100 protein-coding genes (1 of these 100 only partly in view) are annotated in these 115,104 nt (G+C 74.6%); 49 read left to right on the forward strand and 51 right to left on the reverse strand.

The window, feature by feature from the left end; all coding sequences use genetic code 11:
- Positions 1–159 precede the first annotated feature (159 nt).
- The 3 genes from ACI793_RS08705 (at position 160) to ACI793_RS08715 (ending at position 7,599) form a co-directional block, all read left to right on the forward strand.
- Positions 160–4,698: an HAD-IC family P-type ATPase gene (locus tag ACI793_RS08705; RefSeq protein WP_456605977.1), complete on the forward strand. Its 4,539-nt coding sequence runs from the start codon at positions 160–162 to the stop codon at positions 4,696–4,698.
- Between the two features lie 178 nt (positions 4,699–4,876).
- A complete protein-coding gene (locus tag ACI793_RS08710) occupies positions 4,877–5,710 on the forward strand; it encodes a hypothetical protein (protein WP_456605978.1) in 834 nt (277 codons plus the stop codon).
- Between the two features lie 137 nt (positions 5,711–5,847).
- Complete coding sequence (locus ACI793_RS08715) at positions 5,848–7,599, forward strand: putative bifunctional diguanylate cyclase/phosphodiesterase (protein ID WP_456605979.1); 1,752 nt, start codon at positions 5,848–5,850, stop codon at positions 7,597–7,599.
- Position 7,600: 1 nt separating this feature from the next.
- On the opposite strand, the gene ACI793_RS08720 is transcribed toward ACI793_RS08715, so the two are convergent.
- Both ACI793_RS08720 and ACI793_RS08725 read right to left on the reverse strand, forming a co-directional pair.
- Positions 7,601–8,284, reverse strand: coding sequence for a response regulator (locus ACI793_RS08720; RefSeq protein ID WP_456605980.1), 684 nt, complete (start codon positions 8,282–8,284; stop codon positions 7,601–7,603).
- Positions 8,281–9,546 carry a sensor histidine kinase gene (locus ACI793_RS08725; protein ID WP_456605981.1) on the reverse strand — a complete coding sequence of 422 codons (1,266 nt, stop codon included), beginning with the start codon at positions 9,544–9,546 and terminating at the stop codon, positions 8,281–8,283. Before ACI793_RS08725 ends, ACI793_RS08720 begins: the two co-directional genes overlap by 4 nt.
- Positions 9,547–9,713: 167 nt before the next feature.
- Here ACI793_RS08725 and ACI793_RS08730 point away from each other — a divergent pair, with 167 nt between their 5' ends.
- Both ACI793_RS08730 and ACI793_RS08735 read left to right on the forward strand, forming a co-directional pair.
- Complete coding sequence (locus tag ACI793_RS08730) at positions 9,714–10,577, forward strand: alpha/beta hydrolase (RefSeq protein WP_456605982.1); 864 nt, start codon at positions 9,714–9,716, stop codon at positions 10,575–10,577.
- Positions 10,574–11,575, forward strand: coding sequence for an alpha/beta-hydrolase family protein (locus tag ACI793_RS08735; protein WP_456605983.1), 1,002 nt, complete (start codon positions 10,574–10,576; stop codon positions 11,573–11,575). The genes ACI793_RS08730 and ACI793_RS08735 overlap by 4 nt, the downstream gene beginning before the upstream one ends.
- 32 nt (positions 11,576–11,607) lie before the next feature.
- Here ACI793_RS08735 and ACI793_RS08740 read toward each other — a convergent pair whose 3' ends face one another.
- Positions 11,608–13,350 carry a putative bifunctional diguanylate cyclase/phosphodiesterase gene (locus tag ACI793_RS08740; RefSeq protein ID WP_456605984.1) on the reverse strand — a complete coding sequence of 581 codons (1,743 nt, stop codon included), beginning with the start codon at positions 13,348–13,350 and terminating at the stop codon, positions 11,608–11,610.
- Between the two features lie 203 nt (positions 13,351–13,553).
- On the opposite strand from ACI793_RS08740, the gene ACI793_RS08745 reads away from it, so the two are divergent.
- Complete coding sequence (locus tag ACI793_RS08745) at positions 13,554–14,177, forward strand: antibiotic biosynthesis monooxygenase (RefSeq protein ID WP_456605985.1); 624 nt, start codon at positions 13,554–13,556, stop codon at positions 14,175–14,177.
- A 21-nt stretch (positions 14,178–14,198) separates the two neighbouring features.
- Here the strand turns inward: ACI793_RS08745 and ACI793_RS08750 are convergent, their stop codons facing one another.
- The 3 genes from ACI793_RS08750 to ACI793_RS08760 form a co-directional block, all read right to left on the reverse strand.
- A complete protein-coding gene (locus ACI793_RS08750; protein ID WP_456605986.1) occupies positions 14,199–14,729 on the reverse strand; it encodes an NUDIX hydrolase family protein in 531 nt (176 codons plus the stop codon).
- Positions 14,730–14,796: 67 nt separating this feature from the next.
- Positions 14,797–15,234 carry a hypothetical protein gene (locus ACI793_RS08755; RefSeq protein ID WP_456605987.1) on the reverse strand — a complete coding sequence of 146 codons (438 nt, stop codon included), beginning with the start codon at positions 15,232–15,234 and terminating at the stop codon, positions 14,797–14,799.
- 144 nt (positions 15,235–15,378) lie between these two features.
- On the reverse strand, positions 15,379–16,785 hold the full coding sequence (locus ACI793_RS08760) for a DUF4407 domain-containing protein (RefSeq protein WP_456605988.1): 1,407 nt from the start codon (positions 16,783–16,785) through the stop codon (positions 15,379–15,381).
- Positions 16,786–17,001: 216 nt separating this feature from the next.
- On the opposite strand from ACI793_RS08760, the gene ACI793_RS08765 reads away from it, so the two are divergent.
- Positions 17,002–17,760 carry a hypothetical protein gene (locus ACI793_RS08765; RefSeq protein ID WP_456605989.1) on the forward strand — a complete coding sequence of 253 codons (759 nt, stop codon included), beginning with the start codon at positions 17,002–17,004 and terminating at the stop codon, positions 17,758–17,760.
- Here ACI793_RS08765 and ACI793_RS08770 read toward each other — a convergent pair.
- Both ACI793_RS08770 and ACI793_RS08775 read right to left on the reverse strand, forming a co-directional pair.
- On the reverse strand, positions 17,726–18,307 hold the full coding sequence (locus tag ACI793_RS08770) for a TIGR03086 family metal-binding protein (protein ID WP_456605990.1): 582 nt from the start codon (positions 18,305–18,307) through the stop codon (positions 17,726–17,728). The genes ACI793_RS08765 and ACI793_RS08770 overlap by 35 nt on opposite strands.
- Positions 18,308–18,344: 37 nt before the next feature.
- On the reverse strand, positions 18,345–20,144 hold the full coding sequence (locus ACI793_RS08775; protein WP_456605991.1) for an EAL domain-containing protein: 1,800 nt from the start codon (positions 20,142–20,144) through the stop codon (positions 18,345–18,347).
- Between the two features lie 151 nt (positions 20,145–20,295).
- On the opposite strand from ACI793_RS08775, the gene ACI793_RS08780 reads away from it, so the two are divergent.
- From ACI793_RS08780 to ACI793_RS08790, 3 genes are all read left to right on the forward strand, one after another.
- Complete coding sequence (locus tag ACI793_RS08780; protein WP_456605992.1) at positions 20,296–20,730, forward strand: DUF1810 domain-containing protein; 435 nt, start codon at positions 20,296–20,298, stop codon at positions 20,728–20,730.
- A gap of 58 nt (positions 20,731–20,788) precedes the next feature.
- Positions 20,789–21,187 (forward strand): hypothetical protein, encoded by a 399-nt coding sequence (locus ACI793_RS08785; RefSeq protein ID WP_456605993.1) that lies wholly within the window; start codon positions 20,789–20,791, stop codon positions 21,185–21,187.
- A gap of 156 nt (positions 21,188–21,343) precedes the next feature.
- Positions 21,344–23,380: a primary-amine oxidase gene (locus ACI793_RS08790; protein WP_456605994.1), complete on the forward strand. Its 2,037-nt coding sequence runs from the start codon at positions 21,344–21,346 to the stop codon at positions 23,378–23,380.
- Positions 23,381–23,431: 51 nt separating this feature from the next.
- Here ACI793_RS08790 and ACI793_RS08795 read toward each other — a convergent pair whose 3' ends face one another.
- Together ACI793_RS08795 and ACI793_RS08800 are read right to left on the reverse strand one after the other, a co-directional pair.
- On the reverse strand, positions 23,432–24,826 hold the full coding sequence (locus ACI793_RS08795) for an amidase (protein ID WP_456605995.1): 1,395 nt from the start codon (positions 24,824–24,826) through the stop codon (positions 23,432–23,434).
- Between the two features lie 77 nt (positions 24,827–24,903).
- Positions 24,904–26,022 (reverse strand): class II histone deacetylase, encoded by a 1,119-nt coding sequence (locus tag ACI793_RS08800; protein WP_456605996.1) that lies wholly within the window; start codon positions 26,020–26,022, stop codon positions 24,904–24,906.
- Positions 26,023–26,197: 175 nt separating this feature from the next.
- On the opposite strand from ACI793_RS08800, the gene ACI793_RS08805 reads away from it, so the two are divergent.
- The 6 genes from ACI793_RS08805 (at position 26,198) to ACI793_RS08830 (ending at position 31,960) form a co-directional block, all read left to right on the forward strand.
- Positions 26,198–27,304 carry an acetamidase/formamidase family protein gene (locus ACI793_RS08805; RefSeq protein WP_456605997.1) on the forward strand — a complete coding sequence of 369 codons (1,107 nt, stop codon included), beginning with the start codon at positions 26,198–26,200 and terminating at the stop codon, positions 27,302–27,304.
- Positions 27,305–27,475: 171 nt separating this feature from the next.
- Positions 27,476–28,150 (forward strand): urease subunit beta, encoded by a 675-nt coding sequence (locus tag ACI793_RS08810; protein WP_456605998.1) that lies wholly within the window; start codon positions 27,476–27,478, stop codon positions 28,148–28,150.
- Entirely contained in the window at positions 28,147–29,829 is a 1,683-nt protein-coding gene (locus ACI793_RS08815) for an urease subunit alpha (protein WP_456605999.1), read from the forward strand. The genes ACI793_RS08810 and ACI793_RS08815 overlap by 4 nt, the downstream gene beginning before the upstream one ends.
- Positions 29,830–29,836: 7 nt before the next feature.
- Positions 29,837–30,499 carry an urease accessory protein UreF gene (locus ACI793_RS08820; RefSeq protein ID WP_456606000.1) on the forward strand — a complete coding sequence of 221 codons (663 nt, stop codon included), beginning with the start codon at positions 29,837–29,839 and terminating at the stop codon, positions 30,497–30,499.
- A complete protein-coding gene (gene ureG, locus ACI793_RS08825; RefSeq protein ID WP_456606001.1) occupies positions 30,414–31,118 on the forward strand; it encodes an urease accessory protein UreG in 705 nt (234 codons plus the stop codon). Before ACI793_RS08820 ends, ureG begins: the two co-directional genes overlap by 86 nt.
- On the forward strand, positions 31,115–31,960 hold the full coding sequence (locus ACI793_RS08830) for an urease accessory protein UreD (RefSeq protein ID WP_456606002.1): 846 nt from the start codon (positions 31,115–31,117) through the stop codon (positions 31,958–31,960). The genes ureG and ACI793_RS08830 overlap by 4 nt, the downstream gene beginning before the upstream one ends.
- A gap of 66 nt (positions 31,961–32,026) precedes the next feature.
- Here the strand turns inward: ACI793_RS08830 and ACI793_RS08835 are convergent, their stop codons facing one another.
- The 8 genes from ACI793_RS08835 to ACI793_RS08870 are packed head-to-tail and all read right to left on the reverse strand — an operon-like array spanning position 32,027 to position 40,699.
- Entirely contained in the window at positions 32,027–33,427 is a 1,401-nt protein-coding gene (locus ACI793_RS08835; RefSeq protein WP_456606003.1) for an amidase, read from the reverse strand.
- Positions 33,428–33,429: 2 nt separating this feature from the next.
- Positions 33,430–33,627, reverse strand: coding sequence for a hypothetical protein (locus tag ACI793_RS08840; protein WP_456606004.1), 198 nt, complete (start codon positions 33,625–33,627; stop codon positions 33,430–33,432).
- A gap of 37 nt (positions 33,628–33,664) precedes the next feature.
- The gene (locus tag ACI793_RS08845; RefSeq protein ID WP_456606005.1) at positions 33,665–35,320 is read right to left on the reverse strand and encodes an amidase; all 1,656 of its coding nucleotides are present in this window, start codon (positions 35,318–35,320) and stop codon (positions 33,665–33,667) included.
- Complete coding sequence (locus ACI793_RS08850) at positions 35,317–36,114, reverse strand: ATP-binding cassette domain-containing protein (RefSeq protein ID WP_245158608.1); 798 nt, start codon at positions 36,112–36,114, stop codon at positions 35,317–35,319. Before ACI793_RS08850 ends, ACI793_RS08845 begins: the two co-directional genes overlap by 4 nt.
- Complete coding sequence (locus ACI793_RS08855) at positions 36,101–37,135, reverse strand: ABC transporter ATP-binding protein (protein ID WP_456606006.1); 1,035 nt, start codon at positions 37,133–37,135, stop codon at positions 36,101–36,103. Before ACI793_RS08855 ends, ACI793_RS08850 begins: the two co-directional genes overlap by 14 nt.
- Before the next feature lie 26 nt (positions 37,136–37,161).
- Complete coding sequence (locus tag ACI793_RS08860) at positions 37,162–38,088, reverse strand: ABC transporter permease (RefSeq protein WP_456606007.1); 927 nt, start codon at positions 38,086–38,088, stop codon at positions 37,162–37,164.
- Positions 38,085–39,041 (reverse strand): ABC transporter permease, encoded by a 957-nt coding sequence (locus ACI793_RS08865; RefSeq protein ID WP_456606008.1) that lies wholly within the window; start codon positions 39,039–39,041, stop codon positions 38,085–38,087. The genes ACI793_RS08860 and ACI793_RS08865 overlap by 4 nt, the downstream gene beginning before the upstream one ends.
- Entirely contained in the window at positions 39,041–40,699 is a 1,659-nt protein-coding gene (locus tag ACI793_RS08870; RefSeq protein WP_456606009.1) for an ABC transporter substrate-binding protein, read from the reverse strand. Before ACI793_RS08870 ends, ACI793_RS08865 begins: the two co-directional genes overlap by 1 nt.
- Positions 40,700–40,986: 287 nt before the next feature.
- Between ACI793_RS08870 and ACI793_RS08875 the strand changes: the two genes are divergently transcribed.
- Positions 40,987–42,540, forward strand: a complete 1,554-nt coding sequence (locus ACI793_RS08875) for an amidase (RefSeq protein WP_456606010.1) — start codon at positions 40,987–40,989, stop codon at positions 42,538–42,540.
- A gap of 50 nt (positions 42,541–42,590) precedes the next feature.
- Here ACI793_RS08875 and ACI793_RS08880 read toward each other — a convergent pair whose 3' ends face one another.
- The 3 genes from ACI793_RS08880 to ACI793_RS08890 all read right to left on the reverse strand — a co-directional run bounded on the left by ACI793_RS08880 (position 42,591) and on the right by ACI793_RS08890 (position 47,798).
- Complete coding sequence (locus ACI793_RS08880) at positions 42,591–44,300, reverse strand: asparaginase domain-containing protein (protein ID WP_456606011.1); 1,710 nt, start codon at positions 44,298–44,300, stop codon at positions 42,591–42,593.
- A 69-nt stretch (positions 44,301–44,369) separates the two neighbouring features.
- Entirely contained in the window at positions 44,370–45,965 is a 1,596-nt protein-coding gene (locus ACI793_RS08885) for an ABC transporter substrate-binding protein (protein ID WP_456606012.1), read from the reverse strand.
- 315 nt (positions 45,966–46,280) lie between these two features.
- On the reverse strand, positions 46,281–47,798 hold the full coding sequence (locus ACI793_RS08890; protein ID WP_456606013.1) for a class I adenylate-forming enzyme family protein: 1,518 nt from the start codon (positions 47,796–47,798) through the stop codon (positions 46,281–46,283).
- Between the two features lie 140 nt (positions 47,799–47,938).
- On the opposite strand from ACI793_RS08890, the gene ACI793_RS08895 reads away from it, so the two are divergent.
- Positions 47,939–50,266: an ATP-binding protein gene (locus tag ACI793_RS08895; RefSeq protein WP_456606014.1), complete on the forward strand. Its 2,328-nt coding sequence runs from the start codon at positions 47,939–47,941 to the stop codon at positions 50,264–50,266.
- Here ACI793_RS08895 and ACI793_RS08900 read toward each other — a convergent pair.
- The gene (locus ACI793_RS08900; RefSeq protein ID WP_456606015.1) at positions 50,241–50,906 is read right to left on the reverse strand and encodes a hemerythrin domain-containing protein; all 666 of its coding nucleotides are present in this window, start codon (positions 50,904–50,906) and stop codon (positions 50,241–50,243) included. The genes ACI793_RS08895 and ACI793_RS08900 overlap by 26 nt on opposite strands.
- Before the next feature lie 143 nt (positions 50,907–51,049).
- Between ACI793_RS08900 and ACI793_RS08905 the strand changes: the two genes are divergently transcribed.
- The gene (locus tag ACI793_RS08905) at positions 51,050–52,087 is read left to right on the forward strand and encodes a glutathione S-transferase family protein (protein WP_456606016.1); all 1,038 of its coding nucleotides are present in this window, start codon (positions 51,050–51,052) and stop codon (positions 52,085–52,087) included.
- A 24-nt stretch (positions 52,088–52,111) separates the two neighbouring features.
- Here the strand turns inward: ACI793_RS08905 and ACI793_RS08910 are convergent, their stop codons facing one another.
- On the reverse strand, positions 52,112–53,620 hold the full coding sequence (locus ACI793_RS08910) for a phospholipase D-like domain-containing protein (RefSeq protein WP_456606017.1): 1,509 nt from the start codon (positions 53,618–53,620) through the stop codon (positions 52,112–52,114).
- A 77-nt stretch (positions 53,621–53,697) separates the two neighbouring features.
- On the opposite strand from ACI793_RS08910, the gene ACI793_RS08915 reads away from it, so the two are divergent.
- The 5 genes from ACI793_RS08915 to ACI793_RS08935 all read left to right on the forward strand — a co-directional run bounded on the left by ACI793_RS08915 (position 53,698) and on the right by ACI793_RS08935 (position 57,896).
- Positions 53,698–54,462 carry an AAA family ATPase gene (locus ACI793_RS08915; RefSeq protein ID WP_456606018.1) on the forward strand — a complete coding sequence of 255 codons (765 nt, stop codon included), beginning with the start codon at positions 53,698–53,700 and terminating at the stop codon, positions 54,460–54,462.
- Positions 54,463–54,557: 95 nt separating this feature from the next.
- On the forward strand, positions 54,558–55,295 hold the full coding sequence (locus ACI793_RS08920; RefSeq protein WP_456606019.1) for an acyl-CoA thioesterase domain-containing protein: 738 nt from the start codon (positions 54,558–54,560) through the stop codon (positions 55,293–55,295).
- Between the two features lie 66 nt (positions 55,296–55,361).
- Complete coding sequence (locus tag ACI793_RS08925) at positions 55,362–56,099, forward strand: acyl-CoA thioesterase domain-containing protein (RefSeq protein WP_456606020.1); 738 nt, start codon at positions 55,362–55,364, stop codon at positions 56,097–56,099.
- Positions 56,100–56,205: 106 nt separating this feature from the next.
- Complete coding sequence (locus ACI793_RS08930; RefSeq protein ID WP_456606021.1) at positions 56,206–56,826, forward strand: hypothetical protein; 621 nt, start codon at positions 56,206–56,208, stop codon at positions 56,824–56,826.
- 26 nt (positions 56,827–56,852) lie between these two features.
- Positions 56,853–57,896, forward strand: a complete 1,044-nt coding sequence (locus ACI793_RS08935) for a hypothetical protein (RefSeq protein WP_456606022.1) — start codon at positions 56,853–56,855, stop codon at positions 57,894–57,896.
- An 80-nt stretch (positions 57,897–57,976) separates the two neighbouring features.
- Here ACI793_RS08935 and ACI793_RS08940 read toward each other — a convergent pair whose 3' ends face one another.
- The 4 genes from ACI793_RS08940 to ACI793_RS08955 form a co-directional block, all read right to left on the reverse strand.
- Positions 57,977–59,026 carry an acyl-CoA dehydrogenase family protein gene (locus tag ACI793_RS08940; protein WP_456606023.1) on the reverse strand — a complete coding sequence of 350 codons (1,050 nt, stop codon included), beginning with the start codon at positions 59,024–59,026 and terminating at the stop codon, positions 57,977–57,979.
- A gap of 76 nt (positions 59,027–59,102) precedes the next feature.
- Positions 59,103–60,263, reverse strand: coding sequence for an acyl-CoA dehydrogenase family protein (locus tag ACI793_RS08945; RefSeq protein ID WP_456606024.1), 1,161 nt, complete (start codon positions 60,261–60,263; stop codon positions 59,103–59,105).
- Positions 60,264–60,421: 158 nt separating this feature from the next.
- Positions 60,422–62,686: a SpoIIE family protein phosphatase gene (locus ACI793_RS08950; protein ID WP_456606025.1), complete on the reverse strand. Its 2,265-nt coding sequence runs from the start codon at positions 62,684–62,686 to the stop codon at positions 60,422–60,424.
- Positions 62,683–63,483: an alpha/beta fold hydrolase gene (locus tag ACI793_RS08955; RefSeq protein WP_456606026.1), complete on the reverse strand. Its 801-nt coding sequence runs from the start codon at positions 63,481–63,483 to the stop codon at positions 62,683–62,685. The genes ACI793_RS08950 and ACI793_RS08955 overlap by 4 nt, the downstream gene beginning before the upstream one ends.
- Before the next feature lie 233 nt (positions 63,484–63,716).
- Between ACI793_RS08955 and ACI793_RS08960 the strand changes: the two genes are divergently transcribed.
- A complete protein-coding gene (locus ACI793_RS08960; protein ID WP_456606027.1) occupies positions 63,717–64,487 on the forward strand; it encodes a hemerythrin domain-containing protein in 771 nt (256 codons plus the stop codon).
- Between the two features lie 9 nt (positions 64,488–64,496).
- On the opposite strand, the gene ACI793_RS08965 is transcribed toward ACI793_RS08960, so the two are convergent.
- Positions 64,497–64,640 (reverse strand): hypothetical protein, encoded by a 144-nt coding sequence (locus tag ACI793_RS08965; protein ID WP_456606028.1) that lies wholly within the window; start codon positions 64,638–64,640, stop codon positions 64,497–64,499.
- A gap of 123 nt (positions 64,641–64,763) precedes the next feature.
- Here ACI793_RS08965 and ACI793_RS08970 point away from each other — a divergent pair, with 123 nt between their 5' ends.
- Both ACI793_RS08970 and ACI793_RS08975 read left to right on the forward strand, forming a co-directional pair.
- Positions 64,764–65,417 carry an alpha/beta fold hydrolase gene (locus ACI793_RS08970; RefSeq protein WP_456606029.1) on the forward strand — a complete coding sequence of 218 codons (654 nt, stop codon included), beginning with the start codon at positions 64,764–64,766 and terminating at the stop codon, positions 65,415–65,417.
- A 167-nt stretch (positions 65,418–65,584) separates the two neighbouring features.
- Complete coding sequence (locus tag ACI793_RS08975) at positions 65,585–67,897, forward strand: helicase (RefSeq protein WP_456606030.1); 2,313 nt, start codon at positions 65,585–65,587, stop codon at positions 67,895–67,897.
- On the opposite strand, the gene ACI793_RS08980 is transcribed toward ACI793_RS08975, so the two are convergent.
- From ACI793_RS08980 to ACI793_RS08990, 3 genes are read right to left on the reverse strand one after another with little or no spacing between them, the layout of a single operon-like run.
- Positions 67,894–69,111: a cytochrome P450 gene (locus tag ACI793_RS08980; RefSeq protein ID WP_456606031.1), complete on the reverse strand. Its 1,218-nt coding sequence runs from the start codon at positions 69,109–69,111 to the stop codon at positions 67,894–67,896. The genes ACI793_RS08975 and ACI793_RS08980 overlap by 4 nt on opposite strands.
- Before the next feature lie 49 nt (positions 69,112–69,160).
- Positions 69,161–70,726 carry an SIR2 family protein gene (locus ACI793_RS08985; protein WP_456606032.1) on the reverse strand — a complete coding sequence of 522 codons (1,566 nt, stop codon included), beginning with the start codon at positions 70,724–70,726 and terminating at the stop codon, positions 69,161–69,163.
- A 58-nt stretch (positions 70,727–70,784) separates the two neighbouring features.
- On the reverse strand, positions 70,785–71,429 hold the full coding sequence (locus ACI793_RS08990) for a hypothetical protein (protein WP_456606033.1): 645 nt from the start codon (positions 71,427–71,429) through the stop codon (positions 70,785–70,787).
- Between the two features lie 103 nt (positions 71,430–71,532).
- Here ACI793_RS08990 and ACI793_RS08995 point away from each other — a divergent pair, with 103 nt between their 5' ends.
- The 3 genes from ACI793_RS08995 to ACI793_RS09005 are packed head-to-tail and all read left to right on the forward strand — an operon-like array spanning position 71,533 to position 74,635.
- On the forward strand, positions 71,533–72,378 hold the full coding sequence (locus ACI793_RS08995; RefSeq protein WP_456606034.1) for a DUF1206 domain-containing protein: 846 nt from the start codon (positions 71,533–71,535) through the stop codon (positions 72,376–72,378).
- Positions 72,379–72,401: 23 nt separating this feature from the next.
- Positions 72,402–73,268, forward strand: a complete 867-nt coding sequence (locus ACI793_RS09000) for a DUF1206 domain-containing protein (protein WP_456606035.1) — start codon at positions 72,402–72,404, stop codon at positions 73,266–73,268.
- Positions 73,265–74,635: a DUF2254 domain-containing protein gene (locus tag ACI793_RS09005; protein WP_456606036.1), complete on the forward strand. Its 1,371-nt coding sequence runs from the start codon at positions 73,265–73,267 to the stop codon at positions 74,633–74,635. Before ACI793_RS09000 ends, ACI793_RS09005 begins: the two co-directional genes overlap by 4 nt.
- A 19-nt stretch (positions 74,636–74,654) precedes the next feature.
- Here the strand turns inward: ACI793_RS09005 and fabG are convergent, their stop codons facing one another.
- The 3 genes from fabG to ACI793_RS09020 form a co-directional block, all read right to left on the reverse strand.
- On the reverse strand, positions 74,655–75,404 hold the full coding sequence (fabG, locus tag ACI793_RS09010; protein WP_456606037.1) for a 3-oxoacyl-ACP reductase FabG: 750 nt from the start codon (positions 75,402–75,404) through the stop codon (positions 74,655–74,657).
- Between the two features lie 41 nt (positions 75,405–75,445).
- Positions 75,446–76,660, reverse strand: a complete 1,215-nt coding sequence (locus ACI793_RS09015) for an acetyl-CoA C-acetyltransferase (protein ID WP_456606038.1) — start codon at positions 76,658–76,660, stop codon at positions 75,446–75,448.
- 181 nt (positions 76,661–76,841) lie between these two features.
- Positions 76,842–77,219, reverse strand: coding sequence for an STAS domain-containing protein (locus ACI793_RS09020; protein ID WP_456606039.1), 378 nt, complete (start codon positions 77,217–77,219; stop codon positions 76,842–76,844).
- 192 nt (positions 77,220–77,411) lie between these two features.
- Here ACI793_RS09020 and ACI793_RS09025 point away from each other — a divergent pair, with 192 nt between their 5' ends.
- On the forward strand, positions 77,412–77,744 hold the full coding sequence (locus ACI793_RS09025; protein WP_456606040.1) for a hypothetical protein: 333 nt from the start codon (positions 77,412–77,414) through the stop codon (positions 77,742–77,744).
- A 233-nt stretch (positions 77,745–77,977) separates the two neighbouring features.
- Positions 77,978–78,346, forward strand: coding sequence for a hypothetical protein (locus ACI793_RS09030; RefSeq protein WP_456606041.1), 369 nt, complete (start codon positions 77,978–77,980; stop codon positions 78,344–78,346).
- 7 nt (positions 78,347–78,353) lie between these two features.
- On the opposite strand, the gene ACI793_RS09035 is transcribed toward ACI793_RS09030, so the two are convergent.
- Entirely contained in the window at positions 78,354–81,338 is a 2,985-nt protein-coding gene (locus ACI793_RS09035) for a sacsin N-terminal ATP-binding-like domain-containing protein (RefSeq protein WP_456606042.1), read from the reverse strand.
- 118 nt (positions 81,339–81,456) lie between these two features.
- Between ACI793_RS09035 and ACI793_RS09040 the strand changes: the two genes are divergently transcribed.
- The 3 genes from ACI793_RS09040 to ACI793_RS09050 are packed head-to-tail and all read left to right on the forward strand — an operon-like array spanning position 81,457 to position 85,127.
- Positions 81,457–81,894 carry an ATP-binding protein gene (locus tag ACI793_RS09040; protein WP_456606043.1) on the forward strand — a complete coding sequence of 146 codons (438 nt, stop codon included), beginning with the start codon at positions 81,457–81,459 and terminating at the stop codon, positions 81,892–81,894.
- Between the two features lie 45 nt (positions 81,895–81,939).
- Positions 81,940–83,493, forward strand: a complete 1,554-nt coding sequence (locus ACI793_RS09045; RefSeq protein ID WP_456606044.1) for an aldehyde dehydrogenase family protein — start codon at positions 81,940–81,942, stop codon at positions 83,491–83,493.
- Positions 83,490–85,127, forward strand: a complete 1,638-nt coding sequence (locus ACI793_RS09050) for a GMC family oxidoreductase (protein ID WP_456606045.1) — start codon at positions 83,490–83,492, stop codon at positions 85,125–85,127. The genes ACI793_RS09045 and ACI793_RS09050 overlap by 4 nt, the downstream gene beginning before the upstream one ends.
- Positions 85,128–85,145: 18 nt before the next feature.
- Here the strand turns inward: ACI793_RS09050 and ACI793_RS09055 are convergent, their stop codons facing one another.
- Together ACI793_RS09055 and ACI793_RS09060 are read right to left on the reverse strand one after the other, a co-directional pair.
- Positions 85,146–85,421 (reverse strand): hypothetical protein, encoded by a 276-nt coding sequence (locus ACI793_RS09055; protein WP_456606046.1) that lies wholly within the window; start codon positions 85,419–85,421, stop codon positions 85,146–85,148.
- Positions 85,422–85,494: 73 nt separating this feature from the next.
- A complete protein-coding gene (locus ACI793_RS09060; RefSeq protein WP_456606047.1) occupies positions 85,495–86,040 on the reverse strand; it encodes a maleylpyruvate isomerase family mycothiol-dependent enzyme in 546 nt (181 codons plus the stop codon).
- Between the two features lie 38 nt (positions 86,041–86,078).
- On the opposite strand from ACI793_RS09060, the gene ACI793_RS09065 reads away from it, so the two are divergent.
- From ACI793_RS09065 to ACI793_RS09085, 5 genes are all read left to right on the forward strand, one after another.
- Positions 86,079–86,915, forward strand: coding sequence for a helix-turn-helix domain-containing protein (locus ACI793_RS09065; protein WP_456606048.1), 837 nt, complete (start codon positions 86,079–86,081; stop codon positions 86,913–86,915).
- A 260-nt stretch (positions 86,916–87,175) separates the two neighbouring features.
- Complete coding sequence (locus tag ACI793_RS09070) at positions 87,176–88,789, forward strand: DEAD/DEAH box helicase (protein ID WP_456606049.1); 1,614 nt, start codon at positions 87,176–87,178, stop codon at positions 88,787–88,789.
- 143 nt (positions 88,790–88,932) lie between these two features.
- Complete coding sequence (locus ACI793_RS09075; protein WP_456606050.1) at positions 88,933–89,457, forward strand: hypothetical protein; 525 nt, start codon at positions 88,933–88,935, stop codon at positions 89,455–89,457.
- Between the two features lie 140 nt (positions 89,458–89,597).
- A complete protein-coding gene (locus ACI793_RS09080) occupies positions 89,598–90,083 on the forward strand; it encodes a cupredoxin domain-containing protein (protein ID WP_456606051.1) in 486 nt (161 codons plus the stop codon).
- Complete coding sequence (locus ACI793_RS09085) at positions 90,083–90,517, forward strand: hypothetical protein (protein ID WP_456606052.1); 435 nt, start codon at positions 90,083–90,085, stop codon at positions 90,515–90,517. Before ACI793_RS09080 ends, ACI793_RS09085 begins: the two co-directional genes overlap by 1 nt.
- A gap of 104 nt (positions 90,518–90,621) precedes the next feature.
- Here ACI793_RS09085 and ACI793_RS09090 read toward each other — a convergent pair whose 3' ends face one another.
- The 8 genes from ACI793_RS09090 to ACI793_RS09125 all read right to left on the reverse strand — a co-directional run bounded on the left by ACI793_RS09090 (position 90,622) and on the right by ACI793_RS09125 (position 100,861).
- The gene (locus tag ACI793_RS09090; RefSeq protein WP_456606053.1) at positions 90,622–91,629 is read right to left on the reverse strand and encodes a sugar phosphate isomerase/epimerase family protein; all 1,008 of its coding nucleotides are present in this window, start codon (positions 91,627–91,629) and stop codon (positions 90,622–90,624) included.
- A 90-nt stretch (positions 91,630–91,719) separates the two neighbouring features.
- The gene (locus ACI793_RS09095) at positions 91,720–92,898 is read right to left on the reverse strand and encodes a Gfo/Idh/MocA family protein (RefSeq protein WP_456606054.1); all 1,179 of its coding nucleotides are present in this window, start codon (positions 92,896–92,898) and stop codon (positions 91,720–91,722) included.
- A 70-nt stretch (positions 92,899–92,968) separates the two neighbouring features.
- A complete protein-coding gene (locus ACI793_RS09100; RefSeq protein WP_456606055.1) occupies positions 92,969–94,021 on the reverse strand; it encodes a substrate-binding domain-containing protein in 1,053 nt (350 codons plus the stop codon).
- 144 nt (positions 94,022–94,165) lie between these two features.
- Positions 94,166–95,344, reverse strand: coding sequence for an ABC transporter permease (locus tag ACI793_RS09105; protein ID WP_456606056.1), 1,179 nt, complete (start codon positions 95,342–95,344; stop codon positions 94,166–94,168).
- On the reverse strand, positions 95,341–96,924 hold the full coding sequence (locus ACI793_RS09110; protein WP_456606057.1) for a sugar ABC transporter ATP-binding protein: 1,584 nt from the start codon (positions 96,922–96,924) through the stop codon (positions 95,341–95,343). The genes ACI793_RS09105 and ACI793_RS09110 overlap by 4 nt, the downstream gene beginning before the upstream one ends.
- 196 nt (positions 96,925–97,120) lie before the next feature.
- Positions 97,121–98,287: an ROK family protein gene (locus ACI793_RS09115; protein ID WP_456606058.1), complete on the reverse strand. Its 1,167-nt coding sequence runs from the start codon at positions 98,285–98,287 to the stop codon at positions 97,121–97,123.
- Between the two features lie 113 nt (positions 98,288–98,400).
- The gene (gene xylA, locus ACI793_RS09120) at positions 98,401–99,561 is read right to left on the reverse strand and encodes a xylose isomerase (RefSeq protein ID WP_456606059.1); all 1,161 of its coding nucleotides are present in this window, start codon (positions 99,559–99,561) and stop codon (positions 98,401–98,403) included.
- A gap of 46 nt (positions 99,562–99,607) precedes the next feature.
- A complete protein-coding gene (locus tag ACI793_RS09125) occupies positions 99,608–100,861 on the reverse strand; it encodes an ROK family transcriptional regulator (protein ID WP_456606060.1) in 1,254 nt (417 codons plus the stop codon).
- Positions 100,862–100,988: 127 nt separating this feature from the next.
- On the opposite strand from ACI793_RS09125, the gene ACI793_RS09130 reads away from it, so the two are divergent.
- The gene (locus ACI793_RS09130) at positions 100,989–102,419 is read left to right on the forward strand and encodes a xylulokinase (protein ID WP_456606061.1); all 1,431 of its coding nucleotides are present in this window, start codon (positions 100,989–100,991) and stop codon (positions 102,417–102,419) included.
- Positions 102,420–102,456: 37 nt separating this feature from the next.
- Here ACI793_RS09130 and ACI793_RS09135 read toward each other — a convergent pair whose 3' ends face one another.
- A complete protein-coding gene (locus tag ACI793_RS09135; protein ID WP_456606062.1) occupies positions 102,457–103,119 on the reverse strand; it encodes an alpha/beta fold hydrolase in 663 nt (220 codons plus the stop codon).
- A gap of 114 nt (positions 103,120–103,233) precedes the next feature.
- On the opposite strand from ACI793_RS09135, the gene ACI793_RS09140 reads away from it, so the two are divergent.
- Positions 103,234–104,661, forward strand: coding sequence for an NAD(P)/FAD-dependent oxidoreductase (locus tag ACI793_RS09140; RefSeq protein ID WP_456606063.1), 1,428 nt, complete (start codon positions 103,234–103,236; stop codon positions 104,659–104,661).
- A gap of 83 nt (positions 104,662–104,744) precedes the next feature.
- Positions 104,745–106,070, forward strand: coding sequence for a DUF2254 domain-containing protein (locus ACI793_RS09145; protein ID WP_456606064.1), 1,326 nt, complete (start codon positions 104,745–104,747; stop codon positions 106,068–106,070).
- Between the two features lie 15 nt (positions 106,071–106,085).
- Here the strand turns inward: ACI793_RS09145 and ACI793_RS09150 are convergent, their stop codons facing one another.
- Complete coding sequence (locus tag ACI793_RS09150; protein ID WP_456606065.1) at positions 106,086–107,384, reverse strand: erythromycin esterase family protein; 1,299 nt, start codon at positions 107,382–107,384, stop codon at positions 106,086–106,088.
- A gap of 188 nt (positions 107,385–107,572) precedes the next feature.
- Between ACI793_RS09150 and ACI793_RS09155 the strand changes: the two genes are divergently transcribed.
- Positions 107,573–108,508, forward strand: coding sequence for a GGDEF domain-containing protein (locus ACI793_RS09155; protein ID WP_456606066.1), 936 nt, complete (start codon positions 107,573–107,575; stop codon positions 108,506–108,508).
- 10 nt (positions 108,509–108,518) lie between these two features.
- Here ACI793_RS09155 and ACI793_RS09160 read toward each other — a convergent pair whose 3' ends face one another.
- A complete protein-coding gene (locus ACI793_RS09160; protein WP_456606067.1) occupies positions 108,519–109,328 on the reverse strand; it encodes an SDR family oxidoreductase in 810 nt (269 codons plus the stop codon).
- A gap of 77 nt (positions 109,329–109,405) precedes the next feature.
- Here ACI793_RS09160 and ACI793_RS09165 point away from each other — a divergent pair, with 77 nt between their 5' ends.
- The gene (locus ACI793_RS09165) at positions 109,406–110,026 is read left to right on the forward strand and encodes a CAP domain-containing protein (RefSeq protein WP_456606068.1); all 621 of its coding nucleotides are present in this window, start codon (positions 109,406–109,408) and stop codon (positions 110,024–110,026) included.
- A 70-nt stretch (positions 110,027–110,096) separates the two neighbouring features.
- The gene (locus ACI793_RS09170; RefSeq protein WP_456606069.1) at positions 110,097–110,966 is read left to right on the forward strand and encodes a YihY/virulence factor BrkB family protein; all 870 of its coding nucleotides are present in this window, start codon (positions 110,097–110,099) and stop codon (positions 110,964–110,966) included.
- Here the strand turns inward: ACI793_RS09170 and ACI793_RS09175 are convergent.
- Positions 110,923–111,939 (reverse strand): helix-turn-helix transcriptional regulator, encoded by a 1,017-nt coding sequence (locus tag ACI793_RS09175; protein ID WP_456606070.1) that lies wholly within the window; start codon positions 111,937–111,939, stop codon positions 110,923–110,925. The two genes, ACI793_RS09170 and ACI793_RS09175, sit on opposite strands and share 44 nt — an antisense overlap.
- Before the next feature lie 92 nt (positions 111,940–112,031).
- On the opposite strand from ACI793_RS09175, the gene ACI793_RS09180 reads away from it, so the two are divergent.
- The gene (locus ACI793_RS09180) at positions 112,032–112,547 is read left to right on the forward strand and encodes a DinB family protein (protein WP_456606071.1); all 516 of its coding nucleotides are present in this window, start codon (positions 112,032–112,034) and stop codon (positions 112,545–112,547) included.
- Positions 112,548–112,631: 84 nt separating this feature from the next.
- On the opposite strand, the gene ACI793_RS09185 is transcribed toward ACI793_RS09180, so the two are convergent.
- Both ACI793_RS09185 and ACI793_RS09190 read right to left on the reverse strand, forming a co-directional pair.
- A complete protein-coding gene (locus ACI793_RS09185) occupies positions 112,632–113,573 on the reverse strand; it encodes a hypothetical protein (protein ID WP_456606072.1) in 942 nt (313 codons plus the stop codon).
- A gap of 73 nt (positions 113,574–113,646) precedes the next feature.
- Positions 113,647–114,129: an ArsI/CadI family heavy metal resistance metalloenzyme gene (locus ACI793_RS09190; RefSeq protein WP_456606073.1), complete on the reverse strand. Its 483-nt coding sequence runs from the start codon at positions 114,127–114,129 to the stop codon at positions 113,647–113,649.
- Between the two features lie 132 nt (positions 114,130–114,261).
- Between ACI793_RS09190 and ACI793_RS09195 the strand changes: the two genes are divergently transcribed.
- Both ACI793_RS09195 and arsB read left to right on the forward strand, forming a co-directional pair.
- Positions 114,262–114,606 carry a metalloregulator ArsR/SmtB family transcription factor gene (locus ACI793_RS09195; RefSeq protein ID WP_456606074.1) on the forward strand — a complete coding sequence of 115 codons (345 nt, stop codon included), beginning with the start codon at positions 114,262–114,264 and terminating at the stop codon, positions 114,604–114,606.
- On the forward strand, positions 114,603–115,104 hold the 5' end (the start) of the coding sequence (gene arsB / locus ACI793_RS09200) for an ACR3 family arsenite efflux transporter (RefSeq protein ID WP_456606075.1). Its footprint extends 629 nt past the window's final position; only the first 502 of its 1,131 coding nucleotides appear in the window; its start codon is at positions 114,603–114,605; its stop codon lies off the right edge, out of view. Before ACI793_RS09195 ends, arsB begins: the two co-directional genes overlap by 4 nt.

Raw genomic sequence — 115,104 nt, forward strand, 5'->3', positions numbered from 1 at the left:
CCCCCCTCGCCGCGGCCCTCGTGGTCGCCGCCGGCATCGCCCACAGCACCCCCGTGACGTGCGTCGAGGAACGCGAGCTCGTCCCCAGCTGACGCTTCGGCAGATGTCGGACGTCGGACGTACCGTGAGCGGTGACCGTCGCCACACACGGGGGGTGCCATGGCTCTGCTCGGCCGGATCGCGTCGGCCGGCACTGTCGTGCGCGAGGCGGCCGGGCTGGCCACCGCCACCGCCGCGCTGACGGCCGTCCCGGTGGCGGTCGGCGCCGGGCTGCTGGGCGGAGCGGCCGGGCTCACCCGCGACGTCGCCCGCGCCGGGATCAGCGGCTCGGTCGAGCTCACCCGCCGCGCCGTCGTCCACGGCACCCGTGCGGTCGGCACGGTCGTCACCGGCTCCGATCCCCTGCCCGGCGGTCACCTGCGCGACCTGGTCGGCACCGCCCGGGGCATGCTCGAACCGCCCGAGGCCCGCCACACGAGACGGGTCTGGGGCGACCGCGACCGCATCCAGATTGAGGTGGAGGCCCCCGCCGACGAGGAGCCGGCCGAGGCCCGCCGCAGCCTGCGCCGGCACCTGGAGCGCCTCGAGGGCGTCGAGTGGGCGACGGTCAACGACGTCCTCGGCCGGGTGCTGGTCGCCGTCGACACCCGCCGGGTCGGCGTCGACGACGTCATCGGCGTCGTCACCGAGGTCGAGCAGGCCCGCGGCGGCACCCACGTCTTCCCCCAGCGCCCCGACCACCCGGCCGATCTCGAGCCGCTGCTGGCCGCCACCGTCTCCGCCGCCATCGACACCGCCGCGCTCGGCGTGGCCACGGCAGCCAAGTACCTGCCCGTCCCCGGCCTCAGCCGGCACGCCACGCTCGTCATGGCGGTGCTGGACAGCCAGCAGTGGCTGAAGCGCGCCCTCGGCAGCCGTGTCGGCCCGGTGGGCACCGACCTGGCCTTCGAGGCCACCAGCGCGCTGCTGTACTCCCTCACCCAGAGCCCGACCGTGCCGGCGCTCAACGCCGCCGCCGCGATCCAGCGGGCGCTGGAGGTGCGCGCCCGCCGCCAGGTGTGGCGCCGCCGGGAACGCGAGCTCTGCCTGCCCGAACCGGACGACGCCGACGAGCCCGAGCCGCCACCCGGCCCGCGGCCGCAGCCGCTCCCGAACGGTCCCGTCGAGACCTACCTCGACCGGCTCGGCCCCACCGAGTTCGCCGCGGCGCTGGCCCTGCTGCCGCTCACCCGCAGCCCCGGCCGCTCCGCCGACCTGTTCAAGGCGCTCAACCACAGGGCCGCCGTCCAGGGCCGGGAGTCCTTCGCCGCCTGGCTCGACCTGCTGCTCGCTCGGCGCGGCGTGCTGCCGATGGACGGCTCGGCCTACCGCCGGCTCGACCGCATCGACACCGTCGTCGTCGACGCCGGCGCGCTGGCCACCGGCCCGCCGGGGGTCGTGGAGGCCACCGGCCAGGCCGACGGGTGGGACGACGCCGCGGTCTGGACCGCCGCCACCCGCCTGCTCGGAGGCAGCGGCGGCGACGGCGACCGCACCGACGACGGCCACCGCACCGACGACGGCGGCACGGAGGACGGCGGCAAGCTCCGGCTCGGCCCGCCGCGTACCTCGGCCGACTCCCCGGGCGGCGAGGTCCGCTCGCTGCTCCAGGGCCGCCGGCGGATGGGCACGGTGGTCGTCGCCCCCGGGCTCGACCCGCACGCCGAGGCCCTGCTGACCGCCACCGTCGAGGCCGGCTGCCGGCTGGTCCTCACCCCGCACGTGAGCACCGGTGAGCTGGCCGGCGCGTCCGAGGAGGTCCCACCCGCGGACGAGGCCCTGGTCGACACGGTCCGGCGGCTGCAGTCCGACGGCGCCGGCGTACTGTTGGTCTCGGCCACCGACGGGCCCGCACTGCTGGCCGCCGACGTCGCCGTCGCCCCGGTGCTGGAGGGCCGCTCCCCTGCCTGGGGCGCCGACCTGGTCACCGCACCCGGCCTGGCCGACGCCTGCCGCATCGTCGCCGCGACCGCCGACGCCAAGCGGATCAGCTCGCAGGCGGTGCGCACCGCCGTGACCGGCAACGTCCTCGGCGGGCTACTCGCCGCCGTCGGCAGCCCGCGCGTGGGCCAGCGCCGGGCTACCACCCCGGGCAAGTGGGCCACCGTCAGCACGATGGCAGTGGGCGCCGGAACCGCAGTCCGGGTCGCCCGCCGCCCCGTACCGGCACCCACCGTGCACACGCCCTGGCACGCACTGGACCCCGACGAGGTGCTGCGCCGGCTGGCCGACGTCCCGGCCGAGCCGGAGGAGCGCCGGAAGCCGAAGGCAGTGAGCACCCCGGCCCGCTTCACCCGCACCGTCGCCGCCGAGCTCGCCGATCCGCTCACGCCGATCCTGGCCACCGGAGCCGCGGCGACCGCGGTCCTCGGCGAGTTCACCGACGCGGTGCTGGTCGGCGGCGTCACCGTGGTCAACGCCCTCGTCAGCGGGCTGCAGCGGCTCCGGGCGGAGACCGCCCTGGAGGAACTGCTGCTGGAACAGGACCGCACGGCCCGGCGAGAGGTCCAGGACGGGGAACGGACGGAGGAGATCCCGGCGACGGAACTGCGCGTGGGCGACGTCGTCCACGTCGGGGCCGGCGACCTCGTCGCCGCCGACGCCCGACTGCTCGAGGCCGAGGACCTGGAGGTCGACGAGTCCGGCCTCACCGGCGAGTCCCTGTCGGTAGGCAAGTCGGTCGACGCGACGCCGGGAGCCGTGGTCGCCGACCGCACCTGCATGCTGTTCGACGGCACCACGGTGGTCGCCGGCACCGGGCGCGCCGTCGTCGTCGCCGTCGGGCAGGCCACCCAGGCCGGGCGTGCCACCCGCGCCGCCGGGGGCGCCGCTCCCCCGGCCGGCGTGCAGTCGCGGCTGGCCGAGCTGACCAGCGCTGTCCTCCCGCTCACCCTGGCCGGCGGTGGCGCGGTCACGCTGCTGGGCGTGCTGTGGGGCCGGCCGCTGCGCGAGGCGGTCGCCGCCGGGGTGGCGATCGCCGTCGCCGCGGTGCCCGAGGGCCTGCCGCTGGTCGCCACCGTCGCCCAGCAGGCGGCCGCCCGACGGCTCTCGGGGCGGGGCGCGGTGGTGCGCAGCGCGCGGGTGCTCGAGGCGCTCGGCCGGGTCGACACCGTCTGCTTCGACAAGACCGGCACGCTCACCGAGAACCGGCTGCGGGTCGCCCGCCTGGTGCCACTCGACGACGGCACCGAGGACGACCTGCTCCGGCTCACCGCCGCCGGCATGGGCGACGACGACGGCGAGGCGCACGAGACCGACCGCGCCGTCCTCGATGCCGCCGGCGACGCCCACGACGGTCCGCCCGACGCGAGCCTGCCCTTCGCCGCGGGGCGCGGGTTCTCCGCCGGCGTGCGGAACGGCCGGCTCGTCATCAAGGGTGCCCCCGAGACCGTGCGGCGCCGCTGCACCGACGCCCCGGACCTGCGCGAGCACATCCAGCAGCTGGCCGCCGACGGGCTCCGGGTGCTCGCTGTCGCCGACCGCGCGGTCGACGGCGTCCCCGACGACCTCGACGAGGCCGCCACCGAGCTGACGCTGCGCGGCCTGGTCGGACTGGCCGACACCCTGCGGGAGTCGTCGGTGCGCGCCGTCGAGCAGCTGCGCGCCGCCGGCGTCCGGGTGGTCGTCGCCACCGGCGACCACCCGGAGACCGCCGGCGCCATCGCGGCGCAGGCCGGCGTCCCCGACGCCGACCGGGTGATCACCGGCAAGCAGCTGGCCCGGGCCTCGGAGAGCGAGCGCGCCCGCCTCGTCGCCGACCACGCCGTCTTCGCCCGCCTCAGCCCGGAGCAGAAGGTGCTGCTGGTCGGTGCGCTGCGCCGGGCCGGAGCGACCCTGGCGATGACCGGCGACGGCGTGAACGACGCCGCGGCGATCCGCCTGGCCGACGTCGGCGTCGGCGTCGAAGGCGCCGAGTCACCGGCCGCGCGCACCGCCGCCGACCTCGTGCTCACCGACTCCGACCTCACCCGGCTGGTCGACGCGATCGCCGAGGGGCGGGCCATGTGGTCCCGCGTCCGCGATGCGGTGTCGATCCTGGTCGGTGGCAACGCCGGCGAGGTCGCATTCACCGTGCTCGGTACCGCCGTCGGCGGACGGGCGCCGGTGGGCACCCGGCAACTGCTCCTGGTCAACCTGCTCACCGACATGTTCCCCGCACTCGCCGTCGCGGTCGCCGCACCGCGGTCGGCCAACGGCAATGGTCACGACGACGGCCCGCTCGCCGGGCACCCGCTCGCGGCCGTCCTGCTCGCCGGCCCGCACTCCGGCTTCACCCGCGAGGTCCGACGCATGGTCGGCGTCCGCGGCGCCGCCACGGCGAGCGGCGCGACCGCCGCCTGGGTCGCCGGCCGCGTCACCGGACCGCTGTTCCGGGGCCGCGCGAGCACCATGGGCCTGGCCGCGCTGATCTCGACCCAGCTGGTGCAGACGGCGTGGTCCGGCCGGCACAGCCCGCTGGTGCTGGCCACCGTCGCCGGCTCGTTCGCCGTCCTGCTCGGCATCGTGCAGACGCCGGGCCTCAGCTGGTTCTTCGGCTGCACGCCCCTGGACCCGGTCTCCTGGGCGGTCGTCCTGGCCTGCGCCGTCGCCGGGGCCGCCGGCGCCGAGGTGGTCCCGGGCCTGATCGCCCGGTGGCCGTCGGCGGCACCCGCCGCCTGATCGGCGGAGATTCGTCTCCGGAACAGCTCCGCAGCGAGGCCGACGTGGGATCGTTGACCCCAGCCGACCGCCGGCGGCACGACACCGATCCGCCAGCCGGCCGGCCGACGCGCTCCCACAGGGAGCGCTGAGGGCCCGCGGGTGCTCGTACACGCACCAACCGAACGAACGGGAACTCATGGCTCTGATCGTCTGTCCCAACTGCTCCAGCGAGGACATCACCGGCACCAAGCAGGCCGACAGCCAGCTGCTCATCCACTGCGCCGACTGCGGCCACGAGTGGCTGCGCGGCGAGGCCCGCCGCGATCCGGGCCGCCCGGCGGTGCAGACGATCGACTCCCTGCACGCCGCCTTCCCGACCGCCGCGGACGTCCGCCCCGACGTCCGCGAGCGGGTCGCGCTGCTCACGGCGGAGTTCCAGCTCGAGCGGCCCGAGCCCGACCCCGAGGTCGCCGCCTTCCGCAAGCGCTACCAGGAGCTCTTCACGAAGGACGGGCTCGCCGACGCGACTCCGGAGCAGCTGCTGCACTTCGCCACCTCCGACACCCTCGCCAGCGCCGGCAACATGTCCGGTGTCAACCGCGCGTGGAAGACCCAGGGCGCCGACGCCGCGGCGCACAAGGTCCGCGAGTCGATCGACTTCCTGCTGCACGGGCCGGCCAGCCTGCGCCTGGAGGACCGGCTCACCCAGCTCGTCGACGGCAAGAAGATCGGGCTGCCCTCGTTCAACAAGGAGCCGCTGCTCACCAAGGTGCTGTGCGTCGCGGAGCCCGACCGGTTCCTCCCCGTGCTCCGCTACACGGCCCCGACCGACGGCAAGAAGGAGATCGTCAAGCTGGTCTTCGACCTCGACCTGCCGGCGGCCGAGAAGGTCGCCTGGACGATCGGGCGCCTCGCGATCTGGAGCAACGACCTGCTGCGCTCGCTGGTCGGCAACGACATCCCGGACCTGCACCAGGCGGTCGCCTTCCTCGCCTGGGCCAAGACCCGGCCCGCACTCCCCCGCAGCTGACCGCCGCGGGCCCTGCGGACGGCGCGGGACCCGCACGGCGTGGCCGGGGCGGACGCGATGCGGCTGAACCGTTCCCGGCCACCCCGGACGGGGGACACGGCATCAACATTGCGCACAATCCGGTCGATGTCGTTCCCATGACGTGGTCCGGCGTGCCCGAGGTGGCGACACCGCGGCTCATGACCCAGACCCTGGCGGTGCTGTTCCTGCTCGGAGGCACCGCGGGCCTGCTCGCCACGCTCGGCGCCGAGTCCCAGGGGTACGCCCGGGAAGCGCTGAGCGTCCTGGCCACCAGCGTGCTCGTCGCCGCGGCCGTCACCGTGCGGTGGGGGACGCGCTGGCCCCGGCAGGTATTCCACGTCGCGGTCTTCGCCGCCTCGGCCGTCATCGTCACCGCCGTCGTCCTCAGCCCGGATGCCGCGACGGCGGTGATGATCGGTTCCCTGGTCAGCCTGGTCGCGATCAACGCCTGTTTCTTCCTCAGCCTCGCGCTCATGGTCGTCCACCTGGTCGTGGGCACCGGAGCGGTGACGACGGCCCTGATGCTCCGCGACGACGTCGCGGTGCTGACCGCGCTCGCGCTCGTCGCGGCGGTCACCGGACTGAGCACGGTGACCCGCGGGCTGGTCGCGCGCGCCTCCAGCGCCAGCCGCGACCCGCTCACCGGCCTGGCCAACCGCCGCGGCTTCGACGCGGCACTGGGCGAGCTGATGGCGACGTCGGCCCGCACCGGCGAACCGCTCTCCGCGGCCCTGCTCGACCTCGATCACTTCAAGGCCATCAACGACACCGACGGCCACGACGCCGGGGACCGCGTGCTGCGGCGGGTGGCCGAGGTGTGGCGGACGGTGCTGCCGACGACGGCGGTGCTGGCCCGGCACGGCGGTGACGAGTTCGCCCTGCTGCTCCCCGGCCTGTCCGGACCGGCGGCGCTGGAGCTCGTGTGCCGCATCCGCGCATCGCACCCGGAGATCGGCATGTCCTGCGGGGTGGCCGAGCACCGGGCGGACGACAGCGCCGCCCAGCTGATGCGCCGCGCGGACCTGGCGCTCTACACCGTCAAGGCCGCCGGCCGGGGCGGGTGCCGGCTCGACGACGGCCCGGCCTCCGACCTGGTCACCGACCTCGCCGCCGCGCTGGACTCCGGCGCGGTGACGGTGCACTTCCAGCCGATCGTCGACATGGGCGCTGACACGGTCGTCGGCGTGGAGGCGCTGGCCCGCTGGACGCACCCCGAGCGCGGTCCGGTGCCGCCCGCGGAGTTCGTCGCCGTCGCCGAGCAGCACGGGCTGATGACCCGCCTGGGCGAGCAGGTATTCCGGTCCGCCTGCATGCAGCTGGCCGCGCTGCACGCCACCACCGGACGGCGGCTCCGCCTGGGCGTCAACGTGTCCGGCCGGGAGCTCTCCGACCCCAGCTACCCGCGGCGCATCCGCGCGGTGCTCACCGAGACCGGCTGGTCGGCGGCCGAGACCGTGCTCGAGGTGACCGAGAGCCTCGTGGAGGCCGAGTCCTCCACGGCGGTGGCCGCACTGCACGAGCTGCGGGCCATGGGCTTCGGCGTCGCCATCGACGACTTCGGCACCGGCTACTCCTCGCTGAGCCGGCTGGACACCCTGCCCGTCGGCATCCTCAAGCTCGACGCGTCCTTCATCGGGACGATCACCACCTCACCGCGCCGGGCGACGATGTTGCGCAGCATCGTCGGCATGGCCCACGCACTGGGCCTGGACGTCGTCGCCGAGGGCGTCGAGACGGCGGAGCAGGACGCCCAGCTGCGCGCGATCGGCTGCAGCTTCGGCCAGGGCTGGCTCTACGGCCGGCCCGCACCGCTGGCCGACGTCGTCGCGCAGCTGGACCACGCCGACCGCACCGCCCTCCCCGCCTGAGTCACCCGCCCGGGCGCACCAGGCCGGTCTCGTAGGCGAGCACCACGGCCTGGGCCCGGTCGCGCAGGCCGAGCTTGGCGAAGACGCGACTGACGTGCGTCTTCGCCGTCTGCTCGACGACGAACAGCGCGTCGGCGATCTCCCGGTTCGACAGGCCCCGGCCCACCAGCGTCAGCACCTCGGTCTCCCGAGGCGTGAGCGCCTCCAGCGGCGCCGGCCGCCGGTCGTCGACCGGCGCGGGTCCCGTCGCCAGGTAGTGCGCGATCAGCCGCCGGGTCACCTCCGGCGCCAGCAGCGACTCCCCCGCCGCCACCACCCGCACGGCGTGCAGCAGCTCCGCAGCCGGCGCGTGCTTGAGCAGGAAGCCGCTGGCACCTGCGCGCAGGGCCGCGAAGACGTGGTCGTCGAGGTCGAACGTGGTCAGCATCAGCACCCGCGGTGCCGGGTCCAGCGCACCCCCGAGGAGGGCGCGGGTCGCCTCGATGCCGTCCAGCCGCGGCATGCGCACGTCCATCAGCACGACGTCGGGCCCGCGCCCCTCGGCCGTCAGCGCCGCGGCCATCTCCACGCCGGCCCGTCCGTCGCCGGCCGTGCCGAGCACCTCGATGTCCGGCTGCGCGGTCAGCAGCGCGGCGAACCCCTCCCGCACCATCGACTGGTCGTCGACGACGAGCACGCCGATCACCGGTCGCTCCCCACGGTCAGCGGCAGCTCGGCGAGGAGGCGGAAGCCGCCGTCGGCCAGGGGCCCTGCCTCGACGGTGCCGCCGTGCACGGCCGCGCGCTCGCGCATGCCGGGCAGACCGGATCCGCCGCCCGAGGCGGCCGGCGTCACCGTCCCGGGGCCGTTGACCACCTCGATCCGCAGGGTGTCGCCCTCCCCTCCGACCTGCACCCGGACGGGGGCGCCCGGTGCGTGCTGGGCGGCGTTCGCCAGGCCCTGCTGCAGGATCCGGAAGGCCGACAGGCCCAGCGCCGCGGGCGCCTCCGGCAGGTCCAGCTCCCACCGGATCTCGGCGCCGGCAGCCGACGCCGCGCGCAGCAGGTCCTCGATGTCCCCCAGCCCCGGCTGGGGGGTGCGCTCGGCGCCGTCGTCGGAACGGAGCACACCCAGCAGGTTCTGCATCTCCGCCAACGACTGCCGGGCCGACGTCGCCACCTCCGCGAACTCGGTCCGCACCGACGGCGGCACGTCCCCGAGCCGGTAGGGCGCGGTCTCCGCCCGGACCGCGATCAACGACATGTGGTGCGCGACGACGTCGTGCATCTCCCGGGCGATGCGCGCCCGCTCCGCCAGCGCGCCCTGCCGTGCCAGCGCCTCCTCGGCGCGCTCCTGCTCCCCGAGCAGCGCCGCCCGGGCCCGCTGCCGGGCCCCCAGCGCCGCACCGAGCACCAGAGGCACGGCGAGGCCCACCAGCGCCGTCGGCCACGACCCGGGCTCGACCGCCCCGGGGTCGACGATCCCGCACAGGATCAGTGCTCCCAGCGAGATCAGGGCGACCCCGAGGAGCGCCCGACCGCGCGCGGCCCACGCAGCGAGCAGGAGGACCGGCAGCCAGAAGAGCCAGTTCCAGACCTCCATCACCGGCAGCCGCTCGGGCGACGTCGGGATCAGCCACCGTAGGACGACGAGCCAGCAGGTGACGGCCAGCCAGCCGTCGAGCGGACGACGCGGCGCGACGGCGAGTCCGAGGACCGCCGGCAACAGGTAGAGGAAGGCCAGCCCGCCGAGCAGCCCCCCGCGCTCGTTGAGCACCGCGGTCGCGGTAGCGATCGCCACGACCAGCCCGTACAGGCCGAACAGCACCGGAACGACCACTCGGGCCTGCGAGATCTGCGACCACGGCGCGGACCACGCCGCCGGCTGGGGCCGGACGGCCGCGAGCACCGCCGACCACGCGCCGGAGGCGGCGCGCCGGGACATGCGGCGCAGGGGAATCGGGCTCATCGCGCAGCGAGCGTAGCCAGGCCGCACGGCGCCGCGCGTCACTCGCAGAGGGCATCTCCGCCCCCTACCGGAGTAGCACTCCACGCCCGGGACCGACCGCGGTAGTGCGCGAAGACGGTTCCGGAGCGTGACGACGGCGCTCAGTCGCGCGGCTTCGATGGGACAGCATGCGCATCCCGCTGTTCGCCCTCCTCGTCGGCCTGTTGTCGCTGGTCGGAAGCCTTTCGCTGATCGCCCAGTCCCGGGCCTCCGCACCGGCTTCCGCGGTCGGGCTCGACGTCCGCTGCGCCACCGAGCTGTCCGCGCGCCTCACCGTCGGTGAGGACGACGCGGTGCACGTGCTCGGCTGCGACCCGGCCGGGCGCGGGCGTGCGGTGGTGGCGATCGGCGACCCGGCCACGGCCGACTCCGTCGCGGTCCTGGTGCCCGGCGCCGACATCGACCTGGCCACCCTGCACGACCCCACCCATCCGCTGCGCCGGCCGTGGACATGGGCGCGCTCCCTGGCCACGGCTGCAGGGCCGCGCACCGCGGTCGTCCTGTGGGTCGGCTACGAGACACCGCCGGGGGCGGGCGCCGGCGCGGCGACCGGCCATCTCGCGCGAGCGGCCGCGCCGGCCCTCGCCGATGCCGTCGCAGGGCTCCGCCACCGCCCGGGCGCCGCGCCGCACCTCACGGTGATCGGGCACAGCTACGGCGCCGTCGTCGTCACACTGGCCGCGTCGGAGTTGGCTGCCGACGACCTCGTGCTGCTGGGCAGCCCCGGCGCCCGGGCGGACGACGTCGCCGACCTGGACACCTCTGCGCGGGTGTTCGCGGCGCGGGGTGCGAACGACTGGATCCGGTTCGTGCCGCACGTGTCGATCGGGGACGTCGGGCACGGCGCCGACCCGGCGGCGCCCTCCTTCGGCGCGCGGTCACTGCCGGCCAGCGGGGTCCGGGCGCACGACGACTACTTTCGCCCCGGCTCGACGATGCTTGCCGCGATCGCCGGCGTGGTCACCGGCGCCCCCCGCGGAGCAGCGGCGTGAGGCGGCACCCGGGCGCGGCGGTCGTGGCCGTGTCGGCCGCCGTCGTCTGCATGGTCACCCCGTGGCTGGTCGAGCCCCCGCTGTGGCTGCGGCTGCTCGCCGGAGTGCTGACCGCCGTCACGTGGTGGTGCGCGGCCCGCGCGGTCACCGCCGTCGTCGGCGGGGTGCGGAAGGTGGTGCGGGGGGAGGCCGGGCCGGCCGGCCTGGCCGTGGGCATGACGGCGGTGCTCGTGCTGGCCGGGTGCGGGGGGACGCCGGTGCAGGACCCGGTCACGGCATCCGGGTGGCAGCCGGTCGCCGGCTCGGGACCGGACCTGCCCGCAGGGATGCCGGTCCGGGTGCAGATCGGTCTGGCGGACGCCGCCACCGACGAGGCACGGGCCCGGCGCGCCGTCGAGGAGCTGGTCCACACCGGTGGGCTGACCCGCTCGACGGTGCTGGTCGCCGTGCCGACCGGCTCGGGCTGGGTCGACGAGGACGGGATCGCCGCGTTGGAGGCGCTGACCGGTGGAGACGTGGCGACGGTGACCGTGCAGTACGCGGAGCAGCCGAGCTGGCTGGAGTACCTGCGCGGCACCGACCGGGCGGCGCGCTCGGCGTCGACCCTCCTGGCGGCCGTGCGGGCCCAGCTGGCGGCGCTGCCGACCGCCGAGCGGCCACAGCTGCTGATCTTCGGCGAGAGCCTGGGGGCGACGGCGGCGGCCGCGGCGGTGACCGAGATCGGCGGCACCGACGGCTGCCTGCTGGCCGGGCGCCCCGGATCGGCCGGCGCGGCGCCGGTCGCCGGGTGCACCGACGTCCGCAACGACGACGACCCCGTCGTCCACTGGCGACCCGGGCTGATGGTGACGCCACGGAGCGGCCTGCCCTGGCTGCCCGTGGTGACGTTCTGGCAGATGACCGGTGGTCTCGTCACCTCCCTCGACCATCCGGCAGGCGCCGGGCACCGCTACGGCGCCAGCCTCGCCGACGACTGGGCCCGGCTGGTGGAGCGCTGACCTCGCACCGTCGGGTGCGGGGCCGCGTGCGGTCAGACCGGAACGCTCCCGGGGGCGAGCTCGGCGATCAGCTCGGCCACCGGGCGCGGGCGGCCGTACAGGTATCCCTGCGCCAGCGGGCAACCCAGCTCTGTCAGCGTCCGCGCCTGCGCCGGCGTCTCCACACCCTCGGCGATCATCACCAGGTCCAGCGCGTCGGCCAGCGCCATGACGCTGCGCAGCAGCCGCGCCCGCCGGTTCGACGTCGTGATCGAGGCGACGAACGAGTTGTCCAGCTTCAGGTAGTCGGTCGGCAGGGTGTCCAGCCGCGCCAGCGCCGAGTAGCCGGTACCGAAGTCGTCGATCGCCACCTGCAGCCCGTGCTCGCGCAGCACCGACAGCGCCCGCACCGAGCGGGTCGACTCCGCCTCCACGAGGCTCTCGGTCACCTCCACCACGGTCCGCTCGGCCGGCCAGCCGGTCGCCTGCAGCGTCGCCAGCACGCGGTCGGGGAAGCCGGGGTCGTCCAACTCGAGCCCCGACACGTTGACGGTGAGGAAGAGGTCGCGCCCCAGCGCCTTGGACAGCACCCGCGCGTCCCGGCAGGCCGCCGTCCACACGAAGGCGCCGAGCGCCCCGATCAGGCCCTCCTGCTCGGCCACCGGCACGAACTGGTCGGGCGGCACGTTGCCGCGCTCGGGATGCGTCCAGCGCACCAGCGCCTCCACCCCCGCGATCTCGCCGTCGGCCGGCGTCACGATCGGCTGCAGGTGCACCGACAGCCCACCGGTGGGTCCGGCCGCGAGCTCCGCAGCCAGGTCGCGCGCCATCGGGCTCTGCCCTCCGGCGTCCAGCTCGCTGCGGCCACGGCCCAGCGACTTCACCCGGTACAGCGCGGCGTCGGCCCGGCGCATCAGGTCGGCCGGCGAGTCACTCAGCTCGAACTCGGCGACACCCACCGACGTCCCGATGCCCGGCAGCGCCGACCGCAGCTCCTCGGCGCACACCAGCGCCGCGTCGCCCCCGCAGTCGGGCAGCAGCAGCGAGAACTCGTCGCCACCGTGCCGCGCCAGCACGGCACCGCGCGGCAGCAGCGGCACCCAGGCCTCGGCCACCGCGCGCAGCATCTCGTCGCCGGCCGCGTGGCCCTTCGAGTCGTTGACCGCCTTGAAGTAGTCCAGGTCGAACAGCGCGACCGACAGCGGCTCTCCCGTCCGCAGCGCCGTCCGCACCGCGTCGTCCAGCGCCTCGTCGAACCCGCGCCGGTTGACCAGCCCCGTGAGCGAGTCCCGGTCGGCGCTGGCCGCGCGCTGCGCCAGCACCCCGATGGCGCCGGCCGAGCCGAGCACCAGCACGCCGAGGACGACGGCGGGACCGGCGGCCACGTCGCCCCGCATCACGACGACGACCGCGCCGATCACCAGCAGCTCGCCGAGGAAGCCCATCGCCCACAGCAGCGGGAAGAACAGGAAGGCGTCCATCGACGCGAACGCCATGAGCGCGAGCACCGCGACGGCGCCCTCCACCGTGGGCGAGGAGTACGCGAAGACGCCGATGCCGACCGCGCCGATGACCAGCAGTACCTGGTAGAAGACCTTGGGCACCCGGTGGCCCCAGCGCATGACGGCCAGGCCGAGCAGGGTCGTCGAGGGCGCGACGCCGATGACGAACGGGTGCATCGCGCTCAGCCCGCCCGGCGAGCCCAGGACCAGCGACATCGCGGCGAGGCCGCCCATCGTGGTCAGCAGACCGGCGGTGCGCGCGACCACCCGGGGCGTGGCGACGTCAGGCGCCATCCCGCTGATCCGCATGCCGTCCTATCGGATGGGCGCCATCGGAACTGAAGCGGCCGCTCGGTCGGTGCGGCCCCCACCTCCCCCGATCGGGGGCCTCCCCGAGGGTCACCGGGGACCTAGGGCCGTGGACAGCCGGGGGCTGCGGACGAGCATGGAGGTGCGGCGACGCCGCAGGGGCGCCGCTCTGTCCCGGAAGGGGGGCCATGTACGCCCGTTCCACCACGCTCACCGCCGACCGCGAGCGCATGGACGACGGCATCGCCGAGGTCCGCGACACCGTGATGCCCGCCGTCCTCGACATGGACGGCTGCACGGGCCTGTCGATGCTCTGCGACCGCGACTCCGGCCGGTGCATCGTCACGACCGCCTGGGAGACCGAGGAGGCCATGGCCAGGACCCGCGACCGGGTCGCCATGCTGCGGGACGACACCGCGATGCAGTTCGGCTCCACCTCGCCCCAGGTGCAGGAGTGGGAGATCGCCGTCCTGCACCGGCTGCACTCCGCCGGCGACGACGCCTGCGCCCGCGTCACCTGGAGCCGCACCGATCCCGACCGGGCCGAGCAGATGATCGATGCCTTCCGCACCACGATCGTCCCGCGCATGGACGACGTCCCCGGCTTCTGCAGCCTCAGCATGATGATCGACCGGCACTCCGGCCTCGGGTCGCTCACCACGGTCTACGACGACCGCTCCGCCATGGAGGCGTCCGGGGACGACATGCGGCGGATGCGCGAGGAGTTCACCCGGCAGATGCGGATGGAACTGGTCGACGTCCAGAGCTACGACGTCGTCCTGCACCACCTGCGCGTGCCCGAGCTGGTCTGACGACCCGCCACCCGGGCGCGCTCAGACGCCGAGGTGCCCGAGCGCCTGCAGCAGCAGCGTGCTCTGCCCGTTGGCCATCTCGGCGAGCACGCCCGGGTCCCGCGCCTCGTCGGGCGTGACCCAGGTCAGCTCCAGCGCGTCCTGCTGCGGCGCGCAGTCCCCCTCCACGGGCACGACGTAGGCCAGCGAGACCGCGTGCTGACGCGGGTCGTGGAACGGCGTGACCCCCGGGGTCGGGAAGTACTCGGCCACGGTGAACGGCTGCGGCGCCGGCGGCACCCGCGGCAGCGCCAGCGGGCCGAGGTCCTTCTCCACGTGCCGGAGCAGGGCCGCCCGCACCCGCTCGTGGTACAGCACGCGCCCCGAGACCAGGGCCCGCTTGATCTGCCCGTCCTCACCGGCCCGCAGCAGCAGGCCGACGGCCATCACCGTGCCCTGGCCGTCCACCCGCACCGGCACGACGTCGACGTAGAGGATCGGCAGCCGCTCGCGGGCGAGGTCCATGTCCTCACGAGAGAGCCAGCCCGCGTCGGAGTTCGTCACCTCGGTCATGTGCCCTGTCTAGCCCACGCCGCGCCGTCGCACCCCGCGCGGGGCCACCGCGCGTCGCTCCGAGGGGTCAGTTGCCGGCGTAGGCGGAGACGCCGAACGTCTGGTCGCCGTCCTCGTCCTCGTGCACCAGCACGCTGTACGCCGCGCCGTCGACGATGGCCGTGCACGAGCCGTCGGCGCACCGCACGCTCTCCACCTCGCCGCCCTTCTCCTCGACGAAGGCGCTCACCGCCTCCTCGGTGTCGGCGTTCCGCTCGTCCACCGACTCCCGGTAGAAGAACAGCGTGACCAGCGCCGCGACGACGGCGATGACCGCCACCGAGACGCTGATGACGAGGGTGGCGTTGCGCTCGAACCAGCCGGGCTCCGCCTCGGGCTCGCCGGTGGGGAGCTGGAAGCCGGGATCGGTCTGGGCACCGCCGAAGTACGGAGCGCCCGGGTCTCCGTGCGCCGGCTGGGTCGCGGTGGGAGCGGCGCCGGTCGGCCGGCTGTCGTCGGTGCTCATCGGGTGCGGGCCTCACGTCGTCGGTGTCGGAGGGAGCACCTTGTCACGAGACACCCGCGTTCCGGGTGAACGCCCGCGTTGCCACGGTGACGATCAGGTCACCGCGGCCGCCGCCCCGGGGGCACATCCCCCGCGTCCGGTACGTCAGACGGTCTCGACCTCGCGGACGTCGGGACGGCGGCGCATCGTCCGGACGGTGCGCGACGCGGCCTCGCGGGCGAGCCCGATGATCGGGCCGGTGTCCCACATGCGGCGTCCCGGCTCCTCGGCCGACGACTCGGTCCGCGGCGCCGGCACCTCGCCGGTCTCGCGCTGGGCCACCGCAGCGGCCAGCCGTGACTTGCGGCGGGCGAGTACCTGGTCCTTCTGCCGGTCGACCCGCTCCTTCTCCGCCAGGACGAGCAGCTCCTGCACCGCCTGCTCGACCTCCACCCGCGCCGACTGCTGCAGCTGCTCCACCTCGAGGTCGCCGTCGTCACGCAGCTCGGTGAGCCGGTCGTAGGTGCTGCGCGGCCCGAAGTTCAGCAGCATCTTCATGAGCACGGGCAGCAGCTCGATGCAGATGAACAGCAGCGCCAGCATGTAGTGCGCGATCGCCATGGTGGCGTTGGAGTCGCTGAGCGCGGACAGCGCCTGCAGCCGGATGAGGATGCCGGTGTTGTCGGCGTTCGTGGCGTCGAAGGCCTGCTGCAGCGCCGTCTGCTGCTCGGTCAGCCGCGCCAGCTCCGCGGTGTCGGTGTCCAGGTCCGCGGTCGCCTGGGCCATGCTGCGCGACGCACCCGCCGAGACGGCGGCCGTGGCGGCGTCCAGGTCCGCCTTGGCCGCGTCGACGACGTCGCGCTGCGCGTCGGCCGCCGCACGAGCCTGGGCGTAGGCCTCCCCCGTGCCGGCGTCCCCGGTGCCGCAGGTGCCGTCGAGCTCGCACTGCGCCTTCGCCGACAGCTCCCGCTGCGTGCTCAGCGCGGCGTCGTACGCCGCCTGGGCGGTGGCCACCTCGCCCTGCAGCGGCGCCAGGTCGGCGGCCGAGCTGCCCCCGCTGGCGACGACGGCCTGCTCGGTGGCGACCTTCTCGCGCAGCTCGGGCAGGCCGGCGAAGCGGGCGTCGGCGTCCAGGCTCTTCTTGTAGGCGTCGGCCGCCTCGGCCTGGAGCGAGACGATCTGGGTGTCGATCTCCTTGTGGAAGATCTGCAGCGTCAGCGGCGTGGAGATCACGATGCCGAGCACCAGCGCCAGCCCGACGCGGGGCACGGCCATGAGCAGGTTGCGCTTGAGCGAGGCGTCGTGCGCCATGCCGACCAGCAGCATCCGGTCGAGGTTGACGATGACGAAGCCCCAGCCGACACCGACGAGCAGCGCGAGGGGCCACCACACGCCCAGGGCCATGTGCACCGCGAACGCGGCGGAGAGCACCGCCAGCCCGCCGGTGGAGAGCAGCACGCCGCCCAGGGCGACGAACTTCGCCCGGGCACCCGGAACCGCTTCCAGCACGTCCGGCCGGGCGCCGGACAGCACCGCCAGCCCGTCGCCGAAGCGTCCACGTCGTCGCGCCATCGCGCTCTTCCCCCCTCGGGTGACGGGATCGAGGAGCTCCGCCACCCCGGAAGCTATCGGCGGACCCGGCGCCCGAGCGGACCGTCCGGGCACGTCCGGAGCGTGAGCCACGTCCCACCCGCCCCGTGCGCGGCCGACCCCCAGGTGGCCGATCGCCGGTCTCGCCGGGCCCGCCACCGCGAGGCAGGATGCTGACCGCGACCGGAGAGGGGCCCCGTGACCGCACCGCTGCACCTGCCCAGCGCCGGCCCGGCGCCGATCCCGGGCGACGTCGCGCTGGCCGCCGTCCTCGGTTACGCGTCCGCGCGGCGGCCGCTGCACTACCGCGCACCCAACGCGCGCACCGGCCGCTGGGCGCAGGTGCCGGCGTTCGGCTACGAGCGGTTCGACCGCCGGCCGGTGCCGGACGCCCCGCTCGGCGAGGCCGACATCCTGACCGCCGAGGGGCTGCACGGCCGCCTCGGCCGCGAGGACTGGACGGCGATGGCCGCCGCCCTGCCCGCCGTGCAGGCGCTGGCCGACGACGTCGTCGCCCGGGCCGCGGGGCGGGCGTTCTGGGAGCTGCCCGAGGAGGAGTTCTCCGTCCTCGCCGAGCCCGGCACCGTCGGGGCGCTGCTGCGGTCGGTCGGCGAGCTGTGCGACCGGCTCGGCGTGAGCCGGCCGCACGTCGCGGCAGCCCTGCACCACCGGCATCCGGAGCTGGTCCCGGTGCTGCACGACAGCACGCGCCGGTCGCTGCTGCCGCACGTCCGCGAGGGCGACAGCGGCGTGGAGGCGGTGGTCCACCGCGAGCTGCGGGACGCCGCCGACGCCTTCGCCGCGCTCGAGGCCGCCGTCCGCGCCGGCGGCGTGGAGCTCACCCGCCTGCGGCTGCACGACGTCCTGCTGTGGCTGTCCACCACGCTGCGCCTCGCGCACGCGGTGCAGGCCGGCTCGGAGGTCAGCGCGCCCGCCACGCCGGGTCGCGCCCGGTAGCGCCGAGCAGCCGGTCGAGCAGCGGCGCATCGGCCGGCACCGGGACGACGGGACCGTAGAGCCCGGCCCGCGCCTGCGGGTCGTCGCCGAACGACTCGGCGAACTCCAGGCAGCGGCCGACCGAGTCCTCGTCCGGCGCGAAGCCCTGCCCCGTGGCCACGGCGAGGTCCCACCCGTGCACCACGAGCTCGTCGAGGACGACGACCGCCAGGAGCGGCGCCGGCATCTCCACTCCCCCGGCCTCCGCCGTGCCCTCCCACGCGTCCGGCTCCCGCCAGGCGCCGACCAGCTCGTCCAGCTGCGCGGGCAGCCGGGTGCGCCAGTCCGCGGCCAGGTTCGCGGCATCAGCCTGCGGTCCGCCCTCGGGCACCGTCTTCTCCGCGGCCATCCGGAAGGCCAGGGTCAGCCCTCCCAGGTGGTCGAGCAGCCCGGCCACCGAGGTGGCCTCGCACGGCGTCGGGTCGCACAGCTGGGTGTCCCGCACCCCGGCCACGACCCGCCGGACCGCGTCGGCGGCGGGCGCGAGGTCGAACGTCGTCGTCTCCATGCCCTACCGACCGCCGGGACCGCCCGGAGTCATCGGTTCAGCGCGCCGGGAAGAGCGTGCCCAGTCCCTCCAGGGGCGCCGGGCGGGCGAACAGCCAGCCCTGCGCGTAGCGGCAGCCCATGGCGAGCAGGGCCGCCCGCTGCTCCTCGGTCTCCACGCCCTCGGCGGTGACCACCAGACCGGCGCTCTCGGCGAAGTCCACGAGCAGCCGCACCACGGCGCGGTCCCGGTCGTCGACGGTGATGCCCTGCACGTAGGAGCGGTCGATCTTCAGCCCGTCGGCGCGCACGTCCCGCAGGTGGCGCAACGACGTCCCGCCGGCACCGACGTCGTCGAAGGTGACCTTGAACCCGGCCTCGCGCAGCGCGGCCAGCGGCTCGACCGCGGCCGCGAGCTGGTCGACGAGCAGGTGCTCGGGCACCTCCACCCGCACGCACTCGGGCTCCAGGCCGGCCGCGGCGACCGCGGCCGCCAGGACGTCGAGCAGCCCGGGGGTGAGCAGGCGGTCGGTGCTCACGTTGACGTTGAGCGCCACCCGCGCGGTCTCCTCCCCGCCGGCCCGACGCCAGGCGGCGAACTGCTGGGCGGAGGTGCGGAGCACCCAGTCGTCGAGCTCGGTCAGCTGCCCGGCGCGGGCCGCGGCGGCCAGGAAGGCGTCCGGCGCAAGGAACCCCAGCCGGGGGTGCTGCCAGCGGACCAGGGCCTCGACGCTGCCCAGCCGGCCGTCGGCGAGCTGGACGATCGGCTGGAAGAGCAGCCGGAACTCCCCGCGCGCGAGGGCGTCGGCCACGGAGGTGCCCATCATCGGGTCGGCGTCGGCGGAGGTCGTCACCACGACCGGGCCGGTCACGTGGTCGCCCCCCTCGCGCTTGGCCGTGTACATGGCGAGGTCGGCGGCGCGCACCAACTCACCGGGGTCGATGCACCCGTCGCCGCAGATCGCGACGCCGGCGCTGATCCGCACCCGCTGCAGCACGCCGTCGGACCGGCCGATGGCGGCCACGGCGTCGTGCATCCGTGCGGCGACCGACCGGGCGACGTCGGCACCCGGGTCGCGGCCGACGGCGGGGTCGGCGTCGATGTCCAGGCACACGGCGAACTCGTCGCCACCGAGCCGCGCGACCAGGTCGCCGGGGCGGGCCGCCCCGGTCAGCACGGCGCTCACCTCCCGCAGGAGCGCGTCGCCGCGGTCGTGCCCGAGTTCGTCGTTCACCAGCTTGAAGCCGTCGAGGTCGAAGTAGACGACCGCCGTGCGGTGGTCCGGCTGCGTCGCGCTGCGCCGACACGACTCCCCGACGCGGCCGAAGAACGCGTGCCGGTTGGCCAGCCCGGTCAGCGGGTCGAGGAGCGCCTGGCCGGCCAGGGCCCGCGCGAGGGCGGAGAGGAGGACCGGCATGGGGATGACCCGCACCCCGTCCGCCCCCTGGACGAGGACGTGGTCCTGCACGTGATCGGGATCGCGGGTGATGGCCCGGCTGGACGCCTCCACGACGGTGGTCGACGGCGGGAGGGTGAGCGCGTCCCACTGGGCGATGTCGGCCAGCCGGCGGCGACCGTAGAGAGAGCGGCCGTACCCGTACGGCCCGCTCATCATCGCCTCGAAGCGGCTGCGCTCGACCAGGCCCACGAGGGTGTCCACCTCGGGATGGACGATCACGGCACAGCCCGCGTCGCGCGCCCGGCCGAAGGCCCGGTCCAGGTCCTCGCAGGTGCTGGTGCCGGGCAGCACGGGGGCGCTGTGCGCGAGGGCGTCGAGGGTGGGCGTCTCCCCCGGCTCGCCGACGGTCGGGTGCAGCACGCCGAGCCGGTCGTGGACCCCGGTCAGATCAGTGATCACGGGATGTCCGTCGGTTCCCGGGGAGCCGAGCCCGAGCATCCCCCCGCCGGCCCTCACCCGGGAGGGTGGTCCGCGCCGCTGACCTGCGCGTACGCCGTGACGAGGGTCACCGTGTTGCCGCTCCGGCCGGCGCCGGGCAGCGTGGCGACGCGTGAGCGACCCCTTCGATCTGCAGCGCTTCGTCGACGCCCAGCGCGACAGCTACGGCACCGCGCTCGCCGAGCTGCGCGCCGGCGCCAAGCGCAGCCACTGGATGTGGTTCGTCTTCCCGCAGATCGCCGGGCTCGGCCGCAGCGCCACCGCCCAGCACTTCGCGATCAGCGGGCTCGACGAGGCGCGCGCCTACCTGGCGCACCCGGTGCTCGGCCCCCGGCTGGTCGAGTGCACACGGGCGCTGGCCGACCTGGACAGCACCGACGCCGTCGCCGTCCTCGGCCCGGTCGACGCGCAGAAGCTGCGCTCGTCCATGACGCTGTTCGCGCACGCCGACCCCGGCCAGCCGCTGTTCCACGCCGTCCTCGACCGGTACTTCGCCGGCCGCGACGACGAGGCGACGACCAGCCGGCTCCCCGTCCCCGGCTCGTAGCCGGAACGTCCCGCCGCCGAGACGCCGCCGAAACCGGCTGCCGCCAGGGTCGGGCGCCATGACCACGTTCCCGGCGCCGGACCGTGCGGGCGTCCTCGACGTCCCTCCGGCAGTGCGCGCGCTCGGCCGGCTGGCCGCCGTCCTGGCCGTCGGCTCCGCCGCGGTCCACGCGATGCTCGTCGACGCCGCCGATCTCGGGTCGCTGGCCATGCTGGGGATGGCGCTGGTCTGCCTGCCCTGCGCCTGGCACCTGTGGCGCGACCCGTCCGGCACCGCGTGGGCGCTCACCGCGACCGTCGACGGCGGGATGCTGGTCCTGCACCTGCAGATGCTGGCGCCCCAGACCGGATCGCACGGAGCGCACTCCGCCGGCGGCCTCCTGTGGCTGGGCGCCGGCCTGGTCGGCGCCCAGCTCGCCACCGCGGCGCTCGCCGCTGCGGCCCTGCGCCGACGCTGAGCCCGGGGTCATCCCGCGTTCACACGAGGGGCGCGGCGTTCACGTCGCCGGAAGACAACCGCCCGGACAGGGGAAACACTGCAGACGCAGAGTGCTGGGCACGGCGGAATCCGCCGTCGACCCACCCTCTCTCCCAGCGTCAGGAGCCCCGTCCGCATGGCCGCCGACACCGCACTGCCCGAGCTGACCGCACCCTCCCCTCCCCCGGCCCGGCACCCGCTGGACCCGCTCAGCGCGACCGAGATCGAGCGGGCCGCGGCGATCGTCCGCACCAGCGCCTACGGCACCCCGACGCTGCGGTTCGTGATGATCTCGCTGGCCGAGCCCGCCAAGCCGGCGGACCTGGTCTTCGACCCGGCCGCCGCGCCACCGCGCTCGGCGTTCGTCGTGGCCTACGACCGCGCGCAGAAGCTCGTGTCCGAGGCCGTCGTCGACCTCGACGCCGGCGCGCTGGACTCCTGGACCGACGTCCCCGGCCGCTTCCCGTCCTTCGTCATGGACCAGCTGGCCGGGGTGGAGCGGGTCGTGATCCAGGACCCGCGCTGGCAGCAGGCGATGCGCGCGCGGGGCATCACCGACTTCGACCTCGTCATGGTCGACCCCTGGCCCACCGGTTACTACGGCCCGCAGGACCACCACGACGACGCCCCGCTGCTGTGCCGCCCGCTCACCTTCGTGCGCGCCGCCCCCGGCGAGCACGGCTACGCGCGCCCCGTCGAGGGCGTCATCGTCACCTTCGACCTCGACGCCATGGTGGTCGTCGACGTCGAGGACCACGGGGTCGTCCCACTGCCGCGGTACGCCGGGAACTACGAGGAGCGCTTCCTCTTCGCCGAGGACAACCGCCCGGCGTTCACCCGCTTCCGCGACGACGTGAAGCCGATCGAGATCACCCAGCCCGAGGGCCCCAGCTTCACCGTCGACGGCCACTCGGTGACCTGGCAGAAGTGGTCGCTGCGGGTGGGCTTCAACCCGCGCGAGGGCCTCGTCCTCCACCAGCTCGGCTACCTCGACCGGGGCGTGCAGCGGCCGGTGATGTATCGCGCGGCGCTGTCGGAGATGGTCGTGCCCTACGGCGACGTCGCCCCCACCCACTGGAACAAGAACGTCTTCGACATGGGCGAGATCGGCATGGGGCTGTCGGCCAACCCGCTGACCCTCGGCTGCGACTGCCTCGGCGAGATCTTCTACTTCGACGGCGTCGTGAACGACTCGCAGGGCAACGCCGTCACCATCCCCAACGCCGTCTGCATGCACGAGGAGGACTACGGCATCGCCTGGAAGCACACCGACTTCCGCACCGGCATCGCCGAGGTGCGCCGCTCGCGGCGGCTGGTCATCTCCTTCATCGCCACCGTGGGCAACTACGAGTACGGCTTCTTCTGGTACCTCTACACCGACGGCAGCATCGAGTACGAGGTGAAGCTGACCGGGGTGCTCACCACCGGCGCGATCGCCGAGGGCGAGCAGCCGCGCCACGGCAACCTGGTCGCGCCCGGGCTCTACGGCCCCCACCACCAGCACCACTTCAACGTCCGCATGGACATGTGCGTGGACGGGCCGGGGAACTCGGTCTACGAGGTCGACTCCGTGCCCGAGCCCGACCCGGCGCGCAACCCGCACCGCAATGCGTGGATCACCCGCGAGACGCTGGTGCGCTCCGAGGCCGAGGGCGCCCGCGACTGGGAGTTCTCCACCGCCCGGTACTGGAAGGTGGTCAACCCGGCGAAGGTCAACGAGCTGGGCAGCCCCGTCGGCTACAAGCTCATGCCGCGCGACGTCGTCCCCTCGATGCTGCAGGAGGGCTCGACCATCTACGACCGGGCCCGTTTCGTGCAGCACAACCTGTGGGTGACGCGGTACGACCCCGCCGAGCTCTACGCCGCCGGCGCCTACCCGTACCAGTCACCCGATGCGCAGGGTCTGCCCGAGTACATCGCCGACGACGCGCCGCTCGAGGACACCGACGTCGTCCTCTGGTACACCGTCGGCGCCCACCACGTGGTCCGGCCCGAGGACTGGCCGGTCATGCCGTGCGCCTACATCGGCTTCATGCTCAAGCCGGTCGGCTTCTTCGACGGGAACCCGGCGCTGGACCTGCCGCCGAGCGCGGCCCGGTGCCACTGCGCCCCCGGGACGTGCGGCTGCGCCGGGCACGACCACGGGAGTCCGGCAGGGGCGCACGCCGGCTGAGCCGACGCGATCCGGCGCCGTCCCCGCGGGGACGGCGCCGGAGAGCCTGCCTCAGCCGACCGGCGCGATCCGGCCGACGGCGTCGGAGACCTGCTCGTAGGCCCGGCCGGCCCGCAGCACCGTCGCCTCGTCGAAGGGCCGGCCGGTCAGCTGCATGCCCAGCGGCAGGCCCGCCGCGTCGAACCCGACCGGGACCGACAGGACCGGCTGGCCGGTGAGGTTGGCCGGCGAGGTGAGCCGGATCAGCGCCGAGGAGATCGCCTCGGTGGCGCCGTCGGACCAGGTCACCTCGGTGGCGCCGACCTCCGGGGCGGAGAACGGCATCCCCGGGGTGACCATCAGGTCGACGTCGTCGAACACCTCCGCCCACGCCTGCTGCATGAGCGTGCGGATGCGCAGCGCCTTGATGTAGTCCGTCGCCAGCACCAGCTCCCCCACCTCGAGGGAGATGCGGGTGTCCTCCAGGTACAGCTCGGGGTGCGCCCGCAGGTCGCGCTGGTGGTACGCGCTGGCCTCGGCGTACACGATCGCCCACTCCACCGGCAGCACCTGCTCGGGGTAGGGCGTGCGCACCTCGCGCAGGTCGGCGCCCAGGCCGGCCAGCACGTCGATGGCCGCCCGGACCGCCCGCTCGACGTCCTCGTGCACGTGCTCGAAGAAGAAGTCGCCGGGCACCCCGATCCGCAGCCCGGCGATGCCGTCGTCGAGCCCGGCCGTGTAGTCCGGGACCGGGACGTCGACGCTGGCCGGGTCCCGCCGGTCGTAGCCGGCGATCGCGTTCAGCACGTGCGCGCAGTCGGTCACGTTGCGGGTCAGCGGCCCGACGTGGTCCAGCGACCAGGCCAGGGACGCCACACCTCGCCGCGACGCCCGCCCGTAGGTCGGCTTCAGCCCGACCGTGCCGCACAGCGTGGCCGGGATCCGGATGGAGCCCGCGGTGTCGCTGCCCATCCCGACCATGCAGCCGCCCGCGGCCACCGCCGCACCCGAGCCGCCACTGGACCCGCCGGGGATCCGGCCGGTGTCCCAGGGGTTGCGGGTGGTCGGGGTGATGCCGCCGTAGGCGAACTCGTGGGTGTGCGTCTTGCCGACCAGCACCATGCCGGCCCCCAGCAGCTGCTCGACCGAGGCCGAATCGGTGTCGGGGACGTTGCCGGCGCGCACCTTCGAGCTCGACGTCGTCGGCACCCCGGCGGTGTCGTAGAGGTCCTTCACGCCCAGCGGGATGCCGTGCAGCGGGCCGAGGTACCGCCCGGAGGCGATCTCCTGCTCCGCGTGCTCGGCGGACTTGCGGGCCAGCTCGGGGGTGACGTGGGCGAAGGCGCCCAGCTGCGCCTCGGTGGCGTCGATCCGGGCCAGCACCGAGTCGGTGAGCTCCACCGGGGAGAGCCGGCGGGCGGCGATCTCGGTGGCGGCGGCGGACAGCGACAGCTCGAACGGTTCCATGCTCTGCGGCTCCTCGGAGGAGGCCCCCGCCTCGGACGGCGGGGGCGGTTCGGGGGTGGCGGGTCCGGCCGCCGGGCTCAGCGGCCGGGGACGTCGGCGACGAGCGCCTGGGCCGCCCGGCGGGAGGCGAGCTGGTGCTCCTCGTGCTCGCGCAGGCCGTACACGTCGGCCATCAGCTCCCGGTACGGGTCCGCCATGGGCTGCTGGCCGGCGAGCGTGGCGATGGTGATCGCCCCGCAGATCGCGACGTAGTGGATGGAGTAGCCGCCCTCCTGGACCATGACCAGGCGGCCGTCGCACAGCTCGGCGGCCGCCGCCATCACCCGCTCGGTCATCGCGGCGAAGCCGGCGGCCGACACCATCGTGTGGGCCAGCGGGTCGAAGTAGCTGGGGTCGAAGCCGCAGGCGATGACGATCAGATCGGGCTGGAAGGCGCGCAGCGCCGGGACGACGACCTGGTCCATGGCGTCGAGGTAGCCCGCGTCGCCGGTGCCCGGCGGGCGCGGCACGTTGAGGTTCGTGTGCAGCCCGGCACCGCCGCCCCGCTCGTCCACGGTGCCGCCCTTCGGCGGGTACAGCCGGTCCTGGTGGATCGAGACGGTGAGCACCCGCGGGTCCTCCCAGAACACCGCCTGGGTGCCGTTGCCGTGGTGGACGTCCCAGTCGACGACGGCGATGCGCGCCACGCCCAGCACCTCCTGGGCGTGCCGGACGGCGACGGCGACGTTGTTGAAGACGCAGAAGCCCATGCCGGTCTCGGGCACCGCGTGGTGGCCGCAGGGGTTGACCAGGGCGAACCCGTTGTCCACTGCCCCGCCGACGACGGCGTCGACCATCGCGAGGGCGCCGCCGGCGGCGAGCGCGGCGATCTCGTACCCGCCCCTGCCGAAGGGCGAGACGCCGTCGCCCGCGTCGCCGCCCTTGGGCAGCGCGCTCTCGGCGACGATCCGGTCGTGGTGCTCCGGCGTGTGCACCCGCAGCAGCTCCTCGCGGGTGGCCGGACGGGCCGGGACGCGGTGCAGCCGGTCGAGCAGGCCGGTGACCTCCACCAGCTCGTGCATGCGGCGCTTGTTGTCCGCGTGCGCGAAGTGGTGGCCGACCGGTTGCAGCCCGACGGCGGGATCGGCCGGCATCAGCGACCCGCTCCCGGTGTCGTTCCAGCCGTACAGGGGGTGCCAGAGGTAGCCGGTCGTCACAGCCGAGGACCCTGCCGAGCCGAGGTTCCAGCGCGATGACGAACCGATCAAATCTCCGGGCCGACGCCCGGGAGCCGCGCACCGAGCCTGAACCGGACCGTCATCCGGAGGCAACGTGCCGGTGCCACCGTCTCGCGGGAGACCCGTCCCCCACACCTCCGGGAGCCCGCACCCCATGCCCAGCCACGAACTGACCATCGACCTGACCCGCGACTTCCTCGCCGGCGGGCAGGGCCACAACCGGTGGCATCCCGACATCGCCCCGGCCCTGACCGTCGCCGACGGGGACACGGTGGTGATGCAGGCGCGCGACGGCATGGACGGCCAGCTCGGGCCCGGGCTGGGCACCTCCCCGGACGCGTCGATCGGGCTGGACGCCGTCCACCCGCTGACCGGTCCGGTGCACGTCGAGGGCGCGCAGCCCGGCGACCTGCTCGAGGTGGAGATCCTCGACGTCGAGGCGGACTCCTACGGGTTCACCTTCCAGGCACCGGGGTTCGGCCTGCTCCGGGACGACTTCCCTGACGCCTTCAAGGTCGAGTGGGAACTCGCCGGCGGGTTCGCCACCTCCCCCGACCTCCCCGGTGTGCGCATCCCCGGCGCGCCGTTCATGGGGGTCATGGGCGTGGCACCGGACGCCGCCCTGCTCGCCGCGATCACCGCCCGCGAGGCGGCGGACGCCGCGGGCGGTGGCATGGTCATGCAGCCCGAGCCGGCCTGCGCCGTTCCGCCCACCGACGAGATCGCGCGCACCGGGCTGCGCACCATCGCCCCGCACGAGACCGGCGGCAACATCGACATCAAGCAGTTGACCGCCGGTGCCCGCCTCTACCTCCCGGTGTACGTGCCCGGCGCCCTGTTCTCCGCGGGCGACGGCCACTTCGCGCAGGGCGACGGCGAGAGCTGCGGCACCGCGATCGAGATGCGGGCGACCCTGTCGGCGCGGTTCACGCTGCATCCCGGACGCGCGCGGGACCGGGGCATCCGTGGCGTGCACTTCGCCCGCGACGGCGCCGGCCCGGCGCCGGCCGCACCCGAGCGGTTCTACGCGACCACCGGCATCGCGGTCGACCGCGAGGGGCGCAGCCGGTCGGAAGACCTCACCGTCGCAGCCCGCGACGCGGTGCGCACCATGATCGACCACCTCTGCGCCGAGTACGGCTACTCGGCGCAGCAGGCCTACGCGCTGTGCAGCGTGGCCGTGGACCTGCGGATCAGCCAGGTCGTCGACGCACCCAACGTGCTGGTCTCGGCGTTCCTGCCGCTGGACGTCTTCAGCTGAGCCGGCCGGGGTCCGTCCGGCAGCACACCCCGGACGACGTCACCGAGACGGAACCGGACGGACCCTGCCCCGAAACGCCGCCCCGGCATCGTGCTCGCCGGTGATGGCGTCACCGACCCCCCGCCCCCCGACGGAAGGCATCCGCATGCGCACGGCCGGCACGAGGTCCTCATGAAGCTGCTCCCCGAGGAGGAGGAGCGGCTGCAGCTGTTCCTCGCCGCCGAGCTCGCCCGCCGCCGGCGCGGCCGGGGCCTGCGGCTCAACCACCCCGAGGCGGTCGCGCTGATCTGCGACGAGGTCATGGAGGCCGCCCGGGACGGGCGCAGCTACGCCGAGGCCCTCGAGGTCGGCAGCACCGTGCTGGGTCCGGACGACGTGCTCGACGGCGTCCCCGAGCTGCTCGACCGCGTCCAGGTGGAGGCGCTGTTCGACGAGGGCACCGTGATGGTCACGCTGTACTTCCCGCTCGGCGGGGGCGGTTCCCGGGTGGAGGGCCCGACCGCCGACGTCGAGATCAACCCGGGCCGCGAGCGGGTCACCGTCGAGGTGACCAACACCCTCGACCGCGCCGTGCAGGTGACCTCGCACTACCACTTCTTCGAGGCCAACCGCGGGCTGCGGTTCGACCGCGCGGCCGCCTTCGGCATGCGCCTGGACGTGGCCGCCGGGACGGCGGTGCGGTTCGAGCCGGGCGACCGGCGGCCGGTCGACCTGGTGCCGCTGGCCGGCAACCGGGTCGTCCGCGGCATCTCCGGCCTGGTCGAGGGACCCCTGGACGACGAGGACGTCCGCCGCCGCGCGCTGGCCGCGGCCGAGCGCGCCGGCTACCTGGGGGTGGGCTCGTGACCGCCGTGCCCCGCGACGTCCACCGGCTGCTCTACGGCCCCGGCGAGGGGGACCTCGTCCCGCTGGCCGACACCGGCCTGCGGCTCCGGGTCGAGCGCAGCGTGATCGAGCCCGGCGAGGAGTCGCTCGTCGGCGCCGGCCGCAACCTCCGCGACGGCCTCGGCGTCCGCGTCGGGGCGGTGCGCGACAGCGCCCTGGACATGGTCGTGACCGGGGCGGTCATCGTCGATCCGCTCCTCGGGATCATCAAGGCCGACATCGGCATCAAGGACGACCGGATCGTCGGCATCGGCCAGGCCGGCAACCCCGACATCTCCTCGGGCGTGGACCTGGTCGTCGACGCCCAGACCCAGATCGTCGGCGGCTGGGGCCTGATCGCCACGGCCGGCTCGATCGACACCCACGTGCACCTGATCAACGCGGCGCAGGCCGAGACGTTCTGCCGCAACGGCTACACGACGGTCATCGGCGCCACCCCGGGCCCGTCGTTCGACGTGGGCGTGGGCAGCAGCCGGATCTACGACTCGCTCGTCGAGGGCGTCGGGGCGTGGCCGCTCAACATCGCCATGATCGGCCGCGCCGCCAGCTCGCGGGACGACCTGGAGGCCCACCTCGAGGTCGGCGTCTCCGGGTTCAAGATCCACGAGGACTTCGGCGCGTTCCCCGCGGTCATCGACGCCTCGCTGTCGGTCTCCGACGACCACGACGTGCAGACGATCATCCACACCGACACGATCAACGAGTCGGTCACGCTCGCCGAGACCATGTCGGCGATCGACGGCCGGACCATCCACGCCTACCACGTCGAGGGCACCGGCGGCGGGCACGCACCGGACATCCTGGAGATCTGCGGCTACCCGAACGTGCTGCCCAGCTCGACCAACCCGACGAACCCCTACACCGAGGCGGCGCTCGCCGAGCACCTGGACATGATCATGGGTGCGCACCTGCAGCACCGCTCGATCCACACCGACCTGGCGTTCGCGCAGTCCCGCATCCGGCCCACGACGATGGCCGCCGAGGACGTCCTGCACGACGTCGGCGCCATCTCGATGATGGGCTCGGACTCCAACGGCATGGGCCGCGCGGCCGAGTCGGCCCGGCGCACCTGGCAGCTGGCGGCGAAGATGCGCGAGCTCGGTGGGGAACGGACCGAGGACGACAACGAGCGCATCCTGCGGTACCTGGAGAAGTACACCTGGTGCCCGGCGGTCGCCCACGGCATCAGCGACTCCGTGGGCACCCTGGCCCCCGGCCGGCTGGCCGACATCGTGCTGTGGGACCCGCGATTCTTCGGGGTCAAGCCCACCACGGTCGTGAAGTCCGGCGTCATCAGCTACGCCGCCTCGGGCACGGGCAACGGCTCGGTGATGATGACCGAGCCCATCCGGATCCGGCCCCAGTGGGGCGCGTCCGGGACGACGTCGGCTCGGCTGGCCCGGGTGTTCACCAGCGCCACCGGCCTGGCCGCGGCAGAGCGGCGCGGGGCGCCCTACCTGTCCCGGCTGCTGCCGGTCCGCGACACCCGCCGGCTGACGAAGGCGGACATGTCCCGCAACGCCGCCACCCCCGACGTGCAGGTGGACCCCGACTCGTTCGTCGTCACGGTGGACGGCGTGGAGGCGGTGGTGCCGCCCTCGACGTCGGTGCCGCTCAGCCGCCGGTACCTGCTGATCTGAGCAGCCGGTGACCGACCTGCCCTTCGCCCTGCTGCAGCTCACCGACTCCGCCTGCCCCACCGGGGGGTTCGCCCACTCCCACGGGGTGGAGGAGCTGGTGCGCAGCGGCGGGGTGACCGACGCGGACAGCCTGCTGGCGGCGCTGACCACCTACGTGGCGGAGTCGCTGCCGGGGCGCGAGCTGGCCTTCACGGGGCTGGCCTGGGATGCCGCAGCGGCCGGCGACCTCCCGGCCGTCCGGGCGCTGGTGGACGAGCGCGTGGCCACCCGGCTCACCCGGGCGACCCGCGAGGCGGAGGGCCTGCGCGGGCTGGCCCTGCGGCGCGTGGTCGCGGCCCTCCATCCCGGCAGCCCGTTGCTCGACGCCGCCGCCGGCAGCGCGGGCGTCCTCTTCGGCGTCGCCGGGGCCCTCCTGGGCGCCGACCGCCGCAGCACCGTCCGGGCCGCCGCCTTCACCCAGGTCTCGGCGATGGCCCAGGCCGCCGTCCGGCTCGGCCGCGTGGGGCCGACCGGAGCACAGCACGTCCTCGGCCGACTGGCCGGCCCGCTCGACCGAGCGGTTGCAGACAGCGAGGAGAGAACGCATGGGGATTGGCACGGCTTCGCACCATCATGGGAGCTCGCACAGTCACGGCACGAGCACCGGTCATCCGGGATGTTCATCACCTGAGGCCGAGCCGCCCGCCCGGCCGCTGCGCATCGGCATCGCCGGGCCCATCGGGTCGGGCAAGACCACGCTGATGATCGAGCTGGTGCGCCGGCTGGGCGCCGAGGGCATCGCGTGCGGGGTGGTGACCAACGACGTCTACACGACCGTCGACGCCGACATCGTCACCCGCTCCGGGGTGCTGCCCACCGAGCGGATCGTCGGGGTCGCCACCGGCGGCTGCCCGCACGCCGCCATCCGGGACGACGTGTCGGTCAACGACGCCGCCGTCCTCGGGCTGGTGGGCCGCCAGCCCGACCTGGACGTCGTCTTCATCGAGTCCGGCGGCGACAACCTGACGGCCACCTTCTCCCGCGAGCTGGTGCACCGGTGGATCTGCGTCATCGACGTCGGCGCCGGGGACAAGATCCCCAGCAAGGGCGGTCCCGGGATCACCGAGTCCGACCTGGTGGTGGTCAACAAGAGCGACATCGCCGACCAGGTCGGGGCCTCGGTGGCGATCTTCCGGCGCGACCTGGACACCGCCCGCGGGGAGCTGCCCTACGCGGTCACCTCCACCCGGGACGACGCCTCGATGGCCTCGGTGGCCTCCCTCGTCGGCGCCTGGGCGACGGTCGGGTGACCGGAGCGACCGCCCTGGCCCGGGACGCGCCGTCCCGGGCCGGCAGCACCCGGCCGACCGGGCGGCCGGCGGTGCGCGCACGGCTGGACTGCACGGTCGCCCGCGACGGCGACGGGCGGATGCGGGTGCACGGGACCTCGTCGGGGCCGGTGCACCCGGTGCACCACCCCGCCTCCCGCGGCCCCGACGTCCTCGTGCTCACCACGGACACCGCCGGGCTGGCCGCGGGCGACGCACTGCACCTGCGGGTCGCCCTGGCCGCGGGCGCCGACGTCGTCGTCACCGACCCGGGCCCGACCCAGCTGCTGCCCGGGGACGGTGGCAGCACCGGCCGGCAGACCACCGTGCTCGAGGTCGCCGCCGGCGCGCGGCTGGTGCTGCTGCCGCACGCCCTGGTGCCGCTGCGGCGGTCCCGCTCGCAGGTCGACACCGTGGTCCGGCTCGAACCCGGCGCGCGGGCCGTGGTGGGCGGCGTGATCGCGCCCGGACGGGTCTCGGCCGGCGAGGTGTGGGTCCCCGACCGGCTGGACTGCACCACCGACCTGTACCTGGCGGATCGGCTGGTCGTCCGCGACGCCCAGCGGGTCGAGGTCTCACCCGCGCCCCGGGAGGAAGGGCACCTGGTGAGCGCGCTGGTCTCCGGCCCGCCCGACGCCGGCCTGCTGCCGCGGGTGCGGGCGGCCGCCGGATCGTGCGCGGGGGTCTCGGAGCTCGAGGACGGGCTGTTGGCCGTGCGGGCGATCGTCGACACGCAGCACGCGGCCGGGGCGCTGCTCCGCGCGGTCGCCGAGGCGGTCCGTCCCGACCTCGCCGGGTGGGGCTGGAGCCGGATCGGGCGCTGAACCGCGACGCGCGACCGCCCGGCCCGTCGTGCGGACGGGCCGGGCGGTCGGGTGCCGTGCGGCGGCTCAGAGCGGGGCGAGCCGCCCGACCCAGTCGGTGGCGGCCTCGACCGCGGCACCGACGCCGAGCACCGTGCTCTCCGCGAACGGCCGGCCGACGAGCTGCAGCCCCACCGGCATCCCGTTCACCGGCCCGCAGGGCACCGACAGCGCCGGCAGTCCGGTGATGTTGGCCGGTGTGGAGAGCCGCACCAGGCAGTCGGTGGGCCGCTCGGTGAAGCCGTCGGCCCAGGTGACCAGCTCCTGGTCCGCCGGCGGCGCCACCACCGGCACGGCGGGAGCCGCCAGCACGTCGATCCGGTCGAACATCTCCCGCCAGGCCTGCTGCATGAGCGAGCGGACCCGCGTGGCGTTGATGTAGTCGGTGGCCAGCACCAGCTCGCCGGCCTCGAGCGCGACGCGGACCTCCTCGGTGTAGAGCTCGGGCGACTCCCGCAGCATCCGCTGGTGGTACGAGGCGGCCTCCGGGCCGAGCATCCCCCACGAGACGGCCCGGATCTGCTCGGCGTAGGGGATGGTGACCTCCACCAGCGTGGCGCCGAGCCGCTCGAGCAGGCCGATGGCGTCGCGGACCGACGCCTCGACCTCGGGCTGGACGTGGTCGAAGTAGAAGTTCGACGGCACCCCCACGCGCAGCCCCTGCACACCCCGGTCCCGCGCCGCCATCAGCTCGGCGGCGTAGTCGGGCACCGGGACGTCGACCGTCGCGGGGTCGGCGCGGTCGTAGCCGGCGGTCGCCGACAGCACGTGCGCGCAGTCGACGACGTCGCGGGTCAGCGGGCCCACGTGGTCCAGCGACCACGACAGCGACGCCACCCCGCGCCGGGAGATGCGGCCGTAGGTGGGCTTGAGCCCGACCGTGCCGCACACCGCGGCGGGGATCCGGATCGAACCGCCGGTGTCGCTGCCCAGGCCGACCAGGCACTCCCCCGCGGCGACGGCGGCGCCCGAGCCGCCGCTGGACCCGCCGGGCACCCGCGAGAGGTCCCAGGGGTTGCGCGTCGTCGGGGTGGTCGCCCCGTAGGCGAACTCGTGGGTGTGCGTCTTGCCGATCATGACCATGCCGGCGGACAGCAGCCGGGAGACCATCTCGGCGTCGGTGTCCGGCACGAAGCTGGCCCGCACCTGGGAGCTGGAGGTCGTCGGGACGCCGGCGGTCTCGTAGAGGTCCTTCACGCCCAGCGGCAGACCGTGCAGCGGCCCGAGGTGGCTGCCCTCGACGATCTGCTGCTCGGCCTCGGCCGCGGCCTTGCGCGCGAGGTCGGGGGTCACGCAGGCGAAGGCGTTGATCCGCTCCTCGACCGCGTCGACGCGCTCGAGGACGGAGTCGGTGAGCTCGACCGGGGACAGCTCGCGGCTGAGGATCGCGGCGGCCGCCTGCGACAGGGACAGCTGATAGGGCTGCACGCTCACTCCCACCGGGCGTCGAACGCGGTGGCCGGCGGGGTCTCCCCCAGCGGCACCTCGTCGAGCGTGTCGAGCATCGCGTAGATGCCGTTGACCATCGGCGCCACGGCCTCGAGCCGCTCGGGCGTCAGGTCGAGCCGGGCCTGGCGGGCGGCGAGCTGCAGCGCCTCGCCGACCAGCTCGCGGGACTGGGTGGACATTGGTTCCTCCTGGATGGGTGGGTGGACGGCCGGTGGATCAGCCGGGGAGCGGCGGGGTGCGCGAGTGCCAGTCGGTCGCCGCCTCGTAGGCGGCACCGACCCGCAGCACAGTGGCCTCGTCGAAGGGGCGGCCCATGACCTGCAGGCCGACCGGGAGGCCGCCGCCGGCGAAGCCGCACGGCACGGTCAGCGCGGGCACGCCGGCGGCGTTGGCCGGGGCGGTGAGGCAGTTGAGCGCGAACAGGATCGGGTGCTCCTGCCCGCGCAGCACGGCAGTGCTCGATCCGTACGCGGGAGCGGGGATCGCCACGGTGGGGCTGACCAGGACGTCGACGTCGCGCAGCGCGGTGGCGAAGCCGGCCTGCACCAGACCGCGGGCGCGCTGGGCGTTGACGTACGTCGTCCCGCTGATCAGCTCGCCGGCCCGCAGCCGCGCCCGCACCTCCTCGGTGTAGGCCTCGGGCACGCGGCGGATCTCGTCCTGGTGGATCGCGCTGGCCTCCACCCCGGCCAGGGTCGAGATGACGTGCTCGGTGAGCTCGACGGCGGGCACCTCGACGGGCACCAGGACCGCACCCGCGTCGGCGAGCACCGCGATCGCCGCGCGCACCGCGGTGGCGACGTCGTCGTCCGACCAGTCGAAGAACCAGTTGACCGGCACCCCGATGCGCAACCCGGCGACCCCCGTGTCCAGGCCGGTCAGGTAGTCGTCCACCGGGACGTCGACCGACGACGGGTCGGCGGGGTCGTGCCCGGCGAGCACCTGCAGGCAGAGCGCCGCATCGGCGACGGTCTTGGTCAGCGGCCCTGCGTGGTCCAGCGACCAGCTGAGCGCGGCGACCCCGCGCTTGCTCACCCGCCCGTAGGTGGCCTTGAGCCCGACGACCCCGGTCAGCGCGGCCGGGATGCGGATGGAGCCGCCGGTGTCGCTGCCCATCGCCATGAGGCAGAGGTCCGCCGCGACGGCGGCCCCGGACCCGCCGCTGGAGCCACCGGGGATCGTGCCGACGTCCCACGGGTTGTGCGTGGGCGCCGATACCACCCCGAAGGCGAACTCGTGGGTCACCGTCTTGCCGAGGACGATCGCCCCGGCCTCGCGCAGCCGGCGGGTGACCTCGGAGTCGGCGTCGGCCACGTGGCCGGCGCGCACCCGCGACCCGGCCAGCGTGGCGGAGCCCGCGACGTCGTAGAGATCCTTGAGCGCCACCGGCAGGCCGTGCAGTGGGCCCAGCGGCCGGCCCGCGCGCACCGCCTCGTCGGCCGCCGCGGCCGCGGCCAGCGCCGCGTCCGCGTACACCTCGGCGTAGGACTCCAGCACGCCGTCGTACCGGTCGATGCGGGCCAGCGCCGCCGCGACCAGCTCGGTGGACGTGAGCTCGCCGGAGGCGACCAGGACCGCCGCCGCCCGCAGCGACAGCTCGGCGGGATCGGACGGGCGCGCGCCCGGCACGGCTTCCCATGCCTCCGCGGCGGGTGACCGCCCACCGGGCTCCCCCGACGGCACGTGCACCCCGCGCGCCGGCTCCAGGTCCCGCAGCGGGAGACCGCGGAACCGCAGCGCCGCGGATGCCGTGCCCCCGGCCGCCGCGAGGGCGTCGAGCTCCGCGGGCGTGGGCTCGATCCCGCAGTCGGCCAGCAGGTCCCGGATCCGGGCGGCGGCTGGCGCCTCCATCCGGTGTTCGGTCGCGGTCATGCGGCCACCGGCTCGAGGACGGCGTCGAGCAGCCGGCGGGTGACCTCGGTCGCCGGGTTGTGGAAGATGTCGTCCACCGGACCGGCCTCGACGAGCTCGCCGTGGTGCAGCACCGCGGCCCGGTCGCACATGTGCTGCACCAGCGCCAGGTTGTGCGTGATGAGCAGCATCGTCAGATGCCGCTCCTCCTGCAGCTGCTGGAGCAGGTTGAGGATCTGCGCCTGCACCGAGACGTCCAGCGCCGACGTCGGCTCGTCCAGCAGGAGGAACTCCGGCTCGCTGGCCAGCGCCCGGGCGATCCCCAGCCGCTGGCGCTGACCGCCGGAGAACTCGTGCGGGTACCGGTCGGCCTGGTCGGCCCGCAGGCCCACGTGCTCCAGCAGGTCCACGACCCGGTCGCGGACCTCCTTCTCCGGGCACAGCCGGAACTGCCGCATCGGGAAGGCCACCTGCTCCCCCACGGCCCGGCGCGGGTTGAACGCCGACCCCGAGTCCTGGAAGACGATCTGCATGCGCTGCCGCAGCCGGCGCATCCCCTTCGGGGTCAGCCGGGTGACGTCGTGGCCGTCGAACCCGACGAAACCGCTCGTCGGCTCCACGAGCCGCAGCAGCATCCGGCCGATGGTGGTCTTGCCCGACCCGGACTCGCCGATCAGCCCGAACGTCTCGCCGCGGAGGACGTCGAAGGTCGCGCCCTGGACGGCGACGAACTCCTCGCCCGTGCCGAACATCGCCGGCTTGGCATAGACCTTCCGCAGCTCCTGTGCCTGCACCAGTACGTCACGCCCCGACACGGTGTGCCACCTCCATCGTCGCCGCCTGCTCCTCGGCCCGCCGGTGGCAGACCGCTTCCTGACCCGGTCCCGACGCCACCGTCGGCGGGTCCACCTCCCAGCACTCCGGTCCCACCTCGGGACAGCGGGGGGCGAACGCGCACCCCTCGCTGAGTCGCAGCGGCAGCGGCGCCGAGCCGCCGATCTGGTACAGCCGCTGCCGCACGTGACCGGGGCCGGCCGCCTCGGTGCGCAGCCGCGGGACGGAGGCCATCAGCCCCCGGGTGTAGGGGTGCTGCGGTGCCCGGAGGACGTCGGTGACGTCGCCGTGCTCGACGATCCGGCCGGCGTACATGACCGCGACCGTGCGGCACATGTGCGCGACCACGCCCATGTCGTGGGTGACCATCAGGATCGCCGTCCCCAGCTCCTGGTTGATCTCCATGAGCAGCTCGATGATCTGCTTCTGCACCGTCGCGTCCAGCGCCGTCGTGGGCTCGTCGGCGATCAGCAGATCGGGCTCGCAGGCCAGCGCCAGGGCGATGACGACCCGCTGCCGCTGGCCGCCGCTGAGCTGGTGGGGGTAGCTCCGGAGCTTCGCCACCGGATCGGGGATGTGCACCAGTTCCAGCGCGTGCAGCGCCTTCTCGCGGGCCTCCTTCTTCGACAGGCCCTGGTGCAGCCGGATGACCTCGACGAGCTGGTCGCCCACCCGGAAGAAGGGGTCCAGGCTGGTCATCGCGTTCTGGAAGACCATGCTGATGCTGCCGCCGCGGATGGCCCGCATCTCGGCCTCGGACTTCTGCAGCAGGTCCTCGCCCCGGAACAGGATGCGGCCGCCGGCGATCCTGGCGTTGCGCGATCCCAGCAGCCGCAGGATCGACAGCCCCGTGACGCTCTTCCCCGACCCGGACTCCCCGACCATGCCGAGGACCCCGCCGCGCGGGATGTCGAAGGACACCCCGTCGACGGCCTTGATGGTGCCGAGCTCGGAGGCGAAGTGGGTGCGCAGCCCCTCCACGCGGAGCAGTGGTCCGTTCATCGTGCGATCTCCGTCCGTCGCCCTGGTCAACTGGTCTGCTTGTGCGGGTCGAGGGCGTCGCGGATGCCGTCGCCGATGAGGTTGAAGGCGAGCGCCGCCACGAGGATGACCAGGCCCGGGATGGTGGCCACGTGGCCGTAGCCCTCGAGCAGGACGCTGCGCCCGTCGCTGGTCATGACGCCCCAGTCCGGCGCCGGCGGGGTGACCCCGACACCGAGGAAGCTCAGCCCGGCGGCCAGGACGATCATCAGGCCGCAGAGGCTGGTGCCGTAGACGACCAGCGGGGACAGCACGTTGGGCAGGAGCTGCTGGCGCAGGATCTGCCCCTGCGTCGCCCCCGCGGCGCGGGCCGCCTCGACGTACTCCTTGGCCGACTCCTGGACCGTCGCGGTGTACACGACCCGGGCCATGTACGGCACCATCGTGATGCCGATCGCGAGCATCACGTTGGTCAGGCCGGGGCCGAGGACCGCCGCGATGGCGATGGCCAGGAGCACCACGGGGAAGGCGAAGAGCACGTCCAGGACGCGCATGACCGCGTTGCCCGACCGCCCGCCGAAGTAGCCCGAGAACATGCCGATCAGCAGGGCGACGGGGGCGGCCGCGAGCACCGGCAGCACCGCGACGGTCAGCGAGTACCGCCCGCCGTAGATCAGCCGGGAGAGGATGTCGCGCCCCTGCCCGTCCAGCCCCAGCGGGTGGCCGGGGGTGCCGATCCCCTCCAGCCGCTGGGACGCGTCGCCGTCCAGCGGGTCGTAGGGCGCCAGCAGCGGCGCGAACACCGCCACCAGCGTCAGGACGAGCAGGACGCCGATGGAGACGACGGCCGCCTTGTCCCGGCGCAGTGCCCGCCACATCAGCGCCGGCCGGGACCGGCTCCTGATCGTTCCCGCCGCTGCGTCACCGGCCGGGACCGGGGCGACGGTCGTGTGGTCCAGCGTCGTCGAAGTCATCCGACGGCCTCCTTCGTACGTGGGTCCAGGAGCGCGACGACGATGTCGGCGATGAGGTTGACGACCACGAAGACCAGGGCGATGAAGAGGACGCCGGCCTGGATGATCGGCATGTCGTTGGAGGTGATGGAGCTGTAGAGCTGCCCGCCGAGACCGGGCCAGCTGAACACCACCTCGATGAAGATGACCCCGCCCAGCAGGTAGCCGACCTGCAGGCCGACGATGTTCACGATGGGCGGCAGGGCGTTCCGGAGGGCGTGCCGCCAGACGATCTGCCGCTCGGGGACACCGTTGGCCCGGAGCATCCGGATGTGGTCCTGCTGGAGGGCCTCCACCATGACGCTGCGGGTCAGCCGGGCGATCACCGCGGTGGGCACCACCGCCGCCGTGGTCGCCGGGAGGATCAGGTGCCGGAGCAGGTCACCGAGCCCCCCAGGGTTCCGCACGTCGTACATGCCCGACGTGGGCAGCCAGCCGAGCTGGAGGGCGAAGATGCTGATCACCACCAGCGCGGCCCAGTAGACCGGCACGCTCGCCCCGGCCAGCGACAGGAACATCGCTCCCCGGTCGAACACCGAGTACTGCCGGGTGGCGGCCAGCACCCCGAGCGGGACTCCGACGAGCAGGCAGATCACCAGCGCGCCGCCGGCCAGGATGATCGTGTTGCCGAGCTTGGGGAAGACGATCTCCGCGACCGGTTGGGCCATCGTCAGCGAGGTGTTCAGGTCGCCCTGCAGCAGCCCGCCGAGGTAGCTCACGTACTGCTGCACCAGGGGCTGGTCCAGGCCCAGATCGGCCCGCACCGCAGCCATGGACTCCGCCGTCGCCGTCGGCCCGAGCATCGTCCGGACCGGGTCCCCGGGGACCAGCTGCATGATCAGGAAGACCAGCAGCGAGACCCCCAGCAGGACCAGGACCATCGAGCCCGCTCTGCGGGCCAGGTAGCCCGCCATCAGCGGAGCCACACGGTCTTGAGGTCGTACCACTCCTCGCTCGGGTTCACGAAGCCCTGCACGTCGCCGCTGAGCACGTAGGGCGCCTTGTCGTTCACGATCGGCGCCATCGCGGCGTCCTCGTGCACGATCTCCGCGGCCCGGCGCCACAGCTCGTCCGCCGTCTCCTCGTCGAGGGCGGTGGCCGCCTGCTGCATGACCTCGTCGAGCTCGGGGTTGCTGTAGTGCCCGACGTTGGACCCGTTCGGCGCCTGCAGGGTCGAGGAGGTGACGTTGCGCAGCCAGTAGGGGGTGGTCATCCCCCAGGACATCTGCGCCATGCCGGTGCCCGCCGGGATCCCCTCGGCCCACTCGGTGAGGTAGGTGATCCACTCCGTGGTGTCCAGCTCGACCTCGATGCCGACGTCGGCCAGGTCCTGCTGGATGTACTCGGCCATGGGCACGGGCACGATCTGCCCGGAGCCGTCGACCGACGTCATCAGCGTGGTCTCGAACCCGTCGGCGTAGCCGGCCTCGGCGAGCAGCTCCCTGGCCCGGTCGGGGTCGTACTCGAAGTACTCCTCGCTCGCCTCGTACGCGCTGTTGGCCGGGGGCAGGACGCTGTAGGCGGGGTCGACCGTGCCCTGCAGCAGGTCTTCGGCCATGCCCTCCCGGTTGATGGCGTAGTTGACCGCCTGCCGGACCCGGACGTCGGAGAAGATCGGGTCGGTCATGTTGAAGCTCAGGTACCAGAGGTGCGGGGGCGCGCTGGTCGCCACCTCGAAGCCGGCGTCCTCCAGGCTGGCCACGCTGTCGGGCGAGGGGACGGCGATCATGTCGACCTCACCGGCCCGCAGCGCCGACACCCGGGTGGAGGGGTCCGGCAGCGGGCGGAAGACCACGCTGTCGAGGTAGGGGGCCTCGCCCCAGTAGTCCTCGTTGCGCTCCAGCGTGATGCGCTGACCGCGGATCCGTTCGGCGAACTTGAAGGGGCCGGTGCCCGTGGGGTGGTCGGCGATCTCGTCGTTGCCGTACTCCTGCAGCGCGGTGGGGCTGATGATGCCGGTCGAGCCGCCGCCCCCCTGGGTGAGCAGCCGCAGGAAGGCCGAGAACGGCTGCGTCATCTTCATCTCGACGGTCGTCGGGTCGAGTGCGGTGACCGACTCCAGGTGCTGCCAGACGAAGACGGTCTGCCCGGCGGAGCGCTCGTCGTAGAACTCGAAGGTCGGGTCGCTCATGCGGCGGACGTTGAACACGACGGCGTCGGCGTCGAACTCGGTGCCGTCGTGGAACGTGACGCCCTCCCGGAGGGAGAAGGTGTAGGTCATCCCGTCCTCGGAGACCTCCCAGGACTCGGCCAGCCCCGGGACGATCTCGGGGATGGGGGCCTCCTCGGACGTCTTCGACAGGTCCTCGTCGACGAGCGCCTCGTACATCTGCCGGTTGACGCGGTAGGTGACCCAGCCACCGGCGCGGTGCGGGTCGAGCACGTCGGTGTCGGACTCGATGCCGATGGCGAGGGTGCCGCCGCTCTGGGGATCGCCCGCCGGGCCGTCGTCGGCGGCGGCGCCGCCACCGCCGCAGGCCGACAGGAGGAGGGCCAGCGCGAGCAGGCCGGCCGGGATCCGGCCGCGATCCGCGCCGGTCCGGCGCGTTCGACGGTCACAGGTGTTCAGCAAGGTGGGGTCCCTCCATCAGGGCAGCACGAAGCACGACTACACGTGGGGCAAGAAAGGGATTCGGTGCTTCCGGGCGACGCTGGCCGAGCAACCGAGCAGAAACGTAGGGGCGCATTGTTGCTGCGACGTTTCTGCTCTGGAACCAACAGAAAAGTGGCCCGACTCACGGCCTGCGGGCAACGCAGAACGCCGGGGTCGAGGCGGCGGCAACCGGCAAGAAAGCCGGAACGAGGCGGAAACACGTGCCTTCTACGGTCGGGATTCCCACCAATCCGAAGAGGTGACCCGTGCCGGTTTCCCGTCCGTCCGCTGCCGATCTGTCCAGGATCGCCGCGCAATTCCACTTCACCCTCGATGCCGCTCAGGCGGAGACCTTCGGCGCGCTCCTCGAGGCGGGGCCGATGGTCGGCTACGACGCGCTGGACGCGATCGAGAGCCCCGCGCCCGAGGTCCGCTACGCGCGCGGGGAGGCGGTACGGCCGCGTCCCGAGGACAACCCCTACGGCGCCTGGTACGTCACGACCCGCATCGAGGGCGCCCCCGACGGCCCGCTGGCGGGCAAGACCCTCGCGGTCAAGGACAACGTCTGCGTCGCCGGCGTCCCGATGATGAACGGCAGCGCGGTGCTCGAGGGCTACGTGCCCGAGGCCGACGCCACCGTGGTGGAGCGGGTGCTGGACGCCGGCGGCACGATCCTCGGCAAGTCGGTCTGCGAGCACCTGTGCTTCTCCGGGGGCAGCCACACCTCCGACACCGGTCCCGTGCGCAACCCCTACGACCTCACCCGGGCGACCGGCGGCTCCTCCAGCGGATCGGCCGCGCTGGTCGCCGCCGGGGAGGTGGACATGGCGATCGGCGGCGACCAGGGCGGCTCGGTGCGCATGCCCGCCGGGTGGACCGGCATCTACGGGCTCAAGCCGACCTGGGGGCTGGTGCCCTACACGGGCGCCATGCCCATCGAGCCCACCGTCGACCACCTCGGCCCGATGGCGCGGACCACGGCCGACGTCGCCCTCCTGCTGGAGGTCCTCGCCGGCCCCGACGGGATGGACCCGCGCCAGGGCGGACCGCAGTCGGCCCCACCGCGCCGGCCCTCCTACGCCGATGCGCTCACCGGGGACGTGGCGGGGCTGCGCCTCGCCGTGGTGCGGGAAGGGTTCGCCATCGAGGGGCTGTCCGAGCCCGAGGTCGACGAGGCGGTGCGCGAGGCGGTCGCGAACTACGCGAAGCTGGGCGCCGTCGTGGAGGAGGTCTCCATCCCCTGGCACACCGCGGCGATGCCCGTCTGGAGCGCGGTGGCGAGCGAGGGCATGGTCAACACCATGCTGCGGGGCAACGGCATGGGCACCGGCTGGCGGGGCCGGTACTCACCGGACCTGCTCGAGCACGTCGCCCGCGGGCAGCGGGAGAAGGCGGACCGGTTCTCCGACACGGTGAAGCTCACGCTGCTGGCCGGCCAGTGGATGCTGGACACCTACGGCGGGGCCTACTACGCCAAGGCGATGAACCTGGTGCCGGCGCTGACCGCCGCCTACGACGCCGTCCTCGCCGACCACGACCTGCTGGTGATGCCCACCCTGCCGATGGTCGCCACCGTGCTCCCCCCGGTGGACGCCGGGCCGGCCGAGGTGGTCGCCCGGGGCCTGGAGATGATCGTGAACACCGCCCCGTTCGACCTCTCCGGGCACCCCGCGATGAGCCTGCCCTGCGCGATGTCGAACGGGCTGCCCGTGGGGTTGATGCTGGTCGGCCGGCACGGCGACGAGCGCACGGTCCTGCGGGCCTCGGACGCCTTCGAGAAGCACGTCTTCGCACCGCCGCCGCCGCCGGCCGTGGGCTGAACGCGAGGAGGGGCCGGCGTCGCAGGACGCCGGCCCCTCCTGCTGTGCGCTCAGTGGGTGTCGAAGACCTCCTGGTAGGCGGCCACGGCCTTCTCCGTCGCGGCGCGCTCGTCCGCCGTCGGGTGGAACGGATCGGCGGCGGGCGGCAGGGCGCCGAACTTCAGCAGCGCCGCCATGAGCAGGATGCGCGCCTTGGTGGCCGTCAGGTTGTTGCCGGTGACGAACAGCGAGCTGTACTTGTAGGCCATGCCGCCGGTGTTGCCGCGGCCCACCCGGACCACCGGCATCCCCGAGAAGATGGCCGCGCTCAGCGCCGCGTCCGTCGTCGGGTTGGAGATGCCGTACGGCGACATCCCCTCCTCCACGAAGCCCGCGAGCGGCGCCGACGCCAGGTTGGCACCGATCCGCGCCAGCACCTCCACCTCGCCCGAGGGATCCGGGTCGTCGGCCGCGCTCGTGGGGTGGGGCGTGTACCGGCTGTACTTCGTGATGGTCACGACCGGCATGGCGTTCGGCAGCAGGGCGCCGTCGCCGTCCTTGACGGGCACCTCGACGGCGCGGATTCCGCCGGCCAGGGAACCGCTCACCCCGAACACGGCCGAGGGCAGGACCGACAGCCGGACGTCGGAGCAGAACGTGTGCCGCCGGGTGGATACGAACGTCACCTGCGGCGGGCCGAAGCCCCCGATGTCGGCCACGACACCGCCGTGGCCTCCGGCCGCCTCGTAGTTGCCGGGCCGGGCGTCGGTCTTGGTGACCTCCCGCGCCGCGAACACCATCTCGTCGACGACCATCACCGCGCCCATCCGGTTGCGACCGTCGGCGTCCAGCGCGACCCCGGAAAGGATGTACTTCACGCCGTCGACGATGTTGCGGTCGCCGTCGGCACTCAGCGTCTGGTGCGGTCGCTGTGCGGAGTGACCGACGAGCGGGATATCGGTGTCGAGCACCAGCCCCAGCCAGTACATCGTCTCCTCGGTGGTGGGGCTCCCCTCCAGCCACTGCACCCCGGCGTAGCGCCCGCTCGCCACCACGGCCTGCACCTGGTTGGTCGCGCGGGCGAGCACGGCCAGCGTGGGCTCCCGGCCGAGGTGGTGGGGGTAGTAGACGAAGTAGTCCTCGCCCAGCAGCTCCGGGCCCACGTCGCCGTCGCCGGTGTCGGTGCGCTGCCCCGCGGGCAGCCCCTTCGTGTAGCCGCCCGACGGAGCCGGCCGGTAGAAGTCGAAGTCGGCGACCGAGGAGAGCTCCACCGGCCGGCCGTCGCCTCCGGCCCCGAGCCGGTCGATCTCCTCGTAGATCCGGCTGGCGTCCGGGTAGAACGTCTGCCGCGAGTGCGCCGCGGTCGCCAGCGGCGACGTGGTCGCGTCCTCCCAGGGCGAGCCATCGGCCTGCCGCGCCATGTACGGCAGCGGGATCGCACCGTCCTCGGGTCGGAGTTCGGCGACGTGGACCGGCGTGCCGCCGCCCTCGGGCTCGGTCTCGGAGAAGACACCCTCGGCGTCCAGCCATCCGTCCGGCGGCGCGTAGAGCTCGGCGGCATCTGCCTCCAGCGGGTGGGCCGAGAAGGCCTCGATGTAGACCGTCACCGGCGCCGCGAGACGTTGCGGACGCAGCACGTCGTAGCGCGGAGCCGACCCGTCCGGGTTGAGCAACGGAGCCAGGCCGTGCCGGCGGCGTGCCTGGTTGGAGGTCACCAGCGGCGGGCTGTTGCCGATGGTCGCCGTCGGCCCGGAGAAGACGGCGATGCGTGGTCGCGGCATGTGCGGAGTCCCGTTCTCGAATAGTTGTGGCGCAGTTCCGCGGATGCGGACTGCGGATCCCCGCCCTAGTCAGTCGACCGAGACGGTGTTCAGGTCGAACCACTCCTCGCTCGGCGACACGAACCCGTGCACCCGAGGGCTGAGGATGTAGGGGGCCTTGTCGTTGACGATCGGTGCGATGGCCCGCGCGGCCTGCGCCATCTCGACGGCCTGCTTCCACAGCTCGTCCGCCGCGTCCTCGTCGGTGGCGGTCGCGGCCTGCTGCATCAGCGCGTCGAGGGCCGGGTCGGACCAGCCCGCCACGTTGGGCCCGTTGGGCGCCTCCAGCGACGACGAGTTGAGGATGTACAGCCAGTACGGGGAACTCATGCCCCACGACATCTGCGCCATGGACACCTCGGGCGTCATGCCCTTGTTGTAGGTGGTCAGGTAGGAGATCCACTCCGAAGCGTCGATCTCGGCGTCGATGCCGACCTCCGCGAGGTTCGCCTGGATGTACTCCGCCATCTCCACGGGGATGATCTGGCCCGAGCCGGAGGTGGACGTGGTCAGCACCGTGGAGAAGCCCTCGGCGTACCCGGCCTCGGCGAGCAGGCGCCTGGCCTCCTCGGGGTCGTACCGGTAGGCGTCGGGGTCGGGCACCGCCGCCGAGTTGGCCGGGGGCAGCACGCTCAACGCCGGGACGGCGGTGTCGGCGAGGAGATCGGTGGCCATGCCCTCCCGGTCGATGGCGAGGTTGATCGCCTGCCGCACGCGCAGGTCCGCCGTCGGCCCCTCGCCGACGTTCAGGCTCAGGAACCACAGGTGCGGCGGAGCGCCCTCGGAGACCTGGAAGCCGGCAGCCTGGAGGTTCTCCAGGCTGTCCGGGGACGGCGCAGCGATCATGTCGACCTCGCCGGCGCGCAGCGCGGCGGCACGGGTGCTGGCATCGGGCAGCGGCCGGAACACCACGCGGGAGAGCTTCGCCTTCTCGCCCCAGTAGTCCTCGTTGCGCTCCAGCGTGATCCGCTGGCCCCGGACGCGGTCGACGAAGCGGAAGGGGCCGGTGCCCGTGGGGTGGTCGGCGATCTCGTCGTTGCCGTACTTCGCCAGGGCGGTCGGGCTGATGATCGTGTTGTAGCCGCCCTGCGTCAGCAGCCGGGGGAAGGCGGAGAACGGCTGGTCCATGGTCAGCACGAGGGTCATCTCGTCCGGCGTGGTCACCGAGGCGAGGTGCTGCCACACGAACGTGCTCTGGGCCGCCGACTTCGGGTCGTAGAACTCGAAGGACTCGTCCCACATCCGGCGGATGTTGAACTCCGCGGCCGCCGCGTCCACCTCGCTGCCGTCGTGGAAGGTGACGTCCGGCCGCATGTGGAACGTGTAGGTCAGGCCGTCGGGCGAGACGTCCCACGACTCGGCGAGGCCGGGCCGCAGCGGCGGGATGGGCACCTCGCTGGAGGGCTTGGACAGGTCCTCGTCGATCAGGCCCTCGTAGATCTGGCGGGTGACGCGGGTGGTGACCCAGCTCCCGGTGCGCGGCGGGTCGAGGACGTCCGCCTCGGACTCCATGCCGATGACGAGCGTTCCCCCGTCGTCCTCCGCGCCGCCTCCGCCGCCGTCCCCGGACCCGCAGGCGCTGAGGAGCAGGACGGTGGCCGCGAGCAGCGCCGGGCCGCTGCGCACAGGGCGTCGACGTGCCGTCCCGGTCTCTCGCCGTCGTGGGTTCTGACCGAACATGTGTCCTCCTCCGGGGGCCGGCAGGCCGCTCGGGAGAGGAACCTAGGAACCACGTGTGTCAGCGCAGTTGCGCTCCGATCACCCGCCATGGACGTCGTGGTGATCCGCGGCACACGCCGGCCAGCGCGATCCCGGGCACGTCCCCGCTGGGTGCTAGCGCTGTCCCCGGACCCGCGAGGGACCACGTGCGTGTCGGTGCAGTCCCGATCCCGTGCCGGATGGCGCCCGTCGAAGCCCCCCGACGGTGTCGACCGGCCGGCACTACCGGCGCGGGACCTCGATCCACCCGTCCGTGCCGCGCAGCGTCGTCTTGAGCACCTTGCCGCCGGCGTTGCGGGGCAGCGGCTCGCCCAGCACCCGCACGAACTGCGGCACCTTGTAGTCCGCCAGCCGCTCCCGGGCGAAGGCGATCAGCGAGGGCACCAGGTCGTCGGCCGCACCCGCCCGCGGCAGGACGACGGCGCCCACCTTCTCCCCCATGACCGGATCGGCGACGCCGACGACGGCCACCTCGAGCACGTCGGGGTGCTCCGCGAGCGCGTTCTCCACCTCGACGGAGTACACGTTCTCGCCGCCGCGGTTGATCATGTCCTTCGCGCGGTCGACGATCCGCACCATGCCGTCGGTGATCGTGGCGACGTCGCCGGTGTGCAGCCAGCCGTCGACGAAGGTCTCCGCCGTCCGCGCCGGGTCGCCCCAGTAGCCGGCCACCACGTTCGGGCCGCGCACCAGCAGCTCGCCCACCCCCGACACCGGGTCCGGCCGGTCCAGCCGCACCTCGTTCACCGGCGTCGGGAAGCCGACCGAGTCCGCGTGCTCGACCGCGTACTCGTGCGGCAGGAAGGTGGCGATCGCGGTGGTCTCCGACAGCCCGAAGCCGTTGCCCACCCGCGCGTGCGGGAAGGCGTCCAGCAGCCGGTGCACCAGCTCCGGTGCGATGGGGGAACCGCCGTAGCTGAGGGTGCGGATGGAGGAGACGTCGGTGGTCGCGAAGTCCGGGTGCCGCAGGGCGAGCTCGAAGATGGTCGGCACGGCGGTGACCAGCGTGACCCGGTGCTCCTGGATCGCGGCGAGGAAGGGCGCCGGCGCGAACGCCGGCATCACCACCGACTGCCCGCCCAGGCCCATCTGGGTCATGAACTGCGAGCAGCAGCCGGTGACGTGGAACAGCGGCACCGAGATCAGCCCGACGTGCTCCGGACCCCGCTCCAGCGTCCGGCAGCGGATGACGCTCTCGACCGTGGACAGGAAGTTCTCGTGGGTGACCATGGCGCCCTTGGGGCGGCCGGTCGTGCCGGACGTGTAGAACAGCGCGGCGACGTCGCCGTGCTCGCGCGCCGGGATCTCCCCCGGCTCGCCGTCGGGCAGCGGGACGCCGGGCAGGACGACGTGGGCGGCGCCGGAGTCGCCGAGGATGTACTCGACCTCGGGCTCGGCCAGCCGGGTGTTCATCGGGACGACGATCGCGCCGGCCAGGTGCCCGCCCCAGAACGCCAGCGCCCAGTCCAGCGAGTTGCCCAGCCGGATCGCCACCCGGTCGCCCGGGCGCACCCCGGCGTCGCGCAGCCCACCGGCGACCCGCAGCGCGCGCTCCCACAGCTGCGCGAAGGTGACCGACGGCCCGCCGAGCTCGACCACCGCCGTCCGCTCGCCGTGCCGTTCGACGGTGCGGCGCAGCATGTCGACGACGGTGCCGCCGACACCCGCGTAGCGGCGGATCCCGTCCGCGCCGACGTCGATGCCGCTGGTGTCGAAGGGGTACTGCCCGACCGCGACCACGTGCTCTCCCCACTCCCGGCACCCGCACGGCGCCCGCGCTCCGCATTCTGCGCCGCGGAGAGTCGGTCGAACCCTCGGGGGGCGACCCGCCGGTACCGGTCGGGCACCGCGGCCGCCGTCGCGCTGCTAGCTTCCGGCCGGTGAGCGAGGTGACCTCCGGACCGGGCCCCTTCGCCGCGCGACTGCGCGCCCTGCGCGAGCGGCGCTCCCTCACCCAGGAGGAGCTCGCCTCTCGCGCCGGCCTCACCGGCAAGGCCGTCGGCGCGCTGGAGCGCGGGGAGCGGCGGCGCCCCTATCCACACACGATCCGCGCCCTCGCCGATGCGCTGGATCTCGACGGCGGCGAGCGGGAGGCGCTGGCCGCCGCAGCCCGCCCGCCGGCGCGGCCCGGTGGCGACCCTGCCCCGCCCCAGGACCAGGCCGGCGCCCTACCCGCACGGACCAGCCCTCTGGTCGGCCGGGACGCCGAGCTCGAGGAGGTCGTGGCGTCGCTGCGGTCGGGCGCCACCCGGCTGCTGACGCTCACCGGTCCGGGTGGAGTGGGCAAGACCAGCCTGGCGCTGGAGGTCGCCCGCACGCTCTGGTCCGAGTTCCCGGACGGGGTGACCGTCGCCGCCCTCGCGCCCGTGCAGGAGCCGACACTCGCGCTTTCCACGTTGGCGCGGGCGCTCGGCGCGCCGCCCCTGGCCCCACCCCTGCTGGACGGGCTGGCCGCCTTCCTCGGTGCCCGTCGCCAGCTCGTCGTACTGGACAACGTCGAGCACCTGCTCGACGTCGCGGCCGATGTCGCCGAGCTGCTCTCCCGCTGCCGCGGGCTGGTCGTCCTCGCCACGAGCCGGGCGGCCCTGCGGGTGCGCGCCGAGCGCGAGCGCCCGCTGGGGCCCTTGCCCGTGCCGGCGGGTCCCGGGACCGCCGCGGTTGCCGCGTCGCCGGCGGCCCAGGTCTTCCTCGACCGCGCGGCAGCCACGGGCCGGACGATCGTCCTCGACGGAGCCACGGCCGCCGACGTCTCCGCGATCTGCCGGCGGCTCGACGGGCTCCCGCTCGCCCTGGAGCTGGCCGCCGCGCACGCGCGCTACCTCTCCCCCTCGGCGCTGCTCGCGCGGCTGGACTCCGCCCTGGCGGCGCCGCTCACCCGCGACCTCCCGCCCCGGCAGCGCACGATGCGGTCGACCCTCGACTGGAGCCACGACCTGCTCACCGCTGCCGAGCAGCGGCTGTTCCGCCGGCTGTCGGTCTTCGCCGGCGGGTTCGGTCTGGACGCCGCGCAGCACGTGACCGACGACGACGTCCTCCCGGCGGTGGCCGGCCTCGTCGAGCAGTCGCTCCTCCTTCCCGACGACGCCGCCGCAGCACCCCGCTACCGGATGCTCGAGCCCGTCCGGCAGTACGCGGCCGCCCGGCTGCACGAGGCGGGTGAGACGGGGCCGATCGCCGACCGAGCGGCGGACTTCTTCGCCGGCCTCGCGGCGGGGGCCCGGACCGGGCTGCGCACGGCGGAGCAGGCCGGCTGGCTGGACGCGCTGTCGCAGGACCACGACAACCTCGGCGCCACGCTGCGGCGACTCCTCGACCGCGGCGACCCGGGGACCGCATCGGTCCTGCTCGCCGACACGTGGCTGTACTGGGCGCTGCGCGGTCACGCCGCGGAGGGGGTGGGCTGGCTGACCCGGCTCGCCCCGGACGACGGGCACACCCCCGCGGAACGCGCCGCCGGACACCTGGCCGTGGCCGGGCTGGCCCTGGCGTCCGGCGACCTCGCCGGTACGGCGCGCGCTGCCGAGGCCTCGATCGCGTCGGCCAGGGTCGCCGAGGACGACGACGTGCTCGTCGAGGCACTGCTGCTGTCGGCCATGGCCGCCGTCTTCACCGGCGGGTTCACGACCGCCGAGGAGCGGCTGGCCGAGGTCGAGCGCTCGAGCGGGCCCGCCGAGCGACGGTGGGTGGACGCCCACGCCGCGATGGTCCGCGGCCAGCTGCGGTTCTCGGCCGGCGACGTTCCCGGCGGCGCGGCAGCCGTCACGGCAGCCGAGCGGATCGCCCGGGAGCTGGGCAGCCCCTTCACCCTGGCCACGGTCCTCAACGTGCAGGCCACCCTGGCCCTCGCGGCGGACGACGACGCGACGGCGCTCGACCGCTGGGCGGAGGCCGGTGCGCTCGCCGCGTCGGTCGGCACCAGCTGGACCCTGGCCTACACGCTGCCCGGGCTCGCGGTCCTCGCCGCGCGGCAGGGCCGACCGGAGCTCGCCGCCGAGTTGTTCGCCGCCGGCTCCGCGACGGCCGAGGCCGACTCGGTGGCGGTCACGTTCCCGCCGGACCTCGAGGCCGCCGGGCAGTGGTTGCCCGCCGTCCGCGCGGACCTGGGCGAGGACGTCTTCGCCGCGGCCTGGGAACGCGGACGGGGGTTGCGCCCGGCCGACGTCCCCAGGCTCACGGCGGTGCTCAGCGGCCGTACCTCACCCGGCTGACGTAGCGCCGGTACCGCCTCGCGAACACGGTGCGCAGCAGGAGGCGGACCGGCGCGGGGACGGTCCCGAGGATCCGCACCATCTCCTCGGGCGTCGACTCCTCCGCGACCGCGCCGAACAGGATCGGCAGCAGCCGCTTCGGCGTCTCCCCCACCCCCTTCTCGCCGAGTTCGTTCCACTCGGCCTGGGTGATGTGACGAGCGGCGAGCGGCAGGATGTCCCGCTCCTCGTCGTCCAGGTGCTCGATCAGCGCCGTCCGGAGGGCGTCGAAGCCGGACGCCACCTCCTCGCTGACCGCGGGGCGTGCCTCTGCCTCCCAGCGGTCGAGGGCCGGGCCGAGGTCCTCGAGCGCGTCGTGCACCCGCTGGTGCTGCTCCTCCATGCGGTGGACCAGCTCCGCATCGGGCCGGCAGCGCTCCAGCAGCTTCGGCCAGAGCAGCTCGTCCTCGCTGGTGTGGTGGCCGTGGAGTCCGGTGAGGATCAGCCGGGCGTGCTCGGCGAGCACCCGCGCGCGGGCGGTGTCACCGGGGGCGACCTCGCGGACGAGCGCCGGGATCAGCCGGAGCTCCCGGCGGAACACACGGTGCACGACCACCATGTCGTGGACGTCGGCGAGTGGGGCGTTCGTGGTCTGCGTCATGCCGACGAGCCTGCTGACCGGCCGTCGCGCCGAACACCCACAGCGCAGCCACACCACCCCCACGGTCGGCCCTTCGCTCGCCGGGAACCGGCCCCGGCCGCGTCGGGGGTGTGAGCCGGACGGCGACCGGGCACGCTGACGGGGTGAGCGACAAGAGCACCAGCGGATCGGGCTACATCGAGCCGGAGTTCAAGCGGGACGAGAAGTACATCTCCGACCGGATCACCGCCGACGGGCGGGACGGCTGGCCGGTCGAGGCCGGCCGCTATCGGCTGATCGCCGCCCGCGCCTGCCCGTGGGCCAACCGCACGATCATCGTGCGGCGGTTGCTGGGCCTGGAGTCGGCGATCTCGATGGGGCTGTGCGGGCCGACGCACGACGCGCGCAGCTGGACCTTCGACCTCGATCCGGACGGCCGCGACCCGGTGCTCGGCTACGAACGGCTGCAGCAGGCCTACTTCGCCCGCGACCCGGAGTACCCGAAGGGCATCACGGTGCCGGCTGTCGTCGACGTCCCCACCAAGGCCGTCGTCACCAACAACTTCCCGCAGATCACCCTCGACTTCTCCACCGAGTGGACCGCCTTCCACCGCGACGGGGCGCCCGATCTCTACCCCGAGCACCTGCGCGACGAGATGGCCGACGTCATGCAGCGCGTCTACACCGAGGTCAACAACGGCGTGTACCGGTGCGGCTTCTCCGGCACGCAGCGCGCCTACGACGAGGCCTACGAGCGGCTGTTCACCGCGCTGGACTGGCTGGAGGAGCGGCTCACCGACCGCCGCTACCTGATGGGCGACACGATCACCGAGGCCGATGTCCGGCTGTTCACCACCCTGGCCCGCTTCGACGCCGTCTACCACGGCCACTTCAAGTGCAACCGGCAGAAGCTGACCGAGTTCCGCGCCCTGTGGGGCTACGCCCGGGACCTGTTCCAGACCCCCGGGTTCGGCGACACGACCGACTTCCCGCAGATCAAGGAGCACTACTACGTCGTCCACGCCGACATCAACCCGACGCAGATCATCCCGGCCGGACCGGACACCTCGGTCTGGCTGACCCCGCACGGCCGGGAGGAGCTGGGTGGCTCACCGTTCGGCGACGGCACCCCGCCCGGTCCGCCCCCGGAGGGCGAGCGGGTGCCCGACGGCCACGGCCCGGGGGGCATCCCGCACCGCTGACCCGCGTCAGCGGCGGCGACGTCGTCAGCGGCGGCGCGGGAACCAGGACCTGATCCGCCGGCGGCGGTCGGGGGTGCGTTCGGCGTCCAGCAGCTCGGTCTCGGCCAGGGCGCGGTCGACGACGTGCTGCTGGGGCGGCTCGAACGGCTCCAGCGTGCGACCCGTCCCGGTCCGCAGGCTCTCCACCGCGCGGATCAGCGAACCGTCGTGCTCCTGCACCGCTGCGGCGACCACCGACGGCTCCACCCCGAGGTGCTCCCCCAGCAGCCGGTGGCGCATGCCCACGACGACCGCGGTCAGCTCGGCGCGACGGGGGTCGTCCTCCCGCACCTCGATGGTCAGGTCGCACTCGGAGTCCAGCCCCATCGAGCGGTTGTTCAGGTTCGCGCTGCCGATCCGGAGGAGCCGGTCGTCGAGCACCATCACCTTGGCGTGCACGTACACCGGCCCTCCGCCGTCGGTCACCGGCACGTACATGCGGAAGCGGTCGTGCACGTCGGCCTCCCGGACGATGCCGAGCAGCCGGGCGCGGGCGGTGCCCATCGCCTTCTCCTCCAGCCATCCATCGGCCGACTCCGGGTTCACCACGACGAACTCAGGGCCGTCCTCCTCGCCGAGCCGCTCGGCGATCGCCTCGGCGATCCGGCGGTTGGCGAAGTACTGGCTCTCGATGTAGACGGCCTCCCGGGCGACCGCGATGGCGGCCAGCCAGAGCAGTTCGATCTCGTGCACCAGCTCCGTGCCGCCGTGCTCGGGCCGGGTGCGGGAGATGGCGATGTCGACATCGGTCAGCAGCGGCTCCACCTCCTCGGGCCAGCAGGGCTCCACGCCCTCGACCGGCTCCAGCCGGCGGCCGGTGCCGCTCTCCCACCGCTCGCGGGCCAGGTCGCCCAGGGCGCGTGCCGCGGGTCCCGACACCAGGCTCGTCACGTCGTGCCACGGGCCGGTCGGCCGCCGGGAGGTCGGCCGGTGCCGGAGCGGCTGCCGGTCGAGGTGCTCGGAGGTGTCCCAGCGGTCGGCGGTGACGTCGATGCCGCCGGCGAAGGCCAGGCAGTCGTCGATCACCACGATCTTCTGGTGGTGCGCCGCGCCGACCGGGTGGTGGTGGTCCCCGAAGAACGTCAGCCGGTCGGGCGTCCGGCGCATGAGCAGGGCGGCCGGCAGTGTTCCCCGCCGCAGGGACTCCAGCGCTCCCATGCCCCACTGCAGGACCCCGATCTCCAGCTCCGGGTTGTGCCGGACCGCCGCCTCGAGGACCTTCCCGAGCCGGTCGTGGCGTCCCCGGCCCGGGCTGCGCGGGTCCATGCGGATGCGGGGCTCGAAGTCCCAGCCGATGAACAGGACCCGCCGCTCGGCCCTGAGCACGGCCTGCTTGAGGACGGCGAAGTAGTCGGCGGCGTCGACGAAGACCGCGTACCGGGCCGCCCGCTCGATGCGCCAGCACGTCTCGCCCGGGACCAGCACCGCACCGTCCGCGACGACCGGCAGAGACGGGTCCGCCGGGTCATCCGACGCGGTCTGGGTCTCGATCACCCCGGAAGTGTGCCGCAACGACGGCACCGTTCCCGGGTCGTCGGCAACCGCCGGCCGCAGGATGCCACGATCGGGTCATGGTTTCCGTGGCGCGTCCGCGCGCCGGCCGGCAGCCCGGTGCGCCGGTCACCGGGCTGACGATCGACCGCGGGCAGTCGGACCCGGAGCAGTGGCCCTACACCGTGCCGGCCGTCCGGCAGGTGTACGACTCCGGCCTCGCGCTGTCCCCCGGCGCCACGGTGCTGATCGGCGCGAACGGGGCCGGCAAGTCCACGCTGGTGGAGGCGATCGCCGCGGCCTGGGCCCGCCGGATCACCGCCTTCCGCGACGACTGGCTGCAGCGGTCCATCGCCGAGCCGGCCGCCGAGGACTCCGACCTGCACCGCTCGCTCCGGCTGGCCTTCACCCGGGGCGGGCCCACCGGGGGCCTCTTCCTGCGGGCCGAGCGGCTGCACGCCCAGGCCGGGCAGTTCTCCGGCCGCGGCCGCTGGCAGGAGCGCATCGACGGCCCGCTGCTGGGCCGCAGCCACGGCGAGGGCTTCCTGCAGGTGCTCGCCGGCATGGTCGCCGAGCCGGGCCTCTACGTCCTCGACGAACCCGAGTCGGCGCTCTCGTTCGACAGCAGCCTCGTGCTGCTGACGATCCTGCAGGACATGCTCGCCGCGGGCAGCCAGGTCGTGCTGGCCACCCACTCCCCCGTCCTCGCCGCGCTGCCCGGAGCCACCCTGCTGCAGCTCGACGACCGCGGCATCGCCCCCGTCGCGTACGACGACTGCGACCTGGTGACGGCGTGGCGGGCCTTCCTGCGCCGGCCCGAGGACTTCCTCCGCCACCTGGGCTGACCGGGGGCGCGAGGGCACGGCGATAGGGTCGAGGCGCCCAACCGTCTCCCGAAGGGCCCGACCAGGTCCTCAGCACCCTCGCAAGGAGCCTGCTCGTGCGGCCCGCCTTCTTCACGCTGACCGCTGGCCACTTCGTCCCGGACGAGAGCGCCGGCAGCTGGTGGGTGCCGGGCATGCTGAGCGGCCCCCTGCTCGGCGGCCTGCTCGCCCGGGCGCTCGAGGCCGAGCACGGCGACCCGGAGTTCCAGTTCAGCCGGCTCACCGTCGACCTCTTCCGCAACGCCCCGTTCGAGCCCGTGCAGGTGACCACCGAGGTCATCCGGCAGGGCCGCCGCATCCGGGTCACCGAGGCGAAGGTGCTCACCAGCATCGGCGTGGTCGCCCGGGCCAGCGCGGTGCAGCTGCGCCGCGGCGAGCAGCCGCCCAGCCCCGTCCCCACCCGGACGCCGCACTGGGACGCCCCGGACCCGACCCCGCTGACCGAGCCCTACAACGAGTTCCTGCCCGACGGCGACCACTCCCGCCGGGGCATGTGGATCCGCGCGGACCGCCCGCTGGTGGCCGGCGAGCCCCTCTCCCCGTTCGTCCGGGTCGCGCTGGCCGCCGACGAGGGCAGCCCCGTGGCACATCGGGGCGAGACCGAGCTCGAGTTCATCAACGCCGACTACACGCTCACCCTGAGCCGGGACCCGATCGGGGAGTTCATCGGCCTGCAGGCCGGCGGCCACGTCAGCGAGGACGGCATCGCGGTCGGCCACGCGACCGTGCACGACGAGAAGGGGCCGATCGGCTTCAGCATGTCGACCGCCGTCGCCAACATCCGCACCGTCTGACCCACCCCGTCCGGCGTCACGCCGCCCCGTTCCTGCCCCGCCCGCCCGCCCCGAAGGAGCCTGCTCGTGCGGCCCGCCTACTTCACGCTGACCGACGACGGCTTCGCGCCCGGCGAGAGCGCCAAGAGCTGGTGGGTGCCGGGCATGATCCACGGCCGCCTGCTGGCCGGGCTGCTCGCGCGCGAGCTGGAGACCAGCCACGGCGACCCGGAGTTCCAGTTCAGCCGGCTCACCGTCGACATGTTCCGCAACGCCCCGTTCGAGCCGGTGCAGGTGAGCAGCGTCGTCGTCCGGCAGGGACGCCGCATCCGGGTCACCGAGGCGACCGTGACCGCGGGCGTCGGCGCCGTCGCCCGCGCCAGCGCCGTGCAGCTGCGCCGGGGAGAGCAGCCGCCCAGCCCCGTGCCGACCCGGACCCCGCCGTGGGACGCCCCCGACCCGGGCACCCTGCCGCGCTCGGTGCACGAGTTCGGCGACGAGGGCCACCCCGCCCGCCGGCGGATGTGGATCAAGGAGAAGAGCCCGCTCGTCGACGGCGAGACCCTCTCCCCCTTCGTCCGCGCGGCGCTCGCGGCCGACATGGCCAGCCCCCTGGCCCACCGCAGCGAGGACGAGCTCGAGTTCATCAACGCCGACTACACGCTCACCCTGAGCCGCGATCCGGTCGGCGACCACATCGGCCTGGAGTCCGGCGGCCACGCCAGCGAGGCCGGCGTCGCGGTGGGGCACTGCGCGATGCACGACACCCAGGGCCCCATCGGCTACAGCATGGCCGTCGCCGTCGCCAACATCCGCAACGTCTAGCGACCCCCCACCGGCGCTCGACTTCCCACTCCGCCGTTGCCTGCGTCACAGTGGGGGCGGCGGGCGCCTCCGGGGTGGCCGCCGGTGTCCGAGGGGGGAAACGGCCATGTACGCACGCTCGACCGGCTTCCAGGGCGATCCGCACCGGATCGACGACGCCGTCCACTACATCCGCGACAAGGCCATGCCCGCGCTGATGGGCATGGACGGCTTCGTCGGCATCTCGATGCTGGCCGACCGCAGCTCCGGCCGGTGCATCGTCACCAGCTCCTTCGAGGACCTCGCCGCCCTGCGCCGCAGCGCATCGGAGATGCGCGGCATCCGCGCCCGGATGGCCGACGTCCTGCAGAGCCCCCAGTCGCTGGAGGAGTGGCGGATCGCGCTGGTGCACCGGCTGCGCAGCGCCCCCGAGGGCGCCCGCACCCGCGTGACCCGGTGCCGCACCGACCCGGCCCGCCTCGACCCCACCCTCGACGCCTACGCCGAGAGCGTCGTCCCGCGGCTGAACGACCTGCCCGGCTTCTGCAGCGTCAGCGTCATGGCCGACGCCGAGCACGGCCGCAGCACGGCCGCGGTCACCTTCACCGACGACGCCGCCCTGCAGGAGGCGAGTGCCCGGATGGCGCCCCTGCTGGAGGAGTTCTCCCGGCAGCGCGGCGGCGAGGTCACCGACGACGCGACCTTCGACCTCGTCCTCGCCCACCTGCGCGTCCCCGAGACGGTCTGAGCCGCTCCCACCCAGGACGGAGATCCGTGACGACATCCGAACCGACGCCCGACACCGCGGGGCGGGGCCGGCACGCCGACCCGGCCGACCCCGAGGAGACCGCCGCTCCGGCTCCGGGCACCGGCGCGTCCGCCGCGACCGCGGAGGCGAAGCCGTCCCGGCTCCGGCGGGGCGCCCCGGTCGGCCGGCACCCCGCCGGGGGCTCGCTGCTGCTGAGCTCCGGGCTGCTGCTCGGCCTCTTCCTCGCCCCCGCCGTCCTCGGCCGGCTCGACTTCGCCCTCACCGACCGCGCCACCGCCGCCGCCCGCAGTGCCGCGACGCGGTGGCCGGGCGGCGGCGAGCCCTGGTTCTGGCCGAACTGGGTGGCGCTGCTCGCCGGCGTCGTCGCGGTCGTGCTGGTGGCGGTCGCCCTGACCGGGGTCCGGCTGCCCGACGTCGTCGTCGCGGGGTTCGGCATCGTCCTGGCGGGCGCCACGGCGTGGGCGGCGTGGGCCACCCTCGACGTCGTCGACGCCCGGATCTGGGACCTGCTGCCGGTCTGCGCCATCTGCCTGACCGCGTTCGGCCTGGCCCTGTCGGGGCTGGCCCACTGGCGGTCACCCGCCGACGGCGACCCCGGCTCGGGTGCCGGCGGCGCCGCCACCGCGGTCCTCGCCGGTCTGGGGCTGGCGCTGCTCCTCCTGCTCGGCGGCGCCACCGTCGCGCACGTCCAGGCCGAGGGCCTGGGCCCCGCCGGACCGCCGCAGGACGTGGCCGGGCTGCTCACCGTCCGGGCCGACGACGCCGCCGCGGCCGACGACCTCGCCGGCCCCTGGGTCCCCCAGCTGGAGGCCGCGCGGATCGCCGACGACGACGCCGCCACCGCCTACTCGGCGCGCCACCGCGCCCGGGCGGGGCTGCTGCCGGTGCTGCTCGTGCGCGGCGACGACGTGACCGGTGCCGGCCTGGACGACAGCTGGTGGCTCAGCGTGGCCGCGGAGGGCTTCGCCTCCGAGGCCGAGGCGCAGCAGTGGTGCTCGACCGCGGGCCTCGGCCCGCCCCAGTGCGTCCCCCAGCAGCTCGACGACTGAGTTCCCCGGTCGACCATTCGGCGGACGGCCGGACCGGCGGTGTGCCGGCCGTCCGCCGATGGTCGCCTGCGGAGGAGGAGTCAGACCGCCCGGGTGAGGGCCGGCCAGAGACCGTCCGGGCCGTCGGTGAGCAGACCCTGCGCCAGCACGCGCGACCAGACCAGCTCGCTGCCGGCCTCGTCCCGCCACGACCACAGCCGCTTGGTCAGGTGGTGCAGCTTGTGCTCCTGGGTGAACCCGATCGCGCCGTGCACTTGGTGCGCCAGCCGCGCGACGACCTCGACCGCCGCCCCGGCGCGCACCTTCGCCGCCGCGGCCGCCAGCCAGAAGTTCGCCTCGCCGTGGCCCAGGGACTGCACCGCGGCGTCGGTCAGCGCGGTCACCGCCGTCACCTCGCCGGCCATCTCCGCGAGCTCCATCTGGATGGCCTGGAACTTGGCCAGGGCGCGGCCGAACTGCTGCCGCTCCCCCGCGTACTGCACCGTCCAGGCCAGCACCTGCTCCAGGGCGGCGGTCAGTTGCACCGCCCGCGCCAGCGCGAAGCCTGCGCGCAGCTCGCGCACCTGCGCCTCGCCGAGCGGAGCCCCCTGCGCCCGCACGCCGTCGAGGGTCAGCGACCCCCGGGGCTCGCCGGCGAGGTTCACCGCGGCCGACGCGGTCAGGTCCGCCGTCGGCAGCAGCACGAGCACCGCGCCGTCGGGACCGGCCACGAGCAGGGCCACGTGCGCGGCCACCCCCGCCCACGCGACGTCGGTCGCCGTCCCGCTGAGGGTCCAGGTGTCGCCGGACGGAGTTGCCGTCACGCCGTCGGCGATGCCGAACGTCAGCGGCTCGTCCACCGGAGGCAGGGTCAGCCCGGCCGCGATCACCGCGGGGCCGGCCACCAGCAGCTGCTCGGCCACCGGCACCGCCCCGGCGCCGGCGGCCAGCGTGCGGACGATCGCCACGGCGTCGGCCAGGTCGCCGCCGGAGCCGCCGGCCGACTCGGGCAGCCCGACCCCGGTCAGCCCGTTCTCGGCCAGGGCGCTCCACAGCCCGGCGTCCCACCGCCGCTCCGGCGTCGGGTCGAACGGCTCGTGCCGCGTGAGGAGACCGCGGACGGTCCCGACCACCAGGTCCTGATCACTCATCAGCGCTGTCCCCCGCTCGACTCCGCGCTCGTTCCGCTCCTCGCTCGTCCCTCGCTGCGATGCTCGCTCGCTGTCGTCATCGCAGCCCCAATCCACGTGCCACGATCCCGCGCAGGATCTCGTTGGTGCCGCCGCGCAGCGTGAAGCCGGGCTGGTGCAGCTGCGCCTCGGCCAGCGCCCGCGCCAGCGGGTCGGGTGAGTCCAGCGAGGGCAGCACGTCGACCACCCGGCGGACCTCCTCGATGACGTCGGCCTCGAACGTCGTCCCGACGTCCTTGACCAGCGCGGCCGGGATGTTGGGCAGCTCGCCGCGGTCCAGGGCCGCCGCGATGCGCAGCGACATCTGCCGCAGCGCCAGCACCCGCGCCGACAGCCGGCCGAGCGTCACCAGCCCGGCCGGGTCGCCGGACTCCGCGACCCGCCGGCCGAACTCCGCCATGAGCGGGTAGGTCGACAGGAAGCGCTCGGGGCCGGACCGCTCGAAGGCCAGCTCGGCGGTCACCTGGTGCCAGCCGTTGCCCTCCTCGCCGAGCAGCATGTCGCCCGGGACGACGACGTCCTCGAACACGACCTCGTTGAAGTGGTGCCCGCCGTCCAGGATGCGGATCGGGTTGATCGTGATGCCGGGCAGCGACAGGTCGATGAGCAGCTGCGACATGCCCGCGTGCCGGTTCGCGGTGTCCACCGGGGCGGTGCGCACCAGCACGATGCCGTAGTGGGACAGGTGCGCGTTCGACGTCCACACCTTGGCGCCGTTGACCATCCAGTCGCCGGCCGCGTTGCGCGTCGCCTTCGTGCGGATGGAGGCCAGGTCGGACCCGGAGTCCGGCTCGCTCATCCCGATGACGAAGTAGCACTCACCGCGGGCGATGCGCGGCAGGATCTCGCGCCGCTGCTTCTCGGTCCCGTACTGCAGCAGGTTGGGGCCGGACTGCCGGTCGGCGATCCAGTGCGCGGCGACCGGCGCACCGGCGGCCAGCAGCTCCTCGGTGACGGCGTAGCGCTCCATCGCCGTCCGCTCGTGGCCGCCGTACTGCTTCGGCCAGGTCATGCCGAGCCAGCCGCGGGCGCCCAGCTTGCGGGAGAACTCCGGGTCGACGCCGGACAACCAGGTGTCCACGTGCGTGCGGAAGCTCCCGGCGGCCAGCTCCTCGGCCAGGAAGTCGCGCACCTCGCCCCGCACCCGCTCGGCCGCGTCGGAGCGCGGCGCCGGCGCCAGTGTCAACGGGTTGCTCATGCGACTCCCAGCTCGAGGTGGACTCCTGCGTCGGTTGTACAGGGTGCCCCGGACGTGCGCTCCCGCGGCCGGGATCAGGTCACCTGATCCCCGAGCGTCCTACCTCACCGTGGGACGTGAGGGAGGACGCAGCACGATCAGGTCACCTGATCCCGGCGTCAAAGGCGGGTGAGCACCAGGAGGGCGATGTCGTCGGCGCGCTGGGCGCCGGTGAGCTCGGCCAGCAGGTGATCGCACAGGGCGTCGGGATCGGTCGTCCCCGCCGACGACGCGGCCGCGAGCAGGAGGTCGAACCCCTCGTCGATGTCGGCCGAACGGCTCTCGACCAGCCCGTCGGTGAACAGGATCAGGCCGGCCCCCGGCGGCAGGACGCCCTCCCACTCCACCGCGTCCGACGGCGGCGCGCCCAGCATCCGGCTCGGCCGGACCGGCAGGAACCCGGCCCGGCCATCGGCCAGCAGCACCGGCGGTGGGTGGCCCGCCGAGGCGATCCGCAACCGGCCCGACACCGGGTCCAGCGAGGCGAGCAGCGCCGTGGCCATACGCCGCAGGCCCAGCAGCGGCCACCCCACCTGCAGCCGGTCGATCACGGCGCCGGGAGCGGGGCCGTCGGCCAGCAGCGCGCGGTACACGCTGCGCAGCTGGCCCATCGTCGCGGCGGCGGTGATGTCGTGCCCGACCACGTCGCCGACCGCGAGCCCCACCTGGCCCCCCGGCAGTTCGACGACGTCGTAGAAGTCGCCGCCCACGTCGACCCCGTGGGTGGCCGCCAGGTAGCGCACCGCGATGGCCAGTCCCTCCAGGGCGGGGGGTGCCGGTGGGAGCAGGTTGCTCTGCAGCGCGTGCGAGGTGCGGACCGCGAGGTCGAAGCGCTGCGCCCGCGCCACCACCAGGCCCAGCTGGAGCGCCAGCTGCTCGGCCACCTCGACGTCGGCCACGGTGAACGGCCCGCGCCGGGTGTCGGCCCCGATGGTGAGCACACCCAGCTGCCGCCCCTCGGCGGTCAGCGGCACCGCGACCAGGGCGGCGAGGTCCAGCGCCCGCATCAGCTCGAGGTGCGCGTCGTCCACCGCGGCCGAGCGCATGAAGTCGTCGTCGACCGTGCGGATCCACTGCGTCCAACCGGTCTGCAGCGCACGGACGCTGGGGTGCGCGGTCGAGCGGCGGGGCAGGTGGTGGGTGCGCAGCTCCTCGGCGAGGTGCCGGCGCTGCGGATCGCCGTGGCGGACGGCGGGCCGGACGAGCCCCTCGTCGGTGTCCAGGTCGACGACGCAGACGTCGGCCAGCCGGTCCACGACCAGCCCGGCCAGCCGGTCCACGGTCTCGGTGACGTCTGCGGCCTCGGCGAGCAACCGCGCCGCCTCGAGCAGGAACGACGCCCGTTCCGCCTGCCGGGCCGTCTCCTCGTGCAGGCGGGCCCGCTCCAGCGCCTGCCCCGCCTGGCGGCCGATCGTCCAGAGCAGGTTGACGTCGGCCGTGCTGAGCGTGGCGGCTCCGTCCGCCGGCTCCAGGCTGATCAGGTCGTCGACGCCCTCGCCGAGGGCGAGCACCAGCACTCCGAGGCGCCGGCCGTCGGCGGTCACCGGCACCACCACGAGCTCGGACAGGCCCGCGTTGGCCATCGCCACGGCCAACGCCGGCTGCACCCGCCGCAGCCGGTCGTCACCGACGATCGACCGGACCCCGCGCGCGAGCTCCACGGCGAGCTGGCTGCCCGCGGCGTCGCGCAGCTCCAGCAGGAGTCCGGGCGGCAGCCCCTGGGAGCGGGCCGGCCGCAGCGCGGGCATCGCCTCGGGGTCGTGCGGGTCGGTGTCGACCAGGATCAGCGCCGCCCCCCGGGCCCGCAGGGCATCGCTGCTGCGCTCCACGATGACCGAGGCGACATCCTCCACCGAGACGGCGGCGGCCAGGTCCGACACCACCATCTGCAGCGTCAGCGACCGGAGCTCGGACTCCTCGGCGGTGCGCTGCGCGGCCAGCAGCTCGCGCTCGTAGCGCCGCCGGGCCGTGGCCTCGAACACCGTCGCCCGCAGGAGCAGCGGCGTCCCGTCGTCGTCCCGGATCTCCACCGCGTTGGCCAGGCAGGCCAGCGGCGTCCCGTCGGCCCGCACCAGGTCCAGCGCGATCTCGCGGACGGCGCCCTGCATGCGGAGCAGCGGTATCAGGTGGGTCTCGTAGTAGACCCGCCCGCCCATGCTCAGCAGGTCCTGGAAGCGCACTCCCAGCACCTCGCCGGCGGGCCGGCCGATCCAGTCGCAGAAGGTCCGGTTGACCTTGACGATCCGGCCGTCGGGCAGCGACGACAGGTAGCCCATGGGGGCGTTCTCGTAGAGGTCGGCGGGATCGTCCTCGAGCAGGTGGTCCAGCCGGCCGCACTCCTCCGGGCGGTTCCCTCCCGGGTCCTGCGCCCTGGACACGGTCACCCCGGCAGGAAGGCCCGGATCGCCGCCGCCGTCTCCTCCGGGGCGCTCAGGTGTGGGCAGTGACCGGTGGCCGCGAGCTGGGTGAAGACGCTGCCGGGGATCTGCTCGTGCACGTAGCGGCCCACCACCTCGGGCGCGATCACGTCCTCGGCGCACTGCAGCACCAGCGTGGGGACGGCGACACCGGCGAGGTCGGCGCGGTTGTCGGACAGGAACGTCACGCGGGCGAAGTGCCGGGTGATGTCCGGATCGGTGCGGCAGAAGCTGTTGGTGAGCTCGGCGGCCAGCTCCGGCTGGTCCGGCGTGCCCATGATCACCGGCGCCATCTGCGCCGACCAGCCGAGGTGGTTGGCGTCCAGGGCGTCGAGCAGCCCGGCGATGTCGGTGCGGCTGAACCCGCCCACGTAGTCGCCGTCGTCGACGTAGCGCGGGCTGGGGCCGATCATCACCAGCCCGCCGAACAGCTCGGGGGCCTCCTGCAGGGCGAGCACCCCGATCATCGCGCTCACCGAGTGCCCGACGAACACCACGTCGGACAGCTCCAGCGCGCGGCAGATCTCGACGACGTCCGCGGCGTACCCGCGCAGCGAGTTGTACTTGGCGCGGTCGTAGGCCTGCAGGTCGGAGTTGCCGGCGCCGACGTGGTCGAACAGCACGATGCGGTGGTCGGTCTCGAACTCCGGGACGACGAACCGCCACATCTCCTGGTCGCAGCCGAACCCGTGGGCGAACATCATCGGCCGGCCCTGGGGCGAGCCGGTGAGGCGCACGCAGTTCCGCTGCAGGACCTTCTCCACGCGGTCGACCCTAAGGGAGGACGACGGGCCTGTCTGCGGTCCACGCCCCTCCGATCGGTGACGGTGGGTCAGCCGCCGGACGCGGACGGACAGGCGCACCGGCGCGCGGCCGCGCCCCCGAGGGTCTGGTCGACGATCCCCCTGTCGGGCGTTCCCGGACGGTCCTACCCTCGCCGCGTCGTCCTCGATCCGGGCCGGCCGGATCGCCGGCCCGACGCCCAGCGAGGTGCACCATGACCGCTGTCCAGGCCGCTGCGGGCACGTCCGTGCTGCCGGTCCCCCGCCGCCCGGGCGACGACGTCCCGCCCGGCTCCCGGCGCGTGCCGCCGGCCCCCAGCAGCGCCGCCGGCGCCTCCCAGCGGGTGCTGCACCAGGTGGTCCGCCGCGAGCTGCACCTGCTCGCCGATCTGCTCACCTGGGCCCCGCCGGCCGACCCGGCACGCACGCGCGCCCTGACCGCGCACGCCGACCTCGTCGGGCGGTTGCTGCTCGCGCAGCACCGGCTGGAGCGCGACGCCCTGTGGCCCGCGCTGCTGGGCGCCGTGCCGGAAGGACGGCAGGCGCCGCTGCGGAGCGCCGTCGCCGACTGGACCGCCCGTGCCGGCCGCATCGACTCCGCCGTGCGCGACCTCGGCACCGCGGCGCGCCAGTGGGCGGTGGCGGGCACCCCCGCCGCCCGGGACGGCCTGGCGCGGGACTGCCGCGGCCTGGCCGACGCCGTCGCGGACCACACGGCCGCCGAGGAGCGCGACCTGCTGCCGCTGCTGGACGCGCACCTGGGGGCCGCGACGTGGTCCGCGGTCGCCTCGGCGGCGCACCTCCGGCTGAGCGCACGGGAGCGGCGGCTCGTGCTCGGCCTGGCGCTGGAGGACAGCTGCGCCGGGGACCGGGCACGGATCCTCGGCGGGCTGTCCCCGCTCGGCCGGCTGGCCTGGCGGTGGCGGGGCGCCCGCCGGCACCGCGCGGACGTCGTCCGCCTGCGGGGGGCGCCCCCGGCGCGGTGAGGTGCCGCGTCAGTAGCGGGACGTGCCGCAGTCGGTGCACCGCTTGCGGACGGAGCTGGTCTCGGTTCGGCAGTTCTCGCAGGTCCAGCGGTCGCGGCCGCTGCTGTCGGGAGCGGTCCGCTCAACCGGCCGTTCCAGGGTGCTCGTCGTCATGTCCGTTCCCCTCGTCGAGTACGGGAGCGACGCTAGGCAGCCGCTGTGACGGCACGGTGTCCGCAGGGTTGCCAGGCGACGCGACGGCGATGAGTTGGCTCACTCGTGGCGGTCTCCTCTGCCGTGACCACGTTCGTGCTCGTTCCCGGAGCGGGCGGCAACGCCTCCTACTGGCGGCTGCTGGTGCCCGAGCTGGAGCGCCGCGGGCACCGAGCCCTGGCCGTGGGCCTGCCCGCCGCCGACCCGGACGCCGGGCTGGCCGCGTACTCCACCGCCGTCGTCGGCACCGTCCGGACGGCGCTGGGCGGTTCCCCCGATCCCGTGGTGCTCGTCGGCCAGTCGATGGGCGGGCTGACCGCACCACTGGTCTGCGACCGGCTGCCGGTGCGCCTGCTGGTCCTGCTCAACGCGATGGTGCCCAGCCCGGGCGAGACGGGCGGCGCGTGGTGGACGAACACCGGCCACGCCGATCCCGGGGATCCGACGGAGGCGTTCTTCGCCGACGTGCCCGCCGACGTCGCCGCCGCGGTGCAGGCCGAGCCCTTCGAGCAGGCCGATCGCCCGTTCGCGGACCCCTGGCCGCTGGACCGCTGGCCCGACGTGCCCACCCGCGTGCTGGCCGGACGCGACGACCGCTTCTTCCCGCTGGACTTCCAGCGCCGGATCGCCCGGGACCGGCTCGGCCTGACGGTCGACGAGCTCCCCGGCGGTCACCTCGTGGCCCTCAGCCGGCCGGCGGAGCTCGCCGATCGGCTGGTCTCCTACCTCGACGCCTGACCGGCTGCGCCGCGCGCTTGGATCGCGTGGTCCCGTCCCGTCGGCGGCCCCGAATCGCCGGGATCACGGAATCCCGACGCCGGAGTGGGCGCGCGCATAATGGGCGGCCGCCACGACCGGCGCTCCCGCACGGGAGGTAGTGCACGTCCGACCGAAAGCGGCACGACTTGTCGACAGCTCGAACCGCGGACGGCCCCGACTCCGGGATCGCCGCGGAGCAGCCCTACGTGACCGCGCTGTTCGACCGGCTCGACGAGGTGCGCGCGCGCAGTGTCGGCCGGCTCGCCGACGCGCTGGCCCTGGTGCCGCACAACCCCCAGGCCGTGGGCGAGCGGGAGGCCGCCGTCGAGCTGCACAGCCGGCGCATCGTCGCCCTCGACGCCGCCGAGAGCGGCCTGGTCTTCGGCCGGCTCGACCGGCACGACACCGCGACGCCCCGCTACATCGGCCGCATCGGGCTGTTCGCCGACGGCGCCGACGAGCCGCTGCTGGTCGACTGGCGGGCGCCGGCCGCCCAGCCCTTCTACACCGCGACGGCGCTGCACGACCAGGGCGTGCGCCGCCGCCGGCACATCCGCACCCGCGGCCGCACGGTGGTCAGCGTCGCCGACGAGACCCTCGACATCAGCGAGGCCGCACTCGAGGGCGGCGCCGGCGAGCGCGGCGGGCTGGCCGGGGAGTCGGTGCTCCTCGCCGCGCTGAACGCCTCGCGCACCGGCCGGATGACCGACATCGTCCGCACCATCCAGGCCGAGCAGGACCGGATCATCCGCGCCGACGTCCGCGGCGTGCTCGTCGTCCAGGGCGGGCCGGGGACGGGCAAGACCGCCGTGGCGCTGCACCGGGCCGCCTACCTGCTCTACACCCACCGCGAGCGGCTGGCCCGCAGCGGTCTGCTCGTCGTCGGCCCCTCCCCCACCTTCCTCACCTACATCGCCGACGTGCTGCCCTCCCTGGGCGAGACCGGCGTCGTCCTCGCCGACCTCGGCGGGCTGCGCCCGGGCCTGCAGGCGCACGCGCCGGAACCGCCGGAGGTGGCCGAGGTCAAGGGCCGGCTGGCGATGGGTGACGTCGTCGCCGCGGCGGTCAAGCAGCGCCAGGCGGTGCTGGACCGCCCCGCCGAGATCACCATCGACGGCGTCCCGCTGCGCTTCACCAAGGCCGACGCCGCCCGCGTGCGCAGCCGCGCCCGCGCCGCCTCCCGCGTGCACAACGAGGCCCGGCCCGCGGCCGCGCGGACGGTCATCGAACTGCTGGCCCGCAAGTACGCCGACAAGTTGGGCGAGAACGTGCTCGGCGGGGCGAACCTGCTCGACCGGGACGACGTCGCCGCCCTGCGCCGCGAGGTCTCGGCCGAGCCCGCCGTGCACGCGCTGATCGACCGGCTCTGGCCCCGGCTGACCGCGGAGCGGGTGCTCCGCGACCTGTTCGCCTCCCGCCGGCAGCTCGACGCGGTCGCGTCCGGGCTGACGGAGGCGGAGCGGGACCTGCTGCACCGGCCGCCGTCCTCGCCGTGGACGCCGGCCGACGTCCCGCTGCTCGAGGAGGTCGACGAGCTGCTGGGCATCGACGAGTCCGCGCAGCGGCGCGCCGAGGAGCGCGACCGGCAGCGCCGGCTCCGGGACGCCCAGGAGACCCTGGACATGCTGCACGGCTCCCGGTCGACCGACGCGGAGACCGAGGACGAGGCCGAGGAGCTGCTGGCCGGCGACCTGCTCGACGCCGAGGGGCTGGCCGACCGGCACGAGGAGACCGACTACCGCAGCACCGCCGAGCGGGCCGCGGCCGACCGCACCTGGACCTACGGGCACATCATCGTCGACGAGGCCCAGGAGCTCTCGGCCATGGCCTGGCGGCTGCTGCTGCGCCGCTGCCCGACCCGCTCGATGACCGTGGTGGGCGACGTCGCCCAGACCAGCACCCTCGCCGGCGCCACCAGCTGGTCCGACGTGCTCGACCCGCACCTCGGCCGCACCTGGCAGCTGGAGGAGCTCACCGTCAACTACCGCACCCCGGCCGAGATCATGGCCGTGGCCGCCGAGGTGCTCGCCGCCACCGGCGCCCCGGCGTCGGCCGCGACGTCGGTGCGGTCCACCGGCGTGCACCCCTGGGCGCAGCGGGTCGACGACGCCGGACTGCCCGACGCCGTCGCCGAGGCCGCGCTCGGGCTGGACAAGGAGGAGGGCACCCTCGGGGTGCTCGTGCCGCGCAGCCGGCTGGACGCGGTGAGCGCCGCGGTGGCTGCCCGCCTGCCCGCCGACCCCGACCGCGCCGACGCCCCGGTCGTGCTGCCGCCCGAGGGCGCCAAGGGCCTGGAGTTCGACTCGGTCCTCGTGGTCGATCCGGCCGCCATCGTGGCCGAGGGGGTCCGCGGGTGGAACGACCTCTACGTCGTCCTCACCCGCGCCACCCAGCGGCTCGGCGTCCTGCACCCCGGCGCGCTGCCGGCCGAGCTGTCCGGCCTGGAGCAGCGCTCCTAGCGGACGTCGAGGAGGACGCCGCTGTCCGGCCGCGCCGGGATGCGGTGCAGCGCGATCTCCAGGTCCTGCTCCGGCACCGCGAACTCCAGCCGGGCCAGCCGGACCGCGAGCGCCGACAGCAGGCCCACGGTCAGCGCCTCGCCCGGGCAGCGGTGGTTGGTGCGCGGGTCCCCGCCGCCCTGCGGGACGAGCTCGAACGCGCCGATCTCCCGGTCCAGGAACCGCTCCGGCCGGAACGCGTAGGGATCCGGCCACAGGTCCGCGTCGTGGTTCTGCCCGTAGAGGTCGAGCAGCACCATCGAGTTCTCCGGGATGCGCTCGCCGTCGTACTCGGTCTCCTGCGGCGCCCGCCCGCCGATGAACGGGGCGAACGGGTAGAACCGGCGCACCTCGTGCGCCCACGCCTCGGCGAACGCGGGGTCGCCGCCGGCCAGCCGCTCGCGATGCTCGGGCCAGCGGATCAGCGCGTGCCCGGAGAAGGCCATGAACCAGGCCACGGCGGTGGTCGGCCGGATGATGTTGAGCAGCTCGACCGCCGCCACGTGCGGGTCCAGCCGTTCGCCGTCGGCGTCGGTGTGCCGGGCGACGACGTCGACCGCGCACCCCTCGGGCACCGTTACCGCACCGCTGCGGACGTCGGTGACGAGCTGGGACAGCCAGGCCTCGCGGCGCCCACGGGCCCGGCGCGCCCGCCAGTGCCGGGGGCCGCCGGTGGCGAACCCGTCGACCATCGACACCAGGTCGCGGGCGAGGGCCGGCACCTCGTCGTCGGCGACCGGCACACCCGCCCAGCGGCAGACGGTGCCGGCGATGACCTGGGCGGACTCGTCGAACAGCACGATCCGGCGGCCCGGCCAGCGGGCGGCCGCGTCGTCCCAGGCCGAGGTGGCCTGCTCCACCAGCGCGGCGATGCCGTCCTCGCGCATGAGCAGCGCGACGAACATCGCCTTGCGCACCCGGTGCATCTCCCCGTCCAGGGTGTGCACCGCCCCCTTGCCGAACAACGTGCCCTGCACCGGCTCGGGGATGGCGTGCGCCCGGCGGACGTGGTCCTCGTCGTACAGGAAACGAGCGGCTTCCGGCCCCTCGATCGCCAGTACCTTGAGCCCGCCCAGCCGGGTGGGGACCGTCCGCCGGCCGGCCTGCCGTCGCTTGTCCGGCAGCCAGCCGTATCCCCGGGTCAGCAGCTTCAGGCTGTTCTCGAGTCGCGCCACACTGGACCGTTGCCCCGTCGTGCCGCCGGGCAATCGCCGGTCGGCCCGGCTACTGCTCCGGGTCCGGGTCGTGGGCGCGGCCGGGCGGCGAGCCGCCGTGGCCCAGGCGGTGCAGCAGCGCGGCCACCTCCTGCCCCGCACCGGGGACACCGCCGTCGGGCACCAGCTCGGCCACCGACCGCAGCGCGTCGGCCAGGGCGCGCTCCTCGTCGTCGAGCAGTCCGCGGTAGGCGGGGTCGAGCAGGTAGCCGGTGGGCGGCGTGGACAGGCAGCCGATCAGGTCCAGCAGCACCTCCAGGCGCCGCGCCGCCTCGGCGGACGGGACGTCGGCGCCGGCCATCGCCACCGTCTCGACGTCCTGCTCCCACAGCCGGGCGCGGGCCACGTCCTCCCGCAGGGCCAGGACGGTGCCACTGCGGTGCGCGCGGTCCGACCCCTGCACCTGCAGGGCGCTGCGCACCTCGTGCGCGATGCGGATGAGGTCGTCGTCGAGCATCGACGTGCCGACGAACAGGACGTGCCGGGTCAGCAGGAGCGAGTGCAGCACCCCGGCCAGTGCGGCCCGGGAGTCCCCGAAGCGGAGGTACTCCTCACGGGTCAGCACGACACTCTCGGGGTGGGCGGCGTCCCCGTGCAGCTTGAGCAGCCACGGCGCCCCCGGCCGGGCCTGCTCGAAGGGCAGCACCCGCAGGCCGCGGCCCACGTCGTTCGCGGCCTGCTCGACCAGCGGGTCGTAGTTGGTCGTCACGAACTCCTGCACCGGGAGGCCGGCGACGAGCGCGTGCGCCAGCGCGTACGGGCCCGGTCCGAAGCGCTCCCTGACGAAGGACGCCAGCGCCTCGCTGCCCAGCTCGCGGGCCAGCAGCGCCGCGGCGTCCTGCGCCGGCAGGCGGACCAGACCGGCGCGCAGGTCCTCGTCCAGGCCGGAGCGGTCGGCCAGCTCGCCGACCAGCTGCTCCCAGGTGGGCAGCCCCGCCGCCGCGCTGACGCCGGCACCGAGGAAGACGGCCAGCTGGCCGCGCCGTGCCCGGTCACCCAGCTGCTCGGCCAGCCGGTGCAGGGAGGCGGGCAGGTCCCACCCGCCGTCACGCGCCCGGCGCACCCGCTGGGCGGCCGCCAGGTCGCTGGGCCGCTTGAGCACCAGGGCGACGTCGATGCCGTGCTCCCGCGCCGCCTCGTGCAGCACCGGCAACAGCTCCTGCAGCAGCGCCCCCCGCCGGCCGGCGGCGCCACCCCAGCCGGTGCCGAGCGCGGGCAGGCCGACCAGCCGCCGCGCCCGGCCGTGCGCGGGGCGGTCCACCTCCCGACGGGCGACGGCGGCCAGCGCCTCGCGCGCGCCGTCGAGCAGCCAGGGCAGGCCGCGGCCCTCGTCGTCGACCGTGTCGACGAGCCAGGCGCGCCGGGGACCGCCGCCGGGCACCTCGAGCACCCGCTCGTCGGCGGCCCAGGACAGCCCGACGCAGGCGCCCTCGTTCCCGGACTCGGTGATCAGCTCACCGGGCACCAGGGGGCACCAGCCCGGCGAGATCCGCAGGCTGCGGCCGGTGGGCACCAGGACGTCGTCGCAGGACAGCCGGGTCAGGTCGGCGCCGACCACGAAGACGTGTCCGCTCATGCACCGCCCCTACCCCGGTGGGGACGGTGCGGACACCGGCGCCCCGGCACCCGGAGGATCAGGAGCCGCAGCCCCCGGCGCCGCAGGCGCAGCCGCCGCAGCCGCCCGCAGCAGGAGCGGGAGCCGGCCGGGCCGCGACCGCACGCAGGTTGACGGCGCTGACCAGCACCGGCACGGCCAGCACCGCCAGCATCAGGGCGGCGACCACGGTGGCGGCGTCGGCCGCCCGGTCCCAGTCCCGGGCGAACCCGGTGACCGCCAGGAGACCGGTGACCAGTACCCCCCACACGAGCAGCGCCTGCCCGCCGCGGCGCGCGACGCCGGTGCGGGAGAGCAGCGCCAGCGCACCGGCGAGCAGGACGACCGGGACGCCGACCAGCAGCACGCGGGCGGCCGCCTCGCCGAGGGCCAGCGCGACGACCAGGGCGAGGGACCCGACGACCACGGCGACCGAGCCGAGGGTGCGCGCACGGCCGCTCAGCTCGCCGTCCAGCCGCGGCGCGCTCCGGAGCAGCGCCCCGCCGCGGACGGCGAGGAAGAGCCCCAGCGCCCCGAGCAGGAGGCGCGCTCCACCGTCGGACCACACGATCGACGCACCGGCGACGGCGATCATCGCCACGCCCAGCGCGAGCCACTGCGGCCACGCCCGTCGGGCGACCTCGCGGGTCGGCTGTGCGGTCAGGACGTCTCCAGCGGTTGCCACGGATCCAGTGTCCCTCACCCGCCGGGGGACGACGGCAGGCACCGCACGGGCAGTCGTGCCACTGTGAGGCGTTGATCATCCGCCCACGACAGGGAGTGCGGACATGGGCGTGCAGGGTTCGGCTGACAACGCGGCGAGAGCCGCCGACAACGACGGCCTGGAGAAGCTGGCCCGCGTCGGCCTGGTCGCCTACGGCGTGATCCACCTGGTCCTGGCGTGGCTGGCGCTCCAGCTGGCATGGGGCGTCGGCGGTGGCAGCGGCGGCGAGTCCGCCGATCAGACCGGAGCGCTGGCCACCCTGGCCGAGTCCCCCGTCGGCAGGCCGCTGCTCTGGGTCGTCGCGGTCGGGCTGGTCGCCCTGGCGGTCTGGCAGGCCCTCGAGGTGCTCCGCTGGCGTTCCGGCTGGTCGGCGTCCGGGGACACCCGCACCAACGCCGTCAAGAGGTCGGCCAAGGCCGTCGCGAAGGCGATCATCTATGCCGCGCTGGCGGTGCTGGCCTTCCGCGTCGCCACCGGCAGCGGCGGGTCGTCCGGGTCGCAGCAGCAGACCGTGGCCGGCGTCTTCGGCTGGCCCGCCGGACGCTGGCTGGTCGCCGCCGCCGGGCTCGTCGTCGTCGGGGCCGGCATCTACCACGTCTACAAGGGCGTGACGAAGCGCTTCCTCAAGGAGATCGACCTGTCCCGGGCCTCGTCGTCGGCGACCCGGCTGGTGACCCGGCTCGGTGAGGTCGGGTACCCCGGCAAGGGGATCGCGCTCGGCGGGGTGGGCGGGCTGCTGGTCTGGGCGGCGGTCACCTTCGACCCGGCCAAGGCCAGCGGGCTGGACGGCGTGCTGCGGACCATCCTGGACGCGCCCTTCGGCCAGATCCTCCTGACGCTGGTCGCCCTCGGCATCGCCGCCTTCGGGGGGTACCTGTTCGTCCGCGCCCGCTACCCCGAGCGCACCTGAGCACCGTCCAGCACGATCGTCCGGTGACGACCGCCCGCGCCCTGCTCGACCGGGTGCACGCCGCCGTCGAGCAGGCGCGCGAGGTGACCGAGCACCCGGTGCTCACCCACCTGGCCCGGGTCGGCCTCATCGCCTACGGCGCCGTGCACCTGCTCATCGCGTTCCTGGCCGCGCGCATGGCGCTGGGGCTGCAGGGTGCCGACGCCGACCAGACCGGTGCGCTGCAGACCGTGGGCGCCGGTCCGGGCGGACGTGCCCTGCTGTGGGCGATCGGCCTGGGACTGCTCTGCCTCGGTCTCTGGCAGGCCGGCGAGGTCCTGCTCTGGTGGCGCGGGCTGCTCGATCCGGCGCACCGCCGGCGCACCGCGCTGGTCTGCGCCAAGTGCCTGGCCAAGGGCGGGGTCTACGCGTTCCTCGGCGCGACGGCGCTGCTGTTCGCCCTCGGGCTGGAGTACGAGGCCGACGAGCGGCTGCCCGCGCTCACCGACGACGCGCTGCGGATCCCCGGTGGCACGGCGGCGGTCTGCCTGGTCGCCGCCGGGGTGGTCGCGGTCGGCCTGTACACGCTGGTCCGCGGCGTCACCGGCGGCTTCATGCGGGACGTCGACCTGCCCGCCGCGCCCGACCGCTGGGAGCCGGTCATCGAGGGCATCGGCCGGATCGGCTACGTCGCGAAGGGCATCGCGTTCGGGCTGGTCGGCGTCCTGCTGTGGCGCGCGGCGACCTCCGCCGACGTCACCGACGCCACGGGGCTGGACGGGGCCATGACGGCGATCGCCCGGGTGGACGCCGGACCGTGGCTGCTGGCCGGCATCGCGCTCGGGTTCGCCGCGTTCGGCGTCTACGCCCTGGCCCGTGCCCGCTACCCCGACCGGGACCCGTCGTCGTGAGCGGGGCGGTGGACGCGAGCCCGCGCGGCGGCTGGTTCAGCAGCGTCCGCCGCATCGTCGGAGGCGCGCTCTGGCCGCTGCCGGCGCTGGCCGTCCTGGGCTCCGTCGGCCTGGCCTTCCTGCTGCCGGAGGTGGACACCTGGCTCCAGGAGGGCGAGGACAACGAGCCGCTGGCCTACGTGTTCGGCGGGGGCCCGTCGGCGGCACGCACCGTGCTGTCGGCGATCGCCTCGTCGCTGATCTCGGTCACCACCCTGCTGTTCTCGCTCACGATCGTCACGCTGCAGCTGGCCAGCAGCCAGTACTCGCCGCGGCTCCTGCAGACGTTCGTGCGCGACCGCGTGGTGCAGACCTGCCTGGGCATCCTGCTCGGCACGTTCGTCTTCGCGCTGGTGGTGCTGCGCACGGTGCGCTCGGCCGACGAGGCCGGCCTGGGGGCGTTCGTCCCGCGGCTCTCGGTGACCGTGGCCCTGGTCCTGACCCTGGCCTCGGTGGGCGCGCTGGTCGCCTTCCTCAGCCACCAGAGCCGCCAGCTCCGGGTCGAGACGATGCTCCGGGACGTCCACGTGGAGGGCGCCGCGACGCTGCGCCGGCTCGCCGGGGACCAGGCCGACGACGACATGCCCGACGTCGACCTGCCGCCGGTCCCCGCACACGCCCGGCCCCTCCTCGCCCGGCACAGCGGGTTCCTCGTGCAGGTCATGGAGGGCCCGCTGCTGGCCGCGGCGACCGAGTCGCGCGCGGTGGTGCGGCTGATCCCCCGCCCGGGCGAGTCGGTGCTCGCCGGCATCCCGGTGGCCTGGACCTGGAGCGTCGGGACGAGCTCGGAGCCGCCGATCGAGGAGCTCGAGGCGGCCGTCGACGAGCAGCTGGTCCTCAGCTACGAGCGGGCCTACTCCGGCGACCCCAGCTACGGGCTCCGCAAGCTGGTCGACATCGCCGCCCGGGCCCTCTCCCCCGGCATCAACGACCCGACGACCGCCGTCCACGCGCTCTCGCACGTCTCCGACCTGCTCGGCCTGGCCGCCTGCCGCACCACGTGGCACCGCCGGCTCGCCGACGAGGACGGCACGCACCGGCTGCTGGTGCCGTCCTGGGACTACCCGGCCCTGCTGTCGCTGGCCCTCACCCAGCCGCGGTCCTACGGCGGGACCGATCCGGCCGTGGCCGACCGGGTGTTCGGCGTGCTGACCGAAGCGGCGTGGCACGTCCGGACACCGGTGCAGCAGGAAGCGGTCCGCCGGGAGAAGGACCAGCTCGTCGCCCAGTACGACGACGAGCTGCCCGTCGGCTGGACCGCCGAGGACGTACGGCGACGGGCCGGGGCCGTCGACTCCGCTCTCGCGGGTGACTGGCCCCGGCCCTGACGCCCCGGTCCGCGGACCCTCAGGTCCGCGGGCCGCCGGCGGCGTAGATGACCTGGCCGGAGACGAAGCCGGCGCCCTCGCTGACGAAGAACGAGACGGTGTGCGCGATGTCCTCGGGCTGCCCGGCCCGTGCGACCGGGATCGCCGCGGCGCGCTTGGCCACGTAGGGCTCCCACTCCTCGCCGATCCGCTCGGCGGTCGCCTTCGTCATGTCGGTGACGATGAACCCCGGCGCGATGGCGTTGGCCGTGACGCCGAACTTGCCCAGCTCGATGGCCAGGGTCTTGGTGAAGCCCTGGAGGCCGGCCTTGGCGGTGGCGTAGTTCGCCTGGCCGCGGTTGCCCAGCGCGGAGACGCTCGACAGGTTGACGATGCGGCCCCACTTGGCCTCGATCATGTGCTTCTGGGCGGCGCGGGTCATGAGGAAGGAGCCGCGCAGGTGCACGTGCATGACGACGTCCCAGTCGGCGTCGCTCATCTTGAACAGCAGGTTGTCGCGGGTGACGCCGGCGTTGTTGACCAGCACGACCGGCGGGCCGAGCTCCGTGGCGATCCGCTCGACGGCGGCCTCCACCTGCTCGGCGTCCCCGACGTCGGCGGCCACGGCCAGGGCCTTCCCGCCGGCGGACTCGATCGCGGCGACCGTGTCGGCGCAGTCCTCGGCCTTGAGGTCCAGCACGGCGACGGCGAAGCCGTCCTGTGCCAGCCGCAGTGCGGTGGCCGCCCCGATGCCTCGTGCGGCGCCGGTGACGATCGCGACCTTGCTCATTCCGTGCTCCCGTTCGTCGTCGTGGTGGGGGTTCGGGTAGCTCAGGCGACCCGCTCGAACACCGCGGCCAGGCCCTGCCCGCCGCCGATGCACATCGTCTCCAGGCCGTAGCGCGCCTGGCGGCGGTCCATCTCGCGCAGCAGGGTGGCCAGGATCCGCCCACCGGTCGCGCCCACCGGGTGACCCAGGGAGATGCCGGAACCGTTGACGTTGGTCCGCTCCCAGTCCGCGTCCGTGAACTTCCACTCGCGGGCGACGGCGAGCACCTGGCTGGCGAAGGCCTCGTTGAGCTCGATCAGGTCGATCTCGGCCAGGTCGAGACCGGCGATCGCGAGCGCCTTGGCCGTCGCCGGCACGGGGCCGATGCCCATGGTCCGCGGCGGGACGCCGGCGACGCTCCAGGAGACCAGCCGGGCCAGCGGCCGCAGACCGAGCTCGGCGGCCTTCTCGGGGGTGGTCACGATGCAGACGGCGGCGCCGTCGTTCTGCCCGCTGGCGTTGCCGGCGGTGACCGTGGCCTCGGCGTCGTCCCGGCCCATGATCGGGCGCAGCCGGGCGAGGGTCTCGATGTTCGAGTCGGGCCGGATGTGCTCGTCGCGGTCGACGACGGTCTCGCTCTTCCGGCCCTTGACGGTGACCGGCACGATCTCGTCGGCGAAGCGGCCGGCCTCGGTGGCGGCGGCCGCGCGCTGGTGGCTGCGGACGGCGTACTCGTCCTGCTCCTCGCGCCCGATCTCGTACTCGCGCCGGAGGTTCTCCGCGGTCTCCAGCATGCCGCCGGGCACCGGGTGGTTGGTACCGCCCGCGGTGACCCGGCCGCGCACCAGGCCGTCCTCGAGCAGGACGCCGGTACCGGCCTTGACGCCCCAGCGCATGGCGGTCGAGTAGAACGGCGCGTTGCTCATCGACTCCGCGCCACCGGCCAGGACGAGGTCGGAGGCGCCCGACTGCACCTGCATCGCGGCGTTGACCACGGCCTGCAGCCCGGAGCCGCAGCGGCGGTCGATCTGCAGCCCGGAGGCGGTGACGGGCAGGCCCGCGTTCAGCGCGGCGACGCGGCCGATCGCGGGCGCGTCCATGGTCGGGTAGCAGTGGCCCAGCAGGACGTCCTCGACGGACTCGGGCGGGATGCCGGTGCGCTCGAGCAGCGCCCGGATGACCGTCGCGGCGAGCTCCTGCACCGGCACGTCGCGCAACGAGCCGCCGAAGCCTCCGACCGGGGTCCGCAAGGGCTCGCAGATGACCGCATCTCGCACGGGTGTCCTCCTGGGGTAGGTCCGCGTCCACGGCCCCTGGAGCGGCCGGCGCACGTCGTAGGAAGTGTGCCCGGCGGCACAGCGGGGCGTGCACGCACCCTCCCACGCGGGGAGGACGGCGGCTCGTCGGCCGCGGCGGGGCTACGGGCGGGCAGCCCGGGGTGCGGGCGTCAGTCGACGGTCAGGCGACGCCCTGGTCGGCGGACGAGGACTCGACCTCTTCAGCGCCCAGGAGCTGCCACAGCCCGGTGATCTGCAGCGGCCGGACGACGGCGCGGGAGGAGGCCAGCACGCGCATCGCGACCTGCTTCTCGCCGGCCCGGCGGTGCGCCGTGGCCAGGACGCACAGGCCGGCGGAGTCGAGGAAGGTGACGCCGCAGAGGTCGACGACCAGCTCGTCCAGGGACTCCTCGAGCACCCCGGCGAGGTGGCTCTCCAGCACGGGCGCGGACGAGGAGTCGACCTCACCGGCGGTGATGATCCGCACGGTGCGGCCCTGGGCGACGACGTCGACACGCACGAGATCGGTGACCGGCGGTTCGGCGAAGGATGCGGCCACGGTTGCGCCTCTCGGGCGGGTGGAACCGGAACCCCGCGACGCCGGTGCGGCGTGCCCCACCGGGGGGCGCGCAACGGATCCGCAGCACGGGGAACGGCTGACTGTTGAACCGCTGGGCCCACGGTACGGACCCCGCACGACACTGACAAGGCCCCGGCCCCGGTGCCCGACGGCGGCGCGGATACTGGGCGCGTGCCGACGAAGCCCCGACACGGACGCCTGCTCGGCGCGGTCCTCGGCGCCGTCATCACCGTCGCCCTGGCGGTCGCGGCGTTCGTCCTCCTCGACGTGATCGTCGCCACCGCCGTGGCCGTCGTGCTCGTCACCGCGTTGGGCGCAGCAGTCGCGGCCAGCGGGTGGGACGAGCACTCCACCTACGAGGAGCGGGAGCAGGCACGAGCCCTCCGGCGCAAGGAGAAGTGGGACCGGAACGCGGCCGCCCGGGAGCGGGACCGGCAGAAGTGGGAGGCCCACCAGGCCCGGCAGGCCGCTCGCCGGGCCGGCAGCACGGACGACGGCCGGTAAATCGCTCGACGGCCGACCGACCGCTTCGTAGGTTCCCGGCCATGCGGCACTCCGTGCGCCTGCGCACCTCCTGAGATCCGGGCCTCCGCGCCCTCTCCGAGCCCTCGTGCTCCTCGCCGGTCCCGGCTCCGCCCGGCCGGCCGCGGTGATCCGTCACCGCCTCCTCCGCACCCTCCGTCCGCCGGGCCCTGTGCTGCCCGGGGACATCCGCACCGCCTCGCCTGGAGGTACCCGTGTCACGTCCTGGTCCCCTGTCCACCGGCCCCGCGGCCGACGCCCGCGCCGGCCTGCCCGAGTCCGACACCGCGGCCTTCGACCGTCTCGCCTCCGCCGTGCTGGCGTCGGCGTCGGCCCCGCTCGGGCCGCTGCTGCGCGCCCAGCTCCCCGGCACCGCCGGCGTGCAGTGGCTGCGGCACGAGGGCCTGCCGCCGACCACCCGGCCGACGGCGCTCACCGCCGCGCAGTGGCGCTCGCTGTTCGACTGCTGGACCCGCACGTCGCGGGCACCCGGTCCGGGCGCCCCGCGATCGGGGCGCGGCGGTCGACCGTCGACGCACGGCCACGCTCCCGGGGCCACCGCGATCCCCCGCTGGGGCCAGTAGGGAGGCGTCAGCCGATCGCGTCCTCGGCCGACAGGTCGAGGACGCGATCGGGGTGGGCGAACACCTCCGCCAGCGCCTGGCGCAGCTCCCACCGTCCCGCCCGCCAGGCCAGCGCGCGCCCGAGCGCTCCGGGGCTGCCGTCGACCAGGTCCGGCTCCCCCGGCCACCACGGCACCGGCCGGTCGCCGACAGCGAGCCGCGCGTCCACCGCGACCTCGCCGGGCAGCTCGTCCAGCCCCAGCCGGGCGGCCGCCAGGTCGGCCCCGGGCAGCTCCGCCCAGCGCCGGGCGGGGCCCGGGGACCCGGGAACGGTCCCGGGAACCACCTCGGACGCCAGCGGGAGGTCCAGCAGATCAGCCACCGGCCCCGGGAGCCCCCCGGCCGGGACGACGTCGGTTCGCACCAGTGGCTGCAACCACGGCGCGTCGAGGACGACCGCATCCGTGGCCACCCGGTCGGGCGCCACCCGCACCCGGGCCGGCGGCGCCACGTCGACGCCGTCGAGCGCGCGGGCCAGCTGCGCGTACACCGTCCGGAGCACGCTCCAGCGGACCCTGCGTGCGTGGTCGCCGAGCCGGTGGAGGAGATCGACGGCGCCGTCGACGTCGGCCAGCACGTCCTCGACCGTGGCCGGGAGGCGGAGCAGCGCGAGCAGGTCCGGAGCGACCTCCGCCGATTCGTACAGTCCCTGTAACGGCCCTGGTCCCGGCCGCCGCACGCGGTCGGGGCGCCGGCCGTCGAGGACCGGGTGGGTGGACATCCACCAGCGCAGGTAGCCCGGCACCGCCGCCCCGCCCAGCTGCACGTCTGCCCACGCCGGCGCGGGCAGCCGGGCCAGCAGCCCGAGCGCGGCCGGCCAGTCGGCCACCAGTTCCAGGTCGCGCACGACCGTCAGCGGCGGCCACTCCGGCGGCGGGGCATCCGCCGGCAGCCGGTCGAGGACCGCGTCGATCCAGTCGTCGACGCCGTCGGGGTCCAGGTCGTCGGGGTGGTCGGCGACGACGAGCGCGAACGTGTCCAGGACACCGACCCGGCGCAGCGCCCCGGCATCGGCCGTCGCGGCGACGGCCGGGTCCAGCACGCCGAGCGCGCCCGGCTCCAGCACGCCGGCCAGCGGCGAGCCCGGGAGCACCAGCTCGCCCGCGGGTGCCCAGCCGCCGTCGGCGTCGGGCAGGGCGAGCTCGGCCAGCCAGGTCGCCCCATCGGCCGCCGGTCCCGCCGCGGCGACCAGGGCGAGGACGGCGGTGGCCAGTTCGTCCGGGTCCGGGCCTCCCGGGACGGCGTCCTCGACCGCGTCCAGCGACTGCTCGACGACCGCCCGCACGGCCGGGTCGGCCAGCACCGCGGCCGGGGTGGCGGGGCGCGCACCCAGCCGTTCCAGCAGCCGCCGGGCGGCGGGGTCCGCGACCGCGCCGGAGTCGGCCAGCCGCAGCCCGAGCGGGCCGAGCCGGGCGGCGGGCAGGTCCTCCTCGGGCAGCAGCACGCCCGCCGGCCCGTGCGCGGTCCGGCCGTCGGCCAGCGGCACCGGCAACGCACCGAGCTCCTCGCGGTCGGCGCCGTCCAGCGCGGCGTAGAGCCGGGCCCACCAGGCCGGCGGCCGGTCGACCCCGCGCACCGCCTCGACCGCCTCGGCGATGCCGATCCGCCGCACGCCCAGGGCGGCCAGCGCCGGTCCGTCGGTGCGGCGCGACCAGCCCGCCGGGAGGAGCCCGGGGAGGACGCCGGTCAGCGCGGCGACCAGCCCGTCGGGAGCGTCGGCGAGCACCACCGCCCGCGCCGGCGCCACCCGGCGGTGCTCCCCCGCCTCGGGCAGCCACGCGGTGTCCCGCAGCCGGTCGAGCACCGTGCCGCACAGGGCGGCGTCCAGGTCCGCGCCGGCCAGCCGCGGGCGGGGGACGCACGCGAGCAACGCGGGGCCGGCCGGCAGCCGGGCCAGGAACTCCGCGTACGCGCCGGCGGCGGTGGACACCAGGGCGTCGGTGACCGGGCCGGGGAGCACGTGCCGCCGGTCGGGGCCGAGCGGGAAGGGCGCGATCAGCCGCACCGGCAGGCTGAGCGGCTCGTCGCTCGGCGTCGGCGCGTGCACCACCTGGCGTTCCGGCAGGGGCCGCGGGACGCCGTCGTCGTCGACCGGCACGGCCCAGGTGACGGTCCAGCCCGACCGGCTCCGCTCCTCCACCGGCCGGGCGGCGAGCAGCTCCGCGGACAGCTCCCCCGCCCGGGTCGCGACCGCCCAGCGGGTGACGACGTCGCCGTCGGCGACCCGGACCAGCGGCGGAGCGCCGTCCCGGGCCAGCACCCGGCGGCTCCCGTCGAGGACGACCTCGATCGTGGCCAGCGCCGGCAGGCCCAGCAGCAGCTCGGCGTCCAGCAGCGACAGCGCCGCGGCGACGTCGTCGCGCAGGCCCGGGCGCAGCGGCAGCAGCACCTCGGTGGCGAAGCCCTCGGACGGGGCGCCGGCGGCGGGCTCGGGGAGGCGGAGCACGGGGACGGCGCCGTCGCGGGCGGCCAGCTCGGCGGCCAGGTCCGGCACCGCCGCGACGGCGGCCCGGGTGCGCGCGGCGCTGAACCGCACCCCACCGGTCGTCGAGAGGACGGCCGGCTCGTCGGTCACCGTCAGCACCGCGGCGAAGCCCACGCCGAACCGGCCCACGCCGCCCGGGTCGTCCCGCTTGGCGGAGGCACGCAGCGTGGCCAGACCTTCCACGCCCGCGGCATCCAGGGGCGCGCCGGTGTTCGCCGCCCGCAGGACCGGGTTCCCGGTGCCGGAGAGCTCCAGCCGCAGCCGGCCCGGCTCGCCCGCCCGCCGTGCCGCGTCCGCGGCGTTCTGCGCCAGCTCCACCAGCAGCCGGTCGCGGTAGCCCCCGCGGACCAGATCCTCCTCGGCGTTCGCGTCCTCGCGGAAGCGTGCGGGCGAGTCGGTCCACGCGGCGAGCACGCGACGGCGCAGCTCCCCGGTGCCGAACGGGTCGGCAACGAGCGGGCTCCCCATGGGTTGCGACCCTAGAGTTCCGTCCACCCCCTCCGGGTGACTCGTGGGTTGACGCCTCCGGGGATCGGGCACGGGGTCCCCGACGGGCGACCTCCGGTCGCGGCAGGCTCGGAAGGCGGTGACGGTGGGGCTCTGGGAGATCGCGCGCCTGCCGTCCGGATTCACCGAGCTGTGGTGCCAGGACCTCGGCTCCCTCGCGGAGCTGGCCGCGCTGCGCGCGCGGTTGCGCGCCACCATGACCGGGAGCCCCACCGTCGAGCGCCCCGCCGAGGAGCACTGGTCCGAGCGGCTCGTCCTCATCGCCGACGAACTGGCCTCGAACGCCCTCCGGCACGGCGGTGGTCCAGTGGCCGCCGCGCTCAGCCGGGCCGGCGACGAGTGGCTGGTCGCCGTGAGCGACTCCGCGCCCGGCGTCCCGCCGACCCCCGCCCAGGGCCGCGACCCGGGCAAGGGTGGCTTCGGCCTCTACCTCGTGGCCGACCTCTCGGTACGGCACGGCTGGACCACCGTCGGGCGGGGCCAGAAGACCGCGTGGGCCGTCGTCGCGGCGGTCTGACCGCTCCCCTGCTCCCCAGGGAAACCCGCCGGTAACCTGCGTCGCATGTCGCTCGCCGAAGAGATGGACACGGTCACGGGCGCTGCCGCCGGCGGCGTCGATCGGCACGCCACCTCCCGCACGTTCGAGTCCACGGCCCCCGCCACTGGCGCGATCGTCGGCGTCTTCCCCGTCCACGACGCGGACGCCGTGGGCGAGACGGTGTCGCGGGCTTCCGCCGCGGCCGAGGTCTGGGCCGGCCTCGGGTTCGACGGACGCCGGCAGCGGCTGAACGCCTACCGCGGCTACCTTGCCCGCCGGCTGCACGAGCTGGCCGACCTCGTGCACCGGGAGAACGGCAAGCCGCACGGCGACGCGATCCTGGAGATCAGCCTGGCCATCGACCACCTGGCCTGGGCCGCCGGTCACGCCCGCAAGGCCCTCGGCCCCCGGCGGGTGCGCTCGGGCATGCTCGCGGCCAACCACGCCGCCTACCTCGAGTACCAGCCGCTGGGCGTCGTCGGCGTCATCGGCCCGTGGAACTACCCGGTGTTCACGCCGATGGGCTCGATCGCCTACGCCCTGGCCGCCGGCAACGCCGTCGTCTTCAAGCCCTCGGAGCACACCCCGGCCGTCGGTGCCTGGCTGGCCGCCGCCTGGCGGGCCGCCGTCCCCGACGCCGCGGACGCCTTCCAGGTCGTCACCGGCTTCGGCGACACCGGCGCCGCGCTGTGCCGCGCGGGCGTCGGCAAGATCGCCTTCACCGGCTCGGCCCCCACCGGCAAGAAGGTGATGGCCACCTGCGCCGAGACGCTCACCCCGGTGCTCATGGAGCTCGGCGGCAAGGACGCCATGATCGTCGACGACGACGCCGACGTGGTTGCCGCGGCCGACGCCGCCGTGTGGGGCGCGATGAGCAACGGCGGGCAGACCTGCATCGGCGTCGAGCGGGTCTACGCCACCGACGCGGTCTACGACCGGTTCGTCGCCGAGGTGACCGCCCAGGTGCGGGAGCTGCGGCCCGGTTCCGACGACGAGGCCACCTACGGCCCGATGACCATGCCGTCGCAGATCGACGTCGTGCGCCGGCACGTGCAGGAGGCCGCGAAGGACGGCGCCCGGGTGATCACCGGCGGCACCGACGCCGACGCCTTCCCCGGTGAGGGCTATGTGGCGCCCACCGTGCTGCTCGACGTCCCCGAGGAGTCCGCCGCCATCCGCGAGGAGACGTTCGGGCCGACGCTCACCATCACCCGGGTCCGCGACGCCGAGGAGGCCCTGGCCCGCGCCAACGACACCAGCTACGGCCTGGCCGGCTCGATCTTCTCGGGCTCGAAGACCAGGGCGATGGACCTCGCACGCCGGATGCGCAGCGGCATGACGTCGATCAACTCGGTGCTGACCTTCGCCTCGGTGCCGGCCCTGCCCTTCGGCGGGGTGGGCGACTCCGGCTTCGGCCGCATCCACGGCGAGGACGGGCTCAAGGAGTTCACCCGCGCCAAGGCGATCACCCGGCAGCGGTTCGCCCTCCCGACGAACCCCATGAGCTTCCGCCGGCCGGCGAACACCGCCGACCAGCTCGCCCGCGTGATCGGCATGCTGCACGGCCGGCACCGGTGAGCAGCGGGCGGGCCGGGCGGGTGGACGGGACCGCCGAGTACGACGTCGTCGTGGTCGGGGCCGGCTCGGCCGGGGCGGCGCTGGCGGGACGGCTGAGCGAGGACCCGTCGCTGCGGGTGTTGCTGCTGGAGGCCGGCGGCTCGGACAAGGTGCTCGAGGTGCAGATCCCCGCCGCGCTCTACAAGGTGTGGCGCACCCGGCGGGACTGGAACTACACGACCGAGGCGCAGCCCGGTCTCGACGGCCGCAAGCTGTTCTGGCCGCGCGGCAAGGTGCTCGGCGGGTCGTCGTCGATCAACGCGATGATCTACATCCGCGGTGCCCGCGCCGACTACGACGAGTGGGCGTCGCTGACGGGTGACGACTCCTGGTCCTACGAGCACGTGCTGCCGCTGTTCCGGCGCATGGAGGACAACGCCCGCGGCGCCGACGAGTGGCACGGGGTGGGCGGCCCGCTGCGGGTGGAGGACCTGCGCTCGCCGCACGCCTGGACGAAGGCCGTGGTCGAGTCGGCCGTGGCGGCCGGCTATCCGCGCAACGACGACTTCAACGGCGCCGCGCAGGAGGGCGTCGGGCAGTACCAGGTCACGCAGAAGCGGGGACGGCGCTGGTCGTCCGCCGACGCCTACCTGCACCCGGCGATGGACCGGCCCAACCTGACCGTGCTCACCGGCGCACTGACCACGCGGGTACTGGTCTCCGGTGGGCGCGCTACCGGCGTGGAGTACCGGTGGAACGGCTCGCTGCACACCGCCCGGGCCGCCGCCGAGGTCGTGCTGTCGGGCGGAGCGGTCAACTCCCCGCAACTGCTCATGCTGTCGGGCATCGGCCCGGCCGACCACCTGCGCGAGGTCGGCGTCGACGTCGTCCACGACCTGCCCGGTGTGGGCGCCGGACTGCAGGACCACCCGCTGGTGCCGGTGGTCTGGAACGTGCGCTCGGGCGAGTCGCTGTTCCGGGCGGAGTCGCCGTCGGGCTACGCGAAGTGGTTCGGCGCGCGCCGCGGGCCGCTGACGTCGAACCTGGCCGAGGCGGGGCTGTTCACCCGGTCGCGGGCGGACCTGGCCGAGCCCGACCTGCAGATGCACTTCCTGCCGGTGAAGTTCTGGAAGCAGGCCGAGGTCGACCCCGACGTCGACGCGTTCACCGCCGCGATCGTGCTGGTGGACGTCCACTCGCGAGGTTCGGTGCGGCTGCGCTCGGCCGACCCGACGTGGGCGCCGTCGATCGATGCCGGCTACCTGACCGATGAGCGCGACCTGGACGCGCTGGTGTGCGGGGTGGAGAAGGCCCGCGAGATCGCGTCGGTCGGGCCGCTGGCGTCGGTGCTGGCCGACGAGTGGTCGCCGGGCGCTGCTGTGACCGGTCGCGAGGCGCTGCGCGCGAAGGTTCGGGAGACGCTCGAGTCGCTGTACCACCCGGTGTCGTCGTGCCGGATGGGCACCGACGAGATGGCCGTCGTCGACCCGCAGCTGCGGGTGCACGGCATCGAGGGCCTGCGGGTGGTCGACGCCTCGGTCATGCCGACGCTGGTGCGCGGCAACACCAACGCGCCGACGATCATGATCGCCGAGCGCGCCGCCGACCTGATCCGCGGCCGCACCGTCGACCCGGAACTCGCCGCCGTCCGGTAGGCGGAGGGGCCAGGCAGCTCAGGTGCGGGAGTCTGCGAGCCACTCTCGCGCCGACCCGAGCATGAGGCGCACGACCTCGGCCTCGTCGCTGGTGAGCGACCCGGTCTGCAAGGCCACCTCCCAGGCGTGCACCAACGGCTCGACGGTGGCGCGGTCCATGTTGGTCGACCACCACTGCTCCGGGTCGATGATCGATCCGCTGAGAGCCAGGTTCTCCTGCCGGGCGGTGGCGAGCAGGCGTTCGGCCCCGCCCTTCGTCAGCCCGAGCAGGTCGAGGCTGAAGTACGGCCACACGAGGTCACAGAGCCCGTCACTCCTCCATCCTGCCCGTCCCCGCCTGCACCGGTTCGACCCGACGAGGTCGTGGTCAGGCGCGGCGACCGAGGCGGGCGAGCAGGCGGGTGGCTCGGTCGGCGTCGTGCGGCGGCTCGATGCCGTCGCGGCAGATGCCCTCCATGTACAGCGCCGGCCCGAACCCGTCGATCCCGCGCTCGATGCGGTCGAGCTCGTCGTCGGTGAGCGTGCCGTCCAGCCCGGCGGTGCGGGCGACGTCCCAGCGGTGCACGAGCATGTCCCACACGTAGAACTGCTCGAAGGTCGCACCCACCGTGCTCGGCCCGAAGAACCCCTCGTACGGCGTCGTGACGACGTCGTCGGTGAGCGCCTCCCGCACGCGCGTCGCGTGGTCCCGCCACGCCGCGGCGGGATCTGCCGCCACGTCGGGCGCCGGCCCCAGGTCGACGCCGCGCTGCCCGAGGAAGTCGCGCTGGGTCTCGACCAGGTGCGCCACGACGTCGGCGGCCGACCAGCCCTCGCACGGGGACGGCTCGCTCCAGGCGCCTGCGGGCAGCGCATCGAGGACGGCGGTCAGCGGGCTGTGAGCGGCTTCGTAGGACGTCGCGGTCGCGTTCATGGCCCGGAGCCTGCCCGACTGCGGCACGCTGCGTCTTGATGAAACCCGACAGCGAGCGGCTGGGCGCCATCGCCCGCGCCCACCTCAAGGACCCGCGCGACGCCTCCCACCGCATGCACCGCTACGAGGCGGCGGACGAGTTCGCCGGCCTCCTGCAGTGGTTCTGGATCCCCGTGTGGTCGGTGCCGCCCGGGCAGGAGGCGCCGCAGAAGGTGCTGCAGTACCCGAACTCGCTGATCGTCGTCGCGCAGGACTACGCCCGCTTCTACGGCGTCGTGTCCGGGCTGTCGACGACGACGCTCACCGGCGACGGCTGGGCGGTCGGGGTCGCCTGCGCCCCGTCGGCCGGGTTCCTGCTCACCGGTGTCCCGATGGCGGCGTACACCGACCGCGCCGTCGACGTCGGCGAGGTGCTGGGCGACGCCGGGCGCATCCTCACCGACCGGGTGCGGACGGCGATGGCCGATGACCCGGCCGACCCGACCGCCCACGCCTCGGCGATCGTCGCGTTCGGCGAGGCGCTGCGCCCCTACCTTCCGGTGGACGCGGAGGGCGAACTGGTCAACCGCCTGGTCGCCTTCGTGGAGTCCCGCGGCGACGTCACCCGCGTGGCTCAGGTGTGCGAGGAGTTCGGCCTGTCCGAGCGCGCCCTGCAGCGGCTGGTGCACCGGCGCATCGGGCTGACCCCGAAGTGGCTGATCCAGCGCCGGCGCCTGCAGGAGGCGGCCGAGCGGCTGCGCACCTCCGGCACGTCGCTGGCCGAGGTGGCGGCCGCGCTCGGGTATGCCGACCAGCCGCACTTCTCCCGGGACTTCTCCGCCGTCACCGGCATGACGCCGCGCGAATTCGCGTCCCTGCACGCCCCGCAGCGCTGACGCGGCCTCACCCGATGTGACCTGTCACTCCCCGCGCCTGGGACCAGATCACCGGCGCGTCTGGTTGAGTACTACATACCGGCGCCGCCCTCGCTCACCCGGAGCGGCAGGAATCGACGTCGGGCTGAGGCTGCGCCACCTTGGTGCGCCCGGCTGACCGACGTCTCGCCGACGATACGAGCCCGCCCTGCCCCCGTGCAGTCGTGCCGGTGCTCGCGTGCGCGAGGTGGAGTGCAGCCACCGAACGTCGAAGGACTCTCGTGACCTCCAGCATCAGCAACTCCCCCGCCTCCTCCTCCGGCGACTCTCCCACCGCCCCAAGCCCCCGTCGCCGTCGTGGCGGCCGCGGCCGCGGCTCGCGCCCGGCCGGCGAGCAGCAGGCCACCCAGCAGCACTCCCCCCTCGCGGCACCAGGGCCGGTCGTCGTCCCCGTCGGGGCCGACGCCACCGTGCTGCCGACCGACACCACCTTCGAAGCCCTCGGCGTCCCCGCGCCGATGGTCGAGGTGCTGTCGGCCAGCGGCATCACCGCGCCGTTCCCGATCCAGGTCGCGACGCTGCCCGACAGCCTCGGCGGCCGCGACGTCCTCGGCCGCGGCCGCACCGGCTCGGGCAAGACCCTCGCCTTCTCCATCCCGCTGGTCGCCCGCCTGGCCGCCTCGGACAGCAAGCGTCAGCCCAAGCGGCCGCGCTCGCTGATCCTGGTCCCGACCCGCGAGCTGGCCAACCAGGTCGCCGCCGTCGTCGACCCGATGGCCCGCGCGCTGGGCATGCGCACCACCACGATCTTCGGTGGCGTCGGCCAGAACCCGCAGGTCCAGGCGCTGGCCCAGGGTGTCGACGTCGTCATCGCCTGCCCCGGCCGGCTCGAGGACCTCATCCAGCAGGGCCACTGCGACCTCGGCGCCATCGAGGTCACCATCCTCGACGAGGCCGACCACATGGCCGACCTCGGCTTTCTCCCCGGCGTCAAGCGGATCATGGACCGCACCCCGAAGGTCGGCCAGCGGATGCTCTTCTCCGCCACGCTGGACAACGGCGTCGACGTGCTGGTCAAGCGGTACCTGACCAACCCGACGACGCACTCGGTCGACCCCGCCGTCGCCCCGGTCAGCACCATGACGCACCACGTCTTCCACGTGCAGACCGCCGACAAGTCCGAGGTCGTGCGCCAGCTCGCCGCGGGCCTGGGCCGCAGCGTGCTGTTCACCCGCACCAAGCACCAGGCCAAGAAGCTGGCCAAGCAGCTCACCGCGTCGGGCATCCCCGCCGTCGACCTGCACGGCAACCTCAGCCAGAACGCCCGCGAGCGCAACCTCGAGGCGTTCAGCAACGGCACCAGCCGGGTCATGTGCGCGACCGACATCGCCGCCCGCGGCATCCACGTGGACGACGTGGCGCTGGTCGTGCACGTCGACCCGCCGACGGAGCACAAGGCCTACCTGCACCGGTCGGGCCGCACCGCCCGCGCCGGCGCCGGCGGCACCGTCGTCACCATCACGACCCCGGACATGGTCGGCGAGGTGCGCACCCTGACCCGCCAGGCCGGCATCAACCCGCGGGTCAGCCAGGTCGCGCCGGGCGCACCGCTGCTCGAGGAGCTCGCCGGCCCGCCGGCGCCCTACGTCGAGCCGGCTCCCGTGGTGGAGCAGCAGCCGCAGGGCTCCGGTGGCGGACGCCGTCGTCGCGGCGGCTCGGGCACCGGTACTTCCTCGGCCAAGCCCGCTGCCTCCGGCGGTCGGGGTGGCTCGGGCGGATCGGGCGGTGGCGGTCGCCCGTCGGGCCCGGCACGCACCCGGGCCGAGCTGGCCGCCCGCGCCGGCTCGTCGTCGGCCGCCTCCTTCAGCTCGCGCTCGCGTCGCGGCGGTCGCTGACCCTCGCGGCGTCTCCTCCCTTCCCGCCGCGCGTCCTCCCTCACCGCACACCGTGAGGGAGGACGCGCTGGGATCAGGTCCCCTGATCCCAGCGTGCGGCGGGCGGTGCGATTGACGGCACGGGCGCTGGGCACTGGCTCCCCATGCTGAAGCTGCCCATCACCCTCCCCGAGATCGGTCCCCGCATCAGTGCCGGGGCGTTCATCCTCAACAGCGGGCTCGGCAAGCGCGCCGTCGACGAGGAGACCGCGGCCGGCATGCACGGCTTCGCCGCCGGCACCTACCCCTTCCTGAAGAAGGTGCCGCCGCAGCAGTTCGTGCAGGGCCTGTCCGCGGCCGAGATCGCCGTCGGCGCGGCGCTGCTCACCCCGTTCGTGCCCACGTTCACCGCCGGCGTCGCGCTGACCGCCTTCTCCGGGGGTCTGCTCGGGCTCTACCTGAAGACGCCGGGCATGCGGAAGCCGAACAGCCTGGCCCCCACCGAGCAGGGGCTGTCGCTGGCCAAGGACAGCTGGCTGGTCGGCATCGGCATCGGGCTGATGACCCGCGGGCTGATCGAGCGGCGTCCCCGGGTGACGGTCAAGAAGGCCACCAAGCGGGCGGACAAGCAGGCCAAGCTGGCCGCCAAGGACGCCCGCCGCGAGGCGAAGGCCGCCGCCCGCCGCTGAGCCCGGTCCGGAGGCATCCGGATCGCGCACGGGAACGAACGCTGGAGGACCGGCTCGCACGGTGCTGCAACGGTGCAGCACCGGCACCCGGCACGTCGCCGCCCGCCGGGTGGCGCAGCCGCCCTCCAGGAGGACGTCCCGTGACCTTGTCGCACCGCATCCCATCCCTGTCCCGACGGGCAGCGCGGCGGGGAGTGCCCCTCGTGCTGGCCGGCCTGCTGTCGCTGACCGCCTGCGGGGGGTCCGACGAGGACGCCGGCACCGCGGCTGCCTCCCCAGAGACGAGCGCCTCGGCGCCCTCGACCGCCGGCGGTTCGCCGTCCGCAGCGGCGGAGGCGGACGCGCGGACCACAACCGCCACCGCCTCGCTGGTCGACTTCGGCATCGAGCTCCCGGAGACCGAACTGGCCGCCGGCGAGTACGAGTTCGAGGTGACCAACGACGGCGGCGCGTCCCACGACCTGGTCGTCGAGCGGGACGGGGAGGACGTCGCCGCCACCGAGGTCCTCAGCCCCGGCGGTTCCGAGACGCTGGCGGTCACGCTGGAGCCCGGCGAGTACGTCTTCTACTGCTCCGTCGGCGGCCACCGGTCGATGGGCATGGAGATCACGGTGACGGTCACCTGATGCACGCCACCATCGTCGAACCGCAGCAGCGGTCCGGGGCCGCGGCCACCGTGCTCCGCGTCGTCGGGGCGGCGCTGCTGGTCGCCGTCGCGGTCATCCACGGCTACCTGTGGCGGCAGGGGTACCGCGACATCGACGTCATCGGGCCGGCGTTCCTGCTCCAGACGGTGCTGGGCGTGCTCGGCGCGGCCGCCGTCCTCCTGGCACCGCGCCGGCTGCTGCCGTGGGCCGCCGCCGCCGGCGCCGCCTTCGCCCTCGGCTCGTTGGCGGCGCTGATCCTCTCCACCACGGTGGGGCTGTTCGGCTTCGTGGAGTCCACGCTGGCCCCGTACTGGTGGACGTCCTTCTGGGTGGAGGCGGCGGCCGTCGTCGTCCTCACCGGCCTCGCCGTCCTGGCGTGGCGTGGACGCCGCCAGCCGGATCGCGAAGGCTGACACCCGCCCCTCCTCCCTCGCCGTGGCGCGTCCTCCCTCACCGCACACCGTGAGGGAGGACGCGCTGGGATCAGGTTCCCTGATCCCAGCGAGAGGTGGCGGGGTCAGTTGCCGCTGGCGAAGGCGGCGTCGAACGCCGCGGCCGGCGGGTCGAAGGCCAGCCGGCGCACGAACTCCAGCGCCTCGGGCGCGCCGACCAGGCGGTCCATGCCGGCGTCCTCCCACTCGATCGAGATCGGGCCGTCGTAGCCGATCGTGTTGAGCATCCGGAAGCACGCCTCCCACGGGACGTCGCCGTGCCCGGTGGAGACGAAGTCCCAGCCGCGGCGCGGGTCGGCCCACGGCAGGTGCGAGCCCATCCGGCCGTTGCGGCCGTTGCCCACCTGCTTCTTCGCGTCCTTGCAGTCGACGTGGTAGATCCGGTCCTTGAAGTCCCAGATGAACGAGACCGGGTCCAGGTCCTGCCACACGAAGTGCGACGGGTCCCAGTTCAGCCCGAACGCCTCGCGGTGCCCGATGGCCTCCATCGTGCGGACGGTCGTCCAGTAGTCGTAGGCGATCTCGCTCGGATGCACCTCGTGCGCGAACTTCACACCCACCTCGTCGAAGACGTCGAGGATGGGGTTCCAGCGGTCGGCGAAGTCGCGGTAGCCGTCCTCGATCATCGACTCGGGCACCGGCGGGAACATCGCCACGGTCTTCCAGATCTTCGACCCGGTGAACCCGACGACGACGTCGACACCCAGCTTGCGGGCCGCCCGCGCCGTCAGCTTCATCTCCTCGGCCGCCCGCTGCCGGACGCCCTCGGGGTCGCCGTCGCCCCACACGCGCGGGTGCACCATGCCGCGGTGCCGCTCGTCGATGGGGTCGTCGCAGACCGCCTGGCCGTTGAGGTGGTTGGAGATGGCCCACACCTTCAGGCCGTACTTCTCCAGCAGCGCGAGGCGCTCGGCCACGTACGAGTCGTCGTTCGCGGCGCGCTCGACGTCGAGGTGGTCGCCCCAGCAGGCGATCTCCAGGCCGTCGTAGCCCCACCCGGAGGCCAGCCGGCACACCTCCTCGAACGGCAGGTCGGCCCACTGGCCGGTGAACAGCGTGACGGGACGGGGCATCAGGAAGGGTCCTCTCTTCGATTCTTCTGTCGGCCTCGTCCCGGGCACCGCCGCGAGCCTGCGAGTGGTGGGGAGGACGAGGTCCTTCGACTAGATCTCGGTGAAGGCGGAGTTGTCCGCGGCGCTGCGCTCGACCGCGTCGAGCACCCGTTGCACCTGCAGCCCGTCGGCGAACGACGGCGCCGGATCCTCGTCCTCCGCGATGGCGGTCACCAGGTCGACGACCTGGTGGGTGAAGCCGTGCTCGTACCCCAGCCCGTGCCCGGCCGGCCACCAGTTGCCGACGTAGGGGTGGCCGGGCTCGGTGACCACGATGCGGCGGAAGCCCGCGGTCTCGGCCGGCTCGTCGCCGTCGAAGAAGTGCAGGACGTTCATGTCCTCGAAGTCGAACGCCAGGCTGCCGCGGGAGCCGTTGATCTCGATCCGGATGGCGTTCTTGCGGCCGAGGGCGAACCGGGTCGCCTCGAAGCTGGCCAGCGCACCGCCGGTGAAGCGGCCCAGGAACACCGCGGCGTCGTCGACCGTGACCGTGCCGGTCCCCTCCCCCGCGACGCCGGACAGCGAGCCGGCGGCCGACGGCAGCGGGCGCTCCTTCACGAAGGTCTCCAGCATCGCGCTGACGCCGGTGAGCCGCTGACCGGTGATGTGCTGGGTCAGGTCGACGATGTGCGCGCCGATGTCGCCCAGCGCCCCCGACCCGGCCTTCTGCTTGTCCAGCCGCCAGGACATCGGCGCGGTCGGGTCGGCGATCCAGTCCTGCAGGTACTGCGCCCGCACGTGCCGGATGTCGCCGAGCCGGCCGTCGGCGACGAGCTGACGGGCCAGCCCGATCGCCGGCACCCGGCGATAGGTGAACCCGACCATCGAACGGACGCCGCGGGTGGCGGCCTTCGCCGCGGCGTCGGCCATCGCCTCGGCCTCCGCGACCGAGTTGGCCAGCGGCTTCTCGCACAGCACGTGCTTGCCGGCCTCGAGCGCGGCGATCGCGATCTCGGCGTGGGTGTCGCCGGGGGTGCAGACGTCGACCAGGTCGACGTCGTCGCGCTCCAGCACGCGGCGCCAGTCGGTCTCGGTGGACGACCAGCCCAGCTTGTCCGCGGCCTCGGCCACGCGGGTCGCGTCGCGACCGGCCAGCACGGTCAGGTCCGGCAGGAGCGGGAGGTCGAAGAAGTGGGGGGCGGTCCGCCAGGCCTGGGAGTGGGCGGCGCCCATGAAGGCGTAGCCGATCAGGGCCACACGGAGGGGAGGCGTGCCGAGCGTGCGGGTCATGGAGGCTCCTGGGTGGAGCGGAGCCGCCGGGCGGGTGGGAGCACCCACCCGGCGGCTCCGTGTCAGTCGGTCAGGACTCGAACGCGGCGTCGATGAACTCGTCGACGTTCTCGGCGGTGACCACCGGCGCGTTCAGCACGATCTCCCGCGGCACGCCCTGCGAGTTCAGGTCGGACATGCCCTTGCCCTGGGCGATCAGGCGGGCCAGCCGGACGCCGTCGGCCGCCTGGGTGTGCGGGTAGATGACGGTGGCCTGCAGCACGGAGTCGCCGTCCTGGATGGAGCGCATGGCGTTCGCCGAGCCGGCACCGCCGACCATGAAGAACTCGTCCCGGCCGGCGTTCTCGATCGCAGCCAGGACGCCGACGCCCTGGTCGTCGTCGTGGTTCCAGATGGCGTCGATCTCCGGGGCGGCCTGGAGCAGGTTGGCCGCCTCGGCCTCACCGGACTCGACCGTGAACTCGGCCGCGACGCGGTTGCTCACCTCGAGGCCGCAGTCGGCCAGCGCGTCGGCGAAGCCCTGGCTGCGGTCCTGGGTCAGGGGCAGCGAGTCGATGCCGGCGATCTCGGCGATGACGGCGTCGGGCTCGTCGCCCAGCTCCTCGCAGATGTAGGTGCCGGCCGAGACGCCCATGCCGTAGTTGTCGCCCAGGATCGTGGCGCGGGCGGCGAACGGGCTGTTGAACTCGCGGTCGACGTTGATGACCGGGATGCCGGCCTCCATCGCCTGGAGGGCGACCTGCGTCAAGGCGTCGCCGTCGAAGGGCAGCAGCACGATGGCGTCGACGCCGTCGTTGATGAAGGTCTCGACCTGGCTGATCTGGGTGCCGACGTCGTTGGTGCCCTCGGCGACCCGGAGCTCCACGTCGTCGTACTCGTCGTCGACCGCGCGGGCGGCCTCGGTGATGCCGGCCATCCAGCCGTGGTCGGCCGCCGGCGCCGAGAAGCCGATGACGACGTCCTCGCCCGCCTCGTCGTTGTCGCTGGCGGCGGCGTTGCCGCCCCCGCCGCCCGAGTTCTCCGGCTCGTTGCTGGTGCAACCGGCGGCCAGGGCGCCGGCGCTCATCAGGGCGACCGCGGTGTAGGTCATCCGGCGGAAGGGACGCTGCCTCGCTGCAGACATGGAGATCTCCTCGGGGGTTTCGCCTCCCTGGCTGGACCGCCAGGTCGTCGGGCTTGTCGGACGTACGGGGTGCGGGTCCGGCGGACGGGAGCCCGCCGGGGTGGTGCTGGCCGGGGTGCGGCGGGAAGAGGCGCCGCACCCCGGTCAGGTCGTGGGAGTCCCGGGCCGGGCGCCGCCGGGGCCGCGCGGGTCGCTGGTGCCGCCGGAGACCGCTCCCGCGGGTGCGCCCTGGACGACGCCCCCGCCCGACGACGCGGCTGCACCGCCGGACCGGCGGAAGCTGAAGCCGCCGGTGGCCACCCGCTGCTGGAGCAGGACGGCGAGCACGATGATCACGCCCTGGGCGACGGCCTGGGCCGAGCTGGACAGGTTGTTCAGGGTGAAGATGTTGTCGAGCGTCTGGAAGATCAGGACGCCGAGGACGGTGCCGACGATGGTGCCGCGGCCGCCGATCAGCAGCGTGCCGCCGATGACGACCGCGGCGATGGCCTCCAGCTCGAGCAGCGTGCCGTGGGTGGAGCTGCCGGTCGTCGTGCGGCCCATGATCATCGCGGCCGCGATGCCGCAGGTGACGCCGGAGAGCACGTAGAGCTTCACGGTGTGCCGCTGGACCCGGATGCCGGCCAGCCGGGCGGCCTCGGAGTTGCCGCCGACGGCGAACGTGCGCCGGCCGAACGTCGTCCGGTTGAGCAGCACCCAGCCGGCGGCCGCCACCAGAGCCCAGACGATCACCAGGGTGGGGATGCCGAGGACGTCGCCGGAGAAGAAGTCGCGGTAGTCGGTGCTCTGCACGATCTGCGTGCGCCGATTGGCGATGATCTCGGCCAGACCACGGGCCGCGGTGAGCATGGCCAGGGTGGCGATGAAGGCGGCGAGCTTGCCGTAGGCGATCACCACGCCGTTGACGAGCCCGGCCGCGCTGCCGACCACGATCGCCGTGAACACCATGACGATCCAGTGGATGTCCTCGGCCAGTTGCTGGGTGGCCAGCGTGGTGGCCCAGATGGAGGAGAGCGCGACCAGCGCGCCGACCGAGAGGTCGATGCCGCCGCCGATGATCACGAACGTCATCCCGACGCTGACCACGCCGAGGACCGCGGCACCCCGCAGGATCGTGAGCACGTTGTCGGTGTCGGCGAAGCGGTCGCCCGCGGTGATCAGGCCGACCGCGCACAGGATGGCCAGGGCGACGACCAGGCCGAGGTTGCGGCCCACCGGCCCCGACATGAAGCCCGGCCCGCGGCCGTTCTCGGGGGCGCCCCCGGCCGGGGGCGCGGAGACATCCGTCGCCCCTCCGGTCGTCGCCGTGGTGCTGCCGCTCATGCCACGTCCCCTTCGTGCTGCGTCGTTGCGGTAAGCGGGGCGCCCCGGTGGCCGGTCCCCCGCATGACCAGGTCGAGCACGCGGTGCTCGTCGAGCGCCTCGGCCGGCTCCTCGGCGACGACCGCGCCGTCGGCGATCACCAGCACCCGGTCGGCCAGGCCGAGGACCTCGGGGATCTCGCTGGACACCACGACGACGGCCACACCGCGGTCGGCCAGGTCGCGCACCAGCGCGTAGATCTCCGAGCGCGCGCCGACGTCGACCCCGCGGGTGGGCTCGTCGAGGAGCAGCACCCGGCACTCGCGCAGCAGCCAGCGGGCCAGGACGACCTTCTGCTGGTTGCCGCCCGACAGCGTCCGCACCTCGCGGTCGACGTCGGCCGGGCGCACGTCCAGCGACCGGACCTGCTCCTCGGCCGCGGCCCGCTCGGCGCCGCGGGCGAGGAGGCCGCCCCGGGCGAAGCGCGCCAGGCTGGAGATGCTGATGTTCCGGTAGACGGAGTCGCCGAGCAGCAGCGCCTGGCTCTTGCGCTCCTCCGGCGCGAGGCCGACGCCCGCGGCGACCGCACCGCCGACGTCCCCGCCGCGCAGCCGCTTGCCGCCCACCCGGACGGTGCCGGCCGTGGCCCGCCGGGCGCCGAAGACGGTCTCCAGGATCTCGGAGCGTCCCGCGCCCACGAGCCCGGCCAGACCGACGATCTCTCCGGGGCGGACGGCGAACGAGACGTCGGAGAAGCTGCCGCGCAGGCCGAGCCCCTCGACCTCCAGGAGCGGGGCCTCGTCGCGGGAGACCTCGGCCTGGCGCTCGGGGAAGACGTACTCGATGGTCCGGCCGGTCATCAGCGTGATGACCTCCCCCGTCGGCGTCTCCCGGGCGGGCAGCCCGGTGGCCACGGTGGCGCCGTCCTTGAGGACGGTGATCCGGTCGCCGATCTGGCGGATCTCCTCCAGCCGGTGGGAGATGTAGACGACGGCCACGTCGTGGGCGGTGAGGTCGCGGACGACGGCGAACAGCCGCTCGACCTCCTCGTTGTCCAGGACGGCCGACGGTTCGTCCATCACGATCAGCTTCGCGTCCTGCGAGAGCGCGCGGGCGATGCTGACCATCTGCTGCGAGGCGGCCGACAACGAGCCGACCTCGGCGGAAGGCCGGATCTCCGGGTGGCCGAGGCGGTTCAGGAGCTCGGACGCGGCCCGGTTGGCCACCGACGGGAGGTTCACGCCGAACCGCGACTGCTCGCGACCCAGGAAGATGTTGTCGGACACGGTCAGCCCGGGCACCAGGTCGAGCTCCTGGTAGATCGTCGCGATACCGAGGCCCATGGCCGCCTGCGGGCTGCCGAGGCGCACCTCGTCCCCGCGCCAGGTGATCCGGCCCGCGTCGGGCTGGTGCGCACCGGCCAGCACCTTGATCAGCGTCGACTTGCCCGCGCCGTTCTGGCCGAGCAGGCAGTGGACCTCACCCGCGCGCACGTCGAGGTCGACGCCGTCGAGGGCGCGCACCCCAGGGAACGTCTTGACGATGCCGTGCATCTCCAGCAGCGGGGTGCCCCCCGCGGCCGGGCGATCCGGTTCGGTCACGCGTCGTTCCCCTCGTGGACTTTTGCTCATCACTGATCATTAGTCTGCTGAGGCAGCAACGTATGAGGGGGGTCACAGGAGGTCAAGGGCCGCGGGCGCGGTGGTTACCGAACTGAGATGCGGGCGCAACGAGAACGACCCGGAAACCGGTCGGCGCCGCAGGCCCCGGCCCCGCCGGAGGGCAGGCCGGCGACGGTCAGCGCTCGGCGAGCGCCGCGACGGAGTCCTCGTCCAGGAACTCCTCGATCGCCATGCGGGCCGCGCCGACGCGGCCCGACAGGTCGGGCGCCTCGCTCACGGTGATCTCCAGCGCCCGGGCCGCGAGCGGCATCGACCGCTGGTAGACCGCCTCGCGGATGCCCGCCAGCAGCGGCACCCCGGCCCGCGCCACACCACCGGTCATCACGATCCGGTGCGGGTTGAAGAAGTTGACCAGCGCCGCGAGCACCGTGCCGATGGTGCGACCGGCCCCGCGGACCAGCTCCAGCGCGGCGCCGTCGCCATGGGCGGCCAGCTGGACGACGTCCCGCACCGTCTCGACGGCCAGACCTGCTGCCCGGGCGTCGCGGAGGATCGCCTGCCCCCCGGCGATGGCCTCGAGGCAGTTGTCCTGGCCGCAGCGGCAGCCGACAGTGCGGCCGTCGGGCTGGCCGACGTAGATGTGCCCGATGTCGCCGGCGCTGCCCTGCGCCCCGCGGTAGACGCGGCCCTCGACGATCACACCGCACCCGATGCCGGTGCCCACCTTGACCACGAGCAGGTCCTGCACCGACCCCGCGGCGCCGATCTCGCCCAGGGCCATGACGTTGACGTCGTTGTCCACGTAGACCGGGCACTCGTACCGGCCGAACGCGCTCGGGACCGGGAAGTCGTGCCAGCCCGGCATGATCGGCGGGTAGGAGGGCCGCCCGGTCGAGAACTCCACGGGCCCCGGCACGCCGACGCCGACCGCGCACACGTCGGCGTCGGTCAGACCGGCCTCGGCCAGCACCTTCTGCGCCAGCCGGTCGACCTCGGCGAGCACCGGGCCGGGGCCGTCGGCGATGTCGATGGGATGCCCGACGGTGGCCAGGATCCGGGCCGAGAGGTCGGTGACGGCGACGTCGACGCTGCTCGCACCCAGGTCCACGGCCAGGACGCACCCGGCCCGGCTGTTGAACTGCAGCAGCGTCGGGGGGCGGCCGCCGGTGCTCCAGCCCCGGCCGCCCTCCTCGAGGAGGTTCGCCGCGATGAGCTGGTCCACCCGTGCGCTGACCGTGTTGCGGGACGCCCCGGTGAGCGCCACCAGGTCCGCGCGGCTCCGCGCACGACCGGTGCGCACGTGCCGCAGCAGTGCGCCGGCCGACGCGGAGGTGGACGCCACGCCGTCATAGTGGCACGGCGCGCCGTGCTCGCAGATCCCCTCGCATCCGATCGGGGCACGGCTGCGAGGGGCCGGGGTACGCCCTCCCCGGCCCCTCGGTCAGCGCACCCGCGTCAGCGGACGCCGAGCAGGTGCTCCATCGCCAGCTGGTCCAGCCGCTCGAACTGCAGGCCGCGCTCGCCGAGGGCGACCGGGTCGTGCGGCTCGTTCCGGAGCACGTCGAGCGACTCGCCGTCGGCCAGGGTCGGGACGGCGAGCTCGGCGACCTTGGCCGCCTCCAGCGCCGCCGCGACCTCGGGGTCGGCGCGGAAGGCCCGGACCTTGTCCCGCAGGATCAGGTAGTTGCGCATGCAGGCCCGCGCGGTCTCCCACACGCCCTCGATGTCCTCGGTCCGCGGCGGCTTGTAGTCGAAGTGGACGTAGCCGTCGTAGGCCTTGCCCGTGCCCGAGCCCAGCATCGTGTCCACGGTCCAGAAGGCGCCGCGCAGGTTGCCGGCCCCGAAGCGCAGGTCCTGGTCGAAGCGCGGGCCGTGCTGGCCGTTGAGGTCGATGTGGAAGAGCTTGTCGTGCCACAGCGCCTGGGCGATGCCCTGCGCGAAGTTGAGCCCGGCCATCTCCTCGTGCCCGACCTCCGGGTTCAGGCCCACGCGATCGGGCTCGTCGAGCTCGTCGATGAATGCGAGCGCGTGACCGATCGAGGGCAGCAGGATGTCGCCGCGCGGCTCGTTGGGCTTGGGCTCGAGAGCGAACCGGATGTCGTAACCCTGGTCGCGGACGTAGGCGCAGAGGAGGTCCAGGGCCTCCTTGTAGCGGTCCAGCGCGGCGGCGACGTCCTTGCTGCCACCGGACTCCGCGCCTTCCCGGCCACCCCACAGCACGTAGGTCCGCGCGCCCAGCTCGGCGGCCAGGTCGATGTTGCGCAGCACCTTGGCGATCGCGTAGCGGCGGACGGCGCGGTCGTTCGCGGTGAAGCCGCCGTCCTTGAACACCGGCGCCCCGAAGAGGTTGGTGGTGGCCATCTCCACGCCCATCCCCGTCTCCTCCAGGGCGGCGGTGAAGCGCCGGAGCGTGGCGTCGCGGGTCGCGTCGTCGGGGACCAGGTCGTCGTCGTGGAAGGTGACCGCGGCGGCACCCAGCTCGGCCAGCCGGTGCACGGCCTCGACCGGGTCCAGGAGGGGGCGCACGGCACCGCCGAAGACGTCGACGCCCTGCCAGCCCACGGTCCAGAGGCCGAAGCTGAACCTGTCGTCCTTGGTCGGGGTGTAGTCGGTCATGAGGATCTCCGTCCGGGTGTGCAGCGGTTCGGTCTGGGGTGTGGGGTCAGGCGGCGCGCGGCGGAACGCGGGTGGGGTCGTCGAAGACGGTCTCCAGGGCGACGTGCGCGCCGCCGCGGACGGCCGCGGTGAAGCCGAGGCCGGAGAGCACGATCCGGGCGCCGGCGAGATCGGGCCCGAACACGCGGTCCTGCAGCTCGGCGGTCATGGGCTCGACGAGGAACCGCCCGAGGACGGCGAAGTAGCCACCGAGCAGCACGACGGCGGGGTTGACCAGGTTGATGAGCACCGCGGCGCCCGTGCCCAGCGCGCGGCCGACCTGGGCCAGCGCGTCGAGGGTGCGCCGGTCGCCTGCCTCGGCACGGGCGGCGATCTCCGCCAGCCGGAGCTCCAGGTCGCGGGTGGCGTCGCGCACCGGGTCGCCCGGATCCGCGGCGGCGCGCAGCAGTGCGCCGAGGCCGACCGCGGTCTCCCAGCAGCCACGCCGGCCGCAGCCGCAGACGACGTCCGGGTCGCCCAGCGGGGTGTGCCCGACCTCCCCGGAGAGACCCGCCGTCCCGCGCAACAGCCGCCCGTCGACGATCAGCCCGCCCCCGACGCCGACCTCACCGGTCAGGTAGACCAGATCGGGCGTGCGCGCCTCGGGGCCCGACGCCCACTCCGCGATCGCCGACAGGTTGGCGTCGTTCTCCACGCGCACCGGGCAGCCCGGCCCGATGCGGGCGGTCAGCTCCTCGAGCACCGGCACGTCGCGCCAGCCGAGGTTGGGCGCGAGGGTGACGACGCCGTCGACGCTGCGGACCAGGCCCGGGACGGCGACGGTCAGCCCGACGGGCACGGCGTCCTCCACCGCGTCCCGCGCCTGCTGCACGAGCCGCGCCACCTCGTCGAGCGTGGCCTCCGGGCCGAGCGCGGGGACGTCGAGGGCCTCCCGGTGCTGGAGGAGGACGTCGCCGCGGAGGTCGAGCACCAGGACCGCGACGAAGTCGACGTTGAGCTCCACCCCGATCGCGCAGACCGACCGCCCGTCGAGCTGGACGAGCAGCCCCGGCCGGCCGACGGACCCGCCCCGGTGGACGTCCCCGGTGGTGACCAGGCCGCGATCGGCGAGCTCCGCGACGAGGCTGGACACGGTGGCCTTGTTGAGGCCGGTCTGCTCGGCGATCCGCGCCCGCGAGCGCGGCCCCTCGTCCCGCAGGAGGCGCAGGACCCGGCCGAGGTTGCCGCGGCGGACGGCGGCCTGGTCGGCGGGCGCCCCGCGACCGGCGACGCCATGGGCAACGGGACGCGCAGCGGTCACGGCCCAGCCCCCTGTCGCTCCGTCGCGAGCAATTCGTCGGTCGGATCAACAAATTAGGCCCCGACCCCTGTGTGGTCAAGGTCACCGGCGCTACAGTCCGCTCCGTGACGTCCTCCCGGCGGCCCCGATGAGCGGGGCCCGGCGCCTCGTCGCGGGCGTCGACACCTCCACGCAGGCATGCAAGGTCGTCGTCCGCGACGCCGACACCGGGGCGCTGGTGCGCAGCGGCCGGGCGCCGCACCCACCGGGCACCGAGGTGCCGCCGAGCGCCTGGGAGGCCGCCTTCACCGCGGCCGCGGAGGAGGCCGGCGGGCTCGACGACGTCGCCGCGCTGGCGGTCGGCGGCCAGCAGCACGGCATGGTCTGCCTGGACGCGGACGGCGAGGTCGTCCGCGACGCGCTGCTCTGGAACGACGTCCGCTCGGCCGACGCCGCGCACGACCTGACCCTCGAGCTGGGGAACGGCGACGAGACGGCCGGGCGGCAGGCCTGGGCCGACGCCGTCGGGGTGGTGCCGGTCGCCTCGTTCACCGCGACCAAGCTGCGCTGGCTGGCCGACGCGGAACCGGCGAACGCCGACCGCACCGCGGCGGTGTGCCTGCCGCACGACTGGCTGAGCTGGCGCATCTCGGCCGGCCGCGGGCTGGGCACGCTGACCACCGACCGGGGCGACGCGAGCGGTACCGCCTACTGGTCGGCGCGCACCGGCGAGTACCGGCTCGACCTGCTGGAGCGGGCGATGCGCGGACGCCGCCCGGCCGTCCCCCGGGTGGCCGGGCCGGCCGAGCAGGTCGGGGTGCTGGCGGGCGCGGACGCGATCCTCGGCCCCGGCACCGGCGACAACGCGGCCGCGGCGCTGGGACTGGCCGCCCGCCCGGGCGACGTCGTCGTCTCCCTCGGCACCTCCGGGGTGGTCTCCGCCGTCACCCCGACCGCGGTGGCCGACGTGACCGGCACCGTCGCGGGGTTCGCCGACGCGACCGGCAACCACCTGCCCCTGGTCGCCACGCTCAACGCCGCCCGCGTGCTGGACGCGGCGGCCGCGCTGCTCGGCGTCGACCACGCGGCGCTGTCCGAGCTCGCCCTCTCCGCCCCCTCGGGAGCCGACGGGCTGGTGCTCGTCCCCTACCTGGAGGGCGAGCGGACGCCGAACCTGCCGCACGCCACCGGCTCGGTGCACGGCCTCACGCTGCGCACCTCCACCCCGGCGCACCTCGCGCGCGCAGCGGTCGAGGGGCTGCTGTGCGGCCTGGCCGACGGCATCGAGGCCGTGGCTGCGCAGGGGGTGTCGATCGAGCGGGTGCTCATGGTCGGCGGGGCCGCCCGCTCCCCCGCCGTGCAGCAGCTGGCCCCCGGCATCTTCGGCCGCCCGGTGCTGGTGCCCCCGCCGGGCGAGTACGTCGCGGACGGCGCCGCCCGCCAGGCCGCGTGGGCGCTGTCGGGCGAGGAGGCCCCGCCGGAGTGGCCGCAGCCGGGATCGCAGACGTTCGAGGCACCGCCGGCGTCGCGGGTCCGCGAGCGCTACGCGGAGGTGCGCGGCCGCACGGACGGGCAGTAGCGGCCCCGGACGTCGGCCGGACCGCCGATCTCGCCGGTCAGCGGGCCCGCGAGTCGGCCGGATCGCCGATCTCGCCGCGGAGCAGGTCGGCGACCACGGCGGGATGGGTCTGCGGCGTCATGTGCGCCGCACCCGGGATCTCGACCAGCCGGCCGCGCGGTGCCGCGGCGGCGACGGTCGCGGCCCAGTCCGCGGAGCACAGCGCGTCCCGGGTGCCGCGCACCACGATCACGGGAACCGTCACCCCGGACAGCCGCCGCTCGATCCGATCGGGTGCGGCCCGGCGCCACAGCGCACGCATCGCCGGTGGCCCGGTGTGCAGCCACTGCGCGAGGATCCGCGGCACCTGCCACCAGGGCTCCCGCAGCGCCGTCCGCACCCAGGCCGCGACCAGCCCGCGGGCCCGCCGCAGCCGCGGATCCGTCGTCGGCCCCAGCAGGACGACGGCGGCGACCCGCGGATCGCGCTCGGCCACGGCCACGACCACCTGGCAGCTCTGCGAGTGCCCGACCAGCACCACGGGACCGGCACCCAGCCGCGACCGGACCTCGTCGGCGAGCGTCTCCAGCGGCGGAACCGGCTCCCGGCGGCCCATGCCGGGCAGCTCGACGACGTCGGCCGGCAGCAGGCCGAGCACGCCCGACCACGACCGCGCATCCAGCCCGAGCCCCGGGACGGCCACGATCCGCGCAGAGGTCACTCCGGCGGTCTACCCGGCGGGCGCGACGACGGCCACCGGGAGCGGTCGCGGTGTAATTCGGATCGCCCGGGGTCGACCGGGTCGGGGAGCGCCGCAGGTGGGAGAATCGAGGGCATGACGACCTCACCGACGCGTGCCCCCGCCGGACGCGAGAACGGCAGCGGCCGACCCCGCGTCGTCATCATCGGCTCCGGCTTCGGCGGCCTGTTCGCCGCCAAGGCGCTCAAGCGCGCCCCCGTCGACGTGACGCTGATCAGCAAGACCGCGAACCACCTGTTCCAGCCGCTGCTCTACCAGGTGGCCACCGGCATCCTCTCCGAGGGCGAGATCGCCCCGGCCACCCGTGAGATCCTCAAGCACCAGGACAACACGCGCGTCGTCCTGGGCGAGGTCACCGACCTCGACCTGACCGCCCGCACGGTGACCTCCACCATCCTGGGCCGCACCACCGTGCACCCCTACGACGAGCTCGTCGTCGCCGCCGGCGCCGGTCAGTCCTACTTCGGCAACGACCAGTTCGCCGAGTTCGCCCCCGGCATGAAGAGCATCGACGACGCCCTCGAGCTGCGCGGCCGGATCTTCGGCGCCTTCGAGCTCGCCGAGCTGGCCACCGACCAGGCCGAGATCGACCGGCTGATGACGTTCGTCGTCGTCGGCGCCGGACCGACCGGCGTGGAGATGGCCGGCCAGATCGCCGAGCTCGCCCGCCGCACCCTGCGCCGCGACTTCCGCACCATCGACCCGACGCAGGCCCGCATCATCCTGCTGGACGCGGCACCGATCGTGCTGCCGTCCTTCGGCGAGAAGCTCGGCGACGCCGCCCGCCGGCACCTGAACCGCATCGGCGTCGAGGTGCAGCTGGGCGCGATGGTGACCGACGTCGACGCCGACGGCCTCGACGTGAAGGACTCCGACGGCCAGGTCCGCCGGATCGACGCCGCCACCAAGATCTGGGCGGCCGGGGTCCAGGCCTCCGGGCTGGGCCGGCTCCTCGGCGAGCAGTCCGGCGCCGAGGTCGACCGGGCCGGCCGGATCTCGGTACAGCCCGACCTCACCCTGCCCGGGCACCCGGAGGTGCACGTCGTCGGCGACATGATGGCGCTGGACAAGCTGCCGGGCGTCGCGCAGGTCGCCATCCAGGGTGGCCGCTACGCCGCCGACGCGATCACGCGCCGGCAGGCGGGCAAGCAGCCCAAGGCCCCGTTCAAGTACAAGGACAAGGGGTCGATGGCGACGATCTCGCGCTTCTCCGCGGTCGCCGACATCGGGAAGTTCAAGTTCGAGGGCTTCATCGCCTGGGTGCTGTGGCTGGTCGTCCACCTCATGTACATCGTCGGCTTCAAGAGCCGGTTCACCACGGTGTTCCACTGGCTGATCAGCTTCCTGGGGCGCGGCCGCTCGCAGCGCGTGGCCACCCAGCAGCAGGTCTACGGCCGGCTGGCGCTCGAGCAGCTGGGTGCCGGATGGGAGGTCTCCAAGACCGGCGGCCCCAAGGACCCGGCCGCCGACGACGAGGACATGACCCACCGCGACTCCGCCTGACCGGCCCGCCCGTGCCCTCGGCGGCCGGGCGCACGCGTCGCGACACGCCGGTTGACCTGCGGCGGAGGGGGTAGGCGGCCGTCGTGCCGAGTGCCCGAGGTCAACGCAGCGCCGCCCGTTCCCGAGCTCCGTTGTGGGTCTGGCCGGCCGTGACGGGGGTGATCGCCGCCGTGCTGGGCCTGGTCCTCGGCCAGGTGGAACCGCGCGACGGCTTCCTCGCGGGCCTGTGGCCCAGCGACACCAGTGCGGCCGGCAGCCTGCTCCAGCTCGTGGCGACGGCCGCGGTCACCATCAGCACGCTGACGTTCAGCATCACGATCGTCGCGCTCCAGCTGGCCTCGCAGCAGTTCTCGCCCCGGCTGCTCCGCGACTTCGTGCGCGATCCGGTCACCAAGCGGGTGCTCTCGACGCTGGCGGCGACCTTCGTCTTCGCGGTGACCGGGCTGCGCGGGGTCAACGAGAGCCAGCCGGTGCCGACCCTGGTGCTCCTGGTCGCGGCGCTGCTGGGCCTCGCGTCCTTCGGTGCGCTCCTGGTCTTCGTCAGCCACATGGTGCGCATGCTGCGGGTCGACACGATGATGACCCGGGTCCACACCGACGCCCGCCGCGCGATCGAGCACTTCTACGCCCCCTACGACGACCGGCAGCAGCGGTCCCCCGACGAACTGGACCTGGACGCCTCCGCGGGGACGCTGGTCAGCGCACGCGGGAGCGGGTTCGTGGAGGTGATCGACGTCGACGCCCTCGTCGCCGGCGCCCGGCGGCACGACGCCGTCGTCCGTGTCCAGGTCCGGCCCGGCGACCAGGTCACCCACGGCACGCCGATCGCCACGGTCTGGGGAACCGGCGTCGAGGAGCTGTCCGACGCCGTCCGGGCCGCGGTCGCGCTGAACAACGAGCGCACCATCGACCAGGACGCCGCCTTCGGGTTCCGCCAGCTCGAGGACATCGCCGTGAAGGCGATGTCCCCGTCGGTCAACGACCCGGTCACGGCCGCCACCGCGGTCGGGCACATGGCCGACCTGCTGGTCCGGTTGATGGGCCGGCGCCTGGGCGCCACCCTGCACGAGGACGACGCCGGCGTGGGCCGCGCGATCGTGCCGGACCGCGACGTGCGCTACTACCTCGACCTGGCCTGCGGCCAACTGGCCAGGTTCGGCGGCTCGGAGCCCACCGTCCTGCTGGCGTTGCTCCGCATGCTCCGGGACGTCGCCGTGGCCTGCCGCGACGACGAGCAGCGGGCCGAGGTCGCGCGGGCCGCCGACCTCGTCGCGGACGAGCTCTCCCCCGACCGCAACGAGGTGGACGTCGCGGCGGTGCGCGACCACCGCGATCGCGTCACCGCCGCCTTGGAGGGGCGCGTCGAGGCGGCCTACGGCGACCGGGCCGGTGAGACCCGATCCATGTGACCGGGCCGTCCACGCTCACACGGCCTCGGAGGCCACCGGCACGTGCTCGTCCGCCCGCTCGAGGTGGAGGGGCTGGAGCGGGGAGGTCTGCTCCAGGTGGAGGAACGCGTCGTAGCGCTCGCCGAGCACCGTCGGCACGTAGTTCCCCCACCTCTCCCGCTCCGGCCGGTACACGACCCCGATGGCGCGGTGGTCCAGCCGCCGGTCCAGCCAGTCGGGCCGCTCCCCTCCGGGCACGACGACCAGGCAGTCCTCCCCCACGGCGTCGTGCAGCAGCGCCTCCAGGCTTCCCGCTCGCGCCGGGGGCACGGACATCCGCGCCATCTGCGCGCCCCACTCGGCCCCGGCGATCACCCCGCCGCGGTGGCCGCCGAACCCGACGAGGACGACGTCGTCGGTCCCGTGCCGTTCCCGCAGCAGCTGGCCGACGTTGACCATGCCGCCGCGGGCCATGTCCGTCGCCCGGGCGTCCCCGATGTGGGTGTTGTGCTCCCACACCACCACCTTGCCGCCGGTGTGCTCCAGGAGCCGGTCGAGAACGTCGACCATGTGCTCGTCCCGCACGTTCCAGGACTCCGCGGAGCCCTGCACCATCGCGCGGTAGTAGCGCTCGGCGTCCACCACGACCGCAGCGTTCTGCTCGGCGGCGAACCGGGCCTCGGGGTCCTCCGCCGCCTCCCGCCGTCCACGGTCCTCGCACAGGGAGCGCAGCACCTCGACCGCGGCGTCCTCGCAGGACGTGGGCGAGAAGCGGGAGGCGAACGCGTACCCGGCGCCGTCCTCGCCGTAGGGCTCGAAGCAGGCCAGCGCGCGCCGCGCCTGGGGAACGTGGTCGGGCTCGTTCTGCTCCAGCCAGCCGATCAGCTCGTGCATGGAGTCCCACAGGCTGTAGACGTCCAGGCCGTAGAACCCGACCCGCTCGCCGTCGGCCCGGTCGGCGTTGTACCGGCGCAGCCACCGGCAGAAGTCGACGACGTCGTCGTTGGCCCACATCCAGGTCGGCCAGCGGGCGAAGGCGTCGAGCGCGTCGCGCGGGTCCTCGTCCGCGCCCGGGAGCAGCCGCACGCTCCGGTTCACCCGGTAGCAGTCGGGCCAGTCCCCCTCGACGGCGACGACCGTGAACCCCTGCTCCTCGATCAGCCGGCGGGTCAGGGCGGCCCGCCAGGCGTAGTACTCGTGCGTGCCGTGGCTGGCCTCGCCCACCGCGACGATCCGCGCGCCCCCGATGCGCTCCAGCAGTGGGTCGAGGTCACCGGCGTTCCTCAGCGGCCGTGCGAGCGCGCGCACCTGACGCCGGTCCTCCTCCTCGGGCATCGCCCCTCCCCTCCGTCGCCGTCCGGACGGCGGAACGGGTACCCGATCCGGCATCGCCGCACCCTCCGGCGGGTCGGGGCGTTCCTCCGGGTGGGATCCCCGGCACGCCGGTCCGCTCCTCCCCCGGCGGGGGCATCCCACCGCGGAGATGTACCCGGGACCCCCACGAGACCGGAAGGATGCGCGGCATGGATGGCGAACGCAGGGCGCCGGCGGCAACGCTCCTGGCGGCGCTCTACCTCGTCAGCGGAGCGCTCTGCTTCGCGGGCGCGGTCCGGCCGATCGATCCCGGCACACCCGTCGGCCTGCTCTGGGCGCTGGGCGCCGTCGGTCTGGTGGTCGGCGCCGGCATCGCCGCGCTGGGCCGGGACCTGCGCCCCTGGGTGATCCACGCGGCGCTGGCCCTCCTGTCCGTGCTCATCGGCGTGCTCGCCTGGCGCTCGGCCACCCCCGTCGGCGTCGTGGGGCTCGGCCCGGCGCTGATCGCCGTCGCGCTCTACGCCGCGCACGTCCTGGCTCTGCCGGCGGTGCGCGTGCACGCCGGCCTGCTGGTCGTCGCGGCCAGTGCCGGCGCCGCGGCCGCGGAGCCGTCGGGCTTCCTCCAGCCGTGGCTGGCGCTGGTCGTCACGGTCCTCGCGCTGGCCGAGGCCCAGGGCAGGCTGGCCCGCCGGCTGCGCAACGCCGCCGACACCGATCCGCTCACCGGCGTCGCCAATAGACGCGCGTGGGAGGACGAGGCGTCCCGCCACCTGGCCGGCGCCCTGCGCAGCGGAGAGCCGCTGAGCATCGCCATCCTGGACCTCGACGACTTCAAGACGGTCAACGACCGGGACGGGCACGGCGCCGGCGACGCGCTGCTCCGCGAGCTGGCCGCGGGCTGGACCAGCCGGCTGCGCCAGGCCGACCTGCTCGGGCGCTACGGCGGGGACGAGTTCGTGCTGTGCCTGCCCGCCACCGACGAACGCGGCGCCCACGAGCTCCTCGCCCGGCTGGAGGAGACGCACGACTTCCGGTGGTCGGTCGGCCTGGCCACGCTCGAGCCGGGCGACACGCTGGCCGGCGTGCTGCAGCGCGCCGACGAGGACCTCTACACCCGCAAGCGCTCGGGCCGCCGGGCGGGCTGATCCCGGCCCGTCAGGACTCGACGGCGCGCCACCGGCCGGTCTCGAGGTGCGAGCCGGCCATCGGGCCCATCTCGAGCATGCCGCCGTCCACCGCCCAGGACGCGCCGGTGACGTACCCGGCCGCGGGCGAGGCGAGGAAGGCCACGACGGCCGCGACCTCGCGTGCGTCGCCGGGGCGGCCCAGCGGCACTCCGGGCCGGTCGTGCCCGGGAGCGGTCGGGTCCTCGTCCTCCTGCCCGGTCATGGCGGTCGCGATCTCGCCGGGCGCGACGGCGTTCACGGTGATGCCGTGCTCGGCCAGCTCCAGGGCGGCCACCTTGGTGAGCAGGCCCAGACCACCCTTGGCGGCGCAGTAGGCGGCTGCGCCCACCCGCGGCGCGTGCTCGTGGACGCTGGTGATGTTCACGATCCGCCCGCCCCGGCCGGCGGCCACCATCCGGCGGGCGGCCCGCTGCAGGCACAGGAACGCGCCGTCGAGGTCGGTGGCGAGCACCTCCCGCCAGGTGTCCAGGTCCAGCTCCAGCAGCGGGGTGCGGTGCCCGGTGCCGGCGTCGTTGACCAGGACGTCGACCCCGCCGAGGGCCTCGGCGAGGTCGTCGACGACGTCGGCGGCCCCCGGCAGCCGGGTCAGGTCCAGGTGCCGCACCTCCGCGCGCCGGCCCAGCGCGCGCACCTGCTCCGCGGTGGCCTCCGCGTCCGCCTGCTCGCGGTACCAGGTGATGCCGACGTCGCAGCCCTGCTCGGCGAGGGCCACGGCGGTGGCCCGCCCGATCCCCGACTCCGAGCCGGTGACGATCGCGATCCGCGGGTTGTCGCCCATGCGGCGACGCTAGCGAGGGGCGGGCGGACCCGCAGATCGCGCGTGGGTGCGGACCGGGAGCGGGGTAGGGATGCGGCATGCCCCGGACCCGACCCCTCCTGCTGGCCCTGCTCCTCGCCCTCGTCCCGGCGTCCGGCTGCGTCGTGGTCGAGGGCGGGGGCTCACCGGGTTCGGTCGCCACCGCCCCGGCGCCCGGCACACCGCCCGACGACGCCGCGGACGGTCCGGCCGAGGAACGCATGGCGCGCGCCCTCTTCGACCGGGTCAACGCCGAGCGGGAGGCCCGCGGGCTGCAACCGGTGGCGTGGGACGACGCCCTCGCCGAGGTCGCCGCCGACTGGAGCGAGGCGATGGCCGGGACCGGCGTCCTCGAGCACCAGGACATCCGGTCGCTGCTGGACCGGGACGACCTGGAGGGGTTCGCCGGTATCGGGGAGAACGTCTTCACCGCCTCCGGCCCGGTGCCCGCGGGCGTCGCCCACGTGGGATGGATGCGCTCGGACGGGCACCGGGTGAACGTGCTGAACCCGGGGTGGAACCGGCTGGGCGTCGGGGTGTTCTGCGCTCCGGACGGATCGACGTGGGCCACCCAGCAGTTCGGCCGCACCGTCGACGCGGATCGCCCGGAGGTGAGCGACGAGACCCCGCCGACCGAGCCCATCGCGCGCCCGGAGGAGGACGGTCCCTCCTGCGGCTGAGCGGGACGGTCACCGGGCCGGCTGACCGGGACGGTTACCGGGCCCCCGCGCCCGGGTAGCGCGGGCACGGATGGACGAGGACCGCCGGTTGCCGCGCGTGCGGCGACGTGTCCGCACCGTCCGCGACCGGCTGGGCCGTGCCTACGAGCGGGTGCCGGAGCCGGCGCGCCGGTTGCTGGCGTGGCTGCGCAGTCCGGAGTTCGTGACCACCAGTTCCAGCCTCGCGTTCTACGCGATGATCTCGCTGCCACCGATGGTGCTGCTCGGGTTCTGGATCGCCGGGTGGTTCGTGGACGAGGAGAGCCTGGCGGACCTGGGCGCCGAGGTGTCCAGCCGGGCTCCGGACGACCTGCCGGTCGCCGACATCCTGCGCGCACTGATCGACGTGGCCGCCCAGACCGGCCCCCTGGCCGCGGTGGCGGCGATCTGGCCGGCCACCACCTACGGTGCCGCGCTCGCCCGGGCGTTCAGCGACATCGCGCCGGAGGCCGAGCGGCGCATCCGGGGATGGAAGGGACGGCTGCTGGCCCTGGTGGTGATCGCGGCCCTGCCCTTCGCGGTCTTCTCCGGCCTCGCGACGCTGTACCTCGCCCCCCGGCTGCTGGGCGCCGGTGGATGGCTGCAGCTCGCGCTGGGGCTGGGCGCCGTCACGGTCCTGGGCCTGCTCATCGCGCTCGTCTACGGCCTGTTCGAGCTCCGCGAGACCCGCTGGCACGACGTCGCCGTCGGCGCCGCCACCGCGGTCGGCCTCGTCACCCTGACCACCGCGGGCTACCTGGTCTACCTGGAGTTCGCCGACTTCACCCAGCGCTACGGGCCCACGGCACTGGCGACCGCGGTCCTGCTCGGGCTCTGGCTGCTGCTGGGCAACGCCGCCCTGCTCGCCGGCTACCGGCTCATGTCGCGGCGGGCGGGCCGACGTTCGAAGCCGGCCGGCTGACCGGTGGCGCCGCCGGCCGCTGCCCGGCACGGTCGAACCGGGCGGACCACTCCGCCAGCAGGTCCCGCAGCGCGGGCGGGCCGAGCACGGTGAACTCCGCCTCGACGCTGCCGAGCGCGAGCGCCGCCCAGGTGAGGTCGTAGGTCTCCATGCGCAGCAGGCACCGCCCGTCGCCCTGCCCGGTCACCGTCGCCCAGGGTCCGATCCGCCGCTGGACGTCGACGGCGGAGGCCTGCACCAGCGCCTCCACCACGTGCGCCGCCGACCGGGCGTCGGTCCCGCGGCGGACGAAGGCGGCGGCGTCCTCGGCAGGGAGGGGCCGCGGGGCGAAGCGCTGCCCGGTTCCGCGCGGCGCGGTGAGCCGGTCGAGCCGGAAGCTGCGCCAGTCGCCCCGGCCGAGGTCGTAGGCGACCAGGTACCACCGGCGTCCCATGGCGACGAGCCGGAAGGGCTCGGTCAGCCGCTCGGTGCGGGCGCCGTCCGCGGCCGTGTAGGAGAACTCCAGCCGTTCGGTGTCGCGGCAGGCGGCCGCGGCGGCGACGAGCACCTGTGGGTCGACCACGGCCCCCGCGGCCCCTCCCGGGGCGGGCACGGTCATGGCGCCCAGCGCCTCGGCCCGGCGCCGGAGCCGAGCGGGGAGCACCTGGACGACGGTGGTGAGCGCCCGGACCGACGCCTCGGCCATCCCGGCGACGGCGCTCTGCGCGGCCGCCTGCAGGCCGACGGTCAGGGCCACCGCCTCGTCGTCGTCCAGCACGAGGGGCGGCAGGGAGGCGCCCGGGGCCAGCCGGTATCCGCCGTCGACCCCCGGCTGGGCGTCGACCGGGTAGCCGATCTCGCGCAGCCGCTCGACGTCGCGCCGGAGGGTGCGCAGCGAGATCCCCAGGCGCCCGGCCAGCTCACCACCGGCCCAGTGGCGGCGCTGCTGCAGCAGCGAGAGCAGTCGCAGCGTGCGGTTCCCCGGTCCGGTCACGGGTCGAAAGTCTTGTCCATCGCGGTCAGGATCTGTCACCGATCCCTCCTAGCGTCGTGAGTGACCGAACCAGCCGACCGGAAGGCATCCCGATGACCACCTCCACCCTGACCACCGAGCGCGCGGACCTGCTGGAGCTGCTGCAGGCCCACCGGCACTTCCTCCGCTTCACCGTCCAGGGCCTGACCGACGAGCAGGCCCGCCGGCGGACGACGGTCAGCGAGCTCACCCTCGGCGGCCTGATCAAGCACGTCGCCAGGACCGAGGCGGGCTGGGCACGCTTCGCCGTCGAGGGGCCCGAGGCGATGGCCGCACCGCAGGACGAGGCCGGCTACGCCGAGTGGGCCGACGGCCACCGGCTGCTGCCCGGCGAGACGCTGGCGGGCGTCCTCGCCGAGTACGAGGAGGTGGCCGCCCGCACCGACGAGCTGGTGCGCACCCTGGACCTGGACGCCGCCTTCCCGCTGCCGGAGGCACCCTGGTTCGCACCGGGAGCCCAGCGCTCGGTGCGGCGGACGTTCCTGCACATCGCCGCGGAGACCGCCCAGCACGCCGGGCACGCCGACATCCTGCGGGAGTCCCTGGACGGTCAGAAGACGATGGGCTGACGCCTCGACGAGACCTGCCCGGTCGGGGCCTCCCGGCAGCGGGAGGCCCCGAGGGCGCGGATCTCGTGGACGGGCCGGCGGGGATCAGCCGTCGCCGAGGGCGGCGAGGTGCGCGGCGGCGCGGTCGCGGGCCTCCGCCGCCTCGGCCGCCTCCCGCTCCGCGGCCGCGCGGCGGCGCTCCTCCCGCTTCAGCGCGGTCGCGGCCTCGGCCGCCGCGCGCTCGGCGTCGGCCAGCTGGTCGGCGAGCTCGTCCACCCGCTCCTGCAGCTCGGTGCGGCGGGCGGCGAGCTCGTCGGTCCGCTGCCGCTGCTCCTCCAGGACGGCCTCCGCCTCCCCGGCGGCGGCCTCGGCCTCCTCCGCCGCGGCACGGGCCTCGGCCAGCTCGCGACGCCGCTTCTCCTCCGCGGCGCGCCGGCGGTCCTCCTGCTCGCGGGCCCGGCGGTCGGCGGCCGACTCCCCCGGCTCCTTCGTCGGTGCCGCAGGCTTCTCGCGTGCCGCGCTGCGTCCCACCCTCGGTGCCGGGTGCACCAGGCGGAGATCGGGCTTCGACACCGTCGTCCCCAGGCCGCTGTAGGACATCGGCGAGGTGAGCCGGCCGGTCAGCAGCGCCCGTCCGGCGTCCGGGTCGGCCATGGCGGCGCGCAGCGTCTCCTCGACCTGCGTGGCCACGGCCGTGCTGACCGGGTGGCCGCGACCGGCGGCCAGGCCTCTCGCCTGGCGGGTCAGGGCGGTGACCAGCTGCCGGCGCTGCACGTCGAGCGCGCGCAGCTGGTCACCGGCCAGGTTCTCCTGCGCCTCGCGCAGCAGGTCGCCCAGCTCGACCAGGTTCTCGATCTCCTCGCGGTGCTCCCGGACCAGCAGGTTGCACGCCCACGCGGCGGCCGAGGGCTTGGGCAGCGCGCCGATCTCCTTGGCCAGGGCCTTGTCACCGTCGGCCTTGGCGGCGTCCTGGCGGGTCTTCCGCAGCTCGACGAAGCCCTCGGGCGGCACCTCGTAGAGCTCGTCGGCCACCTCGTCGAGCTCCATCGCGCCTCCTCGAACACTGCGAACTCGTGGTGATCAGCGCCTGATCACCACGAGTTCGTAGCACTCGACCGGTTCAGCAGCAGGACGCGGCGAGGCGGGCGTCGGTGTCGGCACCCTCGGGGCGGCAGCAGGAGCCGTCGCCGGCCACCTCGGACAGCTCGGCGGCGGTCTTCCCCTCCAGGTCCGGCCGCGCGTCGCCGGTGACGGTGTAGACCTCCCACGGCTCGCCGCCCGGTCCGGTCACCCACACCTTGTCCTGGACGGCGTAGCAGCAGGTGGTGTCGTCCTCGACCCGCGTGGCCAGCCCGGCCTCGGCCAGCCGGTTCGTCGCGGCGGCGACCTCGTCGGTGGAGGACACCTCGACGCCCAGGTGGTCCATGCGGGTGGACTCGCCGGCCGCCCCCTCGAGCAGCACCAGCTTCAGGGGCGGCTCGGCGACGGCGAAGTTGGCGTAGCCGGGACGGCGCTTGGCGGGCTCGGTGTCGAAGAGCCGGGAGTAGAACGCGACGGCGGCGTCGAGGTCGGCGACGCGGAGGGCGAGCTGCACACGGGACACGGGGGCCTCCTCAGGAGCAAGACATCGACGGGCGTCGATGTCTGAACGCAGAATGAACACCCCACATCGATGCTTGTCAATACGATGTGCGTCGTTACGATGGCGACCGATGTCCCGACGCGAGGAGACCCGATGAGCGACCCCGGCCTGGCGTGCTGCACGCCGCTGTCCGGCACGGCGATGTCCGCCGAGCAGGCCGAGCAGGTGGCCCCGCTGCTCAAGGCACTGGCCGATCCGGTGCGGCTCCGGCTGGTCAGCCTGATCGCCTCCAGCGCGACCGGTGAGGCCTGCGTCTGCGACCTGAACGACGCCTTCGACCTCACCCAGGCGACGATCAGCCACCACCTCAAGGTGCTGCACTCCGCCGGCCTGCTCGACCGCGACAAGCGCGGGGTGTGGGTCTACTACGCGGTCCGCCCCGAGGCGCTGACCGCCGTCGCCAGCCTCTTCTCGACCTCCGCGCTGGCCCCCGCATGAGCGACGCCGTCCGCGAGACCGCCCGGGCCGACGTCCCTGCCGACGCCCCGGTCCTGCAGAAGCTCTCCACGCTGGACCGGTTCCTGCCGGTCTGGATCGTCGCCGCGATGGCCCTCGGGCTCGCCCTGGGCCGCTGGGTGCCGGGTCTGGACGACGCCCTGAGCGCCGTCGAGGTCGGCGACGTCAGCCTGCCGATCGCCGTCGGGCTGCTGCTGATGATGTACCCGGTGCTGGCCAAGGTGCGGTACTCCGAGCTCGACCGGGTCACCGGTGACCGGAAGCTCCTGGTCGCCAGCCTGGTCCTCAACTGGGTGCTCGGGCCGGCGCTGATGTTCGCCCTGGCCTGGCTGCTGCTGCCCGACCTCCCCGAGTACCGGACCGGCCTGATCATCGTGGGCCTGGCGCGCTGCATCGCGATGGTGCTGATCTGGAACGACCTGTCCTGCGGCGACCGCGAGGCAGGTGCCGTGCTCGTGGCGATCAACTCGGTGTTCCAGA

It is taken from the genome of Blastococcus sp. SYSU DS0617, assembly GCF_054051075.1.

What these genes read in the sequence shown, in the direction of transcription:
- ACI793_RS08965 (WP_456606028.1), bottom strand. Translation starts at nt 64,640, where the DNA reads ATGACGACGAGCACCCTGGAACGGCCGGTTGAGCGGACCGCTCCCGAC.
- ACI793_RS09180 (WP_456606071.1), top strand. Translation starts at nt 112,032, where the DNA reads ATGACCACCTCCACCCTGACCACCGAGCGCGCGGACCTGCTGGAGCTG.
- ACI793_RS08840 (WP_456606004.1), bottom strand. Translation starts at nt 33,627, where the DNA reads ATGTCCACCCAGTCCCGCGAGCTGGTCGGCGAGGCGCTGCAGCTCGCC.
- ACI793_RS08960 (WP_456606027.1), top strand. Translation starts at nt 63,717, where the DNA reads ATGACCGCTGTCCAGGCCGCTGCGGGCACGTCCGTGCTGCCGGTCCCC.
- ACI793_RS08805 (WP_456605997.1), top strand. Translation starts at nt 26,198, where the DNA reads ATGCCCAGCCACGAACTGACCATCGACCTGACCCGCGACTTCCTCGCC.
- ACI793_RS09155 (WP_456606066.1), top strand. Translation starts at nt 107,573, where the DNA reads ATGGATGGCGAACGCAGGGCGCCGGCGGCAACGCTCCTGGCGGCGCTC.
- ACI793_RS09060 (WP_456606047.1), bottom strand. Translation starts at nt 86,040, where the DNA reads ATGAACGCGACCGCGACGTCCTACGAAGCCGCTCACAGCCCGCTGACC.
- ACI793_RS08795 (WP_456605995.1), bottom strand. Translation starts at nt 24,826, where the DNA reads ATGGAACCGTTCGAGCTGTCGCTGTCCGCCGCCGCCACCGAGATCGCC.
- ACI793_RS08770 (WP_456605990.1), bottom strand. Translation starts at nt 18,307, where the DNA reads ATGGAGACGACGACGTTCGACCTCGCGCCCGCCGCCGACGCGGTCCGG.
- ACI793_RS09100 (WP_456606055.1), bottom strand. Translation starts at nt 94,021, where the DNA reads ATGTCTGCAGCGAGGCAGCGTCCCTTCCGCCGGATGACCTACACCGCG.
- ACI793_RS08710 (WP_456605978.1), top strand. Translation starts at nt 4,877, where the DNA reads ATGGCTCTGATCGTCTGTCCCAACTGCTCCAGCGAGGACATCACCGGC.
- ACI793_RS08880 (WP_456606011.1), bottom strand. Translation starts at nt 44,300, where the DNA reads ATGCCGCGACCACGCATCGCCGTCTTCTCCGGGCCGACGGCGACCATC.
- ACI793_RS08860 (WP_456606007.1), bottom strand. Translation starts at nt 38,088, where the DNA reads ATGACTTCGACGACGCTGGACCACACGACCGTCGCCCCGGTCCCGGCC.
- ureG (WP_456606001.1), top strand. Translation starts at nt 30,414, where the DNA reads ATGGGGATTGGCACGGCTTCGCACCATCATGGGAGCTCGCACAGTCAC.
- xylA (WP_456606059.1), bottom strand. Translation starts at nt 99,561, where the DNA reads ATGACCGACTACACCCCGACCAAGGACGACAGGTTCAGCTTCGGCCTC.
- ACI793_RS09095 (WP_456606054.1), bottom strand. Translation starts at nt 92,898, where the DNA reads ATGACCCGCACGCTCGGCACGCCTCCCCTCCGTGTGGCCCTGATCGGC.
- ACI793_RS08760 (WP_456605988.1), bottom strand. Translation starts at nt 16,785, where the DNA reads ATGGCGCGACGACGTGGACGCTTCGGCGACGGGCTGGCGGTGCTGTCC.
- ACI793_RS08715 (WP_456605979.1), top strand. Translation starts at nt 5,848, where the DNA reads ATGACGTGGTCCGGCGTGCCCGAGGTGGCGACACCGCGGCTCATGACC.
- ACI793_RS08745 (WP_456605985.1), top strand. Translation starts at nt 13,554, where the DNA reads ATGTACGCCCGTTCCACCACGCTCACCGCCGACCGCGAGCGCATGGAC.
- ACI793_RS08730 (WP_456605982.1), top strand. Translation starts at nt 9,714, where the DNA reads ATGCGCATCCCGCTGTTCGCCCTCCTCGTCGGCCTGTTGTCGCTGGTC.
- ACI793_RS08740 (WP_456605984.1), bottom strand. Translation starts at nt 13,350, where the DNA reads ATGGCGCCTGACGTCGCCACGCCCCGGGTGGTCGCGCGCACCGCCGGT.
- ACI793_RS08915 (WP_456606018.1), top strand. Translation starts at nt 53,698, where the DNA reads ATGGTTTCCGTGGCGCGTCCGCGCGCCGGCCGGCAGCCCGGTGCGCCG.
- ACI793_RS08790 (WP_456605994.1), top strand. Translation starts at nt 21,344, where the DNA reads ATGGCCGCCGACACCGCACTGCCCGAGCTGACCGCACCCTCCCCTCCC.
- ACI793_RS09140 (WP_456606063.1), top strand. Translation starts at nt 103,234, where the DNA reads ATGACGACCTCACCGACGCGTGCCCCCGCCGGACGCGAGAACGGCAGC.
- ACI793_RS09105 (WP_456606056.1), bottom strand. Translation starts at nt 95,344, where the DNA reads ATGAGCGGCAGCACCACGGCGACGACCGGAGGGGCGACGGATGTCTCC.
- ACI793_RS08865 (WP_456606008.1), bottom strand. Translation starts at nt 39,041, where the DNA reads ATGGCGGGCTACCTGGCCCGCAGAGCGGGCTCGATGGTCCTGGTCCTG.
- ACI793_RS08855 (WP_456606006.1), bottom strand. Translation starts at nt 37,135, where the DNA reads ATGAACGGACCACTGCTCCGCGTGGAGGGGCTGCGCACCCACTTCGCC.
- ACI793_RS08705 (WP_456605977.1), top strand. Translation starts at nt 160, where the DNA reads ATGGCTCTGCTCGGCCGGATCGCGTCGGCCGGCACTGTCGTGCGCGAG.
- ACI793_RS09090 (WP_456606053.1), bottom strand. Translation starts at nt 91,629, where the DNA reads ATGCCCCGTCCCGTCACGCTGTTCACCGGCCAGTGGGCCGACCTGCCG.
- ACI793_RS08810 (WP_456605998.1), top strand. Translation starts at nt 27,476, where the DNA reads ATGAAGCTGCTCCCCGAGGAGGAGGAGCGGCTGCAGCTGTTCCTCGCC.
- ACI793_RS08785 (WP_456605993.1), top strand. Translation starts at nt 20,789, where the DNA reads ATGACCACGTTCCCGGCGCCGGACCGTGCGGGCGTCCTCGACGTCCCT.
- ACI793_RS08985 (WP_456606032.1), bottom strand. Translation starts at nt 70,726, where the DNA reads ATGAGCGGACACGTCTTCGTGGTCGGCGCCGACCTGACCCGGCTGTCC.
- ACI793_RS09170 (WP_456606069.1), top strand. Translation starts at nt 110,097, where the DNA reads ATGGACGAGGACCGCCGGTTGCCGCGCGTGCGGCGACGTGTCCGCACC.
- ACI793_RS08945 (WP_456606024.1), bottom strand. Translation starts at nt 60,263, where the DNA reads ATGAGCAACCCGTTGACACTGGCGCCGGCGCCGCGCTCCGACGCGGCC.
- ACI793_RS08900 (WP_456606015.1), bottom strand. Translation starts at nt 50,906, where the DNA reads ATGACGCAGACCACGAACGCCCCACTCGCCGACGTCCACGACATGGTG.
- ACI793_RS09065 (WP_456606048.1), top strand. Translation starts at nt 86,079, where the DNA reads ATGAAACCCGACAGCGAGCGGCTGGGCGCCATCGCCCGCGCCCACCTC.
- ACI793_RS09035 (WP_456606042.1), bottom strand. Translation starts at nt 81,338, where the DNA reads ATGGGGAGCCCGCTCGTTGCCGACCCGTTCGGCACCGGGGAGCTGCGC.
- ACI793_RS08940 (WP_456606023.1), bottom strand. Translation starts at nt 59,026, where the DNA reads ATGAGTGATCAGGACCTGGTGGTCGGGACCGTCCGCGGTCTCCTCACG.
- ACI793_RS09085 (WP_456606052.1), top strand. Translation starts at nt 90,083, where the DNA reads ATGCACGCCACCATCGTCGAACCGCAGCAGCGGTCCGGGGCCGCGGCC.
- ACI793_RS08755 (WP_456605987.1), bottom strand. Translation starts at nt 15,234, where the DNA reads ATGAGCACCGACGACAGCCGGCCGACCGGCGCCGCTCCCACCGCGACC.
- ACI793_RS09130 (WP_456606061.1), top strand. Translation starts at nt 100,989, where the DNA reads ATGAGCGGGGCCCGGCGCCTCGTCGCGGGCGTCGACACCTCCACGCAG.
- ACI793_RS09185 (WP_456606072.1), bottom strand. Translation starts at nt 113,573, where the DNA reads ATGGAGCTCGACGAGGTGGCCGACGAGCTCTACGAGGTGCCGCCCGAG.
- ACI793_RS09160 (WP_456606067.1), bottom strand. Translation starts at nt 109,328, where the DNA reads ATGGGCGACAACCCGCGGATCGCGATCGTCACCGGCTCGGAGTCGGGG.
- ACI793_RS09150 (WP_456606065.1), bottom strand. Translation starts at nt 107,384, where the DNA reads ATGCCCGAGGAGGAGGACCGGCGTCAGGTGCGCGCGCTCGCACGGCCG.
- ACI793_RS08750 (WP_456605986.1), bottom strand. Translation starts at nt 14,729, where the DNA reads ATGACCGAGGTGACGAACTCCGACGCGGGCTGGCTCTCTCGTGAGGAC.
- ACI793_RS08845 (WP_456606005.1), bottom strand. Translation starts at nt 35,320, where the DNA reads ATGACCGCGACCGAACACCGGATGGAGGCGCCAGCCGCCGCCCGGATC.
- ACI793_RS09075 (WP_456606050.1), top strand. Translation starts at nt 88,933, where the DNA reads ATGCTGAAGCTGCCCATCACCCTCCCCGAGATCGGTCCCCGCATCAGT.
- fabG (WP_456606037.1), bottom strand. Translation starts at nt 75,404, where the DNA reads ATGAGCAAGGTCGCGATCGTCACCGGCGCCGCACGAGGCATCGGGGCG.
- ACI793_RS08995 (WP_456606034.1), top strand. Translation starts at nt 71,533, where the DNA reads ATGGGCGTGCAGGGTTCGGCTGACAACGCGGCGAGAGCCGCCGACAAC.
- ACI793_RS09195 (WP_456606074.1), top strand. Translation starts at nt 114,262, where the DNA reads ATGAGCGACCCCGGCCTGGCGTGCTGCACGCCGCTGTCCGGCACGGCG.
- ACI793_RS09165 (WP_456606068.1), top strand. Translation starts at nt 109,406, where the DNA reads ATGCCCCGGACCCGACCCCTCCTGCTGGCCCTGCTCCTCGCCCTCGTC.
- ACI793_RS09045 (WP_456606044.1), top strand. Translation starts at nt 81,940, where the DNA reads ATGTCGCTCGCCGAAGAGATGGACACGGTCACGGGCGCTGCCGCCGGC.
- ACI793_RS08725 (WP_456605981.1), bottom strand. Translation starts at nt 9,546, where the DNA reads ATGAGCCCGATTCCCCTGCGCCGCATGTCCCGGCGCGCCGCCTCCGGC.
- ACI793_RS08930 (WP_456606021.1), top strand. Translation starts at nt 56,206, where the DNA reads ATGTACGCACGCTCGACCGGCTTCCAGGGCGATCCGCACCGGATCGAC.